This is a genomic window from Mesobacillus sp. AQ2, from assembly GCF_030122805.1.
Taxonomy (GTDB): Bacteria; Bacillota; Bacilli; order Bacillales; family Cytobacillaceae; genus Mesobacillus; species Mesobacillus oceanisediminis_A.
The window spans coordinates 4,304,883-4,420,225 of the sequence record NZ_CP126080.1 but is presented as its reverse complement, the minus strand read 5'-3'; the positions used below and the strand labels follow the sequence as shown (position 1 = coordinate 4,420,225).

Here is a 115,343-nt window from a genome sequence, read left to right as displayed (position 1 = left end):
CCTTTGCGGTAGAGCAGCCGGATCTTAACTGGGAAAACCCTGAACTGCGAAACGGAATTTATAAGATGATGCGATTCTGGCTTGATAAAGGAATTGATGGTTTCCGTATGGATGTAATTAATCTTCTTGCTAAAAGAGAGGATTTTTCAGATGCCGAAAATCCATACGACATCAGTTACCTTGCCAACAACCCAGGAATTCATGATTACCTCCAGGAAATGAATCGCGAGGTACTGCAGCATTATGATGCCATGACAGTAGGGGAAATTCCTTTTGTTACGCCAACAGAGGGACTTCTTTATGTCGATGAAGACCGGAATGAGCTGAATACATTATTCCATTTCCAGGTGGCCGACGAAATGCCGACATGGGATATGATCCGTTTTAAGAGAATCCAATCAAGCTGGTACGATGGCTTAAAGGGAAAAGGCTGGAACTCTCAATTCCTGAACAATCATGACCACACAAGGCAAGTGACACGCTATGGAAATGACGAGGAATATCGGGAACAGTCAGCCAAGCTGCTGGCAACAATGATCCATACACTGCCAGGAACTCCTTATATTTTTCAGGGCGAAGAAATCGGGATGACCGGAGTCAGGTTTGACTCCATTGAGGATTATAACGATATTGCCATGAGAAACAAATACCATGAAGAAGTGGCAAAAGGACGCGATCCTCAGGAGGTTTTTGAAAGCCTGCTGCTGTTAAGCCGGGATAATTCCAGAACACCAATGCATTGGAATGATGCTCCACAGGCAGGTTTTACAAACGGTGAACCATGGATTAAAGTCAATCCGAACTATAAGGACATCAATGTGGAGGCTGCATTGAAAGACCAGGACTCCGTCTATTATTACTATAAAAAGCTGATCAGTCTGAGAAAAGAAAATGAGGTTATGGTATACGGAGATTATCAGGATTTATTGCCTGATGATGAAAATTTATTTGTTTACACACGTTCTTACAAGGGGGTAACCTGGCTGATTGTCCTGAACCATTCAGATGAGCAGCAAACCTTTGTATTCCCTGAAGAACTACAGCAAAGGGGAAAACAGCTGATCATCAGCAATTATCAGCCGAAGACGCAAAGTGGAGAAAACCTGCTTGATCCGCATGAGGCGAGGGTTTATCAGATAATCGAATCATAAAACCCGCCTTCAAGAATTGAATTTATAATGCTTTAGCCGCTCTTTAAAAGGGCGGCTTTTTGTGAGTGAAACCAGGTAGAAATTGAATTGAAAAGCTCTAAAGGAATAAATAGTCTAAAAAATGATTGAAATCGATTTCAACAACTGATATATTTAACCCATGAAGGCGATTTCATTTTAGGGGAGGCGATAGCAGGGGTGAGCGAACAACGAATTACCATTAAGGAAGTGGCTGAGCTTGCCGGTCTATCGAGAGCTACTGTCTCTAGGGTAATCAATAATTATCCTCATATCTCAGAAGATAAAAAGCGTGCAGTAAAAAATGCGATGGAACAGCTTGGATACTATCCTAATTCCTCAGCTCGCAGATTGCGAAATAGGAAGACTGAAACGATTGCTGTCTTAATCAATAGGATTACAAACCCATTCTTCAGTAAGTTAATCGAAGCGATGGAGATTGCGGCAATGAATAGTGGCTATCAGCTGATTGTATGCCAGACGAGGTATTCAAAAACGAGAGAGTTGCAGTATTTGGATATGCTTAAGGCAAAGAAAGTTGATGGGATAATTCTTGCATCCATTGAAAATGACTGGAGTGAAATCGAACCGTATCAGAATTTTGGCCCTCTCATTCTAGTCAACGAATTTCACAGGGAGGCGAAAGTGCCGACCATTTATGCTGACCAGGTAATTGGCGGGTATATCGCTGTAAAGCACTTGCTGGATTTAGGGCACGAGCATATTGCTTATTGTATAGGTGACTTAAAGACAAGTGTTGGGAAAGGCAGAATGGAAGGTCTCATTAAGGCACATGAGGAGTTCGGCAAGCACTTTGATGAACATGCACTTTTTAAAGGTGTCTACACGGTAGAGGACGGTAAAAAAGCTTTCCACCAATTACCGAAAAAAATCACAGCCGTGTTTGTTGGCGGGGATGAAGCAGCAGCTGGCATAATCGCAGAAGCAAAGCTTTTTGGCGTCAGGGTTCCTGAGGATTTATCTGTAGTTGGTTTTGATGACCAGCCAATATCCGAATTGATTGACCCTGCTATAACCACAGTGCATCAGCCGATAGGTGAGATGGGAGAACAGGCTGTAAAGGTTATGATTGAAAAGATCAATAACGACGATGCACCGTTGGAGTATGAATCTTATGTATTTCCCCTTCAACTGGTGGAACGAAATTCTGCAACGGAAAAAAGATGAACCTTTCTTTTACTAAAAAGTGAAGAAAGGTTTTAAAAGCAGTGTATTGAAATCGATTTCAAGTTTTTACGGATAAAACGAAAATGATTAAAGTGAAATTTTTTTAAAGCTGTTTGAAATCGATTTCAAAGAGTGCTTCATCACTCAATAAGCATCTCTTCATTAAACATTTAATTGAAATCGTTTACAAAATAAAAAGTATTTTAGGAGGACTCATTATATGTCAAAGAAGAAAAAAATCTTCGGTCTTGTATCTTCAGCCACATTAGCCCTTAGCCTGGCAGCGTGTTCATCTACTGATTCCAATGAGAAAGCCTCATCGGACAAGGAAAAAAAGCCATCATCTGAAGAGGTTGTAAAAATCACTTATGCACGTGGAGCAGATACTACAGGAAGCACAGAAAAGCTAATTGAAGCGTTCGAGAAAGCCCACCCAAATATAGATGTCGAATATCAAGAGATGCCAAATAGCAGCGGACAGCAGCATGATCAATATGTTACTGCTTTCAGCAGCAAGAGTACGGAAATCGATGTTTTTGATGCAGACGTTGTTTGGCCAGCCGAATTCGCCCAGGCTAACTATGCATTGGAGCTTGACCGTCTGATTGAGAAAGACGGAATCAAGATGGAAGACTACTTCCCGGGAACTGTGCAGGCAGGGAAGTTCAGCGGCAAACAATGGGCAATGCCAAAATATATGGATGCAGGTCTTTTGTATTACCGTACTGATATTGTAAAAGAAGCTCCAAAAACCTGGGATGAACTAATTGCGGCTGCTAAAGAAGGCAATGGCAAGGAAGGCACTAAGTTTGGCTATGCACTCCAGGCAAACCAATATGAAGGATTGGTAGTAAACGCAATTGAGTTTATTGAATCCTACGGCGGCCAGGTAATCGATGAAAATAATAAGGTGGTCATTGATAGCCCTGAATCTGTTAAAGGTCTTACCAAAATGGTTGAAATCGTGAATGCTGATTTTATGCCAAATAATATTTTGACCTTCTCAGAAACAGAAACTGAAACGGCCTTTATCGAAGGACAAACTGTTCTTGCTCGTAACTGGCCTTACATGTCTAAATCAGCAGCTGATAAGGAACGGTCAAAGGTATTGGACAAGGTAGGTTTTGCTGTTCTTCCATCAGGTGATGCGGGTTCAGCTGCTACTCTGGGCGGTTATATGACGATGATTAACCGTTATACAGATGAACCAGAAGCGGCATGGGAATTCGTGAAGTTCATGACAGGAGCAGATGGACAAACTATTTCTGCTGTAGAAGGCGGAAGAGCACCGACTTTAAAAGATTTATATGAAAAAGAGGAAGTAAAGAGTGCTACTCCATTGTTCGGCAATGAAGAGTTTATCAAGGTATTGCATAGTGCAGTTCCAAGGCCGATTACACCGAATTATCCAGAAGTCTCAGATATTATGCAAATTGAAGTATCCAAGGCACTGACAAAAGAAATCACTCCTGAGCAAGCTGTTAAGAACATGCAGGAGAAAATGGAGAAAGCTCTGAAATAATTTTTTATTCAAAATGGGGTGGGTGTGAAAGCACACCTGCCTCTCTTTCATTTTATCGAAAGGGTGGTTGTTGTGGCTGGGAAACCAAACAAAGAACGTTTCAGATTAAGTGAAAAGCAGCTAGGCTATATGATGGTTCTGCCTTCACTCATATTGATTATTGGAATTATATTGTGGCCAATCAGTCTTTCATTTTGGAATAGCTTATTTGATTACAGGTTGAATGATCCTGCAAAGTCGCAGAAGATGGTATCGGAACATATTGACTTAGAAAGATATGCAAACAATTATTATTACTTATCCAGCTCCTTGGAAGAATTAGAAGCAAGTTCAAACGACTCTGAATCCAAAAAAGCGATTAGTGAAATCAAAGATCGTATTGAAGGTTATCATGATCAACTATTAGAAAATCCAGAAATGAAAGGGAAATATAATCAGGTTAATGACTTGATTGCTTCCTTTAAACCAGTAGTCGATGATGATTTGAAATACGCAAAAATCGAGAGTGACCTTGCAGAGGATTATAAAGCAACTCTGCGGGATTCTATAAATTCTATCCAGCAATTGAAGCTTGAAGAAGAGCAAGAAGGCAGTCTGGCTGATATGAAAGAACAAATGAAAGCAACTGACGAAGCGATACTTGAATCGAATTTTATCGGCCTTGCAAATTACAGTCATTACTTCCAGGAAAAAAGAATGTGGAAATCACTGGCGAATACAGGTGTTTTTACAGTGATTTCAGTATTCTTTGAGCTGGTTCTCGGATTAATGATCGCTCTATTGATCAACCGTGCTTTCTTCGGCAGAGGAATCATCAGGGCCTCTGTACTTATACCATGGGCGATTCCGACTGCTGTTTCGGCAATGATGTGGAAATATCTTTACGACGGACAATCAGGCATTATTGCTCATTACTTCGAACAATTCGGCCTCATATCCAGTGCAGGGGACTTATTGACGACTTCAACAGGTGCTATGTTCTCAATTATCTTCACCGATGTATGGAAGACCACCCCGTACATGTCATTGCTCCTATTGGCAGGTCTGCAAACAATTCCGTCCTCATTATATGAAGCGGCAGAAGTGGATGGGGCAAACAAGATTCAGCAGTTCTTTAAAATTACCCTGCCATTATTAAAATCATCCATTTTGGTTGCATTACTATTCAGGACACTGGATGCATTCAGGGTGTTCGATTTGATCTATGTATTGACTGGCGGCGGGCCTGCAAACTCCACAGAAGCCATTACGGTTTATGCTTATAAAACTCTGTTTTCACAACAGAATTTTGGAGCTGGTTCGGTCTTATCCGTCATCGTTTTCCTATCCGTAGCGTTAATTAGTGTTATTTATATCAAATTTATTGGATCCGACCTATTCGAAGGGAAAATGAAATAATGAGGAGGGTGGAGAAATGAACAAGCGAGCAGGAGCATCATTCTATCTATTTTTAGCAGTATTTGTCTTCCTTGTTATGTTTCCGTTTATCTGGGTTTTTCTGACTTCAATTAAACCGCCGGGAGAAATTTTCTCATCATTCGCCTGGTTTTCCGAGAACCCAACAATTGAATCCTATCTATCTGCCTTAACAACGAGGCCTTTGTTGACGTATATGAAAAATAGTTTCATAGTTTCTACTTTAACTACCCTGATAGCGGTAGTATTCGCTTCCTTTGCTGCCTATGCCTTAACGCGGCTGCCGATTAAATTTAAAGGATTGATCCTGGGTATTGTGCTTGCGTCATCAATGTTCCCTCATATTGCGATAATTTCACCAATCTATAATTTTGTGACAGATTTTCATTTAAGAAACACTTATATGGGGCTTGTTATCCCGTATATTACGTTCAGTTTGCCGCTAGCTATTTGGCTGCTGTCAACATTTTTTCAAAAGATTCCTCACGAGCTGGAGGAATCTGCAAAAATGGATGGGGCAACACCGTTTCAAACTTTCCGCAAGGTGATTTTTCCCTTGGCCGCACCAGGGGTTTTCACAACTGCAATCCTTGTTTTTATAACAGCCTGGAATGAATACTTATTCGCCCTGACAATAAATTCACAGGAGTCATCAAGGACCATTCCTGTAGGGATTTCTTTATATCAGAGTGATTATACAGTACCGTGGGGAGATATTACTGCTGCAACAGTGATTGTGACCATACCGATTGTCATCCTTGTTTTGTTATTCCAGCGGAGAATTGTTTCAGGGTTAACATCGGGTTCTGTCAAAGGGTAACTAAACAACTTTAGCCAGGAGTGACTAACATGAGAAAAAAACCGTATCTGATAGATGGTATTATCGGGAATTCAAAAATGCTCGTTTCATTGACAAAGGATGGGCAGCTGCAGCGGCTTTTTTGGCCGCATATCGACTTTTCCCAGCATATGAACAGGTTTTATACAGGTGTTCATGTTGATGGAGAAGAAAATGAAACGGTGTTTATGCACGAGGATGGCTGGAAGTACGAACAGAAGTATGAAGGCGATACAAATATTTTAACAACAGCAGCGGTACAGGAAGAAAGCGGGTTTACCATTCGGCAGACGGATTATGTGGTACCTGGAAAAGATACTTTTGTCCGGAACTATAGGATTAAGAATATCTCTGACTTTAGCCGAAAAGTGTCTTTTGTCATCTATTCAGATTTTACCGTAGATGATCGTGTCCGTTTCAATACTGTGCTCTTCAATCAAGAAGAGGATTGTCTTGTGCATTATCACCGCGAGTATGCATTTGCGGTCGGAAGCACATTTGAAGCTGCTCAATATCAAAGTGGCCTGGCCCTGGATGCATCAAAAACCAATAAAATGAACGGTAAAGAAATCATGAACAAGACGGATGGCTCCGTATCATGGAACTTAGGCATGCTTGAACCGGGGGAAGAAGTGGAGTTGCCAATCTTCATTGCAGCAGGTCATACAGTGGAAGATGCAATTTGTGAGCTGCGAGAAGCAAAACATACAGGTGCAGAGGCGTTATATAAGAAGACTGCTGCTTATTGGGAGAATTACCTTAAGCAAGCGAAGCAGCTTGATATAAAAGATTCGAAGACCAGGGATGTTTATATCCGATCTTTATTGGCTTTTAAACTTCTAAATGATGAAGAGAAGGGTGGCTTTATTGCTGGTCCGGAAGTGGATGAAGATTATGATTATTCTGGTGGATATGCATATTGCTGGGGTCGTGACGCAGCTTATATCGCAAACGCGGTGGACAAGGCTGGTTACCATGGTACAGTCTCAAAATTCTACAACGCCACCACGGAACTGCAAAGTGAAGACGGATCATGGCAACAGCGTCATTATATTGACGGTAAGCTTGCACCTACCTGGGGTTTGCAAATTGATGAAAGCGGGTCTATCCTTTGGGGAATCCACCAGCATTATCTTGAGTCAGGAGATGAGCAGTTTTTACAGGGTATTTGGCCAGCAGTGCAAAAGGGTGCTGAGTTTATCAATAGCTTTATCGATCCTGAAACGAATCTCCCCATGCCCAGCAAGGACCTTTGGGAGAAGCGGGATGGAGAACATCTCTATTCTGCAGCGGCCGTTTATGGAGGCTTAGCAGGCTCTGCAGAACTGGCAAGAAAATTTGACCGAGGCGACCTGGCTGATAAATGGGAGCGCACTGCCCATTTAATCAAGGCGACAATCGAAGAGAAGTGCTGGAATGAATCTTCAGATTCCTACTTAAGGGGATTAAAACTGGCAGTGGATCAAAAAAGTTATGAAGAGGCAAAATCCGCAGGAAAGCTAACATTGGTAGAGTATAACAAAAAAGGATATCCGACCTACCGCGTATGGGAAGATCCTGTAGTAGATGTAAGTCTGCTTGGCTTGAATGTCCCTTTTAATATGCTGCCAGAAAACGACCAAAGAATGATGAAAACTGCCGAAACGATTGAGCGAATATTGACCTCTCCAATCGTTGGCGGGATTGAACGTTTTCCGGGAGATGTATATATCGGAGGCAACCCGTGGATCTTAACTACCCTTTGGCTTGCCCAATATTATGTGCGAATCGGTAAATATGAAAAGTCCCGCGAATACTTAAAATGGTCAGTTTCTCAGGCAAACCATCTAGGACTTCTGCCTGAACAAATTGACAAAAAGACAGGCGAACCTGCCTGGGTAATGCCGCTTACCTGGTCTCATGCAATGTACGTGCTTACTGTTATTGCACTTGAAGAGAAAGGTGAATTAGATTAAATAAGGGATATTTCAGCAATTAATTTTAAATATGCTTTTCAAGTCTTAAAATCGTAAGTCCGGCAGTCATATAAAGGCTGCCGGGCTTTACGTTGTTTCAACCATTTAAAAGGCAATAGTTAGAGGATCAGAAAACTTCTCTTATGAATAACTCCTTACACTTATGGTTGCGATTCTACAAGTCAAGAAGAAAATATTTTATGAAAATTCCAAAAATATTCCCAATATGAGGCTTTTTCTATTAAAATGTCAATAAGGATAATTAATGTCTGGCTATTTTGTAAATGACGATTCTGATTTTATAAAATTATGATTCCACCTTGGAATGATGAATCTTCGCTTGATGAAGAATTGAAAGAAAAAAGAAGAGACAAGGGAAAAATTAGGGGAGGGGGAACCCAGAATGCTAAATGTCCGGATGAACAGTATTTTAAGAGAATTCATGGCGGCAGACGACGTGATAACCAGCGAATACCTGGCAAATATTATTCAGGTAACCTCCCGAACAATCAGAAATAGCATAAAAGAATTAAATACCCTGCTTTTAAAACATGGTGCTGAAATAAAGTCTGTCCGAGGCACAGGATATGAGCTGAAGATACATAATGATGGAATGTTCAAGCATTTTTTGACTGAACTTTCCGGGGACTCACTGAATAATGGGGATGTACCAACACTTCCGGAACAACGTATCCATTTTCTGATTAGACGGCTTCTTTTGTCTGATCGATATCTTAAATTGGAAGAATTAGCTGATGAATTATTTATCAGTAAATCTTCAATCCAAAATGATTTGCGAGATGTTAAAAAAATATTTGAGAAATATGGAATAGTAGTAGAAAAACGTCCCAATTACGGCCTCAAGTTAAAAGGGGATGAGGTAAAACTAAGGTATTGTATTTCTGAATATATTTTTAACCGAGAAGAATCTGATTTAGGTCTATTGAATTCTGGAATTTCTATGCTGTCCAGGGACGAAATGCAGACAATAAGGTCTATTATTTTAGACCAAGTTCGGGAAAACAAAATATCCCTTTCAGATATCGCATTAAATAACCTGATCATCCACATTGCAATTGCCTGCAGCAGGATACGAAATGAAAAGTATGTAATGTTATTTCCAAATGAATTGCAGGAAATTATCTGTCAAAAAGAATATGGGGTGGCCACAGAAATCCTTAAGAAGATCAGTGAAAGTCTTAATGTGGAGTTCCCCCAATCTGAAATAGCCTATATTGCCATCCACTTATTAGGAACCAGGATGATGGCCAATTTGAAAATAACAGAGAAAGATATTTGCAGTTTCGTTGACCAGGAAATTTATCAGCTGACTGAAAAGGTATTAGAAACGATCGAACAAAAGCTTATGCTTGGCATCAAAGACGATAAAGAGTTGTTTGTAAGCGTGTGCCTGCATTTAAAACCAGCGATTAATCGTTTTAGGTTCGGAATGAATTTGCGGAATCCTATGCTTGAAGCGATAAAGTCACACTATCCAATCGCTTTCCAGGCTGGTATACTGGCTGGGATTTGTATTAAAGAAGAAACTGGATATAACATAGAAGAAAATGAGGTAGCCTATCTGGCCCTCCATATTGGAGCTTCAATGGAGAGAATGAATAACAAGACTCAAGTAAAACGTTGTCTTATTGTTTGTGCATCAGGTGTGGGAAGTGCCCAACTATTGTATCATAAACTAAAATCACGATTCGGCTATAAACTGCAGGTGGCTGGCACTACTGAATACTATAAGATCAAAGAGTTCCCTTTTGATACAATCGACTTTATTGTTAGTACGATTCCAATAACAGAGAACTTACCTGTTCCGGTGATCCAAGTAAATACAATTCTCGAAGGAAATGATCTCTCGAAAATTAAAAAAATCCTGGATGATTATCCTGATCAGAAAGTAGAATATTTGAAAAAAGAGCTGGTCTTCCTTCAGCAGGATTTTGAAACAAAGGAAGAGGTGTTAAACTTCCTGACGGATGAATTATTGAAACAAGGGTTGATTGACGAACAATTTTTACCGGCTGTATTGGAAAGGGAGGCGGTATCGCCAACTTGCTTTGGAAATCTCGTAGCAATTCCACATCCAATCATGCCTCAAACAAATGAGACCTTCTGGGCGATTTGTACACTAAAAAAACCTATCGATTGGGATGAGAAGCGGGTACAATTTGTATGTTTATTAAGTGTAAAGAAAAGCAGCAAGGAAGATTTGGTTAACATGTACAGTCTTTTGATCAAAGTTGTCGATGACAGTAACATGGTATACCAATTACTAAGGTGCAAATCTTTTAGAGAGTTTCATTCCATTTTTCTTAGTAAAAAAGAATAGGTCATTTCACACCATGCCAATTAGAATTGACATGGTGTTATTTGTATCGATAAAAGGATGTTAAGGTGAAGATTTACTTAGAGGAAAGTTAGTCTTTAATAATGTGTGTAATTTTCGGAATTGTCAAAACAATCATTTCCGTTGCTTAACGGAAAAAGAATGTGTGTAGATGGAAGCGGTTTCATTTTAAGATTGGGTTACAAGCTAGCAAGTAAGTTTGACGATTTTATTTAAAAAAAGGGGTGATAAGGTGAACATATTATTGTGCTGTTCAGCTGGGATGTCTACGAGTCTTTTAGTTACCAAAATGCAGAAATGTGCTATAGAGCAAGGCAAGCAATTTAATATTTGGGCAGTGTCCGGTGATTCGGTCCATAACCATCTCAATAAAGCAGATGTACTGCTCTTGGGGCCACAAGTCCGTTTTCTGCTGCCTCAATTGAAAAAGCTGGGGGAAGAAAGTGGAATCCCGGTGGAAGTCATTAATACTGTTCACTATGGTACGTGTAATGGTACCGAAGTATTGAAGTTTGCCGAGAAACTAGTATATCAATAGGGGAGTGAGAGTTTAATGAGCAAAATGAATGATTTCCTGGAAAACAAGGTTATGCCGGTTGCCGGAAGAGTTGCTGGCCAACGCCACTTGCAGGCGCTTCGCGATGGAATTATTTTAACTATGCCACTGATCATAGTCGGTTCTTTGTTTCTGATTCTCGGTTTCTTGCCAATCCCTGGCTATTCTGAATTCATGGCAAATACATTTGGTGACCAATGGCTCTCTAAGCTGATGTATCCAGTTGGTGCTACCTTCGATATTATGGCCTTGATTGCAGCCTTTGGTATTGCATATCGGCTCGCAGAAAAATATGGTGTGGATGCCCTGTCTGCAGGCGCAATTTCAGTTGCGGCGTTCTTGTTGGCTACTCCGTATGAAGTTTCCTTTACCCCGGAAGGTGCCACTGAAGCCATAATGGTAGGGGGCGCGATTCCTTCCGCGTTGATGGGAAGTAAGGGGCTTTTTGTAGCGATGCTGATTGCGATGCTATCTACCGAAATATACCGCTTTATCATTCAGAAAAATATCATCATAAGAATGCCTGATGGAGTGCCGCCTGCTGTTAGTAAATCATTCGTTGCGCTTATTCCTGGCTTTATTGTTATTGCAGTGATTTGGGTGCTGAGATTATTGGTAGAGCAGACAGATTTCCAGAGCCTGCACAATATTGTTGGCGAGGTTCTTGGAAAACCACTTGGCGTTTTGGGCGGAAGTTTGATTGGAAGCCTTGTTGCAGTGTTCCTGATTCAACTGCTCTGGTCTTGTGGATTGCATGGCGCTTCCATTGTTGGAGGGGTAATGGGCCCAATTTGGCTGTCCGCAATGGATGCTAACCGTCTAGCCTTCCAGGGAGGACAGGAGCTGCCGAATATTTTCACACAGCAATTTTTTGATATCTTCATTTATATTGGCGGGAGCGGAGCTACCCTGGCCTTGGTGTTCGCCATGGTCTTACGGGCTCGAAGCAAGCAATTAAAGCAATTAGGACGATTGGCAATTGGGCCAGGATTATTCAATATTAATGAACCAGTAACATTTGGCATGCCAATTGTGATGAACCCTCTCATGATCGTGCCATTCGTATTGACTCCGCTTGCGATGGTCATAACAACCTATATTGCAATGAGCACAGGTTTGGTAGGGAAACCGGCAGGAATTGCTGTTCCTTGGACGATGCCGCCGATCATCGGTGGATATCTGGCAGCAGGCGGTAAAATTTCAGGTGCTATACTGCAATTAGTAAACTTTGCATTAGCATTTGGCATCTATTATCCATTCTTCCGTATCTGGGATAAACAAAAGCTGTCTGAAGAAGGCGGTTTTGAAACCACCACAACTTCGTCTGGTAAAGTTGTCAACATGTAGGAGTGTGAACAAATGACGAAATTAATTATCAATGCAGATGATTTTGGCTACTCCAAAGGGGTTAATCTCGGGATAATAGAAGCATTTCAAAATGGTGTTGTGACCTCTACTACTTTAATGGCCAATATGCCGGGAGCGGCACATGCAGCTGAACTAGCGAAAAGAAACCCTGCATTGGGTGTTGGCATTCATTTTGTTCTGACCTGTGGAAAACCCTTAAGCAGCAATGTCCCTTCGCTCGTAAGCGACAAGGAAGAGTTTTATAGAATGGCTGAAATTGAAGAATTTGCAGTAATAGAGGACATTGAGCTTGAATTGCAAACCCAGTTTGAAAAGTTTCTGTCATTTGGCATCAAGCCTACTCATATTGACAGTCACCATCATGTTCATTCACTGGAGAAGGTGTACCAGGTTGTTGAAAAAATCGCCAAAGAACACCAATTGCCAATTAGAAAAGTCAGTAAGGATCCTAATCCCTTCCAGCCTGTTCAATATTTCAATCATGAGTTTTATGGAGACCAATTGACCAAAGACTATTTGATTGGATTGCTGGATAAAGTCCTTTCATATGAAACAGCAGAATTAATGACTCACCCTGCTTATATTGATGAACAGGTTTATACCGGAAGTTCCTACAACCTTCAACGGGTTCAGGAGCTTGCTATATTAACTGATCCAGCTATCCTTGAGGAGCTTAAAAACAGGAAAATTGATCTAGTTACCTATAGGGAAATATCAGTAGGGTCGTTAGTGTGAAATAACTAAACAGGTTCTGATGGTCAGTAATGGCAGGAACCTGTTTTTTTCTTTGATAGGAAAGACAGAAAACTTAGCCGAACTTTAGACAGGATGGTGCTTGTGAACCTTCTCCCATTTTTTCTTGCTTTCATTGGAGGTCTGCTGATTTCAATACAGGGCCTTTTAAACAGTGCTGGCAGCAAAATCATAGGTATACCTGCATTGATTGCATGGCTGTCAATAATCCAGGCCATTCCGCCATTAATTTATTTATTGAACCGCCAGCCAGTAATAGGCATAAGCCAGACGGTTACTCAAGGATTTAAATGGTATGCAGTTTCAGGAGTAATCGGTGTTATAGTGGTGGCTTCTCTTAGCTTTTCCATATCCAAGGCTGGAGCATTATCGATTTTTGTTGTGCTGGTACTTGGACAAATAATCGGAAGTGCTTTAATTGATCAAATCGGCTTATTTGGAACACCGATAAAGCCGATGAATGGAATGAAGCTTCTCAGTATACTTCTGATCGTTTTGGGTGTATTTCTGCTATTGAAATCGGAACCTTCAGCTAATAGTAATCAAAGTAAAAGTCAACACCCAGCTAACAATGAAATAAACCAGACTGTTGCTTCAGGAAATCATTAAAGGAAAAGCAATGGAGAGATGGTTTAATGTGTTCAACATTTTCCGTTAACCAACGGAAAAAGTATGAGTGTAAATGAAAGCGTTTTTACATTAGGATTGAATTATCAGATTAATATTTTGATTTATTCATTAACTTTTGACCGGGGAGGATTAAATATGATGAATATTTTGCTGTGTTGTGCTGCCGGAATGTCGACAAGCTTACTGGTAACAAAGATGGAAGCTGCTGCAAAAAGCCAGGGGATCGAAGTAAGAATTTGGGCTGAAGGCGCAGATGCAGTTAAACGTCACGTAGATAGCGCAGACGTTTTGCTGCTTGGACCACAAGTACGCTATTTACTGCCACAAATGAAAAAGCTAGGTGAGGCAAACAATATACCGGTAGATTCCATTAATCCCGTACATTATGGAATGTGCAATGGGGAAGAGGTCTTGAAGTCGGCAATTGACCTTATCAATGGTCATAAAGGATAGCCTTTTTAGTAAATTTATATTCTATTTTAAAGAAAGGGGTGAATGGTAATTATGGTAAATCTAGAAGAGACAATTTTCCAAATCATCCTTCACGGGGGAAATGGGAAGAGTTCAGCAATGGAAGCTATCGCAGCAGCCAAGAGAGGGGATATGTTGGGGGCAAGAGAAAAACTTGCAGATGCCTCTAATGAATTAAATAATGCCCATTTAATCCAAACATCACTGATCCAAGGAGAAGTCAGAGGAGAAAAAACGGAACTCACTTTGTTAATGGTCCACGCCCAGGATCATCTTATGAATGCTATTACATTAAAGGACCTGGCCAGCGAATTTGTGGATTTATATGAGTATGTTAATCTATCCGGAGGTGTTAATGCATGAAAAAGGGGTTAAAGATTGCAACTATTGGCGGCGGGTCCAGCTATACACCGGAATTGGTCGAAGGCCTTATTAAAAGATACAATGAGCTTCCTGTAGGTGAGTTATGGCTTGTTGACATTGAAGCAGGAAAAGAAAAGCTTGAGATTGTTGGCAACCTTGCAAAACGTATGGTCCAAAAGGCTGGACTCCCAATTGAAGTTCATTTAACACTCGACCGAAGGGAAGCTTTAAAGAATGCTGATTTTGTTACAACCCAATTCCGGGTAGGTCTATTGGAGGCTCGTGCCAAGGATGAAAGAATTCCATTGAAATACGGTGTACTTGGACAGGAAACGAATGGTCCAGGGGGGTTATTTAAAGGACTGCGCACCATCCCGGTCATTCTTGATATTTGCCGTGATATGGAAGAGCTATGTCCCGATGCCTGGCTAATAAACTTTACAAACCCTGCCGGTATGGTGACTGAGGCGGTATTGCGTTACTCTAATATCAAAAAAGTGGTTGGCCTTTGCAATGTTCCTATTGGAATGGAAATGGGGATTGCAAAGCTGCTGGATGTCGAGCATTCACGCATAAGGATTGATTTTGCTGGCTTAAACCATATGGTATACGGCCTTGATGTTTATTTAGACGGAGAAAGTGTAAAGGATAAAGTCATAAACCTGCTGACAGATCCAACCAACAGCAGTTTTGTGAAGAATATTCAGGGACTAGGATGGGAGCCTTCCTTCCTGAAAGCTTTAAACGTTCTCACCTGCCCATACCATATGTATTATTATAAAACACGGGAAATGGTTGAAAAGGACCTGAAAAATTCAGAAGTCGAGGGAACCCGAGCAGAGGTTGTACAGAAACTAGAAAAGGATTTGTTTGATCTCTACAAGGATCCTAATCTTGATATTAAGCCGCCACAGCTCGAGAAACGCGGAGGTGCTTATTATTCTGATGCAGCGATCCGTTTAATTGCTTCCATCCACAATGACAAGCGTGATATACAGCCTGTAAATACGGTCAATAACGGGGCAATTGCCAGCATTCCAAATGATTCGGCAGTTGAAGTGAGCTGCATTATTACAAAGGATGGCCCTAGACCAATAGTGATGGGAGATCTTCCCGTTCCTGTCAGGGGTCTGGTCCAGCAAATTAAATCATTTGAGAGGATTGCAGCTGAAGCCGCAGTTACTGGTGATTATGACAAGGCAGTTTTAGCTCTGACCATTAATCCGCTTGTTGCATCGGATAAGCTCGCCAAGCAAATTGTTGATGAAATGCTTGAAGCGCACAAGGAACACTTGCCACAATTTTTTCAAAAGGTAGAAGCTTAGAAGATATATGGGGATCTGGCATAGCTATGCCAGATCCTTCTTTTTGTAAAATGTGGGAAATGAATTCCGCAGAAAGAGTGCCTTTTTAATGGAATTAAATATAAAATGGTATTTACATTTAATTTAATATAGATTAATAGATACTATACTGGATAGGATTGATCAAACATGAGTAGGATATTTTCCTCAGCTAAAAAAAGATTGTTATTTATTTGGAGTATTCCCACCTTTCCGGTCCTATTCTTAATTAACTTCATTCTGGGCCTTTCCATGTCATTCTTTATTCCATTTTCCTCCTTGTTTGGGCTTGATGAAGTTGGGATGACCAATACAGGCTTTGGAATTTTTATGACAATTTTAGCTTTAGGTGGAGTAGCAATAAGCAGTTATATAGCTAAGTTGTCTGATACAACGTTCAGTCGTAAAAAGTTGCTGATCATTACTGCTTTTACAGGAATTATAGGTTATAGTCTGTTTGCCTTTTTAAGGAATTATTATGCTTTATCTTTAACTGCCTTTTTCGTGCTGGGAACAACTGCAGCCGCTTTGCCGCAATTATGGGCGTATGCACGCGATGCTTTAAGAGATGCAAATGTCCCGAATGAAGAAACTCCTTTAATTATGAACGTGTTCAGAATGTTTTTTGCACTGTCCTGGACAGTCGGGCCCGCTCTTGCAGCCTGGCTTTTGCTAATGTTGGGCTTTAAAGGTCTGTTCCTCTTTGTTGCAGGAGGATACTTATTAACCTTTCTATCGATTGTTTTTTTGCTCAAAGAGGTACCTAAGCATACTGAATCATCCCCAGAATCGCTGTCTGTTAAGAAGTGGCTTGTTAAGCCGCATATATTTGGCAATCTTGCAGCCGCACTGCTTTTATCAGCGGCAGCGTCTATTCATATGCTTAACGTTCCTCAGTTCGTTACAAAGATTTTAAATGGCTCTGAAATTGATGTGGGAATTATTTTTAGCGTGCCGCCTATTTTTGAAGTGCCTATGATGATCGCAGCGGGATTGCTAGCGACAAAGATAGATAATGGCATTTTAGTTAGAATTGGTTTCTTTATCGCTTTTGTTTACTTCTTATTATTCAGCTTAGTTACAGAGCCTTGGCAAATCTACCCGCTGCAAATCTTGAGCGCCGCACAGGTGTCAATTACGGCTGGAATTGCCATTTCCTATTTTCAGGACTTTATTCCAGAAGCCCCCGGCACTGCGACGACCCTCTATATGAATACAACACAAATTGGATCCACAGTAGGTTATTTATTTTTTGGGTTGCTTTCGGAGTTTATAAGTTATGGAAACTTGATATTGGTCTATGCATTTTCTGCTGGAGCGGGCTTTGTGTTTTTGGCTGTCTTAGGTAAGATGAAACATGAAGAGGGGAAAGACACAGGTTCCCAAATACACGGGGGTTAGTGAAGTTATCATAGGAGTTGGTTGTAGTTATTGTGGCGCGTAAAGGAACCCAGTGCAGGTGATTTTGGCCCCTTAAGATAGTGCGTGGAGGGGTGCTTGCGCCTTGAATAATGAAAACTTAAATTATATTGTGGAGCGATATAACCGTATCCTTGCTTAATGACGTGTGAATTTTTACACGTTATTTTTTTATCAAGTTTTAAATTAGGCGGACGAGTAAGGCCAGATAAACCGTCAACTTGTTTATAAAATGAATAACTTATTATAGAAAGGGAGTGAAATTAATGAACGATATGAATTTTCATCTGACCGCTCGAATTAGACATCAATTTACTTTCACCGCGGACGATAAAACGCTTAATAAGATTCTAAAGGATATATCAGATAGAGGAGTAAGTTTTACTGCTGCCACCATCACTAAGCTGCAAAACACCAATCTAGTCAGAATCGTTGTTGGTCCCCCACAATCGAATGATCCAGAGGAAAATGAGGTTGTCAGAGATGTTCTTTGCTCGGAAGGCGTAAGATTCAAGGAGGAGAAAGTCATCCAGATTCTTGGGCTGGTAACCGGAACCACAGGCGTCTTAAGCGGTATTTATGACGCTTTATTCCATAAGGTAAAAGTGAAAGCTATATACTATGGAGAAAACAATGCCATTATAGTCAATGTTTCCGATGTTAAAATCGCCCTCCGGTTATTGGAGGCAAATGGAATAATTGGTTAGGTGCGAATTACTTGGTTCTTGTGTCTCATTCGGGAGCCGCATAAAAGGGGAGCAGTTTGTTTCATCTCTTACAATCGAGACAATTCTTGTGAAAAATGCAGAAAAAACGCTGTTGAATTTGAATTCAATCGCGTTCTGTTTTAACTATCTTTTTACTTAAATAATGCCAGATTAAAAAGGGGAAGCAAAAATGATGCTTCCCTTTTGTCTTTGATGTGGAGGGTACTTTTTCCTAATGAATAACCAATATGGGAATTTGTTATAAAAGAACTGTCCACATGACTCTTTTAGATTCCTGGTGAATACGATGTGAGCGGGATGTTGTCATATTCTGCAGGGTTTAGCTGTTCAACCGAACCATCAACTACGCCGTTAATAATTCCATATAGTCCTGTTTCAACAGCTTTCACCAGCTGGCCTTTTTTCTTTTGTCCTAAAGAATGGGATTGGCCACGTACTTCAAATAAGACGGTACCGCTGCCATTCAAGGCGAAACTGCCAAGTGCTGTACCTGGAAGATCTAAATTTTGGCTGTAAAGGGTGATGTTATTGAAAGGTGAGTTTTCACCCAATGATTGTAGTGCGTTATATGCAGCTAGATTCAGTTGCTTGGAGAACTCGAAATTATAGTTGTCTGCATATTGAGCGTACTTTGCTCCCTCTGGCTTGTTTGGATCTGGAACAAAGTCAGCGGAAAGGGACATCGTGACAATGTCATCTGTACCTTCAACATAATATTGTCCCTGATGATGAAGATCGATGAACACATTTACATCTCCAAACTCTGCTTGAAGGGATTTATAGACATCTCGTACAGTTTGGGATTCAGGTGTAATGTACCAGCCAGCTTTGCTTGAATTACCTGGAAAGTCAGAAGCCTGAGGGACATAATTCAAGTCTGGATTAAAGTCACGGTTCACATCGAAACCAGGGCGGCCATTATAATCTCTGTCTTGAAGGATGCGATTGTTATAGTAATTCCATGCAGGGCCTGCAGCATCAGCCAGCTGTGGGAAGTCTTCGACAACTTCTTCCCATGACATATCATTGCCGCGGCGGTCAAGTTCTGATGCATCTGGATTCATTTTCGGCAGAGTAACAAGGGTGATTTCCTCGCGGATTTTCTTAGCTTCTGGAGAATTGCTGGATCCAAGATATTGAAGCATGCTAAGGATTGCTTCCGTGCCCGTGTTTTCATTTCCGTGGATTTCACTTTCAATCAAGACCACTTTATCGCCAGTTCCGACTCGAGCCTGGTAAATATCTCTTCCTTTGTTCGACTGGCCGACAATCTCCAAAGCAACTCTGCCCTGGCTGTTTGCCTCAATTTGCTGTAGACGCTTCACCATCTCAGCATAATCAGTATAGCCGTTTACCGAATAAACCTGGTTTTCATTGTAAAGATTTCCGTTCGGTGAATTGGAAGCTAATGCAGGAGCAGTAAGTGAGGCGCACAAAGCCAGTACACTTAATCCTGCCAAAACCTTTTTGCCTTTTTTCATAGAATCAATCACTCCTAATCTAGTAAATTAATTTCATGGTTATCATAATCAGTTTAATAGGGAAAAGGGTGCTGCAATTTGTCGAATATTTCGTTTTCCTAAATAAATGAGTGGAAGGCACTAGAATATTATTGATCTATTAGTAGTTTAGTTCCAACACTTAAGAGAAAGAAGGGGCGAAGAGTCATGCTTTTTGTTTGTCTCTCAATGGGTCGGATGATTTTTCAGATAGAAACATTAGGCGCTGGAAACGCCCTCCTTTTTAACCCGGGAGCTGCCTCTCTTGAAAATTCGATAAAGATAGGTGATCGCCATCATGTAATGCGGTAAAAAAGGAGCAATCATCCTCTAAAGTTAATTGCTCCAGGGTTAAAGCTATCAATCTAAAGGGTACTTTTTACTCCTGTGCCCCATAACTGATCAGGTTCGTGAAAATCCTATACCCACCAGGTACTTGCCCCTGGATCTGGCGGTAGAATACAAGGTTTGTATAAAGGTAGGTTCCTTTGCCGTAATTCGCCATCAGGATGCCGCCGTCGAATGCGTCTTCTCCTGGGTCAGCCATGCTGACGAATGTCTGGTATTCTGGTCCCCATGCCATCGGGTAGTAGAGTCCTCTTTCCTGGATCCAGTTATCCCAGTCGCTGTCTGTGATTTTGTTTGGATAATTGAACAGAGGTGATTCTGGCTGCAGGACGTTTACTTTTGCGTTTTCATCGGTTACGCGCCATTTGATCGAAACATTTCCGATTGTTAATGGATATGGTGCAGTGGTGTCTTTATTCCAGCCATCGTTTGGCTTGTGATACTGGACGACCAGGTGTCCGCCGTCTTCAACGTATTTAAGCAGGCGGGCGTTATTCGCGATCAGGTCTGCTCTTGACAGATAAGCGCGGATGCCGACTACGATTGTGTCATACTGGCTTAGATCTGCTGTCGCTAGATCGGCTTCAGTCAGTTTTGTGATGTTCATGCCGGCATTTGATAAATAGTCAGCAACCAAATCGAAGCCGCTATCGATATATCCGACTTTCAGATTATCATTTGTCAGCAGTTCGAATGCTACGCCATTCACCTGGGCAGGGTACTGATAATAGAATGTTCCGATATGGTCGTAGCTGATTTCCTGGATCGTTGAATCGAAAGTTTTACCGTTCACAGCTACTTCAGCATCGATTTTGAAATCTCCTGATTGAATGTCTTTAGGCGGTGAAAGGGTGAACGCTACTTCTTTTTCCTCGAACTGGGCGCTGAAATCAACGGATGCGGATTTCGGTTCTACTTCCCAGCCTTCAGGAACTTTTAGCGACACAACGGCTTGTGATGCTCCGTTAAAATAGTTCTTCACTTTTGCGGTCACCGGGATTTCATCCTGGACATTGGCCGTGTTGACGATGATATCCTCTGGGTTCAAGGTTATTGCCGCGTCTGGCAGGACTGCGATTGTGCCTTCTAGCTGTTTTACTTGTTCAACGGAAGCGCCTTTATTTTTGTATGAAACTTTTGCCTGTAAAACTGGTTCTTTGTACGCATGATAGAACTCGGCATCTTCAGGGACAGCCACATCGAATGTGAGGGTTGCGGTTATTTCTGGAGCCAAATCAGCATCCTTTGCACTTGACGTAATAGTCCAGCCTTCAGGTGCCAATAAATCCACATTCAGATGCTCCAGCTTCTGTGAGCCATTGTTCTCTAGTGTTACAGTAACCGTAGTATCCTGGCCCTTTGTCAGTACAGTGGATGCTGCTTTAGCAGTCACATCCAGGCTTGATGATATGAAACTTGCTGTTTGCAGCTGCTCTTCCTTCAAGCTCAGCTTGTGCAGCAAATCAGTTTTCAGTTCATCATCAAGCTTTGCGTTTTCCGTCTTCTTTTGCAGTCGGAGGACATCTTTCAAAGCTTTCTGTGATTGTGTGAATACTGCATCTCTGTCAGGATAGGAATCAATGATCGATTCAAGCTGGTCCTGAAGTTTTGTGTACTGAACTGATAAAGAGTTCGCGTTTTTTGGAAGAGTTTTTGCCCATTCGGCCAAGTCATATGGAACACCTGCAAAAAGTTCGTTGCTGTTGTTTGTGTCAACAGCGCTGTAAAGCAATTCTAGGTGAGTCTGGCGTGGTGCGACAGGGATGTCATTGCCCATTCCCTGGCTTTTATGCATATAACGGGATGCTTCTCCCAGCTGTGGATAGGACATTTGATAAATTGGATCGTACATTCCAATTTCAATTGAAGTGGTGGCCGTGTCTTTTGATTCGGCAGGGAGGAAGAGCTTTTTAATCTGCCATACTGATAATCCTTCTTTTAACTGTTCTGGATAGATTGAAGGATCTGCCGCATCTTCAAACGCTTTTTCACTCAGAATTTCCATCGCGCGGTGATGACCGTGCTGTGTTGGGGAGTTCCTGAATGATGGCATGACGATATCCGGCTGGTATGTCCGGATGAATCGGATCAACCGCTCGTACGCAACATCCTTATCCCATTTTGAAAGTGTCTCATCAGGGCTTTTGGAAAAACCGAAGTCGTAGATTGCATCGTTTGTGGTTTCGCTTAAGTGATAAGCAGTAACACCAGTGATTTTAGCGGCTTCGATCATTTCGCGGGAACGGATGATTCCAAGGCCGTTTCCAAGCTCATTGCCGATTTCATTCTGGCCGCCTTCACCGCGGTTCGCAATCATGCTGGCAGTTTTAACGCCGAGTCCTCGTGACAGATACGCTAAAAAATCGCTTCGCTCATCATCTGGATGAGCGCCAGTATTCAAGAAGGTTACGGTCGTGTCGAGAGGCTTCACTGCATTCCAGAGATCAACATCAGGTTCCTGGGTCTGGGCAGCTGAACCGCTTAATGGCAGCATGGAAACGACTAGCAATAACGAGAGCAAACCAACAAAGTACTTCCTCATTTTTGTAACCCCTTTCATTTTTGAGTTTTGCTGAGAAATAATGAACACTCCTTCCTCTGTATGTATTTGTAGGTTAGTTAATCTGCCTAACTAACAACAGATATAACACCTAATTCAAGATAATCATAGTTAGATAATATTGTAAAATAAATAATTGTCAGAATATTAAAAATGGTTATTTATATCCATTTTACAGGTGGGTAAATGGAACCAACTGGATATTTTATTTTAAAAGGAAGCGACAGATCAAGAATATCTTTGAAATTGAAAAAATATATTTTTTTAAACACGATTTTAAATTTTCAGAACTTTGTTATTGTAAACGGTTACAAAGTAATGTATATTTTTAGTTAATTAGTAAATCTTACTAACCAAAAAGAATTTTAAGGCCGTGATGTTATGAATCTAAGTGGAACACCGGTACAGCTGAAATCACTCAACAAGAAAAGGGTGCTACAGTGCATTCAGGAAAATTCACCGATCTCCAGGGCAGAAATAGCCGCGAAAATCAATATCAGTAAACCAACCGTATCATTACTGGTCGATGAATTGATTCAGGAAAAGTGGATTTTTGAGAAGGGGATTGGTGAGTCGACGTCACAGGGAGGCAGAAGGCCAATCCAGCTGTACTTCAATGAAAAGGCAGCATACATAATCGGAACGGATATTGGCGGGACGAAAGTGAAGACGGTTATTTGCGATTTGAATGGGAACATCGTTGCGAGCAGCAGTTTTAACACTTGCCAGTATCTAGACTCAGGGCTGCTAAAGCAGATTGCCAGAGAAATAGAGTTTATGGTGAACAAGGAAGGGATTGAAGACGAGAAGATCCTCGGAATGGGCGCGGGTGTCCCGGGAATCACTGAGACAACAACCGGGATTGTCGTTGAGGCCCCGAGCCTGAATTGGGTCCGGTACCCTTTTATCACCGAGGCAAAGCGTTATATTCCCTACCCGGTGCATGTGGATAATGATGTGAATGTAGCAGCGCTAGGCGAGCAGTGGCTTGGAAACGCGCGCGATAAGCAGAGTGTGCTGTTCATCGCCGTCGGCACGGGAATCGGGAGCGGAATTATCATCAACAATCAGCTATATCGCGGCTCATCCAGCGCGGCTGGTGAAATTGGCTACATGGTGACGGACAAGAATGATATGAAAAATGAATTCAAGCCAATTTTTCACCGCTATGGCTATCTTGAAAGTGTGGCCGGCGGTAAATCGATTGGAGACAGGCTGACAAGGTGCATCCAGAAGGAGCTGGAGCATCCTCTGCATCAACAGGCACTTGCCTCCGAGCTGTCGGGGGAGGTGGCGTTCAAGCTGGCGAAAAGTGGTGATCAAATTGCGCTTAAAGTCATTGATGAAGCAATTGAGCATCTGGCATATGGGATTGTAAATGCTGCCAGTTTGCTAAATCCAGAGATTGTCATTTTAGGAGGTGGTGTTCTTAAATCATCCGAATACATTCTGCCGAAGCTGCAGGAGATTGTGAATCAATACCTTCCTAGTTCAGTCCAGCTGAAGACGTCCCAACTGGGTGACAATGCAGGGGTTCTTGGTGCCGTGTCACTTTTCATGAGGGAACATGAAAGTTTGATTAAATACCATTAATGAGGGGGAGTTTTTGTGAAACACAAAAAGAAAGTTTCGATTATCACGGCATTAACTTTATCTGCATCGTTATTACTGGCAGCATGCAGCTCTGAAGAAGGATCGAGCAAACCGGCTGGAGATAATGGCTCCAAAGACAAGCTGGAAGATAAAGTGGTGATTTATTCTCCGCACGGAAAAGATATTTTAACAGAATTTGAAAAGCAGTTCGAAGCCGAGCATAACGTCGATGTGGAATGGCTCGACATGGGTTCACAGGAAGTTCTTGACCGTGTCCGTTCCGAGAAAAACAATCCTCAGGCAGACGTCTGGTGGGGAGCTCCATCCGTCATGTTCGACCAGGCTAAGGACGAAGGACTTTTACAGCCGTATGAACCTTCATACTCCGGGGCATTGGCTGATAATTTCCACGAAGCAGACTGGAACTGGTCAGGAACAAGCCAGACACCTGAGGTTATCATGTACAACAGCAAGGAGCTGACAAAGGAAGAAGCGCCGAAGGATTGGGATGACCTGCTTGATCCGAAATGGAAGGATGAAATCATCATTCGTTATCCGCTTGCTTCCGGTACGATGAGAACGATCTTCTCTGCGATGATCTACCGTGATTTCAAGGATTCCCAGGACACAGCAAAGGGTTATGAGTGGCTTGAAAAGCTTGATGCGAATACGAAGGAATACTCTGCTAACCCGGAAATGATGTACAACAAGGTTGCCAAGGGTGAAGGTTCCGTCTCTGTCTGGGCAATGCCAGATGTTGTCATGCTGAAGGAAAACAAGAACTATCCATTTGAGTTCATCGTTCCTGAAAGCGGAACGCCAGTCCTGACTGAAGGAATCGCGATCGTGAAGAATGCGCCGCACCAGAAAGCGGCTGAAGCATTCTATGAGTTTGTCAACACGCCTGAAGCGGCGAAGCTTTTAGCAGAAAAATACTACCGCATCCCTACTCGTGATGATGTGAAGGATCTGCCGAAGTGGATCACGGATACTGAAATCAAGGCGATGGATATCGACTGGAAGGTCTTCCAGGACAATAGTGATGCGTGGATGAAGTATTGGGATGAAAACATTAAGAGCGGAGAAAAAGAAATCAAAGAATAGGATGTGTACGGTATGGCGTCGATAAAAATAGAAAATGTCCAAAAAGCCTTCGGAAAGGTAGTGGCAGTGGATCATTTGAATCTGGAAATCAATGATGGGGAGTTCTTTACCTTCCTCGGACCGAGTGGCTGCGGCAAGACGACAACGCTGCGGATGATTGCCGGATTCTATTATCCTACCAAAGGTGTCGTGCGATTTGGCGATAAAGATATGACGCGTGTACCTCCTGAAAAAAGAAATACGGGCATGGTTTTCCAAAACTATGCCCTTTTTCCTCATATGACGGTCTTTGAAAATGTCGCGTTTGGATTGAAGGTAAGGAAGATGGCCTCCAGTGAAGTAAAAACCAGGGTGCACGAGGTGCTTCGCAAGGTCAGGCTCGAGCAATACGCCGATCGTCAGGTGAGTCAGTTGAGTGGAGGTCAGCAGCAGCGTGTGGCACTTGCGAGGGCATTGGTGATTGAACCTGAAATCCTGTTGCTGGATGAGCCGTTAAGCAACCTGGATGCGAAACTGCGCGACGAGATGCGGGCGGAGATCCTCAGGCTGCAGAAAGAATATAAGATTACGACGATTTATGTTACCCACGACCAGGCAGAGGCGCTGTCGATGAGTGACAGGATCGCTGTCTTCAATTTCGGGGTGTGCCACCAGGTGGGGACGCCGTCGGAGATTTATAATGAACCGGCCAATGACTTTGTTGCCAGTTTCATAGGCGAGATCAATCTTCTTCCTGTAAAAGTGGAGCAGGTTGACGACGCTCTTGTCACTGTCTCGGCTGGTGAAAATCAATTTGTTGTACATAATACGCCTTTTAATTTTAGTAGGGAAAACGAAGATCGTGAATTGTCCCTCTCGGTTCGTCCTGAGTCCGTGAAGATTCTTGATGAAAAGGCAGACCGGCACAACGTTTTTAAAGGAAAAGTTGAAAAAGTCCAGTTCTTCGGGACAATCATCAATCTGGCGGTAAAGGTCAATGACTTGCTGCTTGAGGTGAATGTGCTGAATCATGTTTCAGCGAATCTGAAGCCGGGAGCGGATGTATGGGTTGAGCTTCCTGCCGACCAAATCAGATTGATTCCGATGTTAAGCGGTGATGTGTCATGATGAAAAATCGCGATAACCGGCTGACATTATATTTGCTGATTCCAGTGCTGCTTGTCTTGATTGCCTATGTCCTATACCCATCAATAAGGACGATTCTTGAAAGTCTGCAAAAAGAGGGCAGTTTTACATTTGGGAACTATGAGGACTTTTTCTCGCAGGAATCGAAGACGAATCTGCAAGCGTTGTGGAATTCGGTCTATATATCTGTCCTCAGTGTTTTGGTGAGTGCGGCAATCGGGATTCCGCTGGCGTTTATTTTTAACCGGTATGATTTCCCTGGCAGAGGTTTTTTCGCAACGGCTGCGATCATGCCGATCGTCCTGCCGTCATTGGTAGGGGTTATGGCATTCATGTTCCTTTATGGGGAAACTGGGCTTGTGCCGAACGCGATTAAGGATTTGTTTGGACTGGAAGAAGTACCTTTTAAAATCGGCGGGATTTCAGGCATCCTGATTGTTCATGCTTATACGATGTATGTTTATTTCTACATGACGGTGTCTTCGGCAATCCATAAAATCGACCCGTCGCTTGAGGAGTCGGCATACAACCTGGGAGCGAGCCGTTTCCAGGTGTTCTGGAAGGTGACATTCCCGTTATTGACTCCTGCCATCGTTGCCGCTTCACTGCTGGTGTTCATGATTTCGATGGCATCCTTCAGTGCACCGTTCTTGCTGGCGGGCGGATTCCGGGTGCTGAGTCTGCAGATTTATTTTTCGAAGATTAATGGAGACATGGAGGTTGCTGCGACTCAATCTGTCATCCTGTCGATTGTTTCGATTTCCTTCTTATTATTCATGCGCTGGTACCAGAACCGCAAAGACTACCGGATGGCTTCAAAGGGAATTGGCGCGCATCGCAGTGAAGTGAACAATCTGGTGCTGAAGTGGACGATGGTGTTCATTGGCGTTATCGGCGTCATCATCCTGCTGCTGCCGCACTTTACGATTCTGCTGCTGTCTCTCGTTCCGGACGGAACCTGGACATGGCAGACGTATCCTTCGGTGTTTAACTTTGAGAACTATCGATTATTGCTGGAGGATCCGAATATCTTTAAGCCTTTGAAAAACAGCTTGCTGTTGTCAGTGATCGCGACGGCGGGGAACCTGGTGTTCGGTGTGCTCGCTTCGTATGTGTTGGTTAAGCGGAAGTTTGTCGGCAAAAGCTTTGTTGATATCCTCGTGATGATTCCGTGGGCATTGCCAGCGACGGTCATCGGGATGAACTTGATCATTGCTTTTAACGAGCCGAATATTTTCTCGTTCGGGAATATCCTTGTCGGTACATTCTGGATCTTGCCGCTTGCATACTTTATCAGGCATATTCCGCTCGTTGTCCGCTCGACAAACGCTGTTTTGGAGCAGCTGGATGACTCGATTGAGGAAGCCTCAAGAAGCCTTGGGGCAAAATGGTTCTACACATTCCGTAAGGTTATTTTACCAATCATTATGCCTGGCGTGCTATCAGGGACTTTGCTGGCATTTGTGGAATCTGTCGGTGAGTTCCCGACATCGGTATTGCTGTATACGATTTCAAACAGGCCGATTTCAATTGAAATCATGAACCAGCTGCGGATGTTCAATATGGGCCAGGCAGCTGCATATGGGATGATTCAGATTGTCTTGATCGCAGTCGTCTTGCTTATTTCGAACAAGTTCTTCGGGGTCAAGGCCGAACAGTCGTTATCTTAAGGCTGGAATATTAGCATAATCATAGAATCGGAGATGAAAATATGAACAAGCTAGAAGAGTTTATCAAAAATGAAGGGGCGGCTTTTCCCGGGAAGACGTATGTTGAGGCACTGCTGAAGCCGGTCTTCAATGACCAGCGGGATTATTTGTTCCATGTCATGTTTGATATCCACCGGGCGCATGTGATTATGCTTGCTGAACAGGGGATTATCGAAAAAGATGAAGCGAAAGTGATGCTTGAGGGGATTAATAAGGTTGCCGTGACGGATGTCGGGCAGCTGAGTTATGAGCCGCAGTTCGAGGATTTATTTTTCATGATGGAAGCGAAAATCGGCGAGGAAATCGGCGCTGAGCTTGCCGGTAAAATCCATATCGGCCGCAGCCGCAATGATATGGGGGTCGCAATGTACCGCCTCGTGCTCAGGGAGCATCTCGTCAATTTGCTTGCAAGTGCCTATCAATTGAGCGAGGCGTTGCTTGAGCAGGCTGAGAGCCATACCGATACGATCATTACTGGTTATACACATACGCAGCCAGCCCAGCCGACGACACTGGGGCATTACTTCCTGGCTATCTATGATGTTTTGGGACGCGATATTCAGAGACTATGGGCGGCTTATCGGACGGTCAACCAGTCCTCGCTTGGGGCTGCTGCCCTGACGACGACGGGATTCCCGATCAGTCGTGAGCGTACTCGGGAATTGCTAGGGTTTGACCGGATTGTCGAGAATTCCTATGACTCGATTGGCGGAGGGGATTACCTGCTTGAGACTGCTTCAGCATTGATGACTAGCATGGTGAACACCGGCCGCTGGATCCAGGACTTCCTTCAGCATGTCACACGCGAATTCGGTTCTTTTTACGTCGCCGATCCTTACGTGCAATGCAGCAGCATTATGCCGCAAAAGCGCAATCCGGTGTCGATTGAGCATTCCCGCTCGATTGCCAGCAGTGCTTATGGGGACGCGCTTGCCGCTTTCAATATGGTCCACAATACACCATTCGGCGATATCGTCGATACAGAAGACGATTTGCAGCCGCACTTGTACCGAGCTTTCAATAACGCCAACCGCGTCTGGAAGCTGATGTACGCGGTGATTGCGACGTTGAAGGTGAACGGTGAGCACACTCGAGAAATGGCGAAGAAGTCCAGCATCACGATTACCGAGCTTGCCGACACACTTGCCCGCGAATACAGCGTTCCATTCAGGAAAGCCCACTCGATTGCAAGCTTCATTTCCAAGGAGACTGTTAAAGAAGGAAAAGAACTTTACGAATGGGACGTCGAAGCAATTAACACGGTGATTCAGCAATTCGTCAACGTGTCACTCACAGAAGAAGAATGGCAAAAAATCATCTCGCCAGAATACTTCATCGAAATTCGCGATCTCCAAGGCGGGCCAAGCCCGAAAGAGGTTATGCGGATGATTGGAGATAGAAAAGAGAAATTAAGCAGAGACCTGGAGAAATACACAGAAAAAGTACGTGTATTGGATGAGAAGAGGAAAGAGTTGGTTGGATTTAGGTTTTAATATCGGGCAGGGAAGCCCTTTGCCTCCTTTTTAATTCGACAGGTGTGTCACCACCCGAAATTATCGAAAGGGAAGCACTAACCTTTGCTTCCAATGGTTCAAGATTCTGCTTCATGTCTCCATAAAAAAGAAGCACAGTAACTACACTATATTTCGATCACCGGGAGCAGCAATCCGCAGGAAGCAAGCAAAAGATTAAAAAGATAAGACAAGGGAACGGTTTCTGAATGGAATAACCGTCCCCTTGTTTTTTTAGTTTCGTTCAATATAGCTACCTTTTTTAATGGTTTCCAGTTCGACTTCTGTCATCTGAAAATACTCAGCCAGATCTTTTTCATTTGTTTGCGGAGGGAACGTCCTTCTTTTAAGGTGGCCGTATTTTCGCCTGTTATAGGTACTCCACCAGCTCAAGGAAGCAGCACTTGTGATGCCCACAAGGAATGTGAAGAGCAGTATGGAATTTGCATTGTCCAAGTTTAATTCAAGAAAAGTGAAATCAAGGTTTCGTTCAAAGTGAGAACTTAAGTTATATAAGAACAGGATGAGAAATAGCCAGCCGAAAAAAGTGAAAAACAGATCGATGATTTTTCGCGGCTTGGACTGTTTGCTGTTGATGATCATGGCTTCTCCTTACAGGTGGAGCCCACGGTCGGGACTCTCCCAGGTTGCGAATTGGTTTTTATTTTTCCTAAGGATTTTTAATCCTCTAGGAAGCGCCCTGATAACAAGCAGGGCATTGATATGCCAGTAAAGGATTGGGTACCAGATTCCCCATAGCATGTATTTCAGGATCCCTTTTTCATACTTCCTCTCAATATAAAGAGCGACCAGGAATTGCAGTAGACAAATAATAGATAGGTAGTTTCCTATCCATAATATCGGCAGGATGAATTCCTGATGGAATATATAGTTGTACAGCATCATCAGCAGAGAGATAAACCAGGTGATTGACCAGACGACGCTAAGTACCTGTTCGATATAAACCGGGTATAATCTTCGCTGGCGCCAGTCGAGAAAGATATCCATATGGCGCAGGGTGACTTCGATGCCGCCCTGAGTCCATCGCAAACGCTGCTTCCAAATTCCTCTCAATGTTTCCGGTACGAGCATCCAGCAAAGCGCCTTCGGTTCGTACCGGACATCCCAGAACCTTCTTTGCAGCTTCCAGGTAATCCCGATATCATCAGTAATAAGGTCTGTATCCCACATTCCTGCATCCAGCAGGGCTTTTTTACGAAAAACAACAAACACTCCGGAAACCGTCATGACTTTTCCAAGCACTCTTTGCGTCCTTTTTATCAGTCCGATAATACTCGCATACTCAACCAGCTGGATTTTTGCGAGCAGGCTTGTCCGGTTGCGGATTCTAGGATTGCCTGTCACCGCACCCACTCTTTCCCCGTTATTGGGTGTAATGAAATGAGGGACAATATAGGTTAATGCGTCTTTGTCGAGGATGGCGTCACTGTCAATCGTCGCGATGAGTTCGCCTTTAGAAGCCAAAACTCCCTGTTTCAGGGCATTCGCTTTTCCTTTGTTGTTCACGACATTGACAACACGCAATTTCGGGTACAGTTCCAGCAACGATTTGAGTATATCCATCGTGCGGTCTTTGCTGCCATCGTTGATAACGATCACTTCAAAATAGGGATAATTGAGCTCTGAAGCATATTTTACCGTTTCCTCAATTGTCTGTTCCTCATTGAAGGCCGGAATCAGCAGGGAAACAAACGGAAGGTCCTCCATCTTGTGTTGGACAAGGATACTCTGTTTCTCTTTTTTTACATAATAAATTAAACTTCCTGTAATCCAAACAATTCCCATGACCAGTGGATAATAAAATAGAAACAGCACCAAGAAGTTGATCAAATTTGCACCCATCCTATCAAAAATGTGAGTTGTGTTAAGAAGATATTACTTTGCGGATGATAGAAATAGCAATCTATTTTTGGTGCTGGATGTGTTTCCAAATTATGGAGTGATTATTTTTTTTGATAGTAAAGGGAGAAAGGAAGAATGGGTCCGGTATAATTCTGCGGAATGATGAGGTATTCAATGATGTTTTTTAAATAAAAAATGCCCAGCATTCTCGTCTGCTGGGCATTGCTCTATTAGTTTGCTACGTCGATAATACGACCTTCAACAGCAGGACTTACTGTCTTGTTTTCTTGTTGATTTACATATTCAGTGAAGATTTCCCAGTCAACGAAACCAGGTTCACTTACACGTCCCTCACTATAAGCCTTTCCGAAAACGTCGTATCCGTCTCCGCCTTTAGCGGTAAAAGTGTTTGTTGCCACTGCATATGTTTTAGTAAGATCCAGGCTTACGTAGTTGACACCATCTTCTTTTACTTCCACTGACTGTATACGCTGCCCAGCTGGAAGGGAACTGTCATAAGTGAATTTCAGGCCTGACACCTGTAGGAATCCTCCAAATGCTGTTGGGGCGTCCTTGACGCTATGCTCCAATGCTTCTTTGATTTCAGCGCCAGTAAGCTGCATGATTCCTAAAGAGTTTCCGAATGGCATGACTTCAAGTACCTTTGCCATCGTAATGTCTCCCGCATTAACGGAAGTACGGATCCCGCCGCCGTTTTGGACCGCAATTACTGTATTAGGGTTGATTGTTTTTGCTTTTGCGAGCATTCCATCCGTAATCAGATTTCCAAGATTCGTTTCAACTGTTCTTGCCGCAGGATTTCCACCAATCAAATCAACAGCAGTTGTCCCGATTACTGTGTTTTTCATCTCATCAACAGCAGGTTTGTATTTTTCGTTCAGGATTTTAGCTGCTTCTTGATCATCTTCGAAAATTTTCACATCCAACAATTCGCCAGCATATTCGATAACACGGCCATTTTTATTAAATTTAACATCCAGGGTACCAAGGAACTTGCCATACTCATTTGCCTGGACGATGACTGTCGGTTCTTTGCCGGCTTCCACTAAAATTGGCTCGTCCAACTTAACATGAGTATGACCGCCTACGATGACATCGATGCCTTCGACTTCTTCAGCAAGTGTGAGGTCATTGTCTCCTCCGCCATCATTCAGACCGATATGAGTCAGCGCAATGATTTTATTGACTCCTTGCTTTTCAAATGCTTCAACTGCAGCTTTTGCTTCATTGATGTAGTCAGTGAATTCGACACCCTCACCAGGGCTTGAGATATCAACTGTTTCAGCCGTCGTGAGGCCAAAGATACCGATTTTCTCCCCATTTACCTCTTTTACGATGCCTTTGTAGACTTCACCATCATCTGCTTTAGAAGAGAATTCATTATTTGATAGCATATTCATATTTTCATCATTATCAAAGTTTACGTTTGCATCAACGAAGGGGAATTCCGCTCCTTTTACGAAATTAGCAAGAGTGGCGGTTCCTTTATCAAATTCATGATTTCCGAAAGTCATGGCATCATAGCCCGCCAGATTCATGAACTCCAAATCTGCCAGTCCCTGAAACTCGTTAAAATAAAGGGTACCTGAGAAAACATCCCCGGCATCTAATAATAATGTATTAGCGTTCTCTGCGCGCACTTGATTAATCGCCGAAATCCTTTTAGCAACTGAGTCTAAATGTGCATGCGTATCATTGGTATGCATGACTGTTAACTCGTAAGGCTTGCCAGGCTTCTTGCCTTTCATGTTCGCCGATGCTGCAGGAACAGCAATTGATGACAAAAGAATAGCAGAAGCAGCTACTGATAAAAGTTTGCGGTAGATCTTGTCCCGATGCTTCATTAACAATTTTCCCCCTTGTAATAAAATAGTTTGAACCTAACCTAAGCAGGAAGCCAGGTGCCAAATCACTTTTATTCTATCAAATTTATATTAATGATAAGTAAATTAATTGAAAAATAAGAGAATATAGTTCAAAAGAATCGTATCAATAGATCTAAATGATTCTTTTTCCATTTGGAAGGAGTTTAGATAATAAACACGAATTAGGATAGTAAGATGATAGAAGAATGTTGGGGGAGAAGAATGAATAAGAGGCTAGTAATGGCCGTATTGGCTATTTTTATTTTCATGGCAGGCGGGTGTTCTCAAAGGTTTGAGGAAGAGGCTGTGGCAAAAACGAAGGCTGAAAATCCGAAGCTGGCTTCTTCCGGAATTCAAGTTCCGGTGAAGAAGGACTTCATGCCAAATATGAATTTTGTGCCAAGGAGCGATATAAAAACTCATGTGGTATTGCATTTTATCAGCAATGCCGCCAATAATCCCAAGAATCCTTATGTATATGAAGAAATCAGGCAGATTTTCATTGATTACGATGTTTCTCCTCATTATATGATTGACCGTGATGGTGACATTTACTTTTTGTTGCCGGAAAGCCGCAGAGCCAGGCATGCGGGAAAGGGAGAACTGTTGGATTTCCCTGATTACAAGGATAGCCTGAATGACTATTCTATTGGAATCGAACTGATGGCAATTGGAACAGAAGCTGAAATGAAATCTGTGATGACCTCCAATGACTATAAAAAAATCCCACAAGAACATATCGGTTACACCGAAGCACAATATAAATCTCTTAATCTGCTGCTTGATGACATCCTGGCAAGGAATAAAAAGGTTAAACGAGACAGAATACATATCATTGGTCATGATGAATACGCACAGGAACGAAAGACGGATCCAGGAAATCTGTTTACCTGGTCAAAGATAGTAGGAGAGAAACGACAGGATGAGTAGTAGCAGCTCCTCCATAAATGACCAGTGTTTTTTTAAAAGTAACTATTAATGCAGCTCGAGCACCAAAACTGCAAAATTAAAAGAGAGCTGCTTTTTTGCAAGCTCTCATTTTATTTTGCTATTTAGCAACAGATACTTCATTAACTCTTGGTTGAATCTGTTTATTACTGCCAGAGACTTTAAGTTTAGGGACAGTTAAAATATAGCTGCTGAAGGGAAGCCGCTGTATTAGTTTTGTAAAAATGATTGTCCCTAAAAGAATGATTCCGAAAGTAATAGGGAATAAAGAAGTTTTCCAAAAAATTTGCGGAGCAAATCTATCGAATATGTTAATCACAAATGGATGGATAAGATAAATAGCCATTGATAGGCTGCCTATTTCCTTTAGGAATGTATCAAATATATTTATCTTTTTTAAACTGTCCATGATACCTGCCATAAACAATGTCAAAATAGGAATATTAATGAAGTTGGTTACCCTGTTAGAAGGGATGGAACCGACACTTCGGTACTCCATTACTGCTAATATGACCACCATTACAGCAACCAGACTTAGGGAGAATTTGAACTTCTTGGAAAAGGATTGAAGGGGCTCCCAATAATAAGCTAAAAATCCTCCAAAAACAAAGAAGAAAATCCATTCCGGCAGGAAAGCACGCTGGCTTATTACTAATGCTGGCATTCCTTCAAAGAAGGCAGAAACATCAACTTTCACAAAGTACCAGTTAATGATTGCTGCTAGTATCAATATGAGGGGCCAGACTATTTTTGAACGGATTAGCTGCAATAGTGGAAAAATAAGATAGAACTGAAAGACGAGTGCTATGAAATATAAGTGATGGAAAGCATTACCTGATAGAAAGTTTACCAGGAATAAATTTGAACCGTCCTTCATTGGATTGATTTTTAAAGCGAAATATGAAAATAAAAGATAAAAGATACTCCAAATTAAAAAAGGAATGCCGATTTTAGTAAACCTGCTTGAGACAAACTTATTGAGTTTAAATCCTTTTTTCCTTGTCTGGTAGAACAGCAGGAAACCGCTTATCATAGCAAACATCGGTGTACCAAAGCGGCTGATTTGATTAATAAAAAAGGTATAATCATTATACTGTTTGCCATGTTGATAGAAATAAGCAGCTGAAACATGGACAAGGAGGACCATTAAACTTGCGATTGCCCTGATATAATGAATTTCATAAATATGCTCACATTTATTGCTCATTTCCATCTCACAACCTTCTTATAAATGTAGAGAAATCCTTCTACATCATATAAGAGAAAAAGTTAGATTTCCTTATTTTAATTATCATTTAACCATTTTGTATTATTTTTTTAATATAATTACTATTTATTGGATGAGTTCTCTTTATCATTTCTAATCTAATTCTTTTTTGAAAATTGAAAATCGCTGAATATGTTATATTCCTGTAAAATTGGGTAAATAGTAAGTAACAATTACCTAAAAGAAAGTAGGGATTGAAAGTGAAGAACGACAAGAACTCTAATTATTATAAACAAGAAATGAATTTGAATATGTACATGGACACCATTCATGATCAAGACAACACTGAATTGATTTTGAATAGGGAAAAAACAAGGTATACAGAAGGTGCCAGCAAAATTATCGAAAAGGTTCAGATGGAGTTCTTGGAGAAAAGAAGAGCAGAGGAAATTGATTTGGCTCTTGCGAACAGGGATAAAGAAAGGTTTATGAAATTGACTTCGGAAAACTGGAAGGATGCTTTGTAGAGTGAAAGTAACAAGGATATTGAGAATATAAAAACGCCTGAAACCATGAATGAATTGTCGGTTTCAGGCGTTTTTTTTTTCAGGTTAATCTGCTACTTCCATCCATTGCTCCTTAAGCTTCTTTTTCGCACTGCTCCGCCACTGCTTGACCGCTGACAGGGAGACATTCTCTTTATCGGCTATTTCCCTGACTGATAGGAAATCGACGCAAGTGTAGATGACCCACTTTGTTTCTTTTTCAGTAAGCATCTGGCAGTAGCTTAGTAAAAACTCGACTTCAAGTGGATGGTGAGTGTTCGTTTCTTCGACGGTTTCCCAGTATTCCTCTTTTGGATGAACACTTCGTTCTTCCAGCCGATTGTTTCGGTTCATTTCATTCAGGATGTGTCCTTTCACGAACGTATATGCATAGTTGGTGAAGTCGCCTTTTTCTGGATTAAAGGCCTCAGAAGCCTCCCATAGACCGACAAGCCCGATATGAAAGTAATCTTCTTTATTTTTATAGATATTCAGTGCGCGGATGATTTTATGGATCATCGGTTCATATTGTTTCGCCAGCTGTTCAAAGCTTTCCATTTTGCAATCCTTTCGGGATCGCGCGCGTTCCATTGTATTCCCGGGTAGCTCTAACATACTCCTGGAACAGAAGAGGGTACCAATCACGAAAATTCATTTTTTAAAGGCAAAATGGCTAAAAAACTTCAAAATATGCTTCAAAACTGATTTTTGGAGACCTTATTAAGAAAAAGCTGTAAATTAGCGAAGAAATCAAGGATGGAAAGTGAAATTGTGAATTATTTTAGACAATTACCAAAAAAATTTTTCTTAATGGATAGGGGGTTACTTACTCTCGCCACTATAGTAGTAACACCATAGCATTGGCCCGAAATAAAGAAAAAACGGGCCTAAATGCTGGCCCGCTGAAAAATATATTATACTAATAAAATGAAATTTTGGCAATATTCCATAAGAACTAGAATTCATGTAACATAAAAATACAGATTTACATAGAAATACCACTATCAATATAATAATACCTATAGGGCTATACGCAGCCACCAAGATCATTTTTACATAAAGCTCTGTTCAAATAGACAGGAGGGTATGATGAAAAATAAAAGTGAAAAGCCCCGGGAAAATAGTCAGGCGGACATTTCCCGAGGACAAGGTGTGTTGGGTATGCCAACTCTGTTAGTATACCTTTTTTGTGAAATAAAACAAATACAAAGGAGGTCAAAAATAATGAATCTAATAAGTGACTATACAATTAATCAGGAAACAGTATTGCTGACTGGGGAATACAACGAATACGGAAAGCTTTGCGCGAGAGTAATTGAAGGAGAAGTCCCTTATCTGATCGATAAGAAACCACTTGAAATCATAAATAAAACAATGCTCGGTTTAGGGTCAGACTTCAATGCCGGCCGGAAGAGCTCCAGGGAAATACTCGGAGAAATCTATATGTGTCCGATCAAGATTAACTGCAATCTTGGTATCTGGCTGTTCCCGACTAAGTCATACAATGATGACTTTTGTGTCTGGTTTTCCCTGGCACATGTAAAAGGAACAAAAGCAATCGGCATCCGAAAAACAGAAGTATACCTAAGCTATAATCACACCTTTGTCATCAACATGAAAGAATCCCATTTCAACCAAAGAAGAAAGAAAGCGATAGAATTGCGCGAAGAGATGATGAAAAACTCCCAGGGAATGCTCACCTTCTACGTCGAAAAGCCCAAAAAAGGCTTGACGATTCGGGAAGGTGAAGGGAGAAACAGGTACAGGATAAAGTGAAAAAGAGAAGTGCCTGGGAATTGGGGCAGAGATCCACTTTAGACGAAATGGTTGACATCGCAAGAAGGTTACTGGACTAGAAAAGCCATTGATGGTGGGATACCAGTCAACAGCCAGTGTCTTCTCCTGAAAATTCCATCAGGCACTTGGCGGGAAAGCCCGAACAGATTAGATAGAACCACCAGGATCCACGTCACATAAATCCGTTCTTCATCATCCTCCAGAAACACATAATCGATGAATATACCATTTCAGGGACTCACCACTTAAGTTTTTAGAATGAAAGTTAATCAAACGTTTGATTAAGGGGAGAACTCCAGGGGCCTGGGGTTCTTCTTTATTTAACTTTATCATTGCGTTCCAGCGTGTGTTACTTCTCGATTCCCATACACTTGAGAAGACGAAGCCGGATCATATTGAAGTCCTTCCGGGCGTAGTACTCGAGCTTATTGCTGAAGTGAATGAAAGGATGAATATCCAGCTTTTCGAAGGAGGGTTTATCAGGAGTATAGAACTTGAAGCTGGTGCAAAAACGGTTACGAACGTCAAAAAAATCATGTTGGAAGCATTTTGAATAATTTCACTGTTACTAAAAAAAATCAAAATAATGAGAAAAAGTCGTTGACAGCGTTTTCAACATTCGGTATACTTCATGGTACAAGTTAAGAATGTGACGGAGAATGGGAGATTCACACAGAAATGCCTAGGTTTTTTTTAGGCATGCTGTTTGTGGATCTCCCTTTTTTGTTTCTTCTTGGCTGTATACACATTAACAAGGACACACGAAAGGGGAACTGTGTATGTCACCATTTATGGGAGAGGTAGTTGGCACGATGATTTTGATTGTCTTCGGTGCGGGGATTGGTGCTGGCTCATCGTTGAAAAATTCTTATGCGAAGGACGCCGGCTGGATTGTCATTACGATAGCGTGGGGACTTGCGGTTACAATGGGAGTTTTTGCGGTAGGATCGATAAGCGGGGCACATCTTAACCCTGCGGTTACTCTGGCGCTTGCGATTGATGGCTCATTTCCATGGGCAGATGTACCAGGCTATATGCTGGCCCAGATGATTGGGGCGATCATCGGGGCGACACTAGTGTTCCTGCATTATCTTCCACATTGGAAGGCAACCGATGACCCTGGTGTAAAATTGGGCGTTTTTTCTACAGGCCCGGCAATTCCAAACACTTTTTCAAATCTATTCAGTGAGATTTTCGGCACTTTTATTCTTGTTTTAGGATTATTATTTATCGGAGCAAACAAGTTTACTGAAGGGTTGAACCCTATTGCAGTTGGATTATTGATTGTTGTAATTGGAATGTCTCTTGGCGGTACAACAGGATATGCGATTAACCCGGCACGTGATCTCGGCCCGCGTATTGCCCACTTTGTGCTGCCGATTCCAGGCAAGGGAGGATCGAACTGGGGCTATTCTTGGATTCCGGTTGTTGGCCCGCTACTGGGAGGTTCACTTGGAGCAGTCGTTTATAAAGTGCTTTTCAAGGGAGCAATCACAGGGACTTTTTGGAGTGTAGTTGGTATAGTAGCAGTAGTACTGGCATTAGCTTATACAGTAGGGAAAAAACAAGAAGGGCAATTGGATACATCTAAAGTTGGCGCATAAAAAACGATAAACTTGAAAGCGTTTAAGTCGATAAGGGGAGGAAGAATGAAATGGAAAAGTATATTCTATCTTTAGACCAGGGAACGACAAGTTCAAGGGCGATTCTTTTTGACAAAGCGGGAAAGGTTGTACATGTTGCGCAAAAGGAATTCACGCAGATTTTTCCGAAACCGGGCTGGGTGGAACATAATGCAAATGAAATTTGGGGCTCTGTTCTCGCTGTTATTGCGAGTGTATTATCTGAAGCAAATGTTAAACCTGGGCAAGTAGCGGGAATAGGAATTACAAACCAGCGCGAGACTACAGTGGTATGGGATAAAGAAACAGGCGTCCCTGTCTATAACGCAATCGTCTGGCAATCACGCCAGACAAGCGGCATTTGCGATGAACTTAAGGAAAAAGGCTACAATGATCTTTTCCGTGAAAAAACAGGTTTGCTCATAGATGCTTATTTCTCAGGCACAAAAGTGAAATGGATCCTTGACAATGTAGAGGGTGCGAGACAAAAAGCAAATGAAGGAAAGCTGTTATTCGGTACGATTGATACCTGGCTGATCTGGAAGCTTTCTGGTGGACGTGCCCATGTTACGGACTATAGCAATGCTTCACGCACGCTCATGTTCAATATATATGACCTGAAATGGGATGAAGAGCTTCTTGATATTCTTGGAGTACCAGCTTCCATGCTTCCGGAGGTTAAGCCTTCTTCTGAGGTGTATGCGAACACAATTGGTTACCATTTCTTCGGCCAGGAAATTCCGATTGCCGGGGCAGCAGGCGACCAGCAGGCGGCATTGTTCGGCCAAGCGTGCTTTGAGGAAGGAATGGCGAAGAACACTTACGGAACAGGTTGCTTCATGCTGATGAACACTGGTGAAAAAGCGGTGAAATCAGAGCACGGATTATTGACAACCCTTGCCTGGGGCTTGAACGGCAAGGTTGAATATGCTCTTGAGGGAAGTATTTTCGTGGCTGGGTCTGCGATCCAATGGCTGCGTGACGGCCTGAGAATGCTTAAAAGTGCTAAAGACAGCGAAGATTATGCGGCAAAAGTTGAATCAACTGATGGTGTCTATGTGGTTCCCGCGTTCGTCGGATTGGGAACACCTTATTGGGATAGCGATGTCAGAGGTGCGGTATTCGGCCTGACACGCGGAACTAGCAAAGAGCATTTTGTCCGTGCTACTCTTGAGTCACTAGCATACCAGACGAAGGATGTATTATCAGCAATGGAAGCTGACTCAGGCATCGAATTGAAAACTCTTCGCGTTGATGGCGGGGCGGTCATGAACAACTTCCTGATGAACTTCCAGAGTGATATCTTGAATGTTCCGGTTGAACGACCTGTTGTAAACGAAACTACTGCACTGGGCGCCGCCTATCTGGCAGGACTTGCGGTTGGCTACTGGGAAAGTCAGGAAGAGATTGCGTCACAATGGGCAATCGATCGTTCATTCGAACCGAAGATGACCGATGATATCCGCGACCAGCTTTACGACGGCTGGAAAAAAGCAGTCAAGGCTGCAATGGCTTTTAAATAAATCTCAAGTGGCATTTTCTACAATGATTACAAATTAATAAATCGGCAGGAGATTAGAGAGACCGCGAAGCATTACCGTCAGTTTGGTAATACTTCACGGTCTCTTTTCCTGTTTAAGGAGGAAAACACCATGTTCACGAATCTAAAACGAAATGATATTATCTCCAATTTGAAAAATAATAAATTTGATTTACTCGTAATCGGCGGCGGCATTACGGGAGCCGAAATCGCTTTGGATGCAACGGCGGGAGGACTCAACACTGCAGTGCTTGAAATGCACCCAAAAAGTAATTTACATCTTTAAGAGGTCATTTGCAAAAAGATGAAGTAGCCTTCATAGCCATGCATTTCGGCGGCTGGATCAAACGCTCGAATGCATGAGAAACAAAAAAAGTGGCTCGATAGCCACTTTTTCTTTATAATCTTTTGGCGCCAACAAGTCTTGGCTTCCAATATGGATTGTTCATGCTTGCAACAGATACACCCTTTGAAGTTGCAGAGTGGATCATTTGTCCATTCCCAATATAAATCGCAACATGTGTTACTTTTTTGCCGCCGCTGGTTGCGTAGAATAATAGATCACCAGGCTGGTAGGAAGAAACTTTTGTGCCGACGTTATACATTTCTGCAGCAGTTCGAGGCAGCTTCTTTCCGGCTTTTGCGAAAGAGTAGGTCACTAATCCTGAGCAGTCAAATCCATTTGGATTATTTCCGCCCCATTTATACTTAACTCCCATATTACTTTTGGCAGTCGAGATTGCTTTAGCTTTATAATTGGCTGGTTTGGCTGCTGTCGTTTTTGCAGCTGAAGCCTTTTTAGCAGGAGCTTTAGGTGCTATGTATTTTGAGCTTACATAACCCGCCTTCCCTTTTGCTGATACCTTCGCCCAGCCTTTTGACTGGGAAGAAACAGTTACAAGCTGATTCTTAGAAAGTTTGGTAACAATTTTTCCGGAAGTGGAAGGTTTGTTTCGCATATTTAATGTTCCAGAATTAACTTTTACATAATAAGTGGTTCCAGAGGCAGAGGCTTTATCAAAAGACGGTGCGACAGTGGCTACTAAGGTGATGAGCAATAAAGATGCTAGAATTCTCTTAAACAAGTAGTTTTACCCCCGTTAGTTAAAAGTTAAACCTAGTATATAGCGAAAGGGGTTACAAACAAATAACGGAATAATTACATTTATATTACAATTTACGACAAAAGCTGCCAGATTTGGGTGACGAAACGAGCAGATAAATTGTCATATGTGCCTCGGAGATTTCAATTATGTGGGATGAGGGGGGGTGTGTGGACAATAGAAATTAGGAAAAATACTATGAAAGACTGCTATATTTGTAATTTAAGATTTCTATTATAACAGTCTTCCTCTATCACTGCTTTTATATCCATTACAGCTAAATTCACTCCGTTTTTTATTTCTCATTAATTTTTTGCTTTTTAGATTGATTACTGACGACTGTTAATAACAATAATTTTTCCTCCGGGCTCAACATGCTCCAGCTGCCTGCTTTTACTCTCATGTAAAAACACTCCTTATCATTTGAATTTTTTTACTTTTTCTTCTTTAATCCTTATATACCGCCTTTTTTAAAAAATCAAACAACAAAAATTTCTACAAATTACCAGTTGTTTCTACAAGCTTGTCCTTCTCTTTCCTTCTCTTTTGTCGATGGGAGAAGAAGGCAGAAGAAAGGTGAGGGAAAATTTCATAATTTGAATGAAAGTGCCATTATCTTTTTTTGGTGCAATTATTGATCTAAATGGTGCAATCATAGAGGATGACGGTGCAATTACGAACTTTGAGCGTGCATTTATTGCTCTAAACCGTGAAAATATCCAATCAACTCAGTCCCAGGACCTAGAAGTCATTACAGACCGAGTCTGTAGAAAAATAGCGTGCTTTGAAGTATTGTATAAGTAAGAAAACATTTATTTACAGCGAATGAAACATTCTGCGTCTCCTATTCGTATAAATAGGAAGATTCAAAAACAGGAGTCGATATTAATGAATAAATTCCTTTTACGTTTCATACAAACCGGTGCCGCAATTCCGTTTTCGGCATTCATGTGGCTGCTGACTTATGCTGGATTTGGCCAGACATTCTGGATGTCCTCGCTTTATGGGGTGATTGGCGGCGGTGTTATGTTTTTCGGAGTCGGGTATTATTATCAAAAACGAATTCTTGAAAAAAACAGACTCACGATGAAGGAATACAAATATATACAGAGAAATCTTAAAGAAGCTAATGTGAAGATAAAGAGAATCCAGAAGTCGCTCTTTTCGATCCGGCATATCCGTTCACTGAAAATAAGAATGGAGCTTTTGCGTATGGTAAAAAACATCCAAAGGCTAAGCAACCGGGAGCCGAGAAGATTTTTCAAGGCAGAACAGTTTTATTTTTCACATTTGGATTCGATTATGGAACTGAGTGAAAAGTATGCTTTTCTTTCTTCGCAGCCGGGCAAAAACCGTGAGCTTGAGCGATCCTTATATGATACTCAGGATACATTAAAAGAACTTAACAAGATCGTTGAGAAAGATTTGAGTTATATGCTGGCTGACGATATTGATCATTTGAATTTTGAAATTGACGTAGCAAAGCATTCAATCAAGAAGCTAAATGAAATTCCTGATGAGACCAGGAGGTTGAAATAATGGCAGACAAAAACCCTGACCTATTAAAAAATACCGGCAATATCATGGATGATATTTTAACAAACCCTTTTGGCGATTCACCTGAATTGCAGCTGGAGCGTAGCCCGCAGCACCAGGAAAGCAAACCGGTTAAGCTGATAGATGTCATTCCGGAGGAAAATCGCCAGAGAGCTTTCCAATTGGCGGAGCAGATTGACCCGAAAAACCACCAGGCGATGATTCTATATGGTACACAGGCACAAGGAAAGCTCCTGACTTTTTCGCATGCGATGCTCGAGCATGTCCAGAAAAAGGATGTCGGCGAAGTGGGAGAGGTCATCAATGATTTGATGAAGCATCTCAATAATATGAACCCAGATGAACTTAGTACTGAAAAGCCCTCTTTCTTTTCACGAATGTTTGGCAAGCTTTCGGGTTCTGTCCAGGAGATCCTTTCAAAGTATCAGAAGACGGGTGCGCAAATCGACCGGATCAGCGTGAAACTCGACCGAAGCAAAAATGTGCTTCTATCTGACATCGGGATGCTCGAGAAACTATATGAAACAAATAAAGAATATTTTAATGCCTTGAACATTTACATTGCTGCGGGGGAACTGAAGCTTGAGGAGCTCCATGAAAAGACGATCCCTCAGTTAAAGAGAGAAGCAGAAGCTTCCCAGGACCAGATGAAATTCCAGGAAGTCAACGATATGATCCAGTTTGCCGACCGTCTGGATAAACGCCTTTATGACCTGAAGCTAAGCAGGGAAATCACAATCCAGAGTGCGCCGCAAATCCGCCTGATCCAAAACACGAACCAGGCACTGGTCGAAAAAATCCAGTCATCGATTGTGACAGCCATTCCACTCTGGAAAAACCAGGTTGCCATCGCTCTGACACTGATCAGGCAGCGGCACGCGGTGGAGGCTCAGAAACAAGTATCCAAGACGACAAACGAACTCCTGCTGAAAAACGCAGAAATGCTTAAAACAAATACAATTGAAACCGCGAAAGAAAACGAACGCGGCCTTGTCGATATCGAAACATTGAAAAAAACCCAGGAAAACCTGATCACCACATTGGAAGAAACATTGAGGATTCAGGAGGAAGGGCGGACGAAGAGACGCCAGGCAGAGCTGGACCTTGCGACGATGGAAAATGAACTGAGGGTAAAGTTGTTGGAAATTAAAGATAAATAATAGCAAGGCCGGATCCTTGAAAAGGGTTCCGGCCTATTTTTATGCAGTCATAGCTGTTCTTTAGGGCTGAAGAAATTTTTTTAAAACCTATAAAACTGGAAGTCTACAAAAAGCCTTCTTTTTACCGATAAATAAATTAGTAACACTTTTTACTGATAGTCACTCTGGTCTGAAGAAAATAAATGAGTGGAAGTGAATATATGAAGCAATATGGCAGAGTATTATTTATGTCTGCAGCTCTTTTAGCCGGCAGTACGTCACTGCCTGGTGCACCTTTTATTAATTACGGGGAAGCAGCATCACCGGTTATTCTTAGCAATTCGGTTTATCAAACTACTGCTAATTTAAACATGAGGACAGGGGCGGGAACAAAGTACAAAATCATGATGACCATTCCAAAAGGCAAGCAGATTACTGCTGTATCGCGCTCTGGGGATTGGTACAAGGTAACCTATTCTTATGCTGAAAAAGGAAAAAAGGTTTCACGGACTGGGTGGGTAGCAGGTTCTTATATTATGAGGGTTTATGCTGAAGCAGCTAAACCAATCACAGCTTCGCCTAAAAGCACACAACCGGATAAAAAACAAAATGTCAGTGCCAATAAAGCGAATACTCCTGTAATCAAGTATCAAACCACTGCTAACTTGAATTTACGCTCAGGACCAAGTACCAAAAACGGTATCATTAAAACGATTCCAAAAGGCACGGTTGTTTCATCTTCTGAAAGAAACGGAGAATGGGTCAAGGTTTCCTATACCTACACAGTGAACAAAAAAATCACTTCAGCTACAGGCTGGGTGAGTGCGGGTTATCTTAAGGAGTATTACCAATACTCCAATATAAACGGTACTTATCTGACGAAAAAAGAAGCTCAACTTTACGCATCCCCGGACAAAAAGAAGAATGCTATTTTAAAAGTAAGCAAGGATAATGGGTTTCAGGCAACTCAAAAGGTTATTAATAGTGCGGGGGAAACATGGTTAAAAGTCGTATATAATGGGAAACCGGTTTATGTGCAATTGACTGAAGTGACTGCTCAAAGTGGAAAATCCTTCAGCCAAATGAACTTTACCACCAACAAGGATACTTATTTGTATTCATCTTATGGAAATATATATACGAAACTGGTGAAAATCCCGAAAAATACCATAGTGAGTTCCAAGTATAGTGTTGGAAACTGGTATAGTTTCAGTTTTGCGGGAAAATCCGGGTATGTTTTTGGTGGAGAAATGACAAGCTATACGCCGCCGGCTACCAAGCCTGCGCCAGTCCAGCAGGTCCCTGTTCCTCAGGTGCCAGTCGAGCAGGCGCCGGTGGAACAAGAACCGATATCTCCTGCACCTCAGATCCAGGATCCAGTGGTGCCAGTGACAGCAAGCCCATCACAAGAGCCAGAACAGCAGCTGGAGGTGTCAGAAACAGCTATTTCTGGAAAAACCTATGTAACTGCAGCTAATTTAAACCTGAGAAAAACAGCTGCGACTGATTCTGAAATTCTGGCAGTACTGCCTTATGGGTCGCTGATCAATCCTACTCATACAGTATCCAATGGATGGTTCAAGACTGTATTTAACGGAAGAACCGGATACGTTTCGGGAGGATACATAAAGGAGGTTGTGACTGGAGATCCGCTTCATCGGGAAGGTTATCAATTTATTGATCTGCGAAAGCCCTCCAGGGTCACGGCTGCACAGATTAACCAGTATATCGATAACAATTTGAGTTCAGGCAGGATCAGCGTATTAAAAGGGAAAGGACAAGCTTTCATAGATGCGGGGAACAAATATGGCATCAATTCTTTATATCTGGCAGCCCACGCCGTCCATGAGAGTGCATTTGGCACTTCGAATATTTCCTTAGGGAAATATAATCTGTTTGGATTTGGAGCATTTGATGCTGCTCCTTATATAGGTGCGGTCCGCTTTGCTTCAATTGAACAAAATATTGATTATATTGCACAGGAATTGGTGTCTACCTATCTTAATCCGGCAAGCTGGAAGTATAAAGGTGCCTATTTGGGCTATAGTACCAGAACAGTTTCAGACAATAGCAGATTGGATTCGAATAGCGCAGGGATGAATTTCTATTATGCCAGCGATGTCAAATGGGGGCAAAAGATAGCAGCCCATATGCAGAAGATTTACCCTTATAATAATGCTGAATATAATATCGCTGCCAATTCGAACTTGTTTTCATATCCATCCAGACCTGAAGGGAAGGATGGTTTTCCATCAGGTATTTCGGCAGTGGCCAAACAGGATATAAAGCTTGTAAATCAAAAGGGAAGTACCGTTGCATCTCAAACTTTGAAAAAAGACCAATTGTTCACCATACTTGAGAAGCATAACGATTATTGGGTAAAACTCTCAGTCGATAATAGAGATTATTGGACAAATGATATTAAGTTCGATCGCTATAAAGAGTTCATCACAGTTAAGAATCTGGGCAGAGTGACAGCGTCTTCGTTAAATGTACGGCCGATTGCTTCCACTGCTCAGGCTCCAATAGCAGCATTGAAGCTGAATGATTTTATTCCCCTTTCTGTAGATTCTGCTGGCAATGTTATTATGGATGGTACGAAGTCTTGGTACAATGTCAAGCTTGCTGATGGGAGAACGGGCTGGGTTAGTGCCCAGTATGTCATTCTGGAATTAAAATAAGAAATAGATAGAATGTGAGTGTCCAGTAATTATTTTTCGGACACTCATTTTTTAGATGAAAATGTTTAATAAATATAGAAAAAGGGTATAAATTCGAAGTATTTTCCAATATAAAAAACAGTTAATAGGTCTAAAGTCCCTTAACAAATATGATGGAGTTCGGTACTTTAGATACATACACATAAATCGTACGATAATGGCAAAACCATTGAAAAATGGTGACGCAAAGCTACAGGGACTAACTTCACTATAATGTGATCATGTCAGCCAGTTTCCGAATACGACTTCGTCTCCTGCGATTTATGTATTTTAAGGAGGAATATGTGTTGAAATCACTTGTAAGGTTGAAATGCAAAATTCATTTGTTTTTACAGCAATATAATGAAGCATTGATGCAGGATGCGGTGTGTGATAAGCTAAGAGCCCATTTAAAACAAAAAGCCAGTTACCATGGGCAACAAGCAATTTCACTTAGGATGAAAATGTAGGAGCAGGCTTCGGTCTGCTTCTTTTATTTTTTACTATAGCTCCTTTGTTGGTTTCTCAAACAAAAGTATTTTTAGGATTTTACATGCATCCTCTGTTAATTAGCAGAAAGAAAAGAGCCGCGTGATCAGTCAGAATGTGATAGATAGTATAATATTCGGGAAGCAGATATCAATACGAAAACATTTTTAACCAAAGATTTTTTTTCGGGGCCTGTTCCAAAATTTAATATAGGTAAACCCTTCCTTGCATTTAAATACTTTGATCCCGACTAGTTTAAGAGGTGTGAATACTTCCTTCATCTGCAATAATGGCATCCATTGGTCCTCCTTAAAAGGTATTATCTTTATTTTAATTTAATAGTGAACGTTTTTGTATAAAATGTTCTCGATAAGAAACGACAGCATTCTTTCTTTTTCAATATGGCAGCATGGGAAAATTCACAGGAGAAGTGATATCCAAAGCCTCTTAATGATTATAATCCCATAAAATCACCAGTTCTTTTTTGTAGTTCACTACATAGACCTCCTGCGAGAAATGGAACTTTCCGTACTTTCCAGAATATCTCTGTTTCACTATAAATTTGTAAGCCTTTTTATAGGATTTTTCCCCTTTAGCTGGTTTCCAGCCTTTTACTTCTGTGGCATCTTCTATTTCATAAGCAAACGTTTCTGCACCAAAATGGCCATTAAATACATGGGCACGATCCTGGATGAAAGCAGCCTTGGGGAACTTTTCTTTTATAAAGGGGTGCAGTAATTTCCATGATTCAGAATAATTGCCATCCTGCTCAAATGAGTAAAACTTGCTAACTAATGATTCTGCCTGTTTAGAAGGAGATAAAGTGATTAAGTTAAAAAGAAAAAAAAGAACTGCCATTATAAAAATAGCCAAAATGATTCCTTTTTGACGGTGTTTTTTGCGCATAAAATAGCTCCTCTGTATTTGATGGCACACTCCTTTATTAAACTTATATGTAGAAAAAAAGCAGGTATGATGATATGGGAGTAATCAATTGAGGAAGGCTGACATTAATGAGAAAATCGGTTGATTTTGGAAAACTTTCAGTTGAAATTCAGTTCCTGCTTTTAGCAATTGACTTAATTTGTTATATTAAGATTGCATACGTTGAAAGTAATAAAAATTGTTTTTTTATAATTAGGAGGTCCTCAATGGCTATTCTAGTAACAGGGGGTGCCGGCTACATCGGCAGCCATACATGTGTGGAATTATTGAACGCTGGCAAGGAGATTATCGTTGTTGATAATTTCTCAAACAGCAAACCGGAATCATTAAAAAGGGTGAAGGAGCTTACAGGAAAGGAATTCTCCTATTACGATGTGGATTTGCTTGACCGGGAAGCCCTGGCAAAAGTATTCGCGGAAAACCAAATTGAAGCAGTTATTCATTTTGCGGGATTGAAAGCAGTAGGAGAATCAGTCTCCATGCCGCTTCATTATTATCATAATAATATTACAGGTACTTTAGTGCTTTGCCAGGTGATGCAGGAGTTTGAGGTTAAGAAGCTGGTGTTCAGCTCATCAGCTACGGTATATGGCATGCCGGAAAAAACGCCTATTTCAGAAGACTTCCCGCTCAGCACAACCAACCCATATGGCAGCACAAAATTGATGATTGAACAAATCTTAAAAGACTTGAATGTAGCGGACAATAGCTGGAGCATTGCATTGCTGCGCTATTTCAATCCAATTGGGGCACATGAAAGCGGACGGATCGGAGAGGATCCAACTGGAGTCCCTAATAATTTGATGCCGTATATAACCCAGGTTGCGATTGGAAAACTTGAGGAATTACAGATTTTCGGTAATGACTATCCAACAGTAGATGGTACTGGGGTCCGGGATTATATCCATGTCGTGGACCTGGCGGTGGGCCATTTAAAGGCGTTAGAAAAAGTCATGGAATCTAACGGAGTAGAAGCATACAATCTCGGAACTGGAAGAGGTTACAGTGTTCTTGAGATTGTCCACGCCTTTGAAAATGCTTCAGGAAACAAGGTACCGTATAAAATCGTGGACCGGCGTCCTGGTGATATTGCTGTTTGTTTTGCTGACCCTAGTAAATCCAAAGAAGAACTTGGCTGGGAAGCGGAACGAGGAATTGAAGAGATGTGCAGGGATTCGTGGAGATGGCAGCAAAGCAATCCTAAGGGATATGAAGTGTCTAAGTAAAAGAAACAGCACCCACAATGAAGCGGGTGCTGTTTTTGTATCGATTATTGCTTTTAAATCTATGCCTTCTAGCTTCGTAATACTATTGCAACAATGTTTAAGAAAAGAGCAAATATAAAAAGCTGCCTAAAAGTTTTACCCATCCAAGCATTGATATCCAAAGCGGTATACTTAACGAAATTCCCCATGATAATCCAATCGCAAAATTACCTTCGTGCTCCATGATATCACTTCCCTGGATTTTTTATTTAATATACCCACTTTTAAATGGAGAGTAACCTATCTTAATATTATTCATCTTCTACTTGTTATATCCTTTATTTTTGAAAACCAAAAAAACTACAAAATGTGTAAAAAGTATGTAGAATTTCTAGGTTTTAGGGAGAAAAATATTAAAATAGGTTTAAGTTTTTGTAAATTTATGTTAAAAATAGTAAGAACACTATATTTAGCATTGTGAATGGAGTTGTATTCATTGCGTTTATCATATAATAAACGGTTTATATTATACACTATATTATTACCTCTAATAGTAACCACTGTCTGGAGTCTAAGAACATTCTACTTTGTTCATGAATTAGAGTTAAATCCCCATAAAAAATTTATTTTATTTTCTTCTGGCGGCTTAAGTCTGGTGCTGACTAGTTTGCTAGTCTTGAGAAAATCAAAGTTTTATAGCTTTATTGCCGGTTTACTGTATTTAGCTTTAAGTATGTTGTTTTATGGAGATGTCCTTTATGAGAGATATTATGATGCCATTCTTCACATTGAGATGGCAGGTCAGGCTAATCAGCTGGGAGATGTTGCAGGATCCGTCATTAGTTTGATATATGCCAGTGATTTTATATATTGGATTGACATACCGTTTGTTTTATTCTTTTTTTACTGGTTTAACCGGAAAGTTGCCGAAGAAAGAAAATCTATGCTTTCTTCTTTGTTTATGGTAACAGGTATTGCTATGCTATTATTCACCGCTTTCTTCCCATTAAAATCGTCATTTTCGGATCAGTACATGGTATCTTTGACAGGGGTCCTGCCAGCACATATCTATTCGGAAGGTCATTCACTCTTTGCCGATACCCTTGCAGAGGAGCCTGTAAGTGTAACCTCTGCACAACTAACAGAGATAAGAAGTGAATTTGAAAAAAATCAGATGCTTCAAAAAACCTCACCCTATTATGGACAATTTAAAGATAAGAATATCATTATGGTTCAAGCAGAATCTCTGAATACTTTCCCTATTGGACTGGAGGTTGAGGGGCAGGAAATTACCCCTAATCTAAATAAGCTGATCTCAGGAAGTCATTATTACCCTAATGCTTATTTACAGATTGGGCGAGGAAATACATCGGATGCAGAATTCGTTGCCAATAATTCTTTATATCCAATGTCGCCAGAGGGAATTTACAAAGGCTTCCCTCAAAATAATTATCTGTCACTAGCCAATATATTAAAGAAAAGAGGATATCAAACTAGCGCCTCTCATGGTAACTCTCCTGAATTCTGGAATAGACAAGCAGCTTACGAAAAGCAGGGGTATGAAGAGTTTTATCATGCCAATCACCCTTCTATTAAAAAGGATGACGTGATTGGGATGGGAATATCAGATGCTAGCATGTTTTCCCAGATGATTGATGAATATAAGCAGTCAGAAAAGCCTTTTTATAGCTTTATTATTACGCTCAGTTTGCATAGGCCATTCGAGATGCCTGACCCATATGAATTTCTTTACCTCTCCGAAAAGTTGGAGGGAACCTCAACGGGGAATTATCTGCAAAGTGTTAGTTACTTTGACAAGGCTGTTGGCAAATTCATTGAAGATCTAAAGAAAGAAAACCTATGGGATAATACCATATTTGTATTATATGGGGACCATTACGGATTGCTGCCAAAGAATCAAAACGAATTAAAGGAATTGCTGGGAATTAAGTTTGGTGAAAAGGAACAATTCAATGTTCCTTTAATTATCCACCATCCTGGACAGGTTAAGGGGTTTGTGAGTACGAAGGTCACCAGCCAGATGGATATATATCCGACTATTTCTTCCTTGCTCGGGATAGATGAACCGCTGGCTCAATTTGGGAAGCCGCTGGATATCGATCAAGAAGGATTTGTAGGTTTTGCTTATGAAACAACAAGATACACCTTTTATTCTGACCGATATGATTATCATGCATCACATAAAGGCACGTTTGACTCAGGGACTTGTATAGACAACAGAACCGGCCAAAAAGCGAATATTGAAGCATGCAGGCCCGGTTATAACAAATTGATGAAGGACATAGAAACCTCTCAATTTCTTTTGGAGAATAACCTGATCAACGATATTTTTAAATAGCATAATCCCATCTAACATTCTTAACTGTTCTGTTTTTGGGGTGCAAATCAAATAAGTGACAATAAAAATGGCGTGCAAACTGACAGCAGTTTGACATGCCATTTTTGGTTTCTTGTGTATAAGAATTTTATTCGCAAACTTTATATGCTGGTAATCCTCTGCATTTCTCTTTGCATTATTTTGCGCTTTTTTCTTTCAAAATAAAGGTAATGTTATGGACCCATTGTGTAACAGGGGCAGCCAGGAACTTATCTACAGGTCTGTACAATAATATAGGTATAACGAGTGCTAATAGGGTTGTTGTCAGATAATAGTAAGGGAATTTATAGTATTCAGTTATACCTGAGTATATAGATATTTTATTTATACTTTGATACACAAAGATATGAAGGATATAGATGTTCAATGAGTAAGATCCCCAATTGGATAAATAACTTTTTTCTCCAGGATTTTGAACAGCGTATACCAATAAATAGTAGGTAGCAGACATTAAGAAAAGTACATTTAAACTAGAATGGTAGTATGACAATAAAGTTAATATCAAGATAGAACTGACTAAACCCGCTAAGGGCCACTTGAGTTTTGAAATATCTTTATTTCCTAAGTAAAAACCCATAGCTAAATAGAAAAATCCTTTTGCAAATCCTCCATACATAAATACATCGTTGAAGTTAAGAATACCAACTAAATTTGAAAAATAAAGAATAGCAGCCAAGACAAAAATCATTTCGGATTTTATAGAAAGGCGTAAACAAATAAATAAAAGAAGTGCTGAAATTATTAAAGCTGTCAAAAACCATAAATGAAATGATCCTAAAGTGCCATTGATCAAACCTTGAAATGTAAGGCCTTTCAAGAAGGAGTTGATTCCGTTCCAGAAGGCGGTGCCTAACAGTAATCTATCAGTGAAAGTGATAAGTAATTTAAATAATAAATAAAAGATAGTGAAGGAAATATAAATGGATAAAATCTTTTTTAGATAGCCTGGAAGGTAGGATACTGTCTTCCCAGAAAGAAAATAACCAGATGCCGCAAAAAAGAAAGGTACGGCAAGATCCAGCAATGGCCTGTATGAATAATAATTCGTTAGTGTAGCAAGGTTAAACTGTTGAAGCGAACCGGTGGTGTGGATTAGAACAACAGCAATAGCTGCAAAGAATTTTAGTTTATCGATTGTGTGATTGTATTTCATGCTGCCTCCAACGAATTATGCCGTCTAATTATGTCGAATATTATTTTAGCACATTCATTTAACAGGTTCACTGAGAGCTTTTTCCTAATTTTTAATCTTTTGAATTTAGTAAAAATACCTATCGAGAAATCCTTTTGGAATAAAAAAAGCCTGCAGGCCTGTCTAAAAATTAGACTGGGTCTGCAAGCATAATGCAATATTTTATTCGTTAATTCAATGGCGTAAACTTTGTTAAATCTAAAGCGTCAATATTTACATATGTGCCTGCTGAAGCGTTATTCTTTTTCCCGGTTGGGACAATCTTGATTGTGTGGTTATTATTGTCAGATGGTTTATATTCATAGACGTTCACTTTATATTTGCGGCTTGATGCATACAAATCGATCTGCTTGACTTTGATACCATCGATGTATATATCGGCGAGTCCCATGTTTGTATCCTTTAAAGCGTAAACCTTAAGTGATGTTCCACTGAAAGAGTATGCCAGACTGGCTGATGTTGAATTCGCCCGGCCAATGCTGCCTCCAGAAGCGCTGGAATAGCTTATCTTACTCCATGTTCCTGTGTATTTAAGATTTGAATCTGTATTTTCCATACGTTTTGTTGTCTGCACCGATGCTGTGAGGCTATATTGCCCAGCTCCGCTCTTTGCGGTTGGAACTATATAATATAGTCCTGTAGTTTGCGGTGTAAAAGTCACTTTCTCGGTTGAACCAGATAAGGCAGACTCTTTTAATGGAGTTGCACCATAAATCGTCGTCGTTCCGGTTTTAAAGAATTTAAGATTAAAGTCAGCTGATGATGGACCAGTAAGGACGAATTGATATGTTTTTCCCTGTTCCAATTGCTTGGACCAAACGTCATTGAGGTCCTTTGAAGCTGAATTTAAAGATCCTTTTACGGTACTTGATGATAAATTAATATGTCCCTTTGTATCGTCGTCGTAAACAAAAGTGAAGGACGTGGACATCGGTGTTTCCTGAGTATCTTTTGTATTAATCACAATGCTGTATGCATACGTTTTGCCCGGCAATGCAGTTGTATCATTGAAGCTGACAGCTGAAACTGGAGTAGTATTCAGCTTTTTATATTCAGTTTGCGTACTTTCCTTACGGTAAACATCATAGGAAGCTGCCCATGAAACAGAATTCCAGGAAACGACCGGATGTTTCTTCGTAGTGTCATAATAGACATTCAGAGAAACAGGATTACTTCTCACTATGAATCTGTCAATATTGATTCCGGCAGCACTCTTGCGGGCTGCAGCATCTGTTTTTCCTGTCCAGACAATCTTCACCTTATGCTCGCCATAGGATGAATAATCTTTTCTATAGATTCTTTCCTTTGCTTTGAAACTTGATGAATACAACGATGGTGAACTCTGTTTTACTCCATCGATATAGACATCTGCAACTCCCTGATTATAGTTTTTGAAGCCTTGCCATTCAAAACTGTACCCCACAAAAGAAAAGTTGACTTCACCTTGCGAATTAAGAACGCTTGCTGTTCCTTTTGATAAAGCAGGGTCTTCTATATAGTCCCAATTGCCCCAGTATGACAAAGCATCTGAATTATCTTCATAGGAGCCTGCAAAATTCCCAACAGAAAGCTTATATGAACCTGAGTTTTTAAATGCATAGACATCTATGAAATAAACATCTGTAGCTGGTGCTGTAAATTTAATGGATTCTTTCGATGTGTTTTCGTTCTCAGAATAACCAACCATTCCGCCCGCATTTGATATATCTGCTGCAGAGCTGTCATATAAATATAAGTCAAAGTCGGTTCCTGCCTGTCCTGTTAAGGAGATATTTAATACTTCGCCTTCTTTTAGGGCGACTGCATAGACATCATCTTTATCTGTTGTAACATTGACACTGCCATTTAGAATGTTCTTAACTAAAGGTGTGCCAGGGAAATTGTTGTCATCAAAGAAATTGAGCTTGCTTGCTTTGGCTAATTTCCCGCTATTAATAAGACCTTTTAGATTTGGCAGCTCTTTCCCTTTATGGCTTAAATAAAGCTTTGTTAATTCTGGTGACATTTTAGGATATAAGCCTGCAAATAAGGCAGCAACACCAGTAACATGCGGTGTAGCCATAGAGGTACCATTATAATAATCGTATGCTTGTTTATATGCAGAGACATACTTTAGATTCACTGTTGCTGAAGGTCCGGTTGACTGGATAAAATCAGCAAAAGGATATGGAGATTCAAAACGGTCTACTTCATATGAAAGGCCTTCGTAAATGCCGCCAGGAAGCCCTGATACATTCAGGTTTGGTCCCATGTCAGGATAAACATTCAAGCTTAACAACTCCTGTACGAAAGGAGAGGATTCCTGTCCATAAATGGCATCCTGTCCTGTCAGCAGAAGACGGCCGCCGTTAGATAGGTAGTTTGATAGCGTATCAATATCAGCAGAGGTAAGTGTTGTTCCTTCATCGGCACCTATTCCAAGCCCGTGTCCTGTGAACCAGACCACAGCATCATATAAAGACAAATCTACCCCGCTATCCATTAATGAAGAATCAAAATCCAATGACTGTACTTCATAGTTATAACCTTCAAGAAGGTTTTCATAAGTTGAAAGATAGTCCTTGAAATATTCCTGTAATTCAGGAACTGGAATTTCACTTGCAATATCATGTTCATCATCCTGGACGAGCAGGATTTTTTTAGTTTGATCTTTAGGAATATCAAGGAAGCTGAGTGCTTTATCAAATGCATCTGATCTTTGGTTCTCATTTATTTTTTCATACCCGACCCCGTCGAATACAGCCTTGAAATTCAGTTCTGTGTTATTTATTTGTGCAGAGGCGCCTAAATTTTCAACCCCAAGAGCAGAAGCTATTTCAACGTCAGGGTATTTAGGGACTGTGCTCAGAATGTTAACGCCGGGTGCTGCCACATCAACGGAGTTGAATCCGTAATTAGAAAAGTCTGCAAGATTACCCATGTTGTCTAAAGCCGCAACGGATAGTATATTTGCACTTTCAAAACTTGATGGAAAAGACTGGTACATATCATTATTCATTCCATCATTTCCGGCAGCTGCTACAAACAGGCTGTTGGAGTTATTGATTGCCTCCTCTAATAGTGGATCATATTCTCCGCCGCCCCAGCTATTGTTTGTGATTTTAATACCCATGCTTTTTGCATATTCAATTGCTAAAATGGCATCTGAGGTCGTGCCTCCCCAGGGACCTAAGAATTTAATAGGCAGTATCTTAACATTCGGGGCAACTCCAACCACCCCTTTGTTTCCTGTTCCTTCTAAAACGGCTGCAATGGTACCTGATACATGAGTTCCATGTTCGTCTCCATCAAGAGGATCGTACACAGTATTGTCATTATTGACGAAGTCCCATCCATGGACATCGTCCACATAGCCATTCTTGTCATTATCAATTCCGTCGGATGCCATAGCTCCAGCTTCACCAGGATTGGTCCATATAATATCTTTCAAATCTGGGTGGCTGATATCTACTCCTGTGTCAATTACCCCAACCACTACCTGTGATAGCTTACCAGCATAACTGGTCCTTGCTTCTTTCGCATCTACATCAATATCTGCAATACCTGGGATATTTTTAATTGCCTGGCCAGTGTTATGAATACCCCAAAGCTGATCATAATAATTTGGTGCATCATTGATCTCGCTTGCATAGTACTTATAGTTTGGCTGGACAGATTCTATTGTGGGATCCTTTTTTAACTCTTTGATTACAGTTGATGCTGATTTGCCCTTTGGAATTTTTACAACTTCAGCATTTACTGATCTCAGTGTCTTGGATGAATGTAAAGAAAACTTTTTGTGAAGGGTTTGTATTTTACTAGAATCAGTTTTTGCTTTGTATTTGATAATTAATTCATTTGTAGCAGTTTTTTCTTTATGGCCATCTTTATTATTCGCTTTGTTCTTTAGTTTTGTTTCTAAAGGATTTTCTGCTTTCTTTTTCAGTGAAACAGGACTTCCGTTCTTCTTGTCAGCTTGTACCTGACTTTTCTTTACTTTTTCCTTGAATTTGGTTTTGCTGATCTGTGAAACTTTATTTCCTTTTGCAGAAGATATAGCAGAAGCTGGATATGGAAGTATACTTCCCATCACTAATAATAAAACTAAAGTTAATGATAGAATTCTAGTTTTTTTCATCTTCTTTTCCCCTAATAAGATATTTTTCTACCGGACATGACAAAAAGCCTGAATATCCCTCCCTTTATTTTCCTAAAAATAGTATAAATGGGTTAATTTCTTTAAGATACAAATACTTTTAGACAAAATCCGCTATTTTTTTCTAAAATATAAAAAACCAATTGATTAGCAACTGGTTTTTTAAACGGTTATTTACTAAGCGAAGATAGGACGTTACTGCCAACTGAACCTGTTCCACCTAAAATAATGTAAGTTTGGATCTTGCGTTTTGCCAAAGTGTCTGAAACTGAACCTGGCAGTGTATCCTTTCCAGTAAGCAGGATGGTGGCATTTTCCTTTGTGATTAATACGGATCCGGTTAATGCATCTGCAAAAGTTGTTCCTGTGGCAAAGTAGAGTTTTCCTGTATCGGCGAAATACTTATTAAATATATTCAATGCGACCTCGTACCGATCTTTCCCGCCAATACGAACTGGTTTCGGCAGCTTATAGGAGACATTTCTGCTCACACTTGCCTCTCCGCCCACAATGATTGTATTTTGGACATTCTTCTTTTGGATTACCTCTAAAGTTTCCCTAGAAGCAGCTTCTGGACGAGTGAGCAATATAGGAAATCCATTTTTTGCAGCAAATGGTGCGATGGCCAACGCATCAGGATAATTCAAGCCGTTAGCTACTATGGCGGTCTGATAAGTTCCTAATTCCAATGCAATGTTCTTTGAAACTTCAAATCTGTTTTGTCCGCCAATCCTTCTTACGTTTTTTCCCATACCCCTCAATTCTTTCGCAATCGAGTCATTAAGACTTCCGCTCCCGCCTATCAACACAATGTTCTTAGCCTTTAATCTTGTGATCTCCTGTTTAGTTACTGGATTTAGGCTGCCAGCTTGAGTCAAAAGGATAGGTGAATTGTATTTGTATGCTAACGGTGCTGCTGATAAAGCATCCGCGAAAGCATTATAATTGCTGATAAATACAGTATCAGCTGAATCCCAGCCTTTCTGGGAAATGTTAGCGGAAACCTCGAAGCGGTCTTTACCTGATAGCCTCTCCGGAGTGAGTGGTGTTTGGACTAACCCCAATCCATACCAGGAATCTTTTCCAGAAGCCCCTAGATCCAGAGCATTCCTTCCCAGCTTTTCACGCAGCGCAGAGGCAGATAAATCAGGGTACATTTCTTTCAATAATGCAAGGCTTCCTGTTACAAATGCGGTAGCCATGGAGGTTCCGGAATAGCTGACATATTTGTTATCCAAATGTGTACTTACAATTCCCACTCCCGGTGCAGAAAACTCAATAGCATTTCCCGTTGCGGAGAAGCTCCCTCTAACTTTATTTTGATCAACTGCAGACACGGCAATTACAGCAGGGTATTTAGCAGGGTACGCAACATTATCTCCATTGCCAGTACTCGTTCCTTCGTTTCCTCCCGCGGCGACAATCAACATTCCGCTTTTATAAGCTTTATTCAGAGCTCTTTCCAGTACATAAGAAGGTTCCATGGAGCCAAGGCTTAAATTTAAAACATCCATATTATTAGTAATTGCCCAATCGATTGCAGCGATCATATCGGACAGATAGCCTTGCCCATTTCTGTCTAAAACCTTCAGTGCATATACCCTGGCGTCTGGCGCAACTCCTACGATGCCTAATCCGTTGTTCTGTGCCCCTACTATCCCGGCAACGTGGGTTCCATGCCCAGAATCATCTTTATAAGAAGCAGTATAGGACACAAACGATTTGCCGCCTGCTATTTTTAAATCTTCATGTGGAGAAATACCGCTGTCCATTATTGCAACCTTTACATTCTTGCCTGTGTAATGACTGTTCCAGGCTTTTTGGGTTTGAATGGCTTTTACTCCCCACTCAACCATTTGGCCGCTTTTTTCGACTCTCTGCTCATCTTCAATTAATAAAATTTGTGAGTTTGACTGTAGTGATAATATTTTTGCTTCATTAATATTTATTTTTACAGCGGGAATATTCTTATACTCCTCGATAATGACTCCCTCGTATGACTCAATTAAATGCCGGTTAACTGCATCCCTGAAAAGAACAATTTTCTCAGTTGTTTCCTTACCTAACGCCTGTTGGGGAGTGACCAGGAGAAAAAGAGTAAAAGTTGTCAAAAACGTGAGTGATATTAGCTTAATCTTCATTATGTTTCTCCTTTGATAGTAATCCTGTGCAGAGGGAAATTTTTTTAAAAATTAGTCACTATTTTAATCGGCTAAATCGTCTAAAAGTTAATTGGAATTAAATTGTTAATTTCAATTAAGGCTAAGGAAGAAGGTCCGATAATAGAAAAGGAGATATATAGAGAATAATATTTGGGGGAAGTTTTAGGATGAGGATGAAACTGTTGTTTATTATTTTGGTGTTTTTTGTACTCGGAAGTACAAAGCACGCAGCGGCGGAAGGTAACGTTTCAAGGTTAAGTGGAAATGACCGTTTTGATGTAGCTATTGAGGTTGCCGTAAAAGGGTGGCCTGGCGGCAGCGAGAAGGTATATATAACAAACTACAAAGCATTTGCAGATGCCCTTGCGGTAACGCCGTTAGCTTATAAGGATAATGCGCCTGTTCTATTGACACAGGCAGATATTCTGACAGATAAGACGAAAAAAGAGCTGAGTAGATTGAACCCAAAACAAGCGATCCTTGTTGGAGGGCCAGCAAGTATTTCTAATAGCATTAAGACTGAACTTGAGAAAATGGGGATAGCTGCATCAAGAATAAGCGGGAAAGACAGATTTGAGGTAGCCTCCAATATTTCAAGATCATTAGGGCCTTCTGATACTGCCATTATCGCTAATGGTTTGAAATTCCCAGACGCCTTATCGATTGCACCTTATGCAGCAAGAAGCGGCTATCCGATTCTTTTGACTGGAAAGGACCGTCTTCCGGATATAACAAAAAAGGCATTGGAGGGACGGACAAAGGTAATTGTTGTAGGAGGAGAGGGCAGTGTAGGGCCGACGGTATTTAACAGCTTGCCAGGCAGAAAACGAATAAGCGGAAAAGACAGATTTGAAGTGTCCGCAAACGTGATAAAGGATTTAAATTTAAATACTAACAGGTTCTTTATTTCCACCGGGTTAACTTTTGCTGATGCTTTAACCGGGTCAGTGCTTGCGGCGAAACAGGAAGCTCCTATGCTTCTTACAATGCCATCATATGTGCCGGCTCCCATAAAAAAAATATTGCTTCCGGGTAATGCGGAATCTATCACAGTTCTTGGGGGGACAGCATCTGTACAGCAATCGGTTGCCGGGAACTTATATCCTATAGAAAATACCCATTCAATTGAAGGGTACTCGAATAAATTAAGTTATTATCCAGGTGAGACCATAGAATTAAAGATTCATTCTCCCCAGGCGAATTTTTCAATAGATTTTATGAGATATGGTAAAGAGGAAAAAATAGTTTCCAGCATAAATAATATTAAAGGTACCGTTCAAAATTATTTCAATGATGCCTATAAAGAGGGGGCACTTTGGGATACTGCTTATAAGTTCACGATACCGTCCAGTTGGAATACTGGTATGTATGCGGCAAAGGTATACGATGGCGCAAATAGCTTTTTTATAACTTTCATTGTAAAGGAAAAAACGCCTGCCTTTACGGATATCGGAGTATTGGCATCGACAAATACCTGGCAGGCATACAACAGCTGGGGCGGTAAGAGTTTGTACAGCTACAGTATTGTGAATGGAGCAAGAAAATATAATGAATTTGTCAGTTTTGACAGACCTAACCCCGGTGCAGATCCATCCGGGAATATAGGACACCTCGCTAACGGTGAAAAGCATATAATAGGCTGGCTGGAGAGGAATAAACATTCATACAGTATGTTTACCGAAAGGGACTTTAACGATAATCCAGCCATTATCCGTAAATTCAAAACTATTATCATTAGCACCCACAGTGAATATTGGTCAACTCGAATGTATGACGGACTTCAAAACCACCTGAAAAATGGAGGCAATGTACTATATCTATCAGGAAACGGAATCTATTGGAGAGCTGCTCTAATGGGTGATCAGATTGAAGTAAGAAAAGATGGCGGCACACACTCATTTACAGGTGAGCGCGGAGGCTTGTTTTATCAAACTGGAAAGCCTGAAACAGCACTAATAGGAGTTGGCTACAGATCAACAGGGTTTTCTGTACCTGCTCCATATAAGGTGAGCAATGCAGGCCACTGGATTTTTACCGGCACAGGCATTAAAAATGGAGACCTAATCGGTACACAGGGTCTAAACAAAATAAACAATTCAACAGGAGGGGCATCCGGCTGGGAAACTGACCAGGCGGACAGATATACGCCAAAGAATGCTATCATACTCGCAAAAGGAACTAATACAATCGGTGCAGGGGCACATATGGTTTATTATGATCATCCTGGGGGAGGCGGTGTGTTTTCTACAGGTTCTATTACTTTTGGGGGTAGCCTGGCGGTGGACGCTAAGCTTACTCGGATTGTGAATAATGTTTTGGGTGAATTTAAATAGAATAAGACTTTAAATGATTATAAGATATTACTTATATTAAATAGAAGAAAGAGTGTTCAAAAGGTTAATGAGGACACTCTTTTTTTTTATTTTCAATAATATAATTCATTTCTCATTTAATAGGTAAAATTTGTAACTTAAGATTGTAAAAATCCAATATTTTCTATATTATTATGTTAATATGATAGAATATTAGGGGAGATTTTTTATGTTTAAAAAGATTATAAATCTTGTTTTAATCAGTAGTTTAGCTTTATTAATTACAACACCCTTAGGGGTCAGTGCAACATCAAGTGTAAATGATGTGTACAAAAATAAGAAAAAAACTTCAGAGCATTTTACTTCCTTCATTAAAATAGAAAATATAAACCAAAATTACAAAAATCTTTTTTCTAACACATCTGAAAATGTTAATAAAGAATTATATAAAAAAGATGAAATCATTGTTAAATATAAGTCTGTTAAAGATTTTAATAAACTAGGAACGGTAGAAAAACAACTGGGATTAAAGGTAGAAAAAAATTTTAAAACCACAGGTGCTAAACTAATAAAAGTTCCAGAAGGCAAAAGTATTGATGAAACAATAAAAAAGTTAAAAGAAACTAATCTTGTTGAATATGCAGAACCAAATTACAAGCGTTATATCAATTCAGTTGAAGATCCGTTGTATTCAGAACTATGGGGACTAAAGAACTTTGGTCAGTCCGTCCAAGGGTATATAGGAAAAAGCGGAATTGATATAAAAGCAGAAAATGCATGGACTAAAACTAAAGGGAGTTCCAATAAGGTCATTGCAGTTCTTGATTCTGGAATTGATATCAACCATCCGGATTTAAAGAATAACATATGGAAAAACACAGGGGAGATTCCGGGGGATGGGATTGATAATGATAAGAATGGCTATATTGATGATGTGAATGGCTGGGATTTTTACTGGGGAAATAAGACTGTATTTGATGACCCTGATGAGGATAGCCACGGAACACACGTCAGTGGTACTATTGCGGCTTCAGCCAATTCCATTGGTGTAATAGGAGTAGCGCCAAACGTGAAGATTATGCCTCTTAAAATAATGGGTAACTCAGGCGGATATGATTCGGATGCTATATTAGCAATTGATTATGCTAAATCAAAAGGAATTAAAATTGTCAACATGTCATGGGGTGGACCTGGCTTTAGTAATGCACTATATGATGCCATGAAATCCTCAAATATCCTTTTTATTGCAGCTGCAGGCAATAATGGCGTGAATAATGATTATTCAAGTCAAGCTAGTTTTCCTGCCAGTTTCGATCTTCCAAATATTGTTTCAGTCGCTGCACTTAATAATACAGGTAATCTGGCGAATTTTTCTGCGTACGGCCCCAAGACAGTAGATGTTGCAGCACCAGGGACGGCCATTTTGAGCACTCTGCCAAAATCATATTATCAATCCGATTATAGCAAAGCGTATGCCTACGGTGATGGAACTTCAATGGCTGCTCCGCATGTAACAGGTTTAGCTGCACTTATATCTAGTGCAAATCCCGGGTATACTGTCAGTCAGATCAAAAGATCCATTATAGAATCTGTCGACCCACTTTCTTCATTAACAGGGAAAATTTTTTCTGGAGGGTTGGTGAATGCAGGAAGGGCTATAAATTATTCGTTGGACAATGATATCCCGGGAGTTGCATTAAATGGGACTCAGGTAGCAGGGAGCGTTGATTCAGCTACAGATAAGGACGATGTTTATTCTATTAAACTATTAAAAGGTGAGAGAGTTACAATTAATCTATCGGGAGATAAAGGAACCGATTTTGATTTATATCTATACAACGGATCCGCTTCAACCGTAAGTTCAAACTCGGGTATAGTTGCCTATTCAGAAAAAAACGGTTCATCATCAGAATCAATAACTTTTAGAGCGCCTGCAGCAGGTACATATTTTATTGATATTTATGCGTTCGAAGGTAAAGGAGCTTATAAATTGAATGCCAGGTTCGGAGCCCCTTCGGCGGTATATGAAAATACTGCTGGGGAGTTTGTTTATACTGGAAGCTGGAATAGAAATGAAAACAGTAATTCCTCCGCTGGCTCTTATCATTCAACGAACAAAAGCGGTTCACAAATGGTATTCGTTTTCAATGGAACCGGCATTCGGCTTTCTGCTTTAAAAGACTCTGTTCAAGGAATTGCAAAAGTAACTATTGATGGAACATCTTCGCTTATTAATCTATATTCTAGCAGTAAAGAATATAATACTGTTATTTATGAAAAGACAGGCCTTTATAATGGCCGACACACATTAAAAATCGAATGGACAGGGCAAACTGGAAGCAAAACAAGCCGGACAGCGACTTCAATTAATCTAGATACTATAACAGTGTTAGGTGGATTATCTTCTTATATAATTGAAGATAACAACAACACTATTACCAAGTCGGGAACATGGGGAACAAGCAAAAGTTCATCTTATTCAGGTGGTTCAGCCATTTACAGTAGTACAAAGGGAAGAACGGCAGAAGTTTCGTTTACAGGTAATGGAATTAGGTTATTGGCAACAAGAGCTGCAAACAGGGGCTTATTTGATGTGTATATTGACGGAAAGTTTGAAAAATCGATCAACACTTACTCATCAGGTACAATTCACAAAGCTGTGGTGTTTGAAAAAAATGGACTTCCATCTGGCTCCCATAAAATCAAACTCGTCATCAGAGGAGAACATTCTGCTAGTTCTTCCGGTAACTATGTTTATCTAGATGCTTTTATTGTGTCATCGTCCAAGCAAATTACTGTACAGGAAAACAAGGTTGTTCGCAAAGGGGAGTGGATAAATCATCAGCTTTCAAAGTATAGCGGTGAGTCATCTATTTTTTCCTCATCAGCTGGACATACAGCAGAGCTAACTTTTACAGGCCGTTCTGTGAAAGTACTTGGATCAAAATACACCAATCGTGGAACAGCTGATATTTATATAGACGGAAAATATATCAAAACAATAAATACTTATTCATCTATTCCCGTTTACAAGGCAGTCCTATTCGAAACTAATAATCTTACATCAGGCAATCACAAGATAAAGATTATCATAAAAGGCCAAAAATCTTCTGTCTCAACTGGCACCAAGGTATTTTTGGATGCAGTCCTTATCAGCTAATTTTAAAAGAAAGCCCTTCTCATTTAGAGAGGGGCTTTATCAAACTCATATAGCTCACCTTGCAATATACCATCATTGTACAAAAAAATTACAGCATCGAAGGTGTCTAAATCTAAAATGTCTTTTAAGCTCTGTTTCTTATTATATCTAATATCAACTACAGTCGATTTGCGGAAATGTTGGGCTATGTCGAATGTTATAGGGCTACCATAAGAATCCTTAACAATTAGCACATTCCCCTTTTCAACTTTTGGATTGGAGATGTTTATTTTTCTTATATCATCTGTGAAAACATGGCCATAAATCAATTTAGAGTTCTTTTCAATCCCAGCCGCGTATACTTTATCATATGCTGATTTCTTTCCATTTACATATACTTTATATTCACTATATTTGTTATCTACGGGAACTTTAATACAAGGTTTATCAACTCTTAAATCCACAATATCGTAAACTTGTCTGTTGTAGCTTCCTTCAAACTTCTTATTACTGCATTTTAGTTCATATTTATTTTCAATATCGGTATAAACTGAAGAGTGCTTTAATGTTTCTTTAATAATCTGATAACCACTATATGCCCCTTCTGCATTCCAATGATGATCAGTTTTGAAATATAGATCATTAATCTCTTCCTGAGTATATTTATTTTTAAATTTTTCACTGATATCCACTATTTTCATGTTGTTAGCAGATAAGTTACTATAAAAGTAATCTTTCTTTTCTTTGTTCTTCCCTATTTCAACAAAGGAGGGCATTTTAACTACAACATTAGTTGTTTTATGAGGTAAACCAAAGAAGTAAACTTCTGCTCCTTTACTGGAGGCATAACCTGCAAACTTATTTAAGTTTACACTTGCTTGCTTAATTTCTTTTTCATTAAATCGTTTAAGGGGCTCGGGTAAAATCGTTCCATCTTCAGCTATATAATAACCGTTTAAAAATGTCTTTCCTGAGAGCTGTTGCAATTTTAGATATGTTTTCAACCAAAGGTTTCGACCTGGGAACTGGTCTGTAAAATAATCCTCGTACTGCTTTACAAACTCTCCGTTTGCTATTCCTTTTAAAGTCATTTCTGGCTTTTGCTGTAGTGATCGATACTCTACAAAAGAAACTTCCTGGTCAGGAGATAGATATAAATATCCTCCTATAAGAAAAAGAAACAGTATAAACAATACAGGCAGGAGTGTGGTTTCAATTATTCTCATATTCACGTCGATCAACTCCTTAAAATCTAAAATAAATAAATGGATTATATGTTGAATTCACAAGGAACATCATGACTGCAACCAATAAAAGCATATACACACCAGTTGAGGCTAACGTAAAAATCGGCTTCAATACCGTAGATGGATTTTTACTGTATAATTGTTTTATCCATGGAAGAATAGGGATACTGAAAATAAAGCCCATTATAAATAAAATCCAATTCTCGTTAATAAACAGCAAAGCTGTTCGATCCACTGTATTTTTAAAGGAAAACATTCTCTGCAGAAAATCTAATGAATATGAGAAATTGTCAGCACGGAAGAAAACCCATCCAATCATAACAATTATTAAGGTGTATACATGTTGTATTGGTGTCCACAACTTTTCAATAAAGCGGAGGAAACCATATTTCTCTAAAACAATCAGAATTCCATAATAAAAACCCCACGCCATGAATGTCCAACTGGCTCCATGCCAAAACCCAGTCGCAGTCCAGACAATAAGGAGATTTCTAATGGCAGCAAGTTTTCCTTTCCTGTTCCCACCCAGCGGGATATACAGGTAGTCTTTAAACCAGTTACCTAATGACATATGCCATCTTCTCCAAAATTCCGAAACACTTTTTGAAATATAGGGATAGTTGAAGTTTTCCAGAAAATCAAACCCAAACATTTTCCCCAGCCCAATGGCCATATCACTGTATCCAGAGAAATCAAAATATATTTGTAATGTATATGCAAGTATACCAATCCATGCTGATAGTACACTTAATTCATTGGCAGGAGTTGAAAAAATAGAATCAGCAATGCTTGCAAAACCGTTCGCCAATAAAACTTTTTTAGATAAACCAATGATAAATCTTTTAATACCTTCATTAAATTTTTCTATTGTAACTATCCTGTGCGATATCTGTTCGTCTACATCGTTATAACGTACAATAGGACCAGCTACTAATTGGGGGAATAAGGAAATATAAAGTGCAAGTGAAAATATGTTTTTTTGTACTTTTGCGTTATTGCGATAGACGTCGATTACGTAACTCATGGCCTGAAATGTAAAAAAAGATATCCCGATGGGCAAAGGTAATTGTTTAATTTCTATATTTGTATTTAAAAGTGAGTTAATATTTTCAATCAAAAAACCACTATATTTGAAATAACCTAAGATTCCTATATTTGCAATGATAGAAATCCACAAAAAAACCTTCCTTTGTATAGAAGATCTAAACTTATCAATACCCAAACCAAATAAATAATTGATTAATATGGAAAATAGCATCAAGAAAACATACTGTGGCTCTCCCCACGCATAAAAAATTAAACTAGCAATCAATAATACGATATTTTTTAATTCAGGCTTAATTATATAATAAAAAAATAAAACAATTGGTAAAAAGGCGAACAAAAAGACTAGGTTACTAAAAACCAAAACAAACACCAACCTTGTATTAATTAATCACAGGGATAAATATAACATTTCTTTCTATTAAATGACATACTTCCACAGAAATTCCTATATATCCCTATAATGCCCTATAAATAGTATGTTTTTTTATTTAAAAAGTTATTAGAAAGAGGTTTTATAAATTAAGATAGAAAAGTGTTAGAATAGTTATAAATATATTGTTTGCAATATATTCTTAAAAAATGTAAGATTTTTGTCTTTTTTGTAGTTTTATTGTGCTATAATTCTAAGATGAAAAATTAATTTGGTTAAAAAAAAGGAATCATTTACCTTTTAAAAAAAATAGGAAATTTGTTACTATAATGTACGAAATAGGGATTTCGGCAATTTATAAGGAGGATAAGCGTTGAAAAGAGTTAGAAAGGCAATTATTCCAGCCGCAGGTTTAGGAACAAGGTTTCTTCCCGCTACTAAAGCGATGCCCAAAGAAATGTTGCCAATAGTTGATAAACCAACCATTCAATATATTGTTGAAGAAGCTATTGCTTCTGGAATTGAAGATATAATTATCGTTACTGGAAAGGGCAAAAGGGCTATTGAAGATCATTTTGACCATGCACCAGAATTGGAAAGAAATTTATATGATAAAGGAAAATTTGATTTGCTCAAAGAAGTACAATACTCTTCTAACCTTGCAAACATACATTATATTAGACAAAAAGAACCTAAAGGACTTGGGCATGCAGTTTGGTGTGCAAGGAGTTTTATTGGTGATGAGCCTTTTGCAGTGTTGCTTGGAGATGATATTGTTCAAAGCGAAACTCCGTGCCTTAAGCAGTTAATTGACCAATATGATTCAAAGGGTTGTTCTGTTATAGGGGTACAGTCAGTAAGTGATGATGAAACGCATCGTTATGGAATTGTGGACCCCATTTCAGCCGAAGGCCGATTGTTTGAAGTTAATAATTTTGTAGAAAAACCTGCGCCAGGAAGTGCTCCTTCAAATCTAGCGATTATGGGCAGGTATATACTGACACCTGAAATCTTCAATTTTTTAGAAGCACAAGAAGAAGGAGCTGGAGGCGAAATCCAGTTAACAGATGCAATCCAGAAATTAAACATTCACTCAAAGGTTTATGCTTATGATTTTGAAGGTTCCCGTTATGATGTTGGTGAGAAGTTAGGATTTGTAAAAACAACACTGGAATTTGCTCTCCAGCATGATGATTTGAAATATGAGTTATTAGAATATCTTGAGCAATTGGTAAAAGAGAATAACAAAGTGAATATTTAATGAAGGGCAAGTGTTGGTATGCAAAATTTATCTAACATGGCTAATAACAGTTATATGGCTAAAGAAGCTCTCTTACTGGAGGACTTTAAAGAGAAAAAAAATTACATGTTTTTAAAAAGATTGATAGATATTATTGGTTCGTTCATTGGCATTTTCCTTTTAGGTTTTGTTTTTATTGTCACTGCAATTGCTATAAAGCTTGATGATCCCAAAGGTCCAGTTTTCTTTGCACAAAAAAGAGTGGGCTTGAATGGAAAAGAATTTAATATGTTTAAGTTCCGGTCAATGGTAACGAATGCTGAGGAGAAACTCGAAGAACTTCTCAGATATAATGAGATTCAAGGCGCGATGTTTAAAATGAAGAATGATCCGAGAATTACGAAAGTAGGAAGGATTATTCGTAAGACTAGTATTGATGAATTACCTCAATTGTTTAATGTTTTAAGAGGTGAAATGAGTCTCGTAGGACCAAGGCCGCCACTTCCGAGAGAAGTTAAGGAGTACACGGATTATGATATGCAAAGATTGTTTGTGGTGCCTGGATGTACAGGTCTATGGCAAGTAAGCGGCAGAAGCTCTATTGGTTTCGATGAAATGGTGAATTTGGATTTACAATATATAGCTAAACGCAGCATATGGTTTGATTTGAAAATCATTATTAAGACAGTGTTCGTTTTGCTCCTTAACAAAGATGATGCTTACTAAGATACATTTATGCAACAAAGGAGGAACACTCTAAACATGGAAAAAATGTTCCTTAAATTGAAGGATTTATTTACTTTTACAGTAGAGCTTTACAAGGACTCAAATAAAATTAAAGCATTTTTGCCAGGAGTTTTAATTCTTTTGCTGTTTCAGGATTTAATCGTAATTAATTTGGGATTATTGAATGAAACAGCTGGAAAACTGCTAAATAACCTGGATGAGGTTTTAATTCTTCTGGGGCTTCCTTTAGCTATACTCCATTATTTTGAGAGAAATTGGAAATTCGATTTCTTACTCTCATCTTTAATTATTATATTTCTCCTGGGGAGTATCTCAAGTTTGATTAATCTAGTCCCCTTAAACGTAGCGATTCAAGGTGCAATCCTAATGTTGAAGGGTTTTTTAGTGCTGTTTATTTTCCGGAGTATTTCCTTTTCTTCTGAAGATATCCATGATTTTACCAGGTTGTTTAAGAAGATAACCGTAATCGTTTTAATTTTTGCTGTTATTGATCTTATCCTCTATGAGCCTTTTAGGGGATTAATAAATACAGATCATAAGTTTGATTATCGAATTGGGATTATCAGCATTCAATCTATCTTCACGCATCCAAGCATTTACGGATGGTTCCTGGCGATTGTTGGCATGTATTTACTGTCGGTTTATACTGTTAAAAAGGAAAAAAGGGCAGGGCTGCTTTCAGCAACTGTTTTCTTTGCATCATTTTTTTCATTTCGATTTAAGACTGTAATTGCGATTGTATTTAATACACTCTTTGCCGTTTTGCACCTAAAGTTTGGTTTAAAAAGCATAAAAAACTTACGTACTAAAAAAAGTTTTATTCCTTTAATGGCAGTAAGCGCTGTGCTTCTGTTAGCAATCATTTATGCAGTTGTTCAGTTATCTTTATTGACTATAGATCGATATATTTCAATAGACTATAAAGAATCTGCACGAAAGGCGCTTTATATTTTCGGTTTCGTTATTGCGTGGAAAGAATTTCCCTTCGGAGTTGGATTCGGAAGATATGGCAGCTGGACAGCAAGGGAACATTATAGTCCAGTTTATGTAGATTATGGATTAGACAAAATTTATGGTTTGTACTCAACAGATCCAAAGTGGGCTACTGATACTTACTGGCCCTCAATAATGGGCGAAATAGGAATTATCGGGGCACTCGTACTAGCTTCGATTTTTATCTATATAATTTTATTACTATATAAAGGATTCCGCGTAATTCAGGATTCTGACTCTAAAATATTCCTTCTATTTACCATCATGATTCTCAATCAAAGTTTAATTGAGTCTCTAGGTGAACAGGTATATAATAGTGGACCACAATACTTTTTTATTTTTGCCTTTACGGGAATAGCTCTTTCCATTATAAGTTCTAACAATATCTCTTTAGATTTAAATATATCTCACAAGATCAAAAATCTTAGAACTTCTCTAAGAATTAAAAAGGATGAGGAATAACATGAAATTAGCAGTTGTCGGTACTGGATATGTCGGCCTTGTTTCTGGTGTATGCTTTTCAGACCTTGGAAACGAGGTAATATGTGTAGACAAAGATCCGAGAAAAATTGACACTTTAAATAGATTAGAATCTCCTATATACGAGCCTGGTTTAAAAGAATTAATTGAAAAGAATTATGAGGAAAACAGGCTGAAATTCACTACAGATTTGTCGCTTGGCGTAAAAAATTCGGATATTATTATTATAGCTGTCGGTACACCACCTCTTCCTAATGGAGAAGCTAACCTTGAGTTTATTGAACAAGTAGCTAGAGAAATAGCTGAAGAAATGGATAGCTATAAAGTAGTTATAACAAAGAGTACAGTTCCTGTAGGAACAAATGAGAGAATTAGAGATATTATTAAAGGAATAACATCCATTTCTTTTGATGTTGTATCTGTTCCTGAATTCCTCAGAGAAGGTTCTGCTGTAAAGGATACATTTAACCCTGACAGGATTATCATTGGCACTGAAAGTGAAAAAGCAAAGAATATTTTGGTTGAATTACACAAGCCTCTAACGGAAAACATTATTGTAACTGATATAAGAAGTGCCGAAATGATTAAGTATGCTTCTAATGCATTTCTTGCTACTAAAATTTCCTTCATTAATGAGATTGCTAATATTTGCGATAAAGTAGGGGCGGATGTAACAAAGGTCGCTGAGGGTATGGGATTTGATAATAGAATTGGTAAAGCGTTTTTAAATGCTGGAATAGGCTATGGCGGATCTTGCTTCCCTAAGGATACAAACGCACTAGTGCAGATTGCCGGAAATGCTAACTATGACTTTAAGCTTTTAAAAGCAGTAATTGAAGTGAATCAAAACCAAAGATTTAACGTACTGGAAAAGCTTAAGAGTTCAATGGGATCATTTAGCGGCAAAACTGTAGCTATTTGGGGTCTTGCATTCAAACCTAATACAGATGATGTTAGGGATGCACCTGCTTTTGAGGTTATTGACGAGTTAATAAAAGGCGGGGCAACTGTAAAAGCTTTTGATCCTGTCGCTATGGAAAATTTTAAGGCTCAAATGAATCATCCTAGTATTGTATGGTGCAATAGCGGTATAGATGCAGCTGCTGGTAGTGATGCAATTTGTTTACTGACAGAGTGGAATGAATTCAAAGAAATTGATTTGAATGCGGTTCAAGGTGTAATGAAGACACCAGTATTGATTGATGGCAGGAATGTTTATTCTAAAGAACAAATTAATTTAACTGAGTTTAAGTATAAATCAATCGGTAGACCTGAGCTAGTTGAGGAAAAAGAAATTGTTACATTATAGGTAAAAAATTAAACCCTTAAAGATAGCTTTAAGGGTTTTTTTATACTATCGTCTATGATTATACTTATTTTAATCATTGTAAATGACCAAGATGATGTAAATTTAAATAATATTAAAAATCCAGTACTTATTGATGATTCAAGAATAACAGAACTACAAACAAGAATTAAAGAAAAAAAAGAACCAACGTATTCGGGTTGGAAACAGCTACAAGTTTGATTGATAATAAATTAAAGCATGAGCCTAATGCTATGAAAGAGTTTTCGGTACCCTTTGTTTACAAGGAAATGGAGGGAGATAGAAAAAACAAAGAAAGTCTGGTAACAGATGTAAATATAGCTTATGAGTTAGCATTGTTTTACCAAATCACAGGAGAAGAGAAATATGCTGAGGCATCAATCAGAATCATAAAAGCATGGTACAATCATACTAAATACATAGCAAAAAAGAGGACACCCCCTTAGTTGCAAGCATACATTTTCTTCCAATGATAGTGGCCGCATCCTTAATTGAGCGTTCACCAAGTTGGACTTCGAAAGATCAGAAGGATTTTCAGAATTTTCTTCAGATAAAGTACTTCCTCTTAATACCATGAAGCTGGGAAAAAATTGGGGAAACTAGGGAATGCTTTTGATCATGTCACTTTCAACTTACTTAGATAATGAAGCCTTATTTAATGAGTCAGTTGAGAGGTGGAAGTTTCTATTTAATCATCAGCAGGATCAAAATGGTCACCTGTATTTGGAAGTAACTCGTAATAAAGGGTAGTGGCAAATTGGATTATATCACCTGCAGATTTCCCGTATTTCAGTGGTAAAACAGAGGATTTATAACATATTAAATTAATTAAGGGAGATGAATACAAAATAGATGGAAAATACCTTTCATCAATCGATTATTTTTCATAGTAAGTTACTATGAAAATCATAAAGCAAAGCAAGCTATAATTAAAAAACGTCCATTGACATCTATTCATGGAGTTCCTCAGCTAACTTTAACCTATGGAAAAAAAGCCCATTTAATATAGGGCTTCTTTTTTGCAAGAAAAATCTTAATGAGTTACTCCTCCATGAGTAAATGTTAAATAAGGAACAGCATGACTGGATGTTAATGGTCTTTCAACATGTAAAAGCTTTTGCGCTTTTTTATTATTATAATATATTGATAGAATTTCAAAATATCCTATTGATGCAGACTCATCCCCATTTATAGCAGTCTCATTCAGCTTTTTTCTTACATGCCATAATTCGTTTATATCACCATTATAATATGGGAAGGTTTCTGGCTTTTCAGTCCAGGATACAATAGTTGAAAAAGCCTTTTTAAGACTTTTTCCAGATGGAGTAGTATAAGTGAATAAATAAACTCCATTAACTTTTGCGATTTCTGCTGCAATAGTCTGTGGTTGGAGAGAAAAGTGAGAATACCATATCCCATAATTCCCTTTTCCGTAGTTCCTGGTTACTTCTAGATATAAATGACCTTTGGTATTCATTTGATGTTCGATAAAGTATTTCCATCGATTGATTGAGGCTGAAAATAACTTTTGATCATCAAGATAAGCAGCTGAAGAGATGCCAAGAAGCAAGCCCCAGTTTCCCCAATTGTTTTCTCTATTCATAGTGTTCATTGGTAAAACTTTTTTTGAAATAAACTCTTTAAAATCTGCTTGGTTATCCCTAGTCCAGTTCGGAGAATCTTCTATCAGGGAGGCTGCGATGATCATAGAAGGAAAGTTGATGCTCACCACTAAAGGAGTATCGTCTGATTTTTTGAACGTTTTTGTCGTGTGACTCCAATTATCAAGAATTCTTGCAGCCCTTATCGCGTATTTCTCATTACCGGTAACCTGATAAGCCAGTGCTAATTCATATGCACTGTTTGCATCTTTAACAAGAGGATTTTTACCCCTCCAATGGCCTTCAGGATTTGAATAAACATACGGAACATAAAAAGAGCTTGGCGCATTTGGCTTATAGTTCTTTTTTTGATTTGCTGAACTTAACAACTTTAACCACTCAGAATAAGTAGGTTCTTCTTTTCTTTTTATCTGTTCCCGTATTCTTTCCATTTTTACTGAATCAATAAAAACTGGACTCGAAATGTCAGGATATATTTTGAAAAATTCTTTAGAAGCAATATCCTTATCTGATATATCTTTAATCACGGTCCGCTGCTGATTTAGAAATACAGGAACTGGTGCAGATTCTGCAGATGTATGAAAGGCTTGATACCTAATGAAACTAAAGAGAGAGAATGCAAGGAATATTATGCCGATAATACATAATCTAAAGATCTTTTTAAAAGACATTCTTGTACATCCTTTCATTAATATTCCCATAAAAAGAAAGGGGAAGCTCCCTAATTAGAACTTAACTTTTCGATTTACTTTTCTTTTCTTTACCTAGGAGTTCTTTATGGTAGCCAAGTAAAAAGACAGTTACACCAAAACTAAGACCAAATAAGATCAGTCCTATTATTATATTAACAATTGGCATGGCAAATGTAATATAGGTACTCGCCAGAGACATTATTAATATTTGAGAAAAAATGATGATAAAGTAATTAACTTGATTTCGACCAAAGTTGATATCGAGACCAAGTTTCTTTTTACCCACAATCAATAAAGCAAAATATTGAAAATAAGCACTAATGGTTGTTCCCCATGCAACAGCGTCTGCTCCTAAATGATCCATTAAACTTAAGGTGATAACCGTATTTAACCCAAAAACTGAGAATAAACCAATAAACACAGGAAACAATGCTTTTTCCATAGCGTAATAAAACCTGGTAATATACATATTGGCTGAATGAGCATGCATTCCTATGACAAATATTTTTAACATTGCAGCTGTCATCACAGTTGATTCTCTATTAAATGAACCATATTCAAATATAAAAGAGATAATATCATAGGAATAAAAATAGATAAAAACCGAAAGAGGAACAAGGTAAAGGAAAAGGAGATGATCTCCTTTTTTGAATATATCTTTAACAACCTTGAATTCGCCATTTGCTACTTTTTTCGCCAACAATGGATAAATTACAGTAGTTACACTAGTCATTAAAATAACTTGAGGAAGCTGAACTAGTTTCGAGGCATAATTCAAAGCAGCGATATATCCTTCAGCCAAGTAAGAACCAAAAAAACGCTGGACAATAAAATAAAACTGGAGGGTGGCTCCCCCCAGGGCAATAGGAAATAAAATCTTCATCATCCGTTTAATATCGGAGGTTTTATCGTATTTAAATGTAAAAGAGTAAGAAAGAAATTTCCCTTTTTTCAGTTCATAAGACATCAACAAAAACATAACAATGCTTCCTAACAGCGAACCCCACCCATATGCGTATACTCCAAGGTTGGGGAAGGCAATTATTACGAACAAAACAAATATTAGATTATTGGTCAAGGTAGAAAAACTAGCGCCTATATATTTTCCTTGTATGTTAAGTACACCCGAGTACCACATTGATAAAACCAGGAAATAAGTTGAAGGTGCAGTAATCAAGAATAACTTCTCCAATATATCTTTTTGTTGACCTTCAACACCAGGAAACATGGAATTAATTAAGGTTGTGTTTGCAATTAAAAGGAGGGTCGTAATAACTAAAACAGCTATAGTGCTGTAAGTAAAAATTACATTCTTGAATTGGATTTTATTTTTTTCTTCATTTATTTTATTATAAATGCTGATAAAGGAAGTTGTTATTGCTCCGCCCAATACTAAATATAGAAAGTTAGGTATGGTATAAGCTAAGACAACGTTATCTGCCATAGAACTCGTTCCAAAATGGACTCCGATAATTATTTCTCTTAAAAAACCTATAAGTCTTGTTGAAATATTAATCAAAGTAACGATTCCTATTAAGCCTGCAATTGTTTTTAATTTCATCTATGATCTTCTTCTTTCAGGAATTTCTTGAACAGAATTATAGATTCCAATAAGTGTTTTTATGACATTTTTGGAATTATTTTCCAAAGCCTTGTTATAAGCAGTTGCTATTCTTTTAGAGTTCATTTCTTTATTTTTTAATATATTCACAATGGCATGTTCGACTGATTCAGCATTTTGGGGCGGGAATAGTACTCCTGCTTGATTGGACAGCAAATAGGCGAGGCCTCCAACTTCAGCTCCTGCTACGGGTACCTTGCAAGCCATTGCTTCCAATGCGACCAGTCCAAGGCCCTCGATATGCGAAGGGAGGACGAAAACATCGGACATATTCATCCAGACAGCAATTTCTTTTTGGCTTTTTGGTTCATGAAAAAAAATATCCTGAATGTTTTCCTCTTTAATATATCTTTCCAAAGTTTTAAAAAAATCAGGTTCCTTTTTTGATCCAATTATCTCAAGTCGAGCTTCAGGAATGTAATGTTTCAAGCTTTTATATGCTTTGATCAACTCTAAGACGCCTTTGGCTTTAATAATGTTTCCTACAAAAAGAATTGTTTTTGTATCATTTGGAATGCCGTACTTCGCCCTTAACCCCAAACTGTCCATGGGAAAGAAAATATTAGTATCCACACCCATATTCAACGTTGTAATCTTATCGGGAGTCGCGTGATATTCTTTTTGAACCGTTTGATTCAATTCTTCGCCAACACAAATAATAAAGTCAGCTTGTTTTAGAATATACTCTGTACATTTTTTAAAGAGTTTATTTTTCTCGGCCATTTTATCAATATCACCGCCGTGAGCGGTGACAACCATAGGTTTTTTATATATCTTCTTGTAAAAAAGACCGAGAATTCCTGTTGGAAAGATATAATGTACATGAACAATATCATACTTCCGGCCTTTGAAAATGAAGTTGCTTAAAAATTGCAGGAACCATGTTAGATACTTTTTGATCACGGTGAATTTATCCATGTTTGGATTATCGATAGCTACTATATCTACATTCATCCCGTTTTGTTTTAGCTGGTCGGCTTGATTTTTAATAAATATACCGAAAGTAGGTCCTATCTTACTGGGGTACATATTGCTTAATATCAAAAGATTTTTCAAAAACCTCACTCCTGAATGAACCTTGATAACTGCTTAATGCCTTTTGCAGCCTCATCTCTTAAATTTGCAGAAATGAGCTGGTAATTCTGTTTAACTGTATCCCAGTTCTTTTGCATCTCATTAACTAAGGTCAGCAAGACAAAATCATCTTCCTCTAATTTCTTAATTGATACAAAGGAAGGATGCTGATCAATTACCTTCATAAAATCTTCTACTTTTTGATGGTATCCGATTCCAATGATAGGTGTTTGTGCAGATGAGGATAAAATTAAAGAATGAAGGCGTGTCCCGATAATAACATCCTGGTTAGAGCTTAATGAGAAAATTTCTTTTGGACCTAAATTATCTTCGATAATGCTTACGTCCTCTTTAAACTCCATATACTCATATATATCTTTAGTAACCTGAACATCTTCAGGATACTTTGTGGAATAAAAAGTAATGTTGGCCTTATTGTTTTTCACAATATTATCTAAATTTGCGGCAAAGCCCTTAACATAAGTCTTATACTTTTCGGGATTTGCTTCTGGCCAATATTGCTCACTAAAATACGGAACAGCAGTAACGCCAATTTTTTGTATCGTTGATCCTTTTTTTTCTTGGTCTGCCTCACTCACAAAAAAAGCAGGGTCGCCAATAACTTCTATATTCTTATTAATTCCCAGGGATTCTAAAAGCCTTTGGGAGTTAGTATCTCTTACAGATACTGAGTCTGCTTTATTTACAAGTGTTCTAATAATCGTTTTACCTAGTGTGGTATTAATTGGACCAGCACCAACCCCATATATAACAACCTTACAATTTTGTAACTTCCCCAGCAATCCGAGAGTACCATAGAGTGGTGCGTCTCTTTTATACATATCCATTAGCAGTCCGCCACCACCAATTATCAAAAGATCAAGCTCTTTCAATAACTTATAATGTTTAAAGATAGTCGATGCCCCTGTGGTTAATATATTCCCTTTTTTATACATCAGAGGGACAGTATTGATATTGTAACGAGACCTGGTATTCTCAATGTTGTTGGAAAATATAGTTATATCTTTTGCGTCTATATTTAGATTATTTATTAGTTGTTCCAATATACCAGTTAATATTGCTTCATCCCCGTTATTATTATGACCATAATTACCTACGATTCCAACTTTCATTATTGCACCCCAAATAAAAATAAAATTTAATTTCCTGTAATATAATCGCGAATTGATGCAAGTAATAATTGATTGTCAAAAGTTAAAAAATTATACTCTTTTGATTCGCATTCTTGTATTTTTTTCTGAAGATCTTCAATATTTTCTACTAATTCAACAGCATTCTTTTCTTTAAAAAGAGTGGCAATTTCTATTTGATGATCGTCAATATGCTCATTAAACTTTGACAATCTTGGTATTACAACAGTTTTTTTCTTTTTTTTCATACAATTAATTATAGAGCTCGTTCCTGCATGTGTAATTACGATTTTAGAACTGTTCATATATTTTTCTACTTCATCTTCTGTTAAAAATTGAGAGGTGCTAAAGTTCTTAGGTTGATATTTGGTATAACCAATTTGAGCTATTACTTCTTCTTTTAAAAGACCTTCTCCAATAAGACGATCCAGTTCAATAAAAAGCCTGTCGAATGGGAATTTTTGTGTACCCACAGTTACGAAAATCAATATATTGCCCCCTTAAATACAGCCTTAGGATAATGCTTTCTCAGTTCTTCCCATTGAATATAAAATCTGTCTGCAAACTTATAGACAATGCGTCCTGTTAAAGTCGGTGTATCAATTTTTGCGAAACTTTCAATAAAGATAATTTTAGCTCCAAATAATTTACCAAATACACAGGCAGGTAGAACCGCACCAGCCCCAGTAGAAATAATGAAATCTGGTCTCTCTTTTGCAATAATAAGGAACGAATTTATTATGTTAAAAAGAAAAACAAATAGGAAAATTAAACTTTTTCTTTCTTGCTGTTTTAGGTAATATACATCAAATTGTTTTGACAGCATTTCGGTAGATTTATGCTGTTCTGTAATAAGAAAAAACTTTTGATCTTTCACAATAGGAATTAATTGTCGTAACTGTGTTAGGTGGCCTCCAGTTGAACTAATTAAACAAATCTTTTTTTTGTCTTTCATTATTTTTGCCAACTCCGTCTTGAGGAATAATATTTAACTTGATTTCTAAAGTAAAATTATAACATTTACCATCATGGATATTAACAGTAAAAAATCTCCAAAAAAATAACGTGAACCATAAGGTCAAATAAAAAAGTTAGAAGATTTTCATCTTCCAACTTAGATTACATTTCTAAATGTTCTTTAAGCAGTTGTTGTATTCTATTCTTTTCTTCGTCAGGCACGGAATAATAGTAAACACCATTAATTTTTTGTCCGGATCCCTTGATTTGCTCCTGGACCATATCTTTACTCGAAGCTTTATATTTACTTTGGATCGTTACCATCTCATCAAATGTTAAGCTGGTTTTAACATTATTACCTAACGCGTTGAAAATTTCTCCATAATTGGTTATCGTACTTAAACTTGCCCCTTCTTTAATAACAGCTTGAATAATTTGTCTTTGACGAGCTTGTCTGCCAAAATCTCCTCTTGGATCCTCGTATCGCATTCTTGAATACTTTAACGCCTTAGCTCCATCCAAGGTTAGTTGGCCTTTGGGAAAGTGGGTACCTTCATATGTGAAATCTAAATCGTTTTGTACAGTTACCCCTCCAACTGCATCCACTATATCCTTGAATCCTTCCATGTTAATTTGTACGTAGTGATCGATGGGAATATCCAAGAAGTTTTCTACTGTTGCAATTGACATATCCACGCCACCAAAGGCGTAAGCGTGGTTGATTTTATCTTGTTTACCTTTTCCTATAATTTCTGTTCTTGTATCACGAGGTATACTTAGCATTCTAACAGAATTCTGTTGTGGGTTTATGGTTAGAACTATCAATGAATCTGATCGGCCTCGATCTCCTTCTCTCTCGTCAACACCCATAAGCAAAACGGAAAAAGGTTCCGCTTTTGTAAACGAAAGTTCTTTAGACCTTTTCTCTGACTTACCGCGTTCTAACGGTTCATGCATAGTATCGACAGCTTTTGACAAAGAGTTGTATACAGAGTATACATACCCTCCAACTACCAAAAATAATAGGACAAAAGAGAAGATCAGTATTTTAACCCATTTCCTCTTTTTCTTTTTTGTAGTATTTTTATCTATTCGTGAACTCATAATGTGTAGCCTCCAATTAAAAGTGAACAACAAATATAGAATACCAAAAATAAACAATAAAAAAAATATAATTTTTAACAGAATAGACGATTTTTCGACAAAGTGTGTTACAAATTCTAATATAATATAATTATTGTTATATTTACTGGAGGATGAAGTAGTGAAAGAGTTTATTAAAATTATAGTAGAAGTTGTTAACTCCATACATGACGTTATTATGGATATCACGGCAAACATGGGTCTTAGTCTTACAGATAAAGATCTACATTTATGGGTATTCGGATTTATTGGTATTTTTTCATTCTTTGTTGTTCATTTTATTTTTAAACACCTGGCCCAATATAGCATTACAGCTATTTCCTTCATTTATACTTTTACTGTAATTCTGGTTCTTGTATTTGCAATTGAAATTCAGCAAAAAATCACTGGCAGGGGACAGATGGAATTTGATGATGCTGTTGTAAGCCTATGGGGTTTTATACTCTTCTTCTCAATTTTTCTCGTTCTCAAGGGGAGTTACTTGCTCATTAAGAATCTGATAAAAAACAGAACTAATGGATAAAGTTATTGATTTGTTTTCTAACCTAAAAATACACTCTGGACTAGAGTGTATTTTTTTGGATATTTATGAAAAATCCAGTTCTAACTATGTTACAATAATTTGGTATATTTCGAACAAATAGGAAAATAGATTTAAAATACATAAAGGGAGCTAGACATGAAGAAATATTTATCTATCATTCTTGTAAGTTTATTGTTGCTTTTAATTTTCCCATCCCTAGAAGGTTCAGCAGAAGTAACTGCTAAACGGATGGATGGGAAAGACCGATTTCAGGTTGCGATTAATGTATCCAAAGAGGGGTGGCCTGCCGGAGCACCAGTTGTTGTACTGGCTAACTACAAGGCGTTTGCGGATGCACTGGCTGGTTCTCCATTCGCCTATCAGCAAAATGCACCCATCTTGTTAACAGCTCCTGATACACTGGACTCAAGGGTGTTGACAGAGATTAGAAGATTAAAACCCCAAAAAATCATTTTAATTGGTGGTACTGGCAGTGTTTCTACCAAAATTTCTTCAGCATTGAAGGCAAATGGCTTTAGTAATATTGAAAGGATTGCCGGGAAGGACCGTTTTGAGGTTGCCTATAATATCTCAAAGAAATTGAAGTCTACTTCAACAGCAGTAGTAGCGAATGGCCTGAATTTCCCTGATGCTTTGGCGATTGCGCCATATGCAGCGAAAAACGGCTACCCAATCTTGCTGACAAAGAGCAATGAATTGCCTGTAAAGATGAAGGAAGCTATTAGCCAGCTTGGCATTAAATCTACGATTATATCAGGTGGAGAAGCCAGTGTAGGGAAAGTTGTTGCTGGGCAGCTCCCAGGTGCGAAAAGGATTGGCGGAAAAGATCGCTTTGAGGTTTCTGCCAATATAGTTACCCAACTGAGCCCGAGTCCTGCCAAGGCCTTTCTGGCGACTGGGATGAGTTTTGCCGATGCGCTGACTGGCTCTGTTCTTGCAGCAAAACAGGGAGCTCCTTTGTTGTTGACACATCCAACAATGATCCCGAATTCCGTTTATACCGTTATTAAAAACCAAAACATAAATGATTTTGTTATTTTAGGGGGAACTGCTTCGGTCCCTAATGACACTTTCCTAAAATTGACTGGACAAATGCCATTGCTTCCTCTTGAAGGAAAGACCATAATGCTTGATCCCGGCCATGGCGGTAAGGATCCGGGTGCAGTTAAAAATGGTTATTATGAAAAAACGTTAAACAATCAATTTACTGAAAAGCTTGCAGCTAAACTTAAGGCAATGGGAGCGAAGGTGTTGTTTACCAGACAGCCTGGCCAGGATATATTCTTGGATCTGGCAGACAGAACATCTATTGCTAATAAAACGACTGCAAACTTATTCATCAGTATCCATCACGATTCGAATGTTTCTACAAGCCCAAGAGGTTTAAGCACTCATTATAGTTCTTATCGTCCTGCTATTGAAACGAAAGATGTGTATGTTTTATCAAGTGGAGTAAAATATCCTTTTGTACGAGAAGATACTGAACGAAAAGTATTTATTGTGAAAAGCGGCTCCACATATAAATCTTTGAGTTATCAAGGGAACAATGTAGCGTATGATCCTACTCCTTCTCTTCAAGCCCAAGATAGTAAAGTGCTGGCTCAAAATTTTGCAAAGGCACTTGTATACCCGGGAATAGGAATAACAACGACATATTCCTCTACTGGCACTAAAGATCATAATCTTTTTGTCACTCGCTGGACAAAGATGCCATCTGTTTTAATAGAATTAGGGTTCATATCCAATCCTACTGAAGTGAAGCTATTGGCCAGCCAATCTGTGCAGGATAAAAGAGCACAGGCATTGGCAAATAGCATTAAAAGCTTTTATTCAAATTAATATAAACCAATTTACTGCCTTCCTGTTAAAGGAAGGTCTTTTTAAATTACCAGGAGGATAGTCTTTGAAAAATTCCAAAAAAACCCTCTGTCGGAAAATCCTTATTCCTTATATACTAATTTGGTAGACATATAATTTTTAGGGGGAATAATTTTTGAAGCGTTTACTTTCAGCTTTATTATCTGTTGTCCTGGCATTTGGTTTGCTGCCGTATTCGGCCTTTGCGGAAATTAATCCGCAGAGTGAGGAGTTTAAGAGTTTTTTACAGGAAATAGGCATGTCTGAAGAAGAGTTTACTTCCTATTTATCAGAAACTCACGATTACAGTCTTGAAGAGTTTGAAGATTTAACGGAACTGAAAGATTACCTGGGACCTCTTGTGAATGAAACTAACCTTCAAGAACTGCTTGAAGAATTCGAAATGACGGAAGAAGAACTCATAAAGTTGCTTGAGGAAAATGAAACATCACTTGACCAATTTATTTTTTATGAAGACCTTTACTGGGAAGTGTCTGATTACCTGTATACTGCTGAATTGACTCCAATTACAGATGAAAATCTCCAGGAGCTGCTTAATGAATTTGATTTTAAATCTAAAGAAGAGCTTGAAGCTTTCTTGAATAAATATGATGATTCACTTGAAAACTATGACAATATGGAAGACTTGTACATGACCATGGCCGAACATATTTTCATGGAATCCAAAGATGAGCTGATTAACACGCTTGATAGTTTTGGTCTTTCACTGGCTGAAGCGAACAATTTAGCCAACCATTTACTCGCAATTCTTGAAAATCCTGATTTGGATCAGGAGCAATTCCTGATCAAAATGGAAGAAATCGGACAGCGTTTAATGAACTTCCCTGAGTTCGAAAGTGCTGAAGACTTATCTGCTGAAGATATCGCTGAATTCATTGATGTATGGAATGATTTACTTAACCTTTTTGACTTGAAGGTGGAGTACTACCTGTCCAAAGATGGTAAGGAAACAGCTATCTCTTTTGAGTCCCTTTTAAAAATGAATTCAACAAATGGAGCAGACCTGATCATTAAAATACTATCCAAAGATGGCAAGTTATTAGCAGATATGAAAATAACAAAAGACATGTTCGGATCCGACTTTCTTCAGGAAACAGGGAAAACGATTGAAAAAACAAAAGAAACTGCAGAAGAAGTAACAAAGGCAGCCGAGAAAGTACCTGCTGTGAAAGTTGCTAAAACAGTAAAAGGCGGAAAGCTGCCAAACACTGCATCTGACTATCTGCCGAACGCTTTGGCTGGTTTTGCCATGTTCCTATTTGGAATCTTTGCAATCAGAAAAGTGAGAGTTAAAGGTGTTTAGGAAATTGAAAACAAAGAGAAGAGCCGGTTATCTGGTTCTTCTTTCTCTATCAGTTAGTATAATCATATTTGGTTTATGGTTTAGCAGTACCAATGGTTATAAACTACTTAAAGGCTATTGGCTTTATCAGACTCATCAGTCAGATGAAGAAACCTTTACTGCAAGCCCAGCTAATATAACGAAGAACCCGGTCAGGAAAAACATTCTTTATCCAGAGAGACCAAAAAAAGGCGAAGAGATTGGCAATCTTCATATCCCCAAGCTTGAGGCCAATCTGCCAATCTACCATGGGACAGATGAGGACGAGCTTGAAAAAGGCGTTGGACATTTTGCCGGAAGTGTTCTTCCTGGAGAAAAGGATAACTCGGTACTATCGGGACATAGAGACACAGTGTTCAGGAAGCTCGGGGAAGTCGGTAAAGGGGACTTGCTGGTTGTTTCCACATCTGCTGGGGAGTTTACCTATAAGGTAAGGAAGGTCCGAATTGTAGATGCCGATGACCGAACCGTGATAGTACCTAAACCACGTGCCACTTTAACCGTTACCACCTGCTATCCATTTGACTTTATCGGGGATGCTCCAGATAGGTATATTTTGGTAGCGGATTTAATTAAAAGCGAGAAAATGTAGAGCCGGTATGCTTGCAACGCACCCGGCTCTTTTCATTTACATTAAATTTATATTAAAAATTCCATTTACTCATTTGACAATATTTGATAAATTTAGTGATAGGTTCGTATATTAGTAGAAAAAGGGAGGGTTATTGTCATATTTTGCTTGTTTTAACAACTAGGGAGGGTAAAAATTGATAAAGAAAAAGATTTCCTTCATTCTAATTTTAGCCATTTGTGTCACGTTGATGCCGTTTACTTCTTATGCCCAGGCTGCGAATATTTCCGTCAAATTAAGCAATTATATTGGAAATACTCGTGCGATTAATATTTCAACTGTTGGTGATTATAAGCTTGCGAATGGAAACATTAGAATGTCAGGAAATGACCGATTTGCTGTTGCCAACAATGTAGCTTCCAGTGGCTGGAGTCAAGCTGATACAGTCATCCTGGTTAACTACAAAGCATTTGCCGATGCCTTGGCTGCAACACCATTCGCCTTTTACAAAAATGCACCTATACTTTTAACATTACCCAATGAATTAGAAAGTCAAACATTAAAAAAGATACAGGAATTAAAACCAACGAATATCTTTATTATAGGTGGTATCTCCAGTATAACTCCGAAAGTAGAGAATCAGTTGAAGTCATATGTTCCTACTGTAAAACGTTTAGGAGGAGATGACCGATTTGCTGTGGCGAAAAAGTTAGCAGACCAACTCCCGAACAAAGAAAATGCAGTTATAGCTAATGGTCTAGTATTTGCCGATGCGCTATCTATTGCTCCATATGCTGCTAAACAAGGGTATCCGATTCTGTTAACAGCAAAGGATTTCCTGCCGGATTACACTAAAGATGCATTGCAAGGCAGACAAAGTACTTTGATTGTTGGAGGTACAGGCAGTGTAAGTACTACAGTTGGAAGCAAATTGCCTTCAGCAACCCGAATCGGCGGCGCAGACCGCTTCGAGGTATCTGCTAACATAGTAAGAGAATTGAATTTGCCTGCAGATACAGCATTCATTTCTACTGGCTTATCATTTGCTGATGCATTGACCGGATCAGTTTTGGCTGCCAAACAAGATGCACCGTTATTATTGACAAGACCAGAAAGATTGCCGGATTCAATTAAAACGATTATTTCCGAGAAAAAAATATCAAGCTTTACCATTTTAGGCGGACCGGCTTCTGTTAATGAGTCAGTGGTTGCCAGTCTTCCGAATGAAGTTCGGCTCGCTGCCGGTTCAGCGTATTCAGTGAAAAATGAGAATAGCAGACTGGTTTTATACAAGGGCTCTCAAAAATTAAAGGATTTTGGCAATTCTGAGTTTGCGTTGATTCCATCTCGTTATAACACTAGTAACCAGATCAAATTAAACAATAAGCCATATATGGGCAAAATGGAATTCTTCCTCGAAAACGGATATGTTAGACCGATCAACAGAGAAATCCCATTTGAGGACTATCTAAAGGGTGTAGTACCTCATGAAATGCCTGCGAGTTGGGGAGTTGAAGCTCTCAAAGCACAGGCGGTGGCTGCCCGTACCTATTCAATCAATTCTGTAGGGAAAGTTGTTGCAGATACACAGGGCTTTCAGGTATATGGTGGTGTTACATGGGTTGATGATTATTATCAGCAGCGTACCAATCAGGCTGTTGAAGGGACTGCAGGTAAAGTATTAAGATACAATGGCAATCCAATTTCTGCTGTATTCTCGTCAAGCAATGGCGGATATATAGAATCGAATGCCAACGCCTGGGGGACGACTCTTGTTCCATATTTATCTGCGAAAGCTGATTCTTATGATCCTGAAATTCCATGGTCCATACCTATGAAAAAGACACAGATTAACATGGAGCCTTATAAAGATAATCTGAAAAATCCAGGTCACTGGTGGAGTTCTATTAAGGAGTCCGATACAAGTGTTGCTAACAGCATCAAGAATTGGCTGTACAAAAATGGCTATGCAAACACGGAAATAAAAATTGTATCGATTAATGGATATTCGTTATCGCCTGAAAAGACATCAGGAAACCGAAGTGTAAGTGCCACGTTGGATATTGATTTCTTTGTTCGTTATCCTTCAACAAACACTTATAAGCTGAATTCAGAAAAAGAGATTGATAGAATTAACCTTAAACGCACTTTAAGCATTGGTACATTCCGCTCTATGTTTGGCGGCAGCGTGTTTAAAAGCCATCTCTTAGATCCTGTGACTTATAATAAAGACACAGATATTATGACGATCAGAGGAAAAGGATACGGACATGGCGTAGGAATGAGCCAGTATGGCGCTAAAAACATGGCTTCGTCCGGAAAGTCATATGTAGAAATTTTGAAACATTACTATCCAGGGGCAACCCTAGGAAATTAATTTACTATTATTTAAGGGACGGACTTTTCCAAAGTCTGTCCTTTTTGGTATGTTCACACTATCGTGGATCTCAAATTTCGACACTTCAGGGACATGAATTTTTAAAGGGTTAGTTTGATCACCAATCCTTATACTAAGGAGGTATTAGTGTTTTAGTACACATTTCTTATATAACAGTCAATTTTAAAGTATCTTTTGGAGTGGATTCACAACAAAAATATTCTATATAATTCCTCTATTAAACTTATTTTCCAATACCATAAGGCCAATCTACCAATTTTCATTTTTTTTGGAAATTTTATAGAAATTTGTCGATTCGGTCCGATAAAATAAGAGAGATAACAACTAGGGAGGCAAGATAATGAAAAAAGTTTTTGTGGCTTTTCTGTTCGCTGCTGCTTTTTGTTTTATAGCTGTTTTACCGGCATCGGCAGAGGGCTACACAATCAGGTTGGGCGGACAGGATCGGTTTGAGGTTGCAGTAAATGTTTCTAAAAAGGGATGGACATCTGCAAATACAGTCATCCTTGCTAATTATGATGCTTATGCAGATGCATTGGCTGCGGCGCCTTTGGCATATAAATATAATGCGCCAATTTTATTAACACAGCCAGGAGTATTGACTGCAGCAACAAAAGCAGAGATTGATAGATTAAATGCAACAAATGTTATTGCTGTGGGAGGTTCAGCCAGTATTTCTGACAGTGTATTGTCTGAAGTCAGAAAGATGGGATTGAAAACTGAAAGAATCTCAGGAGCCAATCGTTTTGAGGTTGCAAACAATATCGCACTCCGTGTAGGAAAAAGCAGTAAAGTAGTTCTTGCCTATGGCTTGAATTTTCCGGATGCTCTTGCAATTGCTCCATATGCAGCAAGAAATGGATATCCAATTTTATTAACGAATACAAACACATTACCTGGTTCTACTAAAGCGATTATCGATCAATGGGGAGTAAGCCAGACGATTATCGTCGGTGGTGAAGGCAGTATTTCAAGAAATGTATATAATAGCGTTCCTAATCCATACCGAATTGATGGCCGAAACCGTTTTGAAGTCGCTGCTAATATTGCTAATAAGTATTTCAGCACTCGGTCTCAGTCTTCTATTGCAACTGGAATGACGTTCGCCGATGCATTAACTGGAGCTGTTTTTGCAGCAAAAAGAAATGAGCCTATTTTATTAACAACAGCTACCTCGGTGCCGACGGAAACAAGAAGCGCTATTATCAACAACGGATACCAAAGTTTCTTTGTTTATGGAGGTCCGGGTTCCGTTTCTGAGGGGATTTTCAATTCTTTGGCCATTTCTGTTGTTGGCAAGACAATTATGATTGACGCAGGTCATGGTGGTACTGACCCTGGTGCAAGCGGGTATACAAGTGGTGGCACAAAGTTGGTTGAAAAAGATTTAGTACTTGATATGTCAAAAAGAATTCAATCAAGGTTGACAAGCTCCATGTCGAAGGTTTTGATGACGAGGACAGGAGATACCTATCCTACGTTAAATGAGCGTGTAGCAAAAGCTAATAGTTCTGGGGCTGATATCTTTGTCAGTATGCACGTTAATTCTTATTCGACATCTTCACCACACGGAACAGAAACATGGTGGAACAGCACTTACGAATCCGCCGACAGTCAGTTATTGGCAGAAGAAATCCAAAAGGAACTTATCGCAACACTTGGAACCTATAACCGCGGTGTCAAACATGGAGATTTTAGGGTTATAAAGGATACGAAAATTCCAAGCGTATTAGTCGAAGTTGCCTTTGTGTCTAATAAAGATGATGCAGATCTTTTAGCAAATTCAACGTTCAGGCAAAAAGCAGCTGATGCTGTGTACAGAGGCATTATTAATTATTTCAATAAACAATAAAAATATCCCTATTGGATTTATTATCCGATAGGGGTTTCCTTTTATTACAACGGTTTTTATCGCCTGTTTTAATGGAAAATAAAAATAATTGACAAGAAGGCCTTGCAGGATAAAAATAAAGAAGAAATATAAAAGGTTTCATCGGGTATAAAAAAGGAAAAACATTAACAAGGATATGACAAGCCCTGAAATAAATGTAACTAAAAATTAATGGATTAAAAATTGAATATAGCTTGGATTGTGATACACTTAGTGAGGGTTTGAAATTACCTTTTTACAGAGGGGAAGTCTATATGACTGCACAATTGATACTAGCTTTTTTCGTCTCGTTCCTTACTGTTTTAATCTTGACACCATTTGTTATAAAATTTGCGCACAAAATTGGCGCTACTGATAAACCAAACCATAGAAAAGTACATGCTAAAGTTATGCCACGCCTTGGAGGGCTGGCCATTTTCCTCGGAGTGGTTGCTGGATTCTTTACTGCAGGGCTCCAAAATGAAAAGTTAACCGGCATAACAATAGGTGCGATCATTATCATCGTTCTTGGGATTCTTGATGATAAATATGAACTATCGGCAAAGGTGAAGTTGCTTGGCCAGATTGCAGCCGCAGGAATCGTTGTAAGTACAGGATTAACAATTGACTTCATAAGTATACCTTTTATGGAAAAATTTAATCTTGGCATATGGGCAATCCCTGTTACGATTTTTTGGATTGTTGCAATCACAAATGCCATTAACCTGATCGATGGCCTTGATGGCCTGGCTGCGGGGATATCTTCAATCGGTATAGCGACTGTTGCTTTCATGGCGGGAGCAGCCGGCAAACCGCTAATTTTAGCACTGGCCCTAATATTACTGGGCAGCACGCTTGCATTTCTATTTTATAACTTTCATCCTGCCAAAATTTTCATGGGTGATACTGGGGCTTTATTTTTAGGATATTCTATTGGTATCCTTTCGTTGCTTGGTTTATACAAGAGTGTTACATTATTTAGCTTTATTGTGCCAATAATAATATTGGGTGTCCCAATATTTGACACTACTTATGCAATTATTCGAAGAGTGGTCAACAAGAAACCGATTGGCGCTCCCGATAAAAGCCATTTGCATCACCGTATTTTGGCAATCGGACTTTCACATCGTAACACGGTTTTAGTCATTTATGCTTTAGGCATTCTTTTTAGTGTAGCGGCAGTTGTATTTGAAACCTCGACATTATGGGGATCACTGCTGATTGTTTTTGGCTTGCTCTTGCTTTTCCAGATCATTGCAGAAGTGATTGGTCTAGTGAATGAACGTCATAAACCATTAATTAAGATGTACCGAAAAGTAACCGGTAAACATTAAGTGAAAAACCGTTTGTGGCAAAGCTGACAAACGGTTTTTCAAATATACTTTTGATGTGAGTGATGACAATGGAAAAAGAATTGGTATTAATAACGAATCGGTATCCATTTTATCCGGGTGAGGAGTTTTTAAAGCTCGAGTTGGATTTTTTATGTGAAAAGTTTCGCAAAGTACATATCATACCGGTTAATAGCGCAGACCATACCAAACAAAGAGAACTGCCCCACAATGCTTCGGTCCATTTGGTACCTGCTTTTCAAAAAAAGAATGCTGTCTCTTTTAAGATGAGTGCATTTCAAGATGCGCAGGGACGCAGATGGCTTCTGGAAGAAAGAAAAAGAGCAGGCAACTTTGGCCTTAAGGGGTTCGGCAAACTTGTATCATGGACTGCAAATGCTATTCATCTTCGGAATTATATAGAAAATATAATATTTAAGGAACAAAACCCGTCAAAATTTGTGGCTTATTCGTACTGGTTATCGCTAGCACCAGGAATTGCGTTCCTTAAGGAGAAGTACTCTGATCTCTATGCTATTTCAAGAGGGCATGGCGGAGATATCTACGATTACCGCCACAGTCCTCCTTATTTGCCATATAAGCAGACTTTAATTCATCAGTTGGATAAAATATATCTTATTTCCCAGAATGGTGCTGAATATCTGGCGGAACAGACTGGCGGGAGCGCTTCGAGTCTGGAAGTTGCTCGGTTGGGAACTCAGAAGCCGGAAGGTTTGTCACATGGTTCTTCTGATGGTATTTTCCGAATTGTCAGCTGTTCTTATGTAGTTCCTGTTAAACGTCTGGAACTCCTTGTGAAAAGTCTTGCTGAGTGTCAGTCGAGAATCCACTGGACTCATATTGGAGGAGGGCCAGGACTAAATGAATTAGAGGGCCTTGCAAAAGAACTTCCTGCTAATATTACAACTGAATTCACTGGAAATATGGCAAATGATGAAATTGTTCCTTTTTACCTGAAGAACCCTATAGACCTTTTCATTAATGTCAGTTCCAGTGAAGGCATACCTGTCGCAATAATGGAAGCCTTTAGCTGCGGAATTCCTTCAGTAGCGACAGATGTTGGCGGGACTGGGGAGCTTGTGGATGAAACCAATGGAAAGTTGATCCCGAAGGATTTCGAAGTTACTGAGCTGGCGAAACTACTTGATCATCTATCGCGTCTTTCTTTTAGTGAGAAGGAGCATCTTAGGAAATCTGCTTATCAGACCTGGAATGGTATGTACAATGCTGAAAAGAACTATTCTGATTTTGCAGGGGGAATTTCCGGATATGGTGGTACTGGTTCATGACAAAACCAAACAGCTTTCTAAAAAACAGCTATATAACTTTGGTCCGGCAGTTTACAAGCATTGTTATTGGAACTCTCTTAATAATCATTATTGCTCGAATGCTGGGACCAGAATTGCAAGGTAATTACGCTCTAATCACAAACTTTCCAGCAATTTTGATGATGTTTATCAACTTAGGGATAAACATTTCGACTGTTTACTATGTAAGCCGGCAGGAAATTGACCCAGGCGAGAGCTTTTTCAATAATTTAATTATTGGTGTAGTTTTAAGCTTAATTGGAATTATTGCAGGCTTTATTTCCATCTATTTTTTTGGAGATAAGTTATTCAAGGATTTAGACGATTATTCCTATGTATACTTTATCCTGATTGCGATTCCCTTCATGTTGCTGAACACGTTTTTTCAAACTATATTTCAGGGGATCCAGGATTTTAAAGTATTCAATACCATCTTAGTGATTACTCAAATTACGAACCTTTTACTTGTAGTGGTCTTGATCGTATTATTCGATTTTGGATTGATGGGGGCATTGATTGCTTTTATAAGCGGTCATGCTTTAACACTTCTTTTCATTCTCGTATTTAGCGTCAAAAGATTTAACTTGACCCGGAAAAACTTGAGATTGAATATTCCGTACTTAAGAAAGTCCTTTCATTACGGGTTTAAATCTTATATGAGCAACCTGGTAACCTTTATGAATTACCGGATTAATATATATTTGCTTGGCTTTTTTGTTGGCAATGGAGCAGTAGGTCTTTATTTTACAGCGTTGACCCTGGGTGAAAAGCTTTCAGTCTTTACCCAGTCCATCTCCTCTGTCTTATTGCCTAGAATCGCTGCTATGGGAACGGAGGAAGAACGCAATCATTTGACTTCCATCGTCAGCAGGTTCACGCTTGTGTTCATGCTTGTTCTATCAGTGGTTATTTTTTTCACTATTGATTTCCTGGCTCCGGTTTTAGGGCATGAATATAAAGAGACACCGTTCTTTTTGAAAATCCTTCTTCCCGGGATTGCGCTGCTCGCGGTGGAAAAAATATTATCCAACGATATTGCAGCCAGAGGGAAGCCAGAAATCAATATGTATGTTTCAATCTTTAATGTTATTTTCAGCACCATTCTAAACGTTTTCCTTATTCCTATGTATGGGGCAACAGGTGCAGCGATTGCTACATCTATTTCATATAGCCTTAGCTTTATAATCAAGGCGGTTTTCTTTAAGCGGGTGACAGGAGAAGCTTTTAATAAGTTTCTTTTATTTAAAAGGGAAGATTTTTCTTTAGTTAAAAAGATGTTATTAAGACAAAAATTTTTCAAAAGGCTAATTAGGAGTTAACAGGACTGATTTAACTTTGGTGCCTAAATAATTCGTGAAGGAGATATTCTGATGGTGAATTTTGCTATTGTCGGCTGCGGCCATATTGCTAAAAAACATGCAGAAGCAATTACTAAGGCTGAAGGTGCGAACCTTGTTGCTGTTTGTGATACAGACCAATCAAAGATGGAGCCATTTATTGAGCAATATAATGTGCAAGGCTATACGCAGTTAACTGAAATGTTGAAAAATGATGAAATACATGTGATCAACATTTGTACTCCAAGTGGATTCCATGCAAATATAGCGGTAGAATCTGCGAATGCCAAGAAGCATATCGTCGTAGAAAAGCCGATTGCTATGACTCTTGAAGATACAGATGCAATTATTCATGCATGTAAGGAAAATGATGTGAAATTGTCGGTTGTCCATCCAAATCGCTTCCGTCCAGTAATGATAGAGCTTAAAAAGGCAATGGATGAGCAAAAGCTAGGCAAACTTAGCCATGCGAATGCAACGGTAAGATGGAATAGGAATGATGAGTATTATAACCAGGCCCCTTGGCGCGGCACAAAGGAGTTCGATGGCGGAGTGTTAATGAACCAGGCCATCCACAATCTCGATTTGATCCTTTGGCTAATGGGGGATGTTGAGGAAGTCTACAGTATGGAAGCTACAAGGCTTCGCAATATTGAATCAGAGGATGTATCGACAGGCGTAATCCGTTTTAAAAATGGCGCTTTGGGTATAGTAGAGGCAGCCACAACGATTTATCCATCCAATCTTGAAGAAACGATCAGTGTTTTCGGCGAAACTGGCACCATTAAGGTTGGCGGCAAAACAGCCAGTCTGGTTGAACATTGGAATGTTCAGGACATGACAGCAGAAGCTGTGAATGATATTGTAGAAACTGTAAAAAATGACCCTATAGGGAAGCCTGGACATCAGTGCATAATTGAGGACATGGTTGAGGCGATTAAAGAGGATCGAGAGCCTATAGTAACCGGCCTTGACGGAAGAAAAGCGCTTGAGTTGGTAAGGGCATTTTATGAGTCAGCAAGTTCTAATAAACCTGTTAAAATAAATTAATGAAAGAGAATGAGGGATTAAAGATGAACGAACAAGTACAATTAAGCCAAATCGGCCAGGAACTTCTTGAAAAGATTACGAACAGAACCGCTACCATTGGTGTAGTCGGACTTGGTTATGTGGGACTTCCACTTGCAGTAGAAAAAGCGAAGGCTGGATACCAGGTAATCGGCTTTGATGTACAGCAAAAGAGAGCTGATATGGTTAATCAGGGAATTAACTATATTGGGGATGTAGTCGACGAGGAATTGAAAGAGATTGTCCAGGAAAAAAAATTGTTTGCTACAATTGATTACTCGAAAATCCAGGAAGTTGATGCAGTAGCCATCTGTGTCCCAACTCCGCTTGATACTTATCAGCAGCCGGATACTTCCTATGTTGAGAGCTCTGGTAAGGAAATTGCAAAATATCTGCATAAGGGCATGCTGATTGTTCTGGAAAGTACAACCTATCCAGGAACAACAGAAGAAGTATTAAAGCCAATTCTTGAAAGCAGCGGCTTAAAGTGCGGAGAAGATTTCTTCCTTGCTTACTCACCTGAACGTGTTGACCCGGGTAACAAGCACTATAATACGAAAAATACTCCAAAGGTTGTTGGCGGGATCACACCTGCTTGTACTGTAATCGCTTCTGAAATGTACAAGAGTGTTCTTGAAGGGGATGTGCACCAGGTCTCCAGCCCGGCAGTTGCTGAAATGGAGAAGATTCTTGAAAATACATTCCGTCATATCAATATTGCATTAGCTAATGAAATGGCGATTCTATGCAATAAGATGGGCATCGATGTTTGGGAAGTAATTGATGCGGCTGCTACAAAGCCATATGGTTTCATGCCGTTCTATCCTGGACCTGGATTAGGAGGCCATTGCATTCCTATCGACCCATTCTACCTCACTTGGAAAGCAAGGGAATATAACTATCATACCCGTCTGATCGAGCTTGCCGGCGAAATCAACAATGGCATGCCTGAATTTGTTGTGAATAAGGCAATGTATGCACTTAATGGCGAAGGAAAGGCATTAAGAGGATCAAAAATTGCCATTCTTGGTGTTGCTTACAAGAAGGATATCGATGATGTTCGTGAATCTCCAGTTCTTCCAATCGTTGAAACTTTAAGGGATGAAGGGGCAGAACTGATGGTATGCGATCCGCATGTTAAATCATTCCGTTCATGTGACATTTTTGTAGAAACAGTCGAGTTATCTCAACAGGTTCTTGAAGAAGCGGATCTTGTGGTCATCACTACAGATCACACTGCATTTGATTACGAGATGATCGGCAAATACAGTAAAGTACTGTTCGATACAAGAAACGCAATGAAAAATTATCAAAAACCAGAAAAATACGTTAAGCTATAAACAAAATTGGATAAGTAGCATAGAGAGTATTCTATGCTACTTCTTCATATGTCTTAAACAAAGGGGATTCTTTTATGAAGTTTCTGACTGTGATTGGAGCACGGCCTCAATTTATCAAAGCAGCTCCTGTATCTAGAGAACTTAGAAAATTACATACAGAAATATATGTCCATACAGGACAGCATTATGATAAAAATATGAGTGATATCTTCTTTGATGAATTGAATATTCCTAAGCCGGATTATCATTTAAATGTGGGATCGTCTACTCACGGAAAACAAACAGCTGACATGCTTGAAGGTATTGAACAAATTATCTTTGATGAAAAGCCTGATTACCTGCTTGTATATGGAGATACGAACTCCACGATTGCGGGCGCAATGGCAGCAGCTAAATTGCATATCCCTGTCATCCATATCGAAGCTGGCTTAAGAAGCTTCAATAAGAGGATGCCAGAAGAAATTAATCGAATCATGACTGATCATATTTCTGAATACCTATTCTGTCCAACAGATACAGCAGTTCAAAACCTAAAAAACGAGAATGTGGCCAGGAATGTTTTTAATGTCGGCGATGTTATGTATGACGCTGTCCTTTATAACCGTAATCTTTCTAAAGAAAAGTCAACTATATTGACTGATCATAGGCTGGAAAAAGGCGAATATTACCTAATTACTGTCCATCGTGCGGAAAACACTGACGACCCTGCCAACATTAAAAATATCATCGAAGCATTTTCAAAAATTGAAGGGAAAAAGGTGTGGCCAATCCATCCGCGCACAAGAAATATCTTAAGCGGAATGGGATTAGACCTGAGTTTGGTGCCTGATCTACAGATAATTGACCCTGTTGGGTACCTTGATATCCTTTCGCTTGTAAGCAATGCGAAGAAAATCATAACTGATTCGGGTGGGATGCAAAAGGAAGCTTACTTCCTTGAAATTCCATGTGTCACATTACGTGAACAGACAGAGTGGGTTGAAACACTTGAGGATGAAGCTAATATTCTTACAGGTACAGATGTGGGAAAAATATTGGAGGCAATCCAAAAAGACGTTCGGCCATCGTATAAAGACTATTTTGGCGATGGACAAGCTTCAGCTAAAATAGTTCAGCATTTCAACAAAGAGGTTTAACATATGAGAATTACATTTTTAAGTGAAAATTTCCCTCCTGAAACAGGTGCTCCTCAAATCAGGCTTTATGAGGTGAGCAGGGAACTGATTAAGCGTGGTCATGAAGTTGAAGTGCTGACTGCATTTCCTCATCATCCAGACGGCATCATTCCTGATGAGTATAAGGGGAAGTTTTATCAATTTGAACATCTTGATGGAATCCCGGTACATCGGAGCTGGATCTATCCAAGTCCAAAAGGGAGTTTCTGGCTGAGGTTAATTTCTTATTTTTCATTTACTTTCAGTGCTTTCTACTCGGTGTTTAAATCACAGAAAACTGACGTGATTATCTGTACATCACCACCATTGTTTTTAGGGATTACTGGCTACTTTGCATCAAAAATCAAAAGAGCCAAATTTGTTTTCAATGTGGCTGATATTTGGCCCGAATCTGCAGTCGAACTGGGTATACTGAAAAATAAGACATTTATCAGGATGGCTGAAGTACTTGAGAACTGGCTATATAAAAAATCCTGGAAGATCGCAACAGCGACTGAAGGAATTCTTGAGTACATGGTGAAAAAGGGGAAGAAACGGGAAAATGTATTCCTCCTGCCGAATGGCGTTAACACAGAGACATTTTCGCCGAGGGAAGCAAACAAAGATTGGCTCGAGACACTTGGATTCGAAGGCAAGAAAGTCTTTACCTTTGCCGGAAGGGTTGGTTATGCCCAGGGACTTGACTCAGTCTTAAAAGCCGCAAAGATTGTTGAAGGATTAAATCCTGATGTGAGATTTCTAATCATTGGTGATGGACCCGAAAAAGAGACGCTTATCAAGCTGAAGGATGATTTGAAACTTACCAACCTTGTCTTCCATGATTCTGTGCCAGTAACGGAAATGCCCAATGTTTTTTCAATCACCGATTTTTCGATTGTTTCTCTGAGGAATATTGAGTTATTTAAAGGAGCACGTCCTTCTAAAATCTTTCCGGCACTAGCCAGCGGTGTACCTGTATTATATTGCGGAGTCGGGGAAAGTGCAGAATTGATTGAGAATAACCATTGTGGCATTATCGCTGAACCTGAAAATCCGGATGACATTGCCAATAAGATTTTGGACTGTGCAGCGATGGATTCACAGGAGTATAAGCAATATTCACAGTCTGGAAGAAAATTTGTAGAAGAGTTTTATTCCTGGAAGTTCATTGTAGATGATTTGATAAAAAATATTCAGGATTAACTAAGGTAGTGAAAAAATGAAGGTTTGCCATTTAACATCAGTACACTCTGCAAATGATACGCGTATTTTTATAAAAGAATGCCAGTCGCTGCAAAAGGCAGGTCATGAAGTTTATTACGTGGTTCCCAATGTAGAGGATTATGAGCAGGCAGGAGTAAAGATCCGCGGCATTCAATCCTCTGCAAAGGGTCAGTTAGACCGAATGCGGAATACTACAAAACAAGTGTATTTAAAAGCTCTTGAGATCGATGCGGATGTTTATCATTTCCATGACCCAGAACTGATGCCAATTGGATTGAAACTAAAGGCAAAAGGGAAAAAAGTCATTTATGATGTCCATGAAGATGTGCCTGAACAGGTTTTGTCAAAGCAATGGATCCCAAGGCCACTGCGGAAGTTCATTTCAGTGATGGTAAAAAGTTACGAGAGGTATGCTTCGAAGAAATTTGATGCTATTTCAACAGCGACACCAACCATTTCTGAGAGGTTCAAGACCTACAACGAAAATACAATAACCATTCACAATTATCCTCTTTTACATGAGCTTTCGGCGGATTATAATGACAAAGTGGACCAGTCAAAAAATACCGCACTCTACATCGGAGGTATCTATGTTTTAAGAGGAATCAAGGAAATGGTACAGGCTGTTGAAAGGCTTAATGAAACTGTACCATGCACCTTCGTGCTTGCTGGATCTTTTGCACCTCCAGCACTTGAAAATGAAGTCAGAAGCATGGACGGATTCAAATATACCGACTTTAAAGGTTTTCTTGATAGGGATGGAGTAAAAAAAACATTGGCGGAAGCGGATATGGGACTTGTTCTATTGCACCCTGAACCGCGATTTGTCGTGTCTTTGCCAATCAAGATGTTTGAATACATGTCAGCTGGCGTACCCGTGATTGCTTCAAATTTTCCTATCTGGCAGGAAATAGTGGAAAACAACAACTGCGGTATTTGCGTCGATCCATTGAATGTCAACCAGATTGCTGACGCAATGAAGTGGATTTTGGAAAATCAAGAAGAAGCTGCCCAAATGGGACGAAATGGCCGTCATGCTGTTGAAACTATTTATAATTGGGAAGCAGAAAGTAAAAAGCTCGTGGAAGTATATGAAAAGCTTGAAGGCAGTTTATCTGCTTCATATTAAATGAAAAGAGGTAAGAATAAGATGAACGTACCAATGCTTGATTTATCAGAACAATACCAAACACTTAAAGGTGAAATAATGGAGGCTTTGGACGATGTGATGTCAAAATCACATTTCATTCTTGGAGCCAATGTAAAGAAATTAGAAAGTGATGTAGCGGAGTACAGTGGCGTTTCACACGGTATCGGTGTAGCGAACGGCAGTGACGCATTGCATATCTCCTTGCAGGCTTGTGGAGTTACACAGGGGGATGAAGTAATTGTCCCATCATTTACATTCTTTGCAACGGCTGGCGCAGTAGCTAGAGCAGGAGGCACTCCTGTATTTGTTGATATTGACCCAAAAACCTTCAATATCGACCCTAAGAAAATTGAAGCTGCTATCACTGAAAAGACTAAGGCTATCGTTCCCGTTCACCTGTATGGACAAATGGCTGATATGGATGCAATTGTAGAAATTGCAGAGAAGCATAACCTTGCTGTAATTGAAGATGCTGCACAGGCAATAGGTTCTCTATATAAAGGCAAAAAGGTTGGTGAACTGGGGACAACAGCTTGCTATAGCTTCTTCCCGACTAAAAACCTTGGTGCGTATGGAGATGCTGGCATGATCGTCACAAAAGATGATGAGATTGCAGAAAGAATGCGCGTTATTCGTGTGCACGGCAGCAAGCCAAAATACTACCATCACGTCCTTGGCTACAACAGCCGTCTTGACGAGCTTCAGGCTGCCATTCTTAATGTAAAATTCCCGCACTTGGACGAATGGAGTAATCTTCGTCGTGAAAAGGCAGAAAACTATACAAAATTATTGAATGAGAGTGTAAAAGATATTTTCACTCCGTTTATTGAAGAACATAACCACCATGTATTCCACCAGTATACAATTCGCGTTCAAAGAAGGGATGAGCTTCAGGCCTTCTTGAAAGAAAATGGTGTCAGCACAATGATTTACTATCCAAAGCCATTGCACCTTCAGCCTGTATTTGCTGAGTTGGGTTATAAAGAAGGAGACCTTCCAGAAACAGAAAAAGCATGTGCAGAAGCATTATCACTGCCAATGTTCCCAGAATTGAAGCTGGAACAGCAGGAATATGTAGTAAGCAAGATTGCTGAATTTTATTCAAAATAAGGGATAGGGAGGGTTTATATGAATACTCCAAGAATGGGAAATAACGTAGTAATCGGAGAAAATGTAACATTTGGAGAGAATGTCTCCATTGGCCACAACGTCATCATTTATGATGGTGCTAAAATTGGCGACAATGTCCTGATCCAGGATAATGTCGTCATTGGTAAGCAGCCTAGCAGGGCAAAGAATTCTATCTTGCCTGATGTTAAACAGCTGCCGCCAACTGTTATCGGCTCAGGATGTACAATTGGTACATCTTCGATCATCTACGCTAATGCAGAATTAGCAGATGATGTATTTGTAGCGGATCTAGCTACCATCCGCGAAAGAGTTACAATTGGCGAAAAGACAATCGTTGGACGCGGAGTAGCTGTTGAAAATGATTGTAAAGTTGGCGTGAAGTGCAAGCTTGAAACAAATTGCTATATCACTGCTTATTCTGAACTTGGTGATTATGTGTTCGTGGCTCCGGGAGTAATAACTACTAACGATAATTATATGGCCCGGTCAGCCGAAAGATATGATAAATTCAAGGGCATTACAATTAAAAATGGCGGCCGTATTGGTGCGAATACGACTACACTTCCTGGTATCACCATCGAAGAAGATGGAGCTGTTGGAGCTGGAAGCATCGTAACAAAAGATGTTAAACAGGAAGAACTTGTTGTAGGTACGCCTGCAAAAGTCATCCGTAAAGTTCCAGAAAACCAGCTACTTAGAAATCAATAACAATTCATTCAGGGGGTTGGTGTTTTACACCTGCCTCCTGTACAATGTAATGGGATATAAATCAAGGTTGAAAGGTGAAAAGGATGCAGAACTTACATAATCTTAAACTTATCCAGCAAATAATAGCGGCCTTTTTGATTTCACTCTTATTGGCATGGGGAGTAGTGCACATCTCATCATTAACGAATCACTTTCTGATTTTAGCTGCAGTTGTTTTATCCCTAATCATTCTTCCAATTCTAATCTTTATTGCATGGAAACTATGGGAAAGATTTGGCTTAAATCGCCTGTTGCTTTATGCATTTATTGTTTCTTCTTTTATTGGTCCAGGTCTAATATCCCTCAAAGTAGGCCCCATTTCCTTATTTCCATATCGTTTATTTTTGCCTGTGGCATTATTCATTTTTTTGCGTAGCTGGTTAAAAAGCAAAAATATGTCTTTGTACAGCAAAGAGCCTGTGAAGCCCGTCCTAATATTTTTACTTACATGGATTGCTTACGCTATTTTATCATTACTATGGGTACAATCTTTATCAGATGGTGTAAAAGATATTTTCTTTCTTATTTCAGGGATATTCTTTATTTTCCTTTTTACTATCCTCTTTGATAAAAAGCAAGATTATCTTGCTTTGCTATATACCTGGGTGTTGGTCATGGGTTTTATGGTTGCAATTGGTTATTGGAATTACCTGACCAAACAGCAGCTGCCTGTTTCCCGTCTAAGCAACATGGGAGCCTATGTTCAGCACCGCCCGACCGCAGTCTTTGCAAATGAAAATGATTATGCCAGCTATTTGGCCCTAAGTTTCTTTTTTGCTTTTGCTGTGTTCCACCGATATAAACCAGGCGTGCTGAGAATTAAACCTTTATTTATTAGACTAGTTGCGGGATTTTTGGTGGTTTCAGCCATCTTTCAGATCTATGTCAGCGAGTCTCGAGCTAATTTGCTTTCTCTATTTTTAGGCTTGGTTTTCTGGTTTTTGTTTTTCACTAAGCTAAAAGAAAAAAGATATTTGGTTATCCTGGGACTAATAGGATTTACAGGAGCTTATATATTCCTTAATGATTTAATGAATGGCATTCTACAGAAGGTAGGGAGCCAAATAGTCAGTGCGTTTACCTCATCAGACAATGCCGTAGCGTCGACCGATATAAGAATCAATCTTTTGAAAAACGCATTTATGTTTATTGCAGACTCTTTTGGCATGGGTATAGGTGCAGGGAATATTGAGTATTATATGAAGAATTTTGCGGTACTCCCTACAGATGAAATTGTAAATATTCATAATTGGTGGGCAGAGATATTCGTTCATTATGGCATTATTATTTTTATTGGATATTTACTTCTCTATTTATGGATGATTGTCAGCCTGTTCCGTTTATACCAAAATTCAGAGCATTGGTTCGATAGAATGACAACCCAGGCTTTAAGCACAAGTCTAGTTGCATTCTCATTGGCAAGCATTAGTCCAAGTTCTTTTATGACTTTGAACTATTCCTGGATATTAGTTGCCTTTGCCATAGGCTATATAAATCTTCGTTATAAAAACAAGGGGAAAATGAAGGAGCTAAACAATAATGAATAAACTATTAAAAAGAATTCTTCATCGCGCGAAAAAATTAGCAGTACTTTTGTTGCTAATTCCATTATTAACTGCCGGAATCGGCTATATCTTTGCGGAGAAGCAGCCTGCAAGTTATACAGCTGAGGCTGAAATCATGCTAGGGAACTACGAGCAAGACACTAGGAATAATCCTGCAATTATGAAAAAGAAATTAACATCAGAACTTTTTATAAAGAAATTAAATGAAAACTATGACCTTGATTTAGATATAGAGGAGCTTAAATCGAGGCTATTAGTTGAAGAGACAGTATCCAATAAAACATTAAAATTAACTTTTAATGACCCAGATGAAAAAGTAGCTGAGCAAACGCTAACTAAATTTGTAGATGGATTCATACAGGATAGCGATGAATGGCTAAAAAACAAAAAAAGTCGTCTTGAGACTCTTATCGAAGAAGCAGAAAATAACGATTCAGAAGTGGTACCTGCAACTAAGCAGGAAGTTCTTAGTAAACTTTATGATCAATACGAAGAGTTGGAGGATGCATTAGTTATTAATGATGTCACTGTTTCAGCTAGTCATTTTGTTTCTCCTGTACAGCGTGCAATATTTGGCTTGTTGATTGGATTAATAATAAGTGCATTGGTACTATTGCTTCCAGAACTATTCCGTGAAGAAAAAAATTAAGCTGCCCATTTAGGGCAGCTGTTTTAATATTCGATATCCTCGGACGGTGTCTCTTCTTCTGATGCCGTAGACAGTTCTAAATGGTTTTTAAGCTCTGTTGTTACTTCCTCCAAATTGTCTGGATCGACACCGAAATAATAAATATTATTAATATAATTATCATAGCCCTTTAATTCCAGCTGTTCTATGGAAGAGGAATTGAAGTTAGGGTATTTCTTTCGGAAGGCAAGTGCCTCTTTTACCCGCATATTTGTTTCTATATTGCCACCAATTTCGGATGCAATATCGTCGATTTTCAAGAGTGTCTTTGGTGAGGATAAACGATCAATGACACCTGTAACGATTTGTCTCTGGCGGTCATTTCGGCCAAAATCCCCTCGTGGGTCCTGTTTTCTCATTCGTGCGTATACAAGTGCTTCTTCTCCACTCAGTTTTTGCTTGCCTTCATAGAAATAGAATCTTTCCCAGTTACGATTGATATCGTTAAAATCAAAAGGGACATCTACGGTTACTCCGCCTACAGCATCGACAATATTGGTAAATCCTTTAAAGTTAACGGTAGCGTAATAATCGATCGGAATATCAAGGAACTCTTCGACTGTTTCAATTACCTTTTCTTTTCCGCCTATCGAATAGGAGTGATTGATTTTATCTTCCTTATACCCTGGGATATTTACTAATGTATCCCGCGGGATACTCACGAGTTTCATTGTTTGTTTGTCCGGATTGAAGGTTGCTACCATAATTGTATCTGAACGGCCATGATCATTTTCATCGGTATAATTTTCAATTCCTAATAGAAGGACAGAAACAGGGTCGGTTGATATATACACCGGTTCCTCACGAAGAACAGATTTCTCTTCACGGCCTTCAAGCTCTTCATATGAATCTTTTGCAACTGCGTATGTCTGGAACAACAGGTAGCCAGAAAAGCTGACCAAAGAAATAAATATCAATATAAGAAAAAGCAAAAGGTTTCGTCTTCTGCGTTTTTTCTTTTTATATGCTTTCGTACTCCGATTCGTTGGAGTTTGGTTTTGGGATTTCATAAATAACATCCTTTATATAAATCGATTAATCCTGCAATATTTAATTATAATATATAAAACTCTGATTTTTAATAAGAATTTAGAAAAAGACAAATATTACAAAGTGATATCGTTTTCCAAATAAACGACTTCCCCTTCGAATATTAGGCCTTGACCATTAGTCATCTCGACCATCCACTCTTTAAAAACTTCTTTTTGTGCCTCCTCAACATAGGATTCAATTTCCACTTTATCCATGTAGTGAATTTCCTTCAGCTCATAAACGGAGGATCTGAGTTCGTTTTCCACTTTTCCAAGCAGAGTATAATCGATTATTGTGTGCATTACCAGCATAAGTTTCCGTTCAGCAATGCCTGTCGCTGCCAGTCCATCTGACGTAGCTTTTCCATATGCACGGATCAGACCGCCAGCACCCAGCTTGATGCCCCCAAAATAACGGGTTATAACCACAACGGTGTCTTTTAGATGTTTCTTTTTTAGAACCTCGAGAATCGGCACACCGGCAGTGCCGCTTGGCTCGCCGTCATCATTGGCTTTTTGGATTTGATCATTTTCGCCAATCATATAAGCCGAGCAATTATGTGTTGCGTTCCAGTTCTTCTTTTTGATCTTTTGGATGAATTCCTGTGCTTCTTCCTCTGTTTCTGCTCTTTCAATATATGCAATGAACCGCGATTTCTGAATCTCGATTTCATGTTCTCCATAACCTTTTACCGTATAGTAACTTGGAAGCAAATCTGGCTCACCTCTCTCGAAAATTTCCCAACACTATATTCGACATCGTTTGTATGTTCGACACGGGTACTTAGTGCTACAATTCATTATAAGTTGACGGCAATCGGGGGACAATGGTGTCTTATGATTGTAATATAACTTTAATACTGTAAATGGGTACGAATGGTATAATAGGTAGTGGTCTGACAAGCCCTAATTTGTTTTTGGAAAAATGTTTTTATTTTAAACCTGGAGTTTAGCTCCTAAAATAATAGGATATAAGACTTAGAATGAAAAATCAAATCTATGTCTTTCTATCGATTTTAAGCAAAAATGGCATGATTTTCTTGTTGAAAATTAGTAACAAATTAGTTTTCAAGTTAAAATATCTTTAGTGCCGCCCTTGGGGGAGTTTACATGGCGATTAAAAAATTCGACACGAAAGCCCTCGATCTGATATTAGAAAAGATGATCGAAACTGTTGGAGACAGCAAGGATGAAATCTTCCGTATAGGTGAACAGTGCCGGACGGATTATGAGTCTATCACCAACGAATTAAAAGAGATTAAGAGGAAGGTCGCACAGATCATTAATGATGGCGACAAGCTGGATGCACAGGTAAGGAGGGCGAGGCTGCGACTTTCGGAAGTAAGCAAGCATTTTAAGGACTATTCCGAAGCTCAGGTTCGCGAGGCGTATGAAGTAGCCCACAAGCTCCAAATGGATCTGACAATGAACAGGCAATTGGAAAAGCAACTGCGTGAAAAAAGGGATGATCTTGAGCGACGGCTGATTGGATTGAATGAAACGATTGAGCGAGCCGATCATCTTGTATCACAAATTTCTGTGGTCATGAACTACATGATGAGCGACATCAGGAAAATGGGAGAAGCCCTTGAAACCGCTAAAGAAAAGCAGGATTTTGGGCTGAAGATCATTGAAGCACAAGAAGATGAACGAAAACGGCTTTCCCGTGAAATCCACGATGGACCTGCTCAGATGATGGCGAATGTGATGATGCGTTCTGATTTGATTGAGAGAGTTTATAAAGAGCGTGGTGCGGACGAAGCAATTCGTGAAATTCGAAGTATGAAGAAAATGGTCCGATCAGCATTGTATGAGGTCAGAAGAATCATTTATGATTTGAGGCCAATGGCTCTTGATGATCTTGGACTGGTTCCTACCCTCAAAAAGTATTTGCAGACAATCGAAGAGTATCATAGGATAACCAGAATCGAATTCACTAATATCGGTGAGGATAAAAGACTGCCATCTAAGTATGAAGTAGCACTTTTTCGGATGATTCAGGAATCTGTCCAAAATGCATTAAAGCACGCGGAAGCAACCTCAATTCAAGTAAAGCTGGAGATAAAGAGAGATCACGTAATGGCAGTCATAAAGGATGATGGCAAAGGCTTTGATATAAATGAGAAGAAACCTGAGTCATTTGGTCTTCTTGGAATCAGGGAAAGAGTTGAACTTCTTGAGGGAGAGCTTACCATCCATTCAAAAATTGGCACTGGGACACTGGTCATTATCCAGGTTCCGATGAATTTGTAAAAGAACTGCTAATATAGAGAAAAATAGAGATAGAAGCCATAAGGGAGGCGAATGCTATGACAACAAAGATTGTCATTATTGACGACCATCAACTTTTCAGAGAAGGGGTAAAACGGATTCTGGACTTTGAACCGACATTTGAAGTCGTTGCTGAAGGGGACGACGGCAGCGAAGCCACTACGTTAGTGGATCAATACCAGCCAGATGTTGTCATAATGGATATCAATATGCCAAATATGAATGGTGTCGAGGCAACAGCTGAATTGATTGAGAAGTATCCTGCTTCTAAGGTCATTATTTTATCGATTCATGATGATGAGAACTATGTTACTCATGCTCTTAAAACAGGTGCGACTGGTTACCTTTTAAAAGAAATGGACGCAGATGCCTTGGTTGAGGCTGTTAAGGTCGTCGCTGACGGTGGTTCTTATTTGCACCCTAGAGTTACTCACAACCTGGTAAAAGAATACCGCCGACTGTCAGCTGATGAAAACAGTGGTGACAAGTACATATCGCAGGTTGAAATTCGGCGCCCGCTGCATCTGTTGACTCGACGTGAGTGTGAAGTTCTTCAGCTTCTAGCAGATGGAAAGAGCAACAGGGGAATTGGCGAAGCGCTTTTTATTAGTGAGAAGACAGTAAAGAACCATGTAAGCAACATCTTACAGAAAATGAATGTTAATGACCGTACTCAGGCTGTAGTCGTAGCGATCAAAAATGGCTGGGTAGAAGTAAGATAATCTTAAAGAAACCACATTTGTCGAATCGGCAGATGTGGTTTTTTGTCGATTACTGCAGTTTGGTGTTGGAAAAATACGACGAAAAAACCACCAGAGATTTACAAAAACTTAATGAAATCCGATATAATTAAGGAACAATAAATCGAAGGGGTGGTCAACATATCTTCACTATGGGAACTGACAGATGAAAAGTTAATAGAAGCTTACCATAAGGCTACTCTATTAAACTTAGATGAAAATTTTATTGAAATGCTAATAGAAGAAATTGATAACCGAGGAATAGAGAGCTTTAAAATTGAATATGTTTCTTAAATTTTTGACACTGTGCAAGCGATTGCCAGTGTTTTTTTGATTGAATCACTGAAGTGTCACTTCAAATATAGGTGAGATAAAAGAAGAATTAAGAGTCCTGAATGTAAGGGGTAATTCGCAAGACAGAATATATACAAAAAACATCACTGCCAATTTCTTTTTACAATCTCTTTATCAAAATAGTTTTCCTGAAAGAATGCATTTTATAAGAAGTTCATATAAAATGGGATTGTACTGACTGTAGAGAAAAACATAAGGATGGTAATATAATAATGAAAACGGCAGTTGTAACGGATAGTACTGCGTACATCCCGAAAGAGTTGCGGGAGAAATGGAATATCCACATGATTCCGTTAAGCGTGATATTTGATCATGAGACATATAGAGAAGAAATAGACATCAATGCGGAAGAGTTTTACGAGGAAGTCAAGCAGCGCGAGCTACCGACGACGTCAATGCCTCCGATTGGCGAGTTTGTCGAGCTTTTTGAAAAACTGGCCAAAGACTACGATTCGGTCATCAGCATCCATTTGTCCAGCGGGATCAGCGGAACCTATCAGGGTGCGGTGAGTGCGGGCGAGATGGTTGAGGGTATTGAAATATACCCCTTTGATTCTGAAATCAGTGCGATGGTGCAGGGGTTTTACGCCCTGGAAGCCGCTAAGCTGGCGGAGCAGGGTGTTGATCCTGGGAAAATCATTCAGCGATTGAATGAAATGAAAGAGTCAATCTGTGCTTATTTTATTGTGGATGATTTAAGCCATCTTCAACGCGGCGGACGGTTGTCCAGTGCCCAGGCGTTGATTGGAAGCCTGTTGCAGGTGAAGCCGCTGCTCCATTTTGAAGATAAAAAAATCGTCCCCTTTGAAAAGGTACGTACGCGTAAGAAGGCAATGAACCGTGTTGTTGAATTGCTAGCCGAAGATGCAGACAGTGGCGGTGAATACCGTGCAGTTGTGATCCATGCCAATCGTGAAGCAGAAGCACTTGAATGGAAAAGCGAGCTAGAGGCACAGTTCCCGAATGTAGAATTCATGTTAAGCTATTTCGGTCCGGTCATCGGAACCCATCTTGGTGAAGGTGCCATGGGAATGGGTTGGTATAAGAAATAAACTCGGAGAAGTTATTACAACAATGCTAAAACGCCATTTCCGTATTTGGAGGTGGCGCTTTTATTCATTATCCACATAATAATAGTAGTTATCAACAAAATGATCCACTTACTAACAATGTTTTTACCCCTCAACCGCATCTATCCACAATAATAAACGCTTACATCAGTAGAACCAAAAAGTTACCAACAAATTAACCCACATTACCCACAGAAAAACACCATTATCCACATATTAATCCACATAAGGTCGTGATTAACTTTGAATCACTCAATTAAAGATATCCCCAATTCTAAAAATTTTGTTGATGAACAGGAACTTACTATTGCGAATATACCTCGTTTTTCATCGCAATCCACAAGTCCAACTTATTATGAACTTCAGAGATTGTTGACTGGCAAACAACTGCTGTCAGAGGAATTGTCTATTCCTATGGACCAAATCCAACAGTTCCATGCACATGGTTATCTAGCTTACAGGAACGGAATCATTCGAAAGCCGCTTTCGTGTACAAGGTGCGGCACAACTGATCCTTCCTGGTTTGCGGAGTTCCCTTGTTCACGATGTGGAAAAGTGGAACTGTATTGCCGGAAGTGCTTGATGATGGGCAGGATTAGTGAGTGTACACGATTGATCAGTTGGTCAGGGCCGGAGCTGGAATTTAAGATTATGGATAAACCACTACTTTGGGATGGTGTTTTATCAGAAGGTCAGGATGCTGCTTCTAATCGAGTGTCGGTTGCTGTGGAAAACTCAGCCGAGCTCCTTGTCTGGGCAGTTGCAGGAGCTGGTAAGACAGAAGTATTATTCGCCGGCATAGAAAATGCTCTATCCACGGGTATGCGGGTTTGTATAGCTACGCCAAGAACAGATGTGGTCTTGGAACTGGCACCCCGCTTGCAAAAAGTGTTTCCGGAAATAACGGTGGCCGTTCTCTATGGCGGCAACGAAGACCGCCATGAATATGCCCAGCTCACTATTGCTACCACGCATCAGCTACTCCGCTTTTACAAAGCATTCGATGTTATGATTGTCGATGAAGTCGACGCCTTTCCATATTCAATAGATGAAACCCTCCAATATGCAGTCCAGCAATCAAGGAAGCCTGAATCCTCGTTAATTTACTTAACGGCAACACCGAACAAGCAATGGCAAAAGGAATGCCGCACGGGAAAAAGAAACTACGTCACGATTCCTGCCCGCTTCCATCGCCAGCCATTGCCGGTACCTCAGTTTGTCTGGTCCGGTAATTGGGAGAAGCAACTGAAAAAAAGAAAGCTAACCACTTCGATAAAAAAATGGATAGAACCCAGATTGGCCAGCGGAAAGCAGGCGTTGATTTTTGCCCCGAAAATAGCCGTAATGGACAAGATCCTTAACATCCTTCGCGCAATGAATCCTCTTATTGAATCCGTCCATGCTGAAGACCCAGATAGAAAAGAAAAAGTATTGAGGTTCCGAAATAAAGAAATTCCTATTTTGCTGACGACAACTATTCTGGAGCGGGGTGTTACAATCCCCAATATCGATGTCGCGGTAATCGGTGCAGAGGACAGGATTTTTACCGAGAGCGCCCTTGTCCAGATTGCTGGCCGGGCAGGGAGGAGTGCGGAATATCCTACGGGCGACGTGACCTTTTTTCATTATGGCAAAACAGAAGCGATGATCAGTGCCCGCAGACAGATTGTGATGATGAACAAGGAAGGAATCAAGAAAGGGTTGATTGATGTATGAGTCATTGTTTATTATGCCATAAAGAATTGGAAGCGGTATTATCGTGGCAAGCCCTTTTTAGTAAAAAAGAAAGCTCTAATATTTGTGAAGAGTGCAAGGGAAGCTTTGCGCCAATAACAGGTGAAATGTGCGACATATGCGGCAGGCCATTTGCCTTTTTGGAACTGGAATACCGTTCGGGGAATATGTGTATGGATTGCAGGCGGTGGGAGGAAGATGAAAATTGGCGTGGCAGTCTTGAGCAGAACCGCTCGCTGTATCGTTATACTGATTTTACAAAAGATGTTATCGCAAAATTCAAGTTCAGAGGAGACTATGTTGTGGCAGAGGTTTTTGCTGAAGATCTCCGGCGGGCTTTGCAAGATATTCAATATGATTATATTGTCCCTGTCCCGCTTAGTGTCGAACGACTTCATGAGCGAGGCTTCAATCAGGCTGAAGCACTCATCCGTGCAGCAGGATTCAAATCCACCCAATTGCTCTCCAGAATGCATACAGAAAAACAGTCAAAAAAATCTCGTGCGGAAAGAATTCATGTAGAACAAGTTTTCAAACTTCAAGCAGACATTGATATCAACAGTAAAAAAATCTTGTTGATTGACGATATATATACTACAGGCTCAACGCTGAGACATGCAGCCAAAATATTAAGAGATAACGGGGCGGCGAAGGTGTTTTCATTCACTTTGGCACGCTAGATAAGATATGATTGAAGGAGGAAGGACAGTGGACCTTCAAAATTGTCCAAAATGCGATACACTCTATGTAAAAAATAAATTTCGAGATGTATGTGAAAAATGCTGGAAAGAAGAAGAAAAAGCTTATGACTTAGTTTCCAAGTTCATGAGAAAACGTGAGAATAGAGCGGCAACAATCCTGCAGGTTGTAGAAGCAACAGGCGTTTCTGAAGAGTTGATCTTAAAATTTATCAAAGCGGGCAAGTTCCAGTTGACCCAATTTCCAAACTTCGGTTATCCATGTGACAAATGTGGAAGTATTATACGAGAAGGCAGGCTCTGTGCTTCCTGTGCAAGCAGTTTAAAAGCGGATTTAAAAACTGTGGAATATGAGGAACAACGAAAGAAAGAACTGGCAAAACGCGCGACTTTTTTCACACATCGAGGTTAGGTGAAAAGAATCATTAAATATCGGCGAATAATTGCCGATAATAGAAGTAGAAATCGTTCTGAAAGTGAGGTTTAGGCGATGAAAATAAACAATAATTTTGGCCCGTCAGGAATCAATCCATATAAACGCCAAATGACTAAACTAGATGCAGCAGCTGCTGCCCAAAACAAAAAGGCTGATAAAGTTGAAATTTCTTCAACTGCCAAGGAAATGCAGCAACTTTCCCAGGTATCTGTGGAACGCAAACAAAAGGTTGAGGAATTACAAATCCAGGTGGAGAACGGCACGTATAAACTGGATTCAAAAGAAACAGCCAAAAGCATCATCAATTTCTATCGTAATAAATAGGAAAAATACTCGTCTAAGTGACGAGTGTTTCTTTATGCCTAATAAGGAGGGCAGTCGATGTCTGTTGAATCATTGATAAGCATCATGAAGAAATTGCACAAAGTGCATAAAAGTTTTTACGAATTGACCTTAAAAAAGACCGATATTGTGAAAAAAGGAGATACGACTGCCCTCGATCAGCTGTTAAAGGATGAGCAAGCCCATATGGCAGCAATCAATAAGCTAGAGAAAGAACGTGCCGCCGTATCAAATGAGATTTTACCAGGAGCATCTTTACAGGGAATTGCTGAAGCAAATCCTGCAGGAAAAGAGCAGCTTTTACAGATAAAAGAAGAATTATTAAATGTTATAACTGAAATCAAGGCGCGCAATGAACTGAATCAGCAGCTTATCCATCAATCACTGCAATTCATCAATTTTTCCAAGAGCCTTGTGATGCCTCAGGAAAAAGAGATTAACTACGGACCGCCAGCAGGCAAAAAAATAAAGCCTGGTCAATCGCCGGGAATGTTCAACTCAAAAGCATAATATTTGGAGGAACGAAACATGCGTTCAACCTTTATGGGATTAGAAACAGCGCGCCGCGGAATGTTCACGCAGCAGAGCGCTTTGCATACAACAGGACATAATATTTCGAATGCCAATACTCCAGGCTATACACGTCAGCGCATTAACTTTGAGCAGACAGAGCCTTATCCTAACGCTTCACTTAACCGTCCACAGATTCCCGGACAGGTTGGAACAGGCGTCAAGGCTGGGTCGATTCAGCGTGTGAGGGAAAGTTTCCTGGATATTCAGTACCGCAGCGAAAATAATAAGCTGGGATATTGGGAAACGAGGGCAGAGGCGTACACAAAACTTGAAGAAGTGTTGAATGAGCCTTCAGAATCAGGACTTGCTAAAACAATGGACCAATTCTGGCAGTCGCTGCAGGATTTAGCTGTAAACCCAACTAATCCGGGTGCTCGTTCGGTAGTACGCCAACGTGGAATCGCGGTAGCTGAAACATTTAATTATCTGCACAATTCTCTTTCCTCTATTCAAAGAGATTTAAAGAATGAGATTTCTGTTACGGAAAAAGAAATTAATTCTTTAACATACCAGATTAGTAAAATCAATGGTCAGATCGCTGACGTCGAGCCGCATGGTTACTTACCTAACGATTTATATGATGAACGTGATCGATTGATTGACCAGTTGGCTTCAATAGTGAATATTAAAGTCGATTACACAAACTCTGGTGGCGGCTCACTTAAAATGGCGGATGGACAAGCGGTCATCAAAATGGTCAGTGACAGTGGTAAAGAGTTGGGTATTCTGGTAAGTGGCGACCGTAATAATAATGTGACTGTAAACTTTGATGGTGCTGATGAATCGGTTAAGTCGGTTTCCATCGGCAATTCGAAATTCGACTTTACAGAATTGAAATCAACAGGAAAGCTTAAAGCCCTAGTAGATTCCTATGGTTATGAAGAAAACGGAAAAGTAGTAGGCGTTTATCCTGATATGATGAAAGAATTAGACAGTCTGGCTTTTACCTTCGCTACAGAGTTCAATAACGTCCACAAAGATGGAATGAGCCCGAATGACATTGCCAATCAGACGAAGGCTGGTAATCCATTCTTTGCTGATTCCGAGAATGCTGACCTCCAACGTAAAGGATTCGCAAGCAGGATACAGCTGGCGGATGCAATCAATCAGAGCCTGGATAATATCGCAACAGCTGATGGCACAGATATTGCGAACGCAACCATTGGTGATTCTACGAATATCTTAAAGCTTGCAAATATCATTAATGATAAGTTTGATTATGCCGGAGACAACGAACAAGCAAACTTCCGGAATTACTATGAAGGTGTAATCGGCGGCATGGCGGTTAAGTCGCAAGAAGCTGTTCGACTAACACAAAACAGCGGCTCCCTCAGAGAGTCAGTGGAAAATCGACGAAAGTCAGTGAGTTCTGTTTCTTTAGACGAAGAAATGACAAATATGATCCAGTTCCAGCATGCCTACAACGCATCAGCCCGGATGATCACCCTCCAGGACGAAATGCTCGATAAAATCATCAACGGCATGGGAACCGTAGGAAGATAGGTGAAATGAAATGCGCATAACACAATCAATGCTTTCTTCCAATTCGCTAAGAAACTTAAGCGAAAGCTATCGTCGAATGGGGCAATATCAGGACCAGCTGGCGACGGGGAAAAAAATCACGAAGCCTTCCGACGATCCAGTTGTGGCGATGAAAGGGATGTTTTATCGTTCTGGATTGACTGAAGTGGAGCAGTATAAGCGGAACCTTTCTGAACTTTATTTGTGGATGGAGAATTCTGAGGCTGGGATTGAACAGGCGAATAATGGGCTGCAACGTGTGCGTGAGTTGGTCATTCAGGGGAAGAACGGCGCACTAAGTCCAAGTGACCGGGAAGCTGTTTCAAGGGAAGTAGAACAGATTAAAGCGGATTTAGTGCAAGTAGCGAATACACAGGTTTCTGGCCGGTACATATTCCATGGTACTGATACAGATAATCCGCCTGTTCCAGTAGAAGACCCGCCGACAGTAGCAGTGAACTTATCCGATCCATCTCTCAATAATTATAAAGTTGAAGTTTCTCCGGGAGTTTCGTTAAGAGCAAATATCAATGCAGCAAATGTTTTTAATCAGGAATTGTTCAATGTTGTTCAGGAAATTCAAACTGCATTGGAAAGTGACCAGCCAGCTGAATTGGACAACTTGTTAGACCGTTTAGATAAAACTATGGATACTCTCTCCTCAGAACGCGCAGAATTAGGAGCCCGATATAACAGGCTTGAAGTGATCGATTCTCGACTTGGCCAACAGGAAGTCATGGCGAATAGAGTGCTGTCTGATAATGAAGATGCCGATATTGAAAGAGT

The 115,343-nt window shown here is 39.6% G+C and carries 94 protein-coding genes and 1 riboswitch (2 of these 95 cut by a window edge); of the genes, 70 read left to right on the top strand and 24 right to left on the bottom strand.

All coding sequences use genetic code 11. The features are described from left to right. The 16 genes from QNH36_RS22145 to QNH36_RS22070 form a co-directional block, all read left to right on the top strand. A protein-coding gene (locus QNH36_RS22145; protein WP_283904253.1) for a glycoside hydrolase family 13 protein crosses the window boundary here: on the top strand, window positions 1–1,151 show its 3' portion. It extends 484 nt beyond the left edge of the window; 1,151 of the gene's 1,635 nt are visible here — the last part of the coding sequence; its start codon lies beyond the left edge, outside the window; the stop codon is at window positions 1,149–1,151. A gap of 198 nt (window positions 1,152–1,349) precedes the next feature. Continuing rightward, window positions 1,350–2,357 (top strand): LacI family DNA-binding transcriptional regulator, encoded by a 1,008-nt coding sequence (locus QNH36_RS22140; protein ID WP_283904252.1) that lies wholly within the window; start codon window positions 1,350–1,352, stop codon window positions 2,355–2,357. 220 nt (window positions 2,358–2,577) lie between these two features. Next, window positions 2,578–3,879 carry an ABC transporter substrate-binding protein gene (locus tag QNH36_RS22135; RefSeq protein WP_144478196.1) on the top strand — a complete coding sequence of 434 codons (1,302 nt, stop codon included), beginning with the start codon at window positions 2,578–2,580 and terminating at the stop codon, window positions 3,877–3,879. Window positions 3,880–4,008: 129 nt separating this feature from the next. Beyond that, window positions 4,009–5,277 carry a carbohydrate ABC transporter permease gene (locus tag QNH36_RS22130; RefSeq protein ID WP_283905456.1) on the top strand — a complete coding sequence of 423 codons (1,269 nt, stop codon included), beginning with the start codon at window positions 4,009–4,011 and terminating at the stop codon, window positions 5,275–5,277. 16 nt (window positions 5,278–5,293) lie between these two features. Next, entirely contained in the window at window positions 5,294–6,115 is an 822-nt protein-coding gene (locus QNH36_RS22125) for a carbohydrate ABC transporter permease (RefSeq protein ID WP_144478194.1), read from the top strand. 29 nt (window positions 6,116–6,144) lie between these two features. Further along, window positions 6,145–8,088 carry a glycoside hydrolase family 15 protein gene (locus QNH36_RS22120; RefSeq protein ID WP_283904251.1) on the top strand — a complete coding sequence of 648 codons (1,944 nt, stop codon included), beginning with the start codon at window positions 6,145–6,147 and terminating at the stop codon, window positions 8,086–8,088. 403 nt (window positions 8,089–8,491) lie between these two features. Then, complete coding sequence (locus tag QNH36_RS22115) at window positions 8,492–10,429, top strand: BglG family transcription antiterminator (RefSeq protein WP_283904250.1); 1,938 nt, start codon at window positions 8,492–8,494, stop codon at window positions 10,427–10,429. 250 nt (window positions 10,430–10,679) lie between these two features. Beyond that, on the top strand, window positions 10,680–10,985 hold the full coding sequence (locus QNH36_RS22110; RefSeq protein WP_283904249.1) for a PTS sugar transporter subunit IIB: 306 nt from the start codon (window positions 10,680–10,682) through the stop codon (window positions 10,983–10,985). Between the two features lie 15 nt (window positions 10,986–11,000). Continuing rightward, entirely contained in the window at window positions 11,001–12,350 is a 1,350-nt protein-coding gene (gene celB, locus QNH36_RS22105; protein WP_283904248.1) for a PTS cellobiose transporter subunit IIC, read from the top strand. A 12-nt stretch (window positions 12,351–12,362) separates the two neighbouring features. Then, on the top strand, window positions 12,363–13,106 hold the full coding sequence (chbG, locus tag QNH36_RS22100) for a chitin disaccharide deacetylase (RefSeq protein ID WP_283904247.1): 744 nt from the start codon (window positions 12,363–12,365) through the stop codon (window positions 13,104–13,106). A 93-nt stretch (window positions 13,107–13,199) separates the two neighbouring features. Beyond that, window positions 13,200–13,733, top strand: a complete 534-nt coding sequence (locus QNH36_RS22095) for a DMT family transporter (RefSeq protein ID WP_283904246.1) — start codon at window positions 13,200–13,202, stop codon at window positions 13,731–13,733. A 159-nt stretch (window positions 13,734–13,892) separates the two neighbouring features. Then, window positions 13,893–14,207, top strand: a complete 315-nt coding sequence (locus tag QNH36_RS22090; protein ID WP_283905455.1) for a PTS sugar transporter subunit IIB — start codon at window positions 13,893–13,895, stop codon at window positions 14,205–14,207. A 51-nt stretch (window positions 14,208–14,258) separates the two neighbouring features. Next, window positions 14,259–14,588, top strand: coding sequence for a PTS sugar transporter subunit IIA (locus QNH36_RS22085; RefSeq protein WP_481825292.1), 330 nt, complete (start codon window positions 14,259–14,261; stop codon window positions 14,586–14,588). After that, entirely contained in the window at window positions 14,585–15,913 is a 1,329-nt protein-coding gene (locus QNH36_RS22080) for a 6-phospho-beta-glucosidase (RefSeq protein WP_283904245.1), read from the top strand. The genes QNH36_RS22085 and QNH36_RS22080 overlap by 4 nt, the downstream gene beginning before the upstream one ends. Window positions 15,914–16,081: 168 nt before the next feature. Further along, on the top strand, window positions 16,082–17,332 hold the full coding sequence (locus QNH36_RS22075) for a sugar efflux transporter (RefSeq protein ID WP_283904244.1): 1,251 nt from the start codon (window positions 16,082–16,084) through the stop codon (window positions 17,330–17,332). Window positions 17,333–17,616: 284 nt separating this feature from the next. Continuing rightward, entirely contained in the window at window positions 17,617–18,057 is a 441-nt protein-coding gene (locus QNH36_RS22070; protein ID WP_283904243.1) for a hypothetical protein, read from the top strand. 287 nt (window positions 18,058–18,344) lie between these two features. On the opposite strand, the gene QNH36_RS22065 is transcribed toward QNH36_RS22070, so the two are convergent. Both QNH36_RS22065 and QNH36_RS22060 read right to left on the bottom strand, forming a co-directional pair. Further along, window positions 18,345–19,559, bottom strand: a complete 1,215-nt coding sequence (locus QNH36_RS22065; protein ID WP_283904242.1) for a M14 family zinc carboxypeptidase — start codon at window positions 19,557–19,559, stop codon at window positions 18,345–18,347. Between the two features lie 397 nt (window positions 19,560–19,956). Then, window positions 19,957–22,467, bottom strand: coding sequence for an NEW3 domain-containing protein (locus tag QNH36_RS22060; protein WP_283904241.1), 2,511 nt, complete (start codon window positions 22,465–22,467; stop codon window positions 19,957–19,959). A gap of 399 nt (window positions 22,468–22,866) precedes the next feature. On the opposite strand from QNH36_RS22060, the gene QNH36_RS22055 reads away from it, so the two are divergent. The 5 genes from QNH36_RS22055 to argH are packed head-to-tail and all read left to right on the top strand — an operon-like array spanning window position 22,867 to window position 29,509. After that, complete coding sequence (locus QNH36_RS22055; protein ID WP_283904240.1) at window positions 22,867–24,078, top strand: ROK family transcriptional regulator; 1,212 nt, start codon at window positions 22,867–22,869, stop codon at window positions 24,076–24,078. Between the two features lie 15 nt (window positions 24,079–24,093). Beyond that, entirely contained in the window at window positions 24,094–25,182 is a 1,089-nt protein-coding gene (locus QNH36_RS22050) for an extracellular solute-binding protein (protein WP_283904239.1), read from the top strand. Window positions 25,183–25,194: 12 nt separating this feature from the next. Next, window positions 25,195–26,289 (top strand): ABC transporter ATP-binding protein, encoded by a 1,095-nt coding sequence (locus QNH36_RS22045; protein WP_283904238.1) that lies wholly within the window; start codon window positions 25,195–25,197, stop codon window positions 26,287–26,289. Further along, complete coding sequence (locus QNH36_RS22040; RefSeq protein ID WP_283904237.1) at window positions 26,286–27,977, top strand: ABC transporter permease; 1,692 nt, start codon at window positions 26,286–26,288, stop codon at window positions 27,975–27,977. Before QNH36_RS22045 ends, QNH36_RS22040 begins: the two co-directional genes overlap by 4 nt. Window positions 27,978–28,018: 41 nt before the next feature. After that, on the top strand, window positions 28,019–29,509 hold the full coding sequence (gene argH, locus QNH36_RS22035; protein ID WP_283904236.1) for an argininosuccinate lyase: 1,491 nt from the start codon (window positions 28,019–28,021) through the stop codon (window positions 29,507–29,509). A gap of 252 nt (window positions 29,510–29,761) precedes the next feature. Here the strand turns inward: argH and pgaD are convergent, their stop codons facing one another. The 3 genes from pgaD to QNH36_RS22020 all read right to left on the bottom strand — a co-directional run bounded on the left by pgaD (window position 29,762) and on the right by QNH36_RS22020 (window position 33,255). Then, window positions 29,762–30,130 (bottom strand): poly-beta-1,6-N-acetyl-D-glucosamine biosynthesis protein PgaD, encoded by a 369-nt coding sequence (gene pgaD / locus QNH36_RS22030; RefSeq protein WP_283904235.1) that lies wholly within the window; start codon window positions 30,128–30,130, stop codon window positions 29,762–29,764. Window positions 30,131–30,139: 9 nt separating this feature from the next. Further along, a complete protein-coding gene (gene pgaC, locus QNH36_RS22025; RefSeq protein WP_283904234.1) occupies window positions 30,140–31,378 on the bottom strand; it encodes a poly-beta-1,6-N-acetyl-D-glucosamine synthase in 1,239 nt (412 codons plus the stop codon). A 242-nt stretch (window positions 31,379–31,620) separates the two neighbouring features. Beyond that, window positions 31,621–33,255 carry a bifunctional metallophosphatase/5'-nucleotidase gene (locus QNH36_RS22020; RefSeq protein ID WP_283904233.1) on the bottom strand — a complete coding sequence of 545 codons (1,635 nt, stop codon included), beginning with the start codon at window positions 33,253–33,255 and terminating at the stop codon, window positions 31,621–31,623. A 243-nt stretch (window positions 33,256–33,498) separates the two neighbouring features. Between QNH36_RS22020 and QNH36_RS22015 the strand changes: the two genes are divergently transcribed. After that, on the top strand, window positions 33,499–34,206 hold the full coding sequence (locus QNH36_RS22015) for an N-acetylmuramoyl-L-alanine amidase (RefSeq protein ID WP_186326786.1): 708 nt from the start codon (window positions 33,499–33,501) through the stop codon (window positions 34,204–34,206). Window positions 34,207–34,324: 118 nt separating this feature from the next. On the opposite strand, the gene QNH36_RS22010 is transcribed toward QNH36_RS22015, so the two are convergent. After that, complete coding sequence (locus QNH36_RS22010; RefSeq protein ID WP_283905453.1) at window positions 34,325–35,431, bottom strand: acyltransferase; 1,107 nt, start codon at window positions 35,429–35,431, stop codon at window positions 34,325–34,327. 260 nt (window positions 35,432–35,691) lie between these two features. On the opposite strand from QNH36_RS22010, the gene QNH36_RS22005 reads away from it, so the two are divergent. Then, window positions 35,692–35,958, top strand: a complete 267-nt coding sequence (locus QNH36_RS22005) for an IDEAL domain-containing protein (RefSeq protein WP_144478168.1) — start codon at window positions 35,692–35,694, stop codon at window positions 35,956–35,958. 84 nt (window positions 35,959–36,042) lie between these two features. On the opposite strand, the gene QNH36_RS22000 is transcribed toward QNH36_RS22005, so the two are convergent. Continuing rightward, complete coding sequence (locus QNH36_RS22000; protein ID WP_283904232.1) at window positions 36,043–36,534, bottom strand: sigma-70 family RNA polymerase sigma factor; 492 nt, start codon at window positions 36,532–36,534, stop codon at window positions 36,043–36,045. Between the two features lie 666 nt (window positions 36,535–37,200). On the opposite strand from QNH36_RS22000, the gene QNH36_RS21995 reads away from it, so the two are divergent. The 5 genes from QNH36_RS21995 to QNH36_RS21975 all read left to right on the top strand — a co-directional run bounded on the left by QNH36_RS21995 (window position 37,201) and on the right by QNH36_RS21975 (window position 41,221). After that, entirely contained in the window at window positions 37,201–37,752 is a 552-nt protein-coding gene (locus tag QNH36_RS21995; RefSeq protein ID WP_283904231.1) for a competence protein ComK, read from the top strand. Between the two features lie 298 nt (window positions 37,753–38,050). Beyond that, on the top strand, window positions 38,051–38,326 hold the full coding sequence (locus QNH36_RS21990) for a glycerol-3-phosphate responsive antiterminator (RefSeq protein ID WP_260983603.1): 276 nt from the start codon (window positions 38,051–38,053) through the stop codon (window positions 38,324–38,326). A gap of 226 nt (window positions 38,327–38,552) precedes the next feature. After that, window positions 38,553–39,377 (top strand): MIP/aquaporin family protein, encoded by an 825-nt coding sequence (locus QNH36_RS21985; protein WP_144478160.1) that lies wholly within the window; start codon window positions 38,553–38,555, stop codon window positions 39,375–39,377. Between the two features lie 50 nt (window positions 39,378–39,427). Then, window positions 39,428–40,918, top strand: a complete 1,491-nt coding sequence (glpK, locus tag QNH36_RS21980; protein ID WP_144478158.1) for a glycerol kinase GlpK — start codon at window positions 39,428–39,430, stop codon at window positions 40,916–40,918. Between the two features lie 129 nt (window positions 40,919–41,047). After that, complete coding sequence (locus tag QNH36_RS21975) at window positions 41,048–41,221, top strand: FAD-binding protein (protein ID WP_144478156.1); 174 nt, start codon at window positions 41,048–41,050, stop codon at window positions 41,219–41,221. A 112-nt stretch (window positions 41,222–41,333) separates the two neighbouring features. On the opposite strand, the gene QNH36_RS21970 is transcribed toward QNH36_RS21975, so the two are convergent. Next, entirely contained in the window at window positions 41,334–42,020 is a 687-nt protein-coding gene (locus tag QNH36_RS21970; protein WP_144478154.1) for a C40 family peptidase, read from the bottom strand. Window positions 42,021–42,926: 906 nt separating this feature from the next. On the opposite strand from QNH36_RS21970, the gene QNH36_RS21965 reads away from it, so the two are divergent. The 4 genes from QNH36_RS21965 to QNH36_RS21950 all read left to right on the top strand — a co-directional run bounded on the left by QNH36_RS21965 (window position 42,927) and on the right by QNH36_RS21950 (window position 47,903). After that, window positions 42,927–43,577: a 5-bromo-4-chloroindolyl phosphate hydrolysis family protein gene (locus tag QNH36_RS21965; RefSeq protein ID WP_144478152.1), complete on the top strand. Its 651-nt coding sequence runs from the start codon at window positions 42,927–42,929 to the stop codon at window positions 43,575–43,577. Next, window positions 43,577–44,755, top strand: a complete 1,179-nt coding sequence (locus QNH36_RS21960; protein WP_144478150.1) for a toxic anion resistance protein — start codon at window positions 43,577–43,579, stop codon at window positions 44,753–44,755. The genes QNH36_RS21965 and QNH36_RS21960 overlap by 1 nt, the downstream gene beginning before the upstream one ends. Before the next feature lie 182 nt (window positions 44,756–44,937). Next, a complete protein-coding gene (locus QNH36_RS21955; RefSeq protein ID WP_144478148.1) occupies window positions 44,938–47,415 on the top strand; it encodes an SH3 domain-containing protein in 2,478 nt (825 codons plus the stop codon). A gap of 188 nt (window positions 47,416–47,603) precedes the next feature. Next, a riboswitch (cyclic di-GMP riboswitch) is annotated at window positions 47,604–47,694 on the top strand. A 47-nt stretch (window positions 47,695–47,741) separates the two neighbouring features. Continuing rightward, a complete protein-coding gene (locus QNH36_RS21950) occupies window positions 47,742–47,903 on the top strand; it encodes a hypothetical protein (RefSeq protein ID WP_186326783.1) in 162 nt (53 codons plus the stop codon). 186 nt (window positions 47,904–48,089) lie between these two features. Here QNH36_RS21950 and QNH36_RS21945 read toward each other — a convergent pair whose 3' ends face one another. Together QNH36_RS21945 and QNH36_RS21940 are read right to left on the bottom strand one after the other, a co-directional pair. Beyond that, on the bottom strand, window positions 48,090–48,218 hold the full coding sequence (locus QNH36_RS21945) for a hypothetical protein (RefSeq protein WP_283904230.1): 129 nt from the start codon (window positions 48,216–48,218) through the stop codon (window positions 48,090–48,092). 151 nt (window positions 48,219–48,369) lie between these two features. Then, on the bottom strand, window positions 48,370–48,828 hold the full coding sequence (locus QNH36_RS21940; protein WP_144478146.1) for a hypothetical protein: 459 nt from the start codon (window positions 48,826–48,828) through the stop codon (window positions 48,370–48,372). A 245-nt stretch (window positions 48,829–49,073) separates the two neighbouring features. Between QNH36_RS21940 and galE the strand changes: the two genes are divergently transcribed. Together galE and QNH36_RS21930 are read left to right on the top strand one after the other, a co-directional pair. Next, window positions 49,074–50,093 (top strand): UDP-glucose 4-epimerase GalE, encoded by a 1,020-nt coding sequence (galE, locus tag QNH36_RS21935; RefSeq protein WP_144478143.1) that lies wholly within the window; start codon window positions 49,074–49,076, stop codon window positions 50,091–50,093. 475 nt (window positions 50,094–50,568) lie between these two features. Further along, window positions 50,569–52,431: an LTA synthase family protein gene (locus QNH36_RS21930; RefSeq protein ID WP_186326782.1), complete on the top strand. Its 1,863-nt coding sequence runs from the start codon at window positions 50,569–50,571 to the stop codon at window positions 52,429–52,431. Window positions 52,432–52,606: 175 nt separating this feature from the next. Here QNH36_RS21930 and QNH36_RS21925 read toward each other — a convergent pair whose 3' ends face one another. The 3 genes from QNH36_RS21925 to QNH36_RS21915 all read right to left on the bottom strand — a co-directional run bounded on the left by QNH36_RS21925 (window position 52,607) and on the right by QNH36_RS21915 (window position 59,938). Beyond that, window positions 52,607–53,623, bottom strand: a complete 1,017-nt coding sequence (locus QNH36_RS21925; protein WP_283904229.1) for an acyltransferase family protein — start codon at window positions 53,621–53,623, stop codon at window positions 52,607–52,609. A gap of 208 nt (window positions 53,624–53,831) precedes the next feature. Then, window positions 53,832–57,779: a S8 family serine peptidase gene (locus tag QNH36_RS21920; protein ID WP_283904228.1), complete on the bottom strand. Its 3,948-nt coding sequence runs from the start codon at window positions 57,777–57,779 to the stop codon at window positions 53,832–53,834. Between the two features lie 188 nt (window positions 57,780–57,967). Next, window positions 57,968–59,938 (bottom strand): S8 family serine peptidase, encoded by a 1,971-nt coding sequence (locus tag QNH36_RS21915; RefSeq protein WP_283904227.1) that lies wholly within the window; start codon window positions 59,936–59,938, stop codon window positions 57,968–57,970. 188 nt (window positions 59,939–60,126) lie between these two features. On the opposite strand from QNH36_RS21915, the gene QNH36_RS21910 reads away from it, so the two are divergent. Next, complete coding sequence (locus QNH36_RS21910; RefSeq protein ID WP_283904226.1) at window positions 60,127–62,292, top strand: N,N-dimethylformamidase beta subunit family domain-containing protein; 2,166 nt, start codon at window positions 60,127–60,129, stop codon at window positions 62,290–62,292. Between the two features lie 208 nt (window positions 62,293–62,500). Beyond that, window positions 62,501–65,431 carry a S8 family serine peptidase gene (locus QNH36_RS21905; RefSeq protein ID WP_283904225.1) on the top strand — a complete coding sequence of 977 codons (2,931 nt, stop codon included), beginning with the start codon at window positions 62,501–62,503 and terminating at the stop codon, window positions 65,429–65,431. Window positions 65,432–65,454: 23 nt separating this feature from the next. Here QNH36_RS21905 and QNH36_RS21900 read toward each other — a convergent pair whose 3' ends face one another. Continuing rightward, window positions 65,455–66,636: an alginate O-acetyltransferase AlgX-related protein gene (locus QNH36_RS21900; RefSeq protein ID WP_283905452.1), complete on the bottom strand. Its 1,182-nt coding sequence runs from the start codon at window positions 66,634–66,636 to the stop codon at window positions 65,455–65,457. Between the two features lie 19 nt (window positions 66,637–66,655). Next, entirely contained in the window at window positions 66,656–68,065 is a 1,410-nt protein-coding gene (locus tag QNH36_RS21895) for an MBOAT family O-acyltransferase (RefSeq protein WP_283904224.1), read from the bottom strand. A gap of 382 nt (window positions 68,066–68,447) precedes the next feature. Here QNH36_RS21895 and galU point away from each other — a divergent pair, with 382 nt between their 5' ends. The 5 genes from galU (at window position 68,448) to QNH36_RS21870 (ending at window position 73,307) form a co-directional block, all read left to right on the top strand. Beyond that, complete coding sequence (gene galU / locus QNH36_RS21890; RefSeq protein ID WP_283904223.1) at window positions 68,448–69,335, top strand: UTP--glucose-1-phosphate uridylyltransferase GalU; 888 nt, start codon at window positions 68,448–68,450, stop codon at window positions 69,333–69,335. An 18-nt stretch (window positions 69,336–69,353) separates the two neighbouring features. Beyond that, window positions 69,354–70,040, top strand: coding sequence for a sugar transferase (locus tag QNH36_RS21885; RefSeq protein ID WP_481825291.1), 687 nt, complete (start codon window positions 69,354–69,356; stop codon window positions 70,038–70,040). Window positions 70,041–70,076: 36 nt separating this feature from the next. Continuing rightward, window positions 70,077–71,516 (top strand): hypothetical protein, encoded by a 1,440-nt coding sequence (locus QNH36_RS21880; protein WP_283904222.1) that lies wholly within the window; start codon window positions 70,077–70,079, stop codon window positions 71,514–71,516. Between the two features lies 1 nt (window position 71,517). Next, window positions 71,518–72,843 (top strand): UDP-glucose dehydrogenase family protein, encoded by a 1,326-nt coding sequence (locus tag QNH36_RS21875; protein WP_283904221.1) that lies wholly within the window; start codon window positions 71,518–71,520, stop codon window positions 72,841–72,843. Window positions 72,844–73,094: 251 nt separating this feature from the next. After that, window positions 73,095–73,307 (top strand): alginate lyase family protein, encoded by a 213-nt coding sequence (locus tag QNH36_RS21870; RefSeq protein ID WP_283904220.1) that lies wholly within the window; start codon window positions 73,095–73,097, stop codon window positions 73,305–73,307. Window positions 73,308–73,894: 587 nt separating this feature from the next. Here QNH36_RS21870 and QNH36_RS21865 read toward each other — a convergent pair. The 7 genes from QNH36_RS21865 to tagU form a co-directional block, all read right to left on the bottom strand. Next, window positions 73,895–75,154 carry an alginate lyase family protein gene (locus QNH36_RS21865; RefSeq protein WP_283904219.1) on the bottom strand — a complete coding sequence of 420 codons (1,260 nt, stop codon included), beginning with the start codon at window positions 75,152–75,154 and terminating at the stop codon, window positions 73,895–73,897. Between the two features lie 61 nt (window positions 75,155–75,215). Then, window positions 75,216–76,736 carry a murein biosynthesis integral membrane protein MurJ gene (gene murJ / locus QNH36_RS21860; RefSeq protein WP_283904218.1) on the bottom strand — a complete coding sequence of 507 codons (1,521 nt, stop codon included), beginning with the start codon at window positions 76,734–76,736 and terminating at the stop codon, window positions 75,216–75,218. Continuing rightward, window positions 76,737–77,852: a glycosyltransferase gene (locus QNH36_RS21855; protein WP_283904217.1), complete on the bottom strand. Its 1,116-nt coding sequence runs from the start codon at window positions 77,850–77,852 to the stop codon at window positions 76,737–76,739. Between the two features lie 5 nt (window positions 77,853–77,857). Beyond that, window positions 77,858–79,003, bottom strand: coding sequence for a polysaccharide pyruvyl transferase family protein (locus QNH36_RS21850; protein ID WP_283904216.1), 1,146 nt, complete (start codon window positions 79,001–79,003; stop codon window positions 77,858–77,860). A gap of 26 nt (window positions 79,004–79,029) precedes the next feature. Continuing rightward, window positions 79,030–79,509 carry a PssE/Cps14G family polysaccharide biosynthesis glycosyltransferase gene (gene pssE / locus QNH36_RS21845; RefSeq protein ID WP_283904215.1) on the bottom strand — a complete coding sequence of 160 codons (480 nt, stop codon included), beginning with the start codon at window positions 79,507–79,509 and terminating at the stop codon, window positions 79,030–79,032. Continuing rightward, window positions 79,506–79,976, bottom strand: a complete 471-nt coding sequence (gene pssD, locus QNH36_RS21840) for a PssD/Cps14F family polysaccharide biosynthesis glycosyltransferase (protein WP_283904214.1) — start codon at window positions 79,974–79,976, stop codon at window positions 79,506–79,508. Before pssD ends, pssE begins: the two co-directional genes overlap by 4 nt. Before the next feature lie 164 nt (window positions 79,977–80,140). Further along, window positions 80,141–81,082, bottom strand: a complete 942-nt coding sequence (gene tagU, locus QNH36_RS21835) for a polyisoprenyl-teichoic acid--peptidoglycan teichoic acid transferase TagU (RefSeq protein ID WP_283904213.1) — start codon at window positions 81,080–81,082, stop codon at window positions 80,141–80,143. A gap of 160 nt (window positions 81,083–81,242) precedes the next feature. Between tagU and QNH36_RS21830 the strand changes: the two genes are divergently transcribed. The 18 genes from QNH36_RS21830 (at window position 81,243) to QNH36_RS21745 (ending at window position 103,748) form a co-directional block, all read left to right on the top strand. Next, the gene (locus tag QNH36_RS21830) at window positions 81,243–81,644 is read left to right on the top strand and encodes a hypothetical protein (protein ID WP_283904212.1); all 402 of its coding nucleotides are present in this window, start codon (window positions 81,243–81,245) and stop codon (window positions 81,642–81,644) included. Between the two features lie 156 nt (window positions 81,645–81,800). Beyond that, window positions 81,801–83,504: an N-acetylmuramoyl-L-alanine amidase gene (locus QNH36_RS21825; RefSeq protein WP_283904211.1), complete on the top strand. Its 1,704-nt coding sequence runs from the start codon at window positions 81,801–81,803 to the stop codon at window positions 83,502–83,504. A 154-nt stretch (window positions 83,505–83,658) separates the two neighbouring features. Further along, a complete protein-coding gene (locus QNH36_RS21820) occupies window positions 83,659–84,846 on the top strand; it encodes a processed acidic surface protein (protein ID WP_283904210.1) in 1,188 nt (395 codons plus the stop codon). 4 nt (window positions 84,847–84,850) lie between these two features. Continuing rightward, on the top strand, window positions 84,851–85,477 hold the full coding sequence (locus QNH36_RS21815) for a class D sortase (RefSeq protein WP_283904209.1): 627 nt from the start codon (window positions 84,851–84,853) through the stop codon (window positions 85,475–85,477). A 175-nt stretch (window positions 85,478–85,652) separates the two neighbouring features. Then, on the top strand, window positions 85,653–87,833 hold the full coding sequence (locus tag QNH36_RS21810; RefSeq protein WP_283904208.1) for a SpoIID/LytB domain-containing protein: 2,181 nt from the start codon (window positions 85,653–85,655) through the stop codon (window positions 87,831–87,833). A 361-nt stretch (window positions 87,834–88,194) separates the two neighbouring features. Then, on the top strand, window positions 88,195–89,706 hold the full coding sequence (locus QNH36_RS21805) for an N-acetylmuramoyl-L-alanine amidase (RefSeq protein WP_144478098.1): 1,512 nt from the start codon (window positions 88,195–88,197) through the stop codon (window positions 89,704–89,706). A 293-nt stretch (window positions 89,707–89,999) separates the two neighbouring features. Then, the gene (locus QNH36_RS21800) at window positions 90,000–91,058 is read left to right on the top strand and encodes a glycosyltransferase family 4 protein (protein WP_144478096.1); all 1,059 of its coding nucleotides are present in this window, start codon (window positions 90,000–90,002) and stop codon (window positions 91,056–91,058) included. Window positions 91,059–91,126: 68 nt separating this feature from the next. Then, complete coding sequence (locus tag QNH36_RS21795) at window positions 91,127–92,365, top strand: glycosyltransferase (protein ID WP_283904207.1); 1,239 nt, start codon at window positions 91,127–91,129, stop codon at window positions 92,363–92,365. Beyond that, window positions 92,362–93,702 (top strand): flippase, encoded by a 1,341-nt coding sequence (locus tag QNH36_RS21790; protein WP_144478092.1) that lies wholly within the window; start codon window positions 92,362–92,364, stop codon window positions 93,700–93,702. Before QNH36_RS21795 ends, QNH36_RS21790 begins: the two co-directional genes overlap by 4 nt. Before the next feature lie 51 nt (window positions 93,703–93,753). Continuing rightward, window positions 93,754–94,770, top strand: coding sequence for a Gfo/Idh/MocA family protein (locus QNH36_RS21785; protein ID WP_144478090.1), 1,017 nt, complete (start codon window positions 93,754–93,756; stop codon window positions 94,768–94,770). Between the two features lie 23 nt (window positions 94,771–94,793). Next, window positions 94,794–96,128, top strand: coding sequence for a nucleotide sugar dehydrogenase (locus tag QNH36_RS21780; protein WP_144478088.1), 1,335 nt, complete (start codon window positions 94,794–94,796; stop codon window positions 96,126–96,128). A 74-nt stretch (window positions 96,129–96,202) separates the two neighbouring features. Beyond that, entirely contained in the window at window positions 96,203–97,264 is a 1,062-nt protein-coding gene (gene wecB, locus QNH36_RS21775) for a non-hydrolyzing UDP-N-acetylglucosamine 2-epimerase (RefSeq protein WP_283904206.1), read from the top strand. A 3-nt stretch (window positions 97,265–97,267) separates the two neighbouring features. After that, window positions 97,268–98,485, top strand: coding sequence for a glycosyltransferase family 4 protein (locus QNH36_RS21770; protein WP_283904205.1), 1,218 nt, complete (start codon window positions 97,268–97,270; stop codon window positions 98,483–98,485). Between the two features lie 16 nt (window positions 98,486–98,501). Continuing rightward, complete coding sequence (locus tag QNH36_RS21765) at window positions 98,502–99,635, top strand: glycosyltransferase family 4 protein (protein WP_283904204.1); 1,134 nt, start codon at window positions 98,502–98,504, stop codon at window positions 99,633–99,635. A 21-nt stretch (window positions 99,636–99,656) separates the two neighbouring features. Beyond that, complete coding sequence (locus QNH36_RS21760) at window positions 99,657–100,766, top strand: DegT/DnrJ/EryC1/StrS family aminotransferase (RefSeq protein WP_283904203.1); 1,110 nt, start codon at window positions 99,657–99,659, stop codon at window positions 100,764–100,766. Window positions 100,767–100,784: 18 nt separating this feature from the next. Then, complete coding sequence (locus tag QNH36_RS21755) at window positions 100,785–101,495, top strand: acyltransferase (RefSeq protein ID WP_283904202.1); 711 nt, start codon at window positions 100,785–100,787, stop codon at window positions 101,493–101,495. An 83-nt stretch (window positions 101,496–101,578) separates the two neighbouring features. Next, the gene (locus QNH36_RS21750) at window positions 101,579–103,081 is read left to right on the top strand and encodes an O-antigen ligase family protein (RefSeq protein WP_283904201.1); all 1,503 of its coding nucleotides are present in this window, start codon (window positions 101,579–101,581) and stop codon (window positions 103,079–103,081) included. Continuing rightward, on the top strand, window positions 103,074–103,748 hold the full coding sequence (locus QNH36_RS21745; RefSeq protein WP_283904200.1) for a Wzz/FepE/Etk N-terminal domain-containing protein: 675 nt from the start codon (window positions 103,074–103,076) through the stop codon (window positions 103,746–103,748). The genes QNH36_RS21750 and QNH36_RS21745 overlap by 8 nt, the downstream gene beginning before the upstream one ends. Window positions 103,749–103,771: 23 nt before the next feature. Here the strand turns inward: QNH36_RS21745 and QNH36_RS21740 are convergent, their stop codons facing one another. Continuing rightward, a complete protein-coding gene (locus tag QNH36_RS21740) occupies window positions 103,772–104,797 on the bottom strand; it encodes an LCP family protein (protein ID WP_283904199.1) in 1,026 nt (341 codons plus the stop codon). Window positions 104,798–104,893: 96 nt separating this feature from the next. After that, window positions 104,894–105,532, bottom strand: a complete 639-nt coding sequence (locus QNH36_RS21735; protein ID WP_283904198.1) for a YigZ family protein — start codon at window positions 105,530–105,532, stop codon at window positions 104,894–104,896. Between the two features lie 396 nt (window positions 105,533–105,928). Here QNH36_RS21735 and QNH36_RS21730 point away from each other — a divergent pair, with 396 nt between their 5' ends. The 11 genes from QNH36_RS21730 to flgL form a co-directional block, all read left to right on the top strand. Beyond that, entirely contained in the window at window positions 105,929–107,071 is a 1,143-nt protein-coding gene (locus tag QNH36_RS21730) for a sensor histidine kinase (protein WP_283904197.1), read from the top strand. 56 nt (window positions 107,072–107,127) lie between these two features. Next, window positions 107,128–107,811, top strand: coding sequence for a response regulator (locus QNH36_RS21725; RefSeq protein WP_283904196.1), 684 nt, complete (start codon window positions 107,128–107,130; stop codon window positions 107,809–107,811). 150 nt (window positions 107,812–107,961) lie between these two features. Next, complete coding sequence (gene sda, locus QNH36_RS21720; protein ID WP_283904195.1) at window positions 107,962–108,123, top strand: sporulation histidine kinase inhibitor Sda; 162 nt, start codon at window positions 107,962–107,964, stop codon at window positions 108,121–108,123. 272 nt (window positions 108,124–108,395) lie between these two features. Further along, window positions 108,396–109,235 (top strand): DegV family protein, encoded by an 840-nt coding sequence (locus QNH36_RS21715; protein ID WP_283904194.1) that lies wholly within the window; start codon window positions 108,396–108,398, stop codon window positions 109,233–109,235. A gap of 432 nt (window positions 109,236–109,667) precedes the next feature. After that, window positions 109,668–110,969, top strand: a complete 1,302-nt coding sequence (locus QNH36_RS21710) for an ATP-dependent helicase ComFA (protein ID WP_283905450.1) — start codon at window positions 109,668–109,670, stop codon at window positions 110,967–110,969. After that, the gene (locus QNH36_RS21705; RefSeq protein ID WP_283904193.1) at window positions 110,966–111,667 is read left to right on the top strand and encodes a ComFC family protein; all 702 of its coding nucleotides are present in this window, start codon (window positions 110,966–110,968) and stop codon (window positions 111,665–111,667) included. Before QNH36_RS21710 ends, QNH36_RS21705 begins: the two co-directional genes overlap by 4 nt. A 28-nt stretch (window positions 111,668–111,695) precedes the next feature. Beyond that, complete coding sequence (locus QNH36_RS21700) at window positions 111,696–112,097, top strand: TIGR03826 family flagellar region protein (protein ID WP_283904192.1); 402 nt, start codon at window positions 111,696–111,698, stop codon at window positions 112,095–112,097. A gap of 78 nt (window positions 112,098–112,175) precedes the next feature. After that, complete coding sequence (gene flgM, locus QNH36_RS21695) at window positions 112,176–112,445, top strand: flagellar biosynthesis anti-sigma factor FlgM (RefSeq protein ID WP_283904191.1); 270 nt, start codon at window positions 112,176–112,178, stop codon at window positions 112,443–112,445. A 57-nt stretch (window positions 112,446–112,502) separates the two neighbouring features. Continuing rightward, a complete protein-coding gene (locus tag QNH36_RS21690; RefSeq protein ID WP_283904190.1) occupies window positions 112,503–112,973 on the top strand; it encodes a flagellar protein FlgN in 471 nt (156 codons plus the stop codon). 18 nt (window positions 112,974–112,991) lie between these two features. Further along, window positions 112,992–114,539 carry a flagellar hook-associated protein FlgK gene (gene flgK, locus QNH36_RS21685; RefSeq protein ID WP_283904189.1) on the top strand — a complete coding sequence of 516 codons (1,548 nt, stop codon included), beginning with the start codon at window positions 112,992–112,994 and terminating at the stop codon, window positions 114,537–114,539. 10 nt (window positions 114,540–114,549) lie between these two features. Continuing rightward, window positions 114,550–115,343, top strand: partial view of a flagellar hook-associated protein FlgL gene (gene flgL, locus QNH36_RS21680; RefSeq protein WP_283904188.1) — the 5' portion only. The gene runs 97 nt beyond the window's last position; the window shows 794 of its 891 coding nt (coding positions 1–794); it begins with the start codon at window positions 114,550–114,552; the stop codon falls past the right edge of the window.

Excerpts from the sequence above, each read along its gene's own strand:
- QNH36_RS21740 (WP_283904199.1), bottom strand. The coding sequence starts at position 104,797 with ATGAAATCCCAAAACCAAACTCCAACGAATCGGAGTACGAAAGCATAT.
- celB (WP_283904248.1), top strand. The coding sequence starts at position 11,001 with ATGAGCAAAATGAATGATTTCCTGGAAAACAAGGTTATGCCGGTTGCC.
- QNH36_RS22095 (WP_283904246.1), top strand. The coding sequence starts at position 13,200 with ATGGTGCTTGTGAACCTTCTCCCATTTTTTCTTGCTTTCATTGGAGGT.
- QNH36_RS22070 (WP_283904243.1), top strand. The coding sequence starts at position 17,617 with ATGAACGATATGAATTTTCATCTGACCGCTCGAATTAGACATCAATTT.
- QNH36_RS21865 (WP_283904219.1), bottom strand. The coding sequence starts at position 75,154 with ATGTCTTTTAAAAAGATCTTTAGATTATGTATTATCGGCATAATATTC.
- QNH36_RS22045 (WP_283904238.1), top strand. The coding sequence starts at position 25,195 with ATGGCGTCGATAAAAATAGAAAATGTCCAAAAAGCCTTCGGAAAGGTA.
- QNH36_RS21900 (WP_283905452.1), bottom strand. The coding sequence starts at position 66,636 with ATGAGAATAATTGAAACCACACTCCTGCCTGTATTGTTTATACTGTTT.
- QNH36_RS22075 (WP_283904244.1), top strand. The coding sequence starts at position 16,082 with ATGAGTAGGATATTTTCCTCAGCTAAAAAAAGATTGTTATTTATTTGG.
- QNH36_RS22080 (WP_283904245.1), top strand. The coding sequence starts at position 14,585 with ATGAAAAAGGGGTTAAAGATTGCAACTATTGGCGGCGGGTCCAGCTAT.
- QNH36_RS21975 (WP_144478156.1), top strand. The coding sequence starts at position 41,048 with ATGTTCACGAATCTAAAACGAAATGATATTATCTCCAATTTGAAAAAT.
- QNH36_RS21725 (WP_283904196.1), top strand. The coding sequence starts at position 107,128 with ATGACAACAAAGATTGTCATTATTGACGACCATCAACTTTTCAGAGAA.
- QNH36_RS21945 (WP_283904230.1), bottom strand. The coding sequence starts at position 48,218 with ATGCCATTATTGCAGATGAAGGAAGTATTCACACCTCTTAAACTAGTC.
- QNH36_RS21690 (WP_283904190.1), top strand. The coding sequence starts at position 112,503 with ATGTCTGTTGAATCATTGATAAGCATCATGAAGAAATTGCACAAAGTG.
- QNH36_RS21985 (WP_144478160.1), top strand. The coding sequence starts at position 38,553 with ATGTCACCATTTATGGGAGAGGTAGTTGGCACGATGATTTTGATTGTC.
- QNH36_RS21960 (WP_144478150.1), top strand. The coding sequence starts at position 43,577 with ATGGCAGACAAAAACCCTGACCTATTAAAAAATACCGGCAATATCATG.
- QNH36_RS21995 (WP_283904231.1), top strand. The coding sequence starts at position 37,201 with ATGAATCTAATAAGTGACTATACAATTAATCAGGAAACAGTATTGCTG.
- QNH36_RS22055 (WP_283904240.1), top strand. The coding sequence starts at position 22,867 with ATGAATCTAAGTGGAACACCGGTACAGCTGAAATCACTCAACAAGAAA.
- QNH36_RS21870 (WP_283904220.1), top strand. The coding sequence starts at position 73,095 with ATGAAAGAGTTTTCGGTACCCTTTGTTTACAAGGAAATGGAGGGAGAT.
- QNH36_RS21905 (WP_283904225.1), top strand. The coding sequence starts at position 62,501 with ATGTTTAAAAAGATTATAAATCTTGTTTTAATCAGTAGTTTAGCTTTA.
- wecB (WP_283904206.1), top strand. The coding sequence starts at position 96,203 with ATGAAGTTTCTGACTGTGATTGGAGCACGGCCTCAATTTATCAAAGCA.
- QNH36_RS21760 (WP_283904203.1), top strand. The coding sequence starts at position 99,657 with ATGAACGTACCAATGCTTGATTTATCAGAACAATACCAAACACTTAAA.
- QNH36_RS22060 (WP_283904241.1), bottom strand. The coding sequence starts at position 22,467 with ATGAGGAAGTACTTTGTTGGTTTGCTCTCGTTATTGCTAGTCGTTTCC.
- QNH36_RS22000 (WP_283904232.1), bottom strand. The coding sequence starts at position 36,534 with ATGGAAAGCTTTGAACAGCTGGCGAAACAATATGAACCGATGATCCAT.
- QNH36_RS21965 (WP_144478152.1), top strand. The coding sequence starts at position 42,927 with ATGAATAAATTCCTTTTACGTTTCATACAAACCGGTGCCGCAATTCCG.
- argH (WP_283904236.1), top strand. The coding sequence starts at position 28,019 with ATGAACAAGCTAGAAGAGTTTATCAAAAATGAAGGGGCGGCTTTTCCC.
- QNH36_RS21750 (WP_283904201.1), top strand. The coding sequence starts at position 101,579 with ATGCAGAACTTACATAATCTTAAACTTATCCAGCAAATAATAGCGGCC.
- pgaD (WP_283904235.1), bottom strand. The coding sequence starts at position 30,130 with ATGATCATCAACAGCAAACAGTCCAAGCCGCGAAAAATCATCGATCTG.
- QNH36_RS22015 (WP_186326786.1), top strand. The coding sequence starts at position 33,499 with ATGAATAAGAGGCTAGTAATGGCCGTATTGGCTATTTTTATTTTCATG.
- QNH36_RS22120 (WP_283904251.1), top strand. The coding sequence starts at position 6,145 with ATGAGAAAAAAACCGTATCTGATAGATGGTATTATCGGGAATTCAAAA.
- QNH36_RS21710 (WP_283905450.1), top strand. The coding sequence starts at position 109,668 with ATGGACCAAATCCAACAGTTCCATGCACATGGTTATCTAGCTTACAGG.
- QNH36_RS21850 (WP_283904216.1), bottom strand. The coding sequence starts at position 79,003 with ATGAAAGTTGGAATCGTAGGTAATTATGGTCATAATAATAACGGGGAT.
- murJ (WP_283904218.1), bottom strand. The coding sequence starts at position 76,736 with ATGAAATTAAAAACAATTGCAGGCTTAATAGGAATCGTTACTTTGATT.
- QNH36_RS21875 (WP_283904221.1), top strand. The coding sequence starts at position 71,518 with ATGAAATTAGCAGTTGTCGGTACTGGATATGTCGGCCTTGTTTCTGGT.
- QNH36_RS21755 (WP_283904202.1), top strand. The coding sequence starts at position 100,785 with ATGAATACTCCAAGAATGGGAAATAACGTAGTAATCGGAGAAAATGTA.
- QNH36_RS21780 (WP_144478088.1), top strand. The coding sequence starts at position 94,794 with ATGAACGAACAAGTACAATTAAGCCAAATCGGCCAGGAACTTCTTGAA.
- flgM (WP_283904191.1), top strand. The coding sequence starts at position 112,176 with ATGAAAATAAACAATAATTTTGGCCCGTCAGGAATCAATCCATATAAA.
- QNH36_RS21730 (WP_283904197.1), top strand. The coding sequence starts at position 105,929 with ATGGCGATTAAAAAATTCGACACGAAAGCCCTCGATCTGATATTAGAA.
- QNH36_RS21805 (WP_144478098.1), top strand. The coding sequence starts at position 88,195 with ATGAAAAAAGTTTTTGTGGCTTTTCTGTTCGCTGCTGCTTTTTGTTTT.
- pssD (WP_283904214.1), bottom strand. The coding sequence starts at position 79,976 with ATGAAAGACAAAAAAAAGATTTGTTTAATTAGTTCAACTGGAGGCCAC.
- QNH36_RS21765 (WP_283904204.1), top strand. The coding sequence starts at position 98,502 with ATGAAGGTTTGCCATTTAACATCAGTACACTCTGCAAATGATACGCGT.
- QNH36_RS21885 (WP_481825291.1), top strand. The coding sequence starts at position 69,354 with ATGCAAAATTTATCTAACATGGCTAATAACAGTTATATGGCTAAAGAA.
- chbG (WP_283904247.1), top strand. The coding sequence starts at position 12,363 with ATGACGAAATTAATTATCAATGCAGATGATTTTGGCTACTCCAAAGGG.
- QNH36_RS21795 (WP_283904207.1), top strand. The coding sequence starts at position 91,127 with ATGGAAAAAGAATTGGTATTAATAACGAATCGGTATCCATTTTATCCG.
- QNH36_RS21910 (WP_283904226.1), top strand. The coding sequence starts at position 60,127 with ATGAGGATGAAACTGTTGTTTATTATTTTGGTGTTTTTTGTACTCGGA.
- QNH36_RS22125 (WP_144478194.1), top strand. The coding sequence starts at position 5,294 with ATGAACAAGCGAGCAGGAGCATCATTCTATCTATTTTTAGCAGTATTT.
- QNH36_RS21955 (WP_144478148.1), top strand. The coding sequence starts at position 44,938 with ATGAGTGGAAGTGAATATATGAAGCAATATGGCAGAGTATTATTTATG.
- glpK (WP_144478158.1), top strand. The coding sequence starts at position 39,428 with ATGGAAAAGTATATTCTATCTTTAGACCAGGGAACGACAAGTTCAAGG.
- QNH36_RS21785 (WP_144478090.1), top strand. The coding sequence starts at position 93,754 with ATGGTGAATTTTGCTATTGTCGGCTGCGGCCATATTGCTAAAAAACAT.
- QNH36_RS22090 (WP_283905455.1), top strand. The coding sequence starts at position 13,893 with ATGAATATTTTGCTGTGTTGTGCTGCCGGAATGTCGACAAGCTTACTG.
- QNH36_RS22135 (WP_144478196.1), top strand. The coding sequence starts at position 2,578 with ATGTCAAAGAAGAAAAAAATCTTCGGTCTTGTATCTTCAGCCACATTA.
- QNH36_RS21920 (WP_283904228.1), bottom strand. The coding sequence starts at position 57,779 with ATGAAAAAAACTAGAATTCTATCATTAACTTTAGTTTTATTATTAGTG.
- QNH36_RS21745 (WP_283904200.1), top strand. The coding sequence starts at position 103,074 with ATGAATAAACTATTAAAAAGAATTCTTCATCGCGCGAAAAAATTAGCA.
- QNH36_RS21940 (WP_144478146.1), bottom strand. The coding sequence starts at position 48,828 with ATGCGCAAAAAACACCGTCAAAAAGGAATCATTTTGGCTATTTTTATA.
- QNH36_RS21880 (WP_283904222.1), top strand. The coding sequence starts at position 70,077 with ATGGAAAAAATGTTCCTTAAATTGAAGGATTTATTTACTTTTACAGTA.
- QNH36_RS22040 (WP_283904237.1), top strand. The coding sequence starts at position 26,286 with ATGATGAAAAATCGCGATAACCGGCTGACATTATATTTGCTGATTCCA.
- QNH36_RS21790 (WP_144478092.1), top strand. The coding sequence starts at position 92,362 with ATGACAAAACCAAACAGCTTTCTAAAAAACAGCTATATAACTTTGGTC.
- QNH36_RS21770 (WP_283904205.1), top strand. The coding sequence starts at position 97,268 with ATGAGAATTACATTTTTAAGTGAAAATTTCCCTCCTGAAACAGGTGCT.
- QNH36_RS21825 (WP_283904211.1), top strand. The coding sequence starts at position 81,801 with ATGAAGAAATATTTATCTATCATTCTTGTAAGTTTATTGTTGCTTTTA.
- QNH36_RS22130 (WP_283905456.1), top strand. The coding sequence starts at position 4,009 with ATGATGGTTCTGCCTTCACTCATATTGATTATTGGAATTATATTGTGG.
- QNH36_RS21715 (WP_283904194.1), top strand. The coding sequence starts at position 108,396 with ATGAAAACGGCAGTTGTAACGGATAGTACTGCGTACATCCCGAAAGAG.
- flgK (WP_283904189.1), top strand. The coding sequence starts at position 112,992 with ATGCGTTCAACCTTTATGGGATTAGAAACAGCGCGCCGCGGAATGTTC.
- QNH36_RS22065 (WP_283904242.1), bottom strand. The coding sequence starts at position 19,559 with ATGAAAAAAGGCAAAAAGGTTTTGGCAGGATTAAGTGTACTGGCTTTG.
- QNH36_RS22020 (WP_283904233.1), bottom strand. The coding sequence starts at position 33,255 with ATGAAGCATCGGGACAAGATCTACCGCAAACTTTTATCAGTAGCTGCT.
- QNH36_RS21800 (WP_144478096.1), top strand. The coding sequence starts at position 90,000 with ATGACTGCACAATTGATACTAGCTTTTTTCGTCTCGTTCCTTACTGTT.
- QNH36_RS21915 (WP_283904227.1), bottom strand. The coding sequence starts at position 59,938 with ATGAAGATTAAGCTAATATCACTCACGTTTTTGACAACTTTTACTCTT.
- QNH36_RS21705 (WP_283904193.1), top strand. The coding sequence starts at position 110,966 with ATGAGTCATTGTTTATTATGCCATAAAGAATTGGAAGCGGTATTATCG.
- QNH36_RS21925 (WP_283904229.1), bottom strand. The coding sequence starts at position 53,623 with ATGAAATACAATCACACAATCGATAAACTAAAATTCTTTGCAGCTATT.
- galE (WP_144478143.1), top strand. The coding sequence starts at position 49,074 with ATGGCTATTCTAGTAACAGGGGGTGCCGGCTACATCGGCAGCCATACA.
- QNH36_RS22010 (WP_283905453.1), bottom strand. The coding sequence starts at position 35,431 with ATGAGCAATAAATGTGAGCATATTTATGAAATTCATTATATCAGGGCA.
- tagU (WP_283904213.1), bottom strand. The coding sequence starts at position 81,082 with ATGAGTTCACGAATAGATAAAAATACTACAAAAAAGAAAAAGAGGAAA.
- QNH36_RS22115 (WP_283904250.1), top strand. The coding sequence starts at position 8,492 with ATGCTAAATGTCCGGATGAACAGTATTTTAAGAGAATTCATGGCGGCA.
- QNH36_RS22085 (WP_481825292.1), top strand. The coding sequence starts at position 14,259 with ATGGTAAATCTAGAAGAGACAATTTTCCAAATCATCCTTCACGGGGGA.